Here is a 115,343-nt window from a genome sequence, read left to right as displayed (position 1 = left end):
AGGTGCGCCTGGTAGCGCTCCGGAGAGACGATCTTGACGTTGAAGAGCATCCGGGAGTGGTCGGCGCCGCAGAGCTCGGCGCACTTGCCCATGAAGGTGCCCTCCTCGTTGGGAGTCACCTCGAAGGCGTTGGTGTGGCCCGGAAAGACGTCCTGCTTCATGAGGAACGGGACCACCCAGAAGGAGTGGATGACGTCACGCGAAGTCAGAACGAAGCGGACCTTCTCGCCCTTCGGCAGCCACAGGGTCGGACCCGGATTGCCGTTCTGCGGGTTCCGGGTTCCCGGGACGCCGTAGTCGTAGACGCCTTCAGCACCCTTGGGGAAATCCTTCCGGAACCTGTCCGGGATGGCGTCGAGTTCCTTGGGGATCTTGTTGCCCGTGGCGGTGGACCCGTCCACGTTCTCGATGTAGTTGAAGGCCCAGCTCCACTGGTAGCCGACCACGTTGATCGTGTGGGCAGGCTTCGGGGAGAGCGAGAGGATCTTCGATTCATCGCGCGCGGTGAAGTAGAACAACACCGAGACGATGATCAGAGGGACCACGGTGTACAGCGCCTCGATGGGCATGTTGTACCTGGTCTGCGTAGGAACCTCGACCTTGGTGCGGCTGCGCCGGTGGAAGATGACGCTCCACAGGATCAGGCCCCAGACCAGCACGCCCGTGGCGAGCGCTGCCGCCCACGAGCCCTGCCAGAGGGAAAGGATCCGTGGTGCCTCTTCCGTTACCGGCGTAGGCATACCGAGGCGGGGGAAGTCCTTGTATGTGCAACCGGTGGCGGTCGCCAGGATCAGGCCCGCAGTCAGCACCTGCGGCAGCTTCCGCCGCATCGGGCGCCGCGACGAGCGGTCGGAGCCGTTGGGACTCACGTAGCGCCTTCCCGAGAGTCTCGCCCGCGCGGTCGGCGCGGCCGTCTGTCTGGTCGGTCGCCGCCCTGACGCGGGCAGGGGTTTGGATGTTTATGCGGACCAAACCCTACTGGACGCTATTTGGGGTCGCGCGGGGAGGGTGCCCAACGCGCCGTCCGGCACCCCGAAGGGGTGGAATACGGGCCTCCGGCCGCCATCTGACGCCCCCTCTCCTGGCTGGGCGGGCGGCCCGTCCCCGGGTGCGGGCCCGGCGCGGGCTAGCGTGGCCACGTGCCCTACTTCGACGCCGCATCCTCCGCCCCCCTGCACCCCGTCGCCCGCCAGGCGCTGCTTGCCGCGCTGGACGAGGGGTGGGCCGACCCGGCCAGGCTCTACCGCGAGGGGCGGCGGGCCCGGCTGTTGCTGGACGCGGCCCGGGAGGCCGCTGCGGAGGCCGTCGGGTGCCGTCCGGACGAGCTCACATTCACTCCTTCGGGTACGCGGGCGGTGCACTCCGGAATTTCCGCGGCTCTCGCGGGACGTCGGCGTGTCGGCCGCCATCTGGTCTTCTCCGCGGTGGAGCACTCGTCGGTGCTCCATTCGGCCGCCGCCCATGAGGCGCAGGGCGGATCGGTCTCCGAGGTCGCGGTGGACCGGTCGGGGGCGGTGAGTGCGGAGGCGTACGCGGATGTGCTGCGCGAGGACACCGCGCTGGCCTGTCTGCAGTCCGCCAATCACGAGGTCGGCACCGAACAGCCGGTGGCCGAGGTCACGGAGGTCTGCCGGGCGGCGGGGGTGCCGCTGCTGGTGGATGCCGCGCAGTCGCTGGGCTGGGGGCCGGTGCCGGGCGGCTGGTCGCTGCTGGCGGCCAGTGCGCACAAGTGGGGCGGGCCCTCGGGGGTCGGGCTGCTGGCGGTGCGCAAGGGGGTGCGGTTCGCGGTTCAAGGACCGGCCGACGAGCGGGAGTCGGGGCGGGCCGCGGGGTTCGAGAACCTTCCCGCGATCGTGGCCGCGGCGGCATCGCTGCGGGCGGTGCGAGCGGAGGCGGCGGCGGAGTCCGTGCGGCTGCGGGCCCTGGTGGACCGCATCAGGGCCCGGGTGCCGCAACTGGTGCCCGATGTGGAGGTGGTCGGCGATCCGGTGCGGCGGCTGCCGCATCTGGTGACCTTCTCCTGTCTCTATGTCGATGGAGAGACACTGCTCCATGAACTGGACCGGGCTGAATTCTCCGTATCATCCGGTTCGTCCTGCACCAGCAGCACGCTGGCGCCGAGCCATGTGCTCAGGGCGATGGGGGTGCTGTCGGAGGGGAACGTACGGGTGTCGCTGCCGACCGGCACTGCGGACGAGGAGGTCGAGCGCTTCCTGGACGTGCTGCCGCGGGTGGTGGCAGAGGTACGGGAGAGGCTGGGTGCGCCCGTTTCCGCGCCCCCCTCCCCTGCCGTGACCGCGTCCCTGGTGGTCGACGCCCTCGGGAAGCGCTGCCCGATCCCTGTGATCGAGCTGGCAAAGGTGATCGGGGAGGTACCGCTGGGCGGGACGGTGACCGTGCTCTCCGACGACGAGGCGGCGCGCCTGGACATCCCGGCCTGGTGCGCGATGCGCGAGCAGGAGTACGTGGGCGAGGAGCCGGCGGACCGTGGCTCGGCCTATGTGGTCCGCCGGCTGACCTGAGGTTCCTCTTCGACTCAGCCCAGGTGCGCGCGGACCTCGGCGGCGGCGTCGTGGCCGTACGCCTTGGTGAAGCGGTCCATGAAGTGGGCGCGGCGCAGGGTGTACTCCTGGGTGCCGACCGTCTCGATCACCAGGGTGGCGAGCATGCAGCCGACCTGGGCGGCGCGCTCCAGGCCGACGCCCCACGCGAGACCGGAGAGGAAACCGGCCCGGAAGGCGTCGCCGACACCGGTCGGGTCGGCCTTGATCTCCTCCTCCGGGCAGCCGACCTCGATCGTCTCCTGGCCGGCCCGCTCGATCCGGACACCGCGGGCGCCCAGCGTGGTGACCCGGTGGCCGACCTTGGCCAGGATCTCCTCGTCGCTCCAGCCGGTCTTGGACTCGATGAGCCCCTTCTCGTACTCGTTGGAGAAGAGGTACGTGGCGCCCTCGAGGAGGATCCGGATCTCGTCGCCGTCCATCCGGGCGATCTGCTGCGAGAAGTCCGCGGCGAACGGGATTCCGCGGGTGCGGCACTCCTCGGTGTGGCGGAGCATCCCCTCGGGGTCGTCGGCACCGATCGAGACGAGGTCGAGGCCGCCGACGCGGTCGGCGACGGCCTTCAGCTCGATGAGCCGGGCCTCGCTCATCGCGCCCGTGTAGAAGGAGCCGATCTGGTTGTGGTCGGCGTCCGTCGTGCAGACGAACCGCGCGGTGTGCAGGACCTCGGAGATCCGTACCGATCCGGTGTCGACGCCGTGGCGGTCGAGCCAGGCACGGTACTCGTCGAAGTCGGAGCCCGCGGCACCGACCAGAATCGGGTTGGTGCCCAGCAGACCCATGCCGAAGCAGATATTGGCGGCGACACCGCCCCGGCGCACGTCGAGGTTGTCGACCAGGAAGGAGAGCGAGACCGTGTGCAGCTGATCCGCGACCAGCTGGTCGGCAAAACGGCCGGGGAAGGTCATGAGGTGATCGGTGGCGATGGAGCCGGTGACTGCGATTCGCACGGGGAGACTGCTCCTGCGGAGATCGGGGGGAACGGGTGACTGCGTTCCCGGGGCGGCGTGACAGTTCACGCTACCCGTTCCCCGCACTCGCCCTGAAGGGGGGAAAACTACCCGATAGTAGGTCTTTCTTCCTGAGGCGTGCGGTGCCTACGGTGCGCATATGTCGAACCACAGCGCCACACGCGAGTCCGAGATCAGCCTGGCCGAGCTGCGCGGTGACTGCGCACGGATGGCTCCCCACTGGGTGGTCCCGGCGAAGTCCGCCCCCGTTCGGGTGGCGCCGTCCCTGATTCACGGGGTCACCGTGCCCGCCGCCTCCGCCCGGCTGATCGACGCCATGTCCGAATACGGCGACTGAGACCTGCACCGATCGCGTCCGACGCTCCTGAGGGAACCGTGCGCCCCCGCGCCCCGTCCCACCGTTGTCCCCACCCGCGGGACGGACAGCAGGCCGGGTGACGGCCTGTGACGGCGATGCAGGCGAAGGAGCGATCCGGTGAGCACCGAGCGACCCGACAACGATGTGACCGGCCCTCGGCGGCGTTCACCGCTCGCCGTGGCCTCGGTGGCGGCAGCAGTACTGCTGGCCGGAGGCGGCGGTGCGTACTGGGCCGCGACCGCCGCGGACGGGGAGGGCGGGAGCAGCGGCAGCGCGGAGCGCACCCCTCCCCCGCTTGCCCTGGACGAACGTGCGGGCGACCCGACGGTGCCCGACGGGTCCTCGCCGGGCACCCCACCCGGCATCGCACCCGGCGAACCCGATCCGCACGGCGGTCAGGTGGTCTACCGCGCGTCCGGCAAGCTGCCCGAGGGGCCGCGTACGGCCGCGGTGCAGCGCGCGGAGGGGACCGTCTCCGCGACGGAGGTGGCCCGGCTGGCGAAGGCGCTGGGGGTGCAGGGCACGCCGCAGGCGGAGGGCACGTCCTGGAAGGTGGGGTCCGACGGGGACGGCTCGGGCCCGGTCCTCCGGGTGGACAAGCAGGCCCCGGGCACCTGGAGCTTCGCGCGCTACGGCTCCGGCGGTACGGACAACTGCGAAAGCATCACGGTCTGTTCGAGCAAGGAGCAGGCCCCGGGCGGCAGCGGCTCCCCGGTGAGCGAGAGTGCCGCCAGGGCTGCCGCGGCACCGGTCCTGAAGGCGGTGGGACAGGACGACGCCGCCCTCGACGCCCGCCAACTCACGGGTTCGGTACGGGTGGTGAACGCCGACCCGGTGGTGGACGGACTTCCCACCTACGGCTGGTCGACCGGGATCCAGGTGGGTTCGGGCGGTGAAGTGGTGGGCGGCAGTGGGCAGTTGAAGGGCCTGGAGAAGGGCAACAGCTATCCGGTGATCAGTGCGGGCGAGGCGCTGAAGCAGCTGAACGGGGCGGCGTCCCGGACGGACGGGCGCGCGGACGTCGGCGGGTGCGCCACTCCCGTACCGCTGCAGGATGGCCTGAAGTCGCCGAAGGTCCACTGCGGGACGCGGACCGGGGCGGAGCGGCCGACGACGACCGTGACGGTCGACAAGGCGGTGTTCGGACTGACCAAGCAGTACGTGGCGGGCAAGCAGACGCTCGTACCGTCCTGGCTCTTCTCGGTGCGGCCGGCCGTGGGCGGCACGGGTGACACCGTGTCGCAGATCGCCGTGGACCCCGCGTATTTGGCGAAGGACGCACCGGCGACGCCCCCGCCCCCGGCGGACACGGAGAGGTCCCGGCGGCAGATCCTGTCGTACAGCGCCGACGGGCGAACCCTGTCGGTGACGTTCTGGGGCGGGGTGTGCAGCAAGTACGCGGCGAGCGCCACCGAGGACGGGACGACGGTGCGGGTGACGGTGACGGAGTCGCAGCCGGCCGAGAAGAAGGTCTGCATCATGATCGCCAAGGAGCTGACCCGGACGGTGACGCTGGACGCCCCGCTCGGTGACCGGACGGTGATCGACGCGGCGTCGGGCGGCGATGTGCCCCGCGCCTGACGCTGAGCACCTGCGTACGACAACGGCGGCGGCCCCGGAATCCGGGGCCGCCGCCGTTTTGCTGTTCTGCCGCTGCCTTCAGGGCCTAGCTGAAGGAGTCGCCGCAGGCGCAGGAGCCCGTGGCGTTCGGGTTGTCGATCGTGAAGCCCTGCTTCTCGATGGTGTCGACGAAGTCGATGGAAGCGCCACCCAGGTACGGAGCACTCATCCGGTCGGTGACGACCTTGACGCCGTCGAAGTCCTTCACGACATCGCCGTCGAGCGAACGCTCGTCGAAGAAGAGCTGGTAGCGCAGGCCCGAGCAGCCGCCGGGCTGAACGGCGACGCGCAGCGCCAGGTCGTCACGGCCTTCCTGCTCCAGCAGGCCCTTGACCTTGGCTGCGGCGGCGTCGGACAGGAGGATGCCGTCGCTCACGGTGGTGGTCTCGTCCGATACGGACATCTGCTTCTCTCCCGGGTTGTACGGAGACTGCTTGCCGACGTTGCAACCGTCGGGACCGCGGATTCATTCCGGGCCGAGCGCTTGCCTGTTCCATTCATGCTCGCACACCGGCCCCGCGGGGGGGGGATGCGTCACATCGACACTATGGCCGTCGTCAAAGTGACGTGAACCGGATATGATAGATAACGTCAATTAGACGAAAAGGCTTTCTGCAGAGAAGAAAGGGTGCGTGACGTGACCACGGCCCACCCCGTCCAGGATCTCGACGTCCAGCCGACGCCCCTCGCCCTGCTCCTGCTCGGCCGTGAGGCCGACCCGAAGAGCGAGCGCGGCGTCGAGTGCCCCGGCGACCTGCCATCCCCGTCCGACCCGGACCTGGTGGAGCGTGCCCGCGCGGCCAAGGAGAAGCTCGGGGACAAGGTGTTCGTCCTCGGCCACCACTACCAGCGCGACGAGGTCATCCAGTTCGCGGACGTCACCGGCGACTCGTTCAAGCTCGCCCGGGACGCGGCTGCGCGCCCGGAGGCCGAGTACATCGTCTTCTGCGGTGTGCACTTCATGGCCGAGTCGGCGGACATCCTGACCACCGACGACCAGAAGGTCGTGCTGCCGGACCTGGCCGCGGGCTGCTCCATGGCCGACATGGCCACCGCCGAGCAGGTCGCCGAGTGCTGGGACGTACTGACCGAGGCCGGGGTCGCCGAGCAGGTCGTACCCGTCTCGTACATGAACTCCTCCGCCGACATCAAGGCCTTCACCGGCAGGCACGGCGGCACGATCTGCACCTCGTCCAATGCGAAGCGGGCGCTGGAGTGGGCCTTCGAGCAGGGTGAGCCCTCGGCAGTCAAGGTGCTCTTCCTGCCCGACCAGCACCTGGGGCGGAACACCGCGGTCCGGGACATGGGGATGTCGCTGGAGGACTGCGTCCTCTACAACCCGCACAAGCCGAACGGCGGCCTGACCGCCGAGGAGCTGCGCAACGCCAAGATGATCCTGTGGCGCGGGCACTGCTCGGTGCACGGGCGCTTCTCCGTCGAGTCCGTCAACGATGTGCGCGAGCGGATTCCGGGCGTCAATGTGCTGGTGCACCCGGAGTGCAGGCACGAGGTCGTGGCGGCGGCGGACTACGTCGGCTCGACGGAGTACATCATCAAGGCCCTGGAGGCGGCGCCGGCCGGCTCGAAGTGGGCGATCGGCACCGAGCTGAACCTGGTGCGGCGCCTGGCGAACCGGTTCGCGGCCGAGGACAAGGAGATCGTCTTCCTCGACAAGACGGTGTGCTTCTGCTCGACGATGAACCGGATCGACCTGCCGCACCTGGTGTGGGCGCTGGAGTCGCTGGCCGAGGGGAACCTGGTCAACCGGATCGAGGTCGACCCCGAGACGGAGAAGTACGCGAAGCTGGCGCTGGAGCGGATGCTGGCCCTGCCGTAGGAGGTGCGCTGCCGTAGGGAGTGGCGCGCCTGCGGCGGACGTGCGGGCGACGCGCGAAGGCCCCGGCACCGTCGAAACGGTGCCGGGGCCTTCGCGTGCCCTGTGTCTTACGCCTTCGCGGGCTCCGGCTCCTCGGAGGTGGTCTCCTCCGGCTGGGCCGGGGCGGACAGGCCCGCCTTCTTCGCCCGCTTGATCGCCTTCTTCTTCGCGCGGCGCTCCTTGCGGAGTTCCACCATCGCGTAGAGCGTCGGCACCAGGAGCAGCGTCAGCAGGGTCGAGGTGACCAGGCCGCCGATCACCACGACGGCGAGCGGCTGCGAGATGAAGCCGCCCTCGCCGGTGACGCCGAGCGCCATGGGCAGCAGGGCGAAGATCGTCGCCAGGGCGGTCATCAGGATCGGACGGAGCCGGTGGCGGCCGCCCTCGATGACCGCTTCGACGACGCCCATGCCCTGCGTCCGGTACTGGTTGATCAGGTCGATCAGCACGATCGCGTTGGTGACCACGATGCCGATCAGCATCAGCATGCCGATCATCGCCGGTACGCCCATCGGGGTGCCGGTGACCACGAGCAGGCCGATCGCGCCGGTTGCCGCGAACGGGATGGAGACCAGCAGGATCAGCGGCTGGATCAGGGACCGGAAGGTCGCCACGAGCAGCATGAAGACGATCGCGATCGCGGCCAGCATGGCCAGGCCGAGGTTCAGGAACGCGTCGTTCTGGTCCTCGGAGACACCGCCGATGGTGGCGGTGGCGCCGTCCGGGAGCTTCAGCGCGTTGATCTTCGTCTGGAGGGAGGCGCTGACCGCGCCGGTGTTGTCACCGGTGGGCTTGGCGGTGATGGTCGCGGCGCGCTGGCCGTCGATCCTCGTCATCGAGACCGGTCCGGGGACCAGCTCGACATCGGCGATCTGACCGAGCTCGACCGGGCCGAGGGAGAGGTTCTTCAGCTCGGCCATCGTGGTGGCCGGGTGGGCGGACTTGATGACGACATCACGCTCGGTGTCGTCCATGATCGCCTTGCCGGACGGGGTGCCGCGCACCGCTCCGGCGACGGCCGCGCCGAGCGTGGTCTGGTTGAAACCGGCGTCGGCGGCCTTGGCGTTGGCCTTGACCGAGATCCGCGGGACGCTCTGCGCCAGGTCGCTCTGGACGTCGGTGACGTCCTTCAGCTTGGCCACCTCGGCCCGTACCTCTTCGGACGCCTTCTTCAGGACGTCCGCGTCGGCGGCCTTGACCACGACGCTGAGGTCCTGGCTGCCGAAGCTGCCGCCCGCGGAGATGGTGGTGTCACCGATGCCGTCGAGCTTGCCGAGCTCCGTGTCGAGGCGCTTCTGCACGGCCTCGGAGTCGCCCGCGTCCTTCAGGGTGATCTGGTACGAGGCCTGGTTGGATCCCGTACCGCCGCCGAAGGCCGCCATGAAGCCGGAGGAGCCGACGGTGACCTGGTAGTCCTTGACGCCCTTGTCGCCGGCGAGGACCTTCTCGACCTTCTTGGCCGCCTCGTCGGCGGCCGCCAGGCTGGTGCCGGGGGTCAGCTCCTGCTTGACGGAGAGGATTTCCTGCTCGCCCTGGTCGAAGAAGTTGGTCTTCAGCAGCGGGGCCATGCCGAAGGTGCCGAACAGCACCACGATGGCGATGACGATGCTGGTGATACGGCGCCGGGTCGCGAAGCGCAGCACCGGGACGTACAGCCGCTGGAGCCGGCTGCGGGCTTCCTTCTCCTCGGCCTTGCGACGGGCCTCGTCCGGGTTCTCGGTGCTGCCCTTGGGGGCGCGCAGGAACCAGAACGAGAGGACGGGGACGACGGTCAGCGAGACCAGCAGGGAGGCCAGCAGGGCCGCGGTGACGGTCAGCGAGAACGAGCCGAAGAGCTCGCCGACCATGCCGCCGACGAGACCGATCGGCAGGAAGACGGCGACCGTGGTGAGGGTCGAGGAGGTGACCGCACCGGCCACTTCCTTGACCGCGGTGATGATCGCGGACTGGCGCTCCTCGCCGTAGCCGAGGTGACGCTTGATGTTCTCCAGGACCACGATCGAGTCGTCGACGACACGGCCGATCGCGATGGTCAGCGCGCCGAGCGTAAGCATGTTGAGCGACAGGTCGCGGGTCCAGAGCACGATCAGCGCGAGGACCACGGAGAGCGGGATGGAGACCGCGGTGACCAGGGTCGAGCGCAGCGACGCGAGGAAGACCAGGATCACGATGACGGCGAAGAGCAGACCGAGCGCGCCCTCGGTGGTCAGACCGGAGATCGCCTTGGAGACGGCGGGGCCCTGGTCGGAGACGACGGTCAGTTCGGCACCGGCGCCGAGGTCCTTGCGGAGGTCGGGGAGCTTGTCCTTGACCGCGTCCGAGATGGCGACGGCGCTGCCGTCCTTGTCCATCGTCGCCATCACGGCGAGGCTCGGCTTGCCGTTGGTACGGGTGATGGAGACCGCGGTGGACGGCTCCTGCTTCACCGTGGCGATGTCACCGACGCGGACCGGCTTGCCGGGCTTGCCCGTCGCCGGGTCCTGGCCGGTGACGCGCAGGTCCTCGATCTGCTTCAAGGAGGTGAAGGCACCGCCGACCTGGACGGTACGGCTCTTGCCCGACTCCGAGAAGGCACCGGCGGGAACGGTCGCGCCGCCCGCCTGGAGCGCCTGGGAGAGCGTCGTGGTGTTCAGGCCGGCCGCCGCGAGCTTCTTGTCGTCGGGCGTGATGGAGACCTGGAGGTCCTGCACGCCGTCGACGGAGACCTGGCCGACGCCGTCGATGTCCTCCAGCGCGGGGACGACGGTGCGGTCCAGCTGGTCGGCGAGCGCCTGCTGGTCCTTGTCGGAGGTGACGGCGAGGACGACGGTCGGCATGTCGTCCGTCGAGCCGGCGACGACCTGCGGGTCCACGCTGTCGGGAAGCTGGGCGCGGGCGCGGTTCACCGCCTGCTGGATGTCGGCGACGAGCTGCTTGGTGCCCTCGCTGCCGAAGTCGAAGGTCGCCATGATGACGGCGTTGCCCTCGCTGGCGGTCGAGGTGGTGCCGGTGACGCCGTCGACGGCCTTGATGGAATTCTCGAGGGGTTCGACGACCTGCTTCTCGACCACATCGGGGGACGCACCCTGATAGGGGGCGAGCACCGACACCATCGGGAGTTCGATGGTGGGCAGCAGCTGCTGCTTGAGCTGCGGGATCGCGATCGCCCCGAATACGAGGGCGACGATCGAGATCAGCCCGATCAGGGCCCGTTGCGCGAGGCTGAATCTGGACAGCCAGGACATGGGTGGGTCTCTCTTCTGTGGCTTACGCGGCAGATGGGCGGGTGACTGGGGGACAGACCCGGCCCAGCTATACGATCGCCCATCCGCAAGACCGAAAGCGTCGGCCCCAGGTCGCTTTCTTATGCCGCGCATACCGCAGGTGGAGTACGCCGAATCTCCACCCGTCACTCCGTCCTGGGGCGCACCAGGCCCGATTCATACGCAATTACCACCAACTGAGCCCGGTCCCGGGCGCCCAGCTTCGCCATCGCCCTGTTCACATGGGTCTTGACGGTGAGCGGGCTGACGACGAGCCGCTCGGCGATCTCGTCGTTGGAGTGCCCGCCCGCGACCAGGACCAGCACCTCGCGTTCGCGGCCGGTGAGCGCGGCCAGCCGCTCGGAGTACTCCGCGGCGCTCTGCCCGTCACCGCACGAACTGCCGCCCTGCGCAAGGAAGGTGGCGATCAGGCCCTTGGTCGCGGCCGGCGAGAGCAGCGCCTCACCACCCGCGGCGATACGGATGGCATTGAGCAGTTCCTCCGGTTCCGCCCCTTTGCCGAGGAAGCCGGACGCCCCGGCCCGCAGCGACTGCACCACGTACTCGTCCACCTCGAAGGTGGTGAGCATGACGACCCGTACGTCCGCCAGTTCCGGATCGGCGCTGATCATCCGGGTCGCTGCGAGTCCGTCCGTACCGGGCATCCGGATGTCCATCAGCACCACGTCGGCGCGCGTCGAGCGGGCCAGTTCCACGGCCTGTGCGCCGTCCGCCGCCTCGCCGACGACCTTCATGTCGGCCTCCGAGTCGACCAGCACCCGGAACGCGCTGCGCAGCAGCGCCTGGTCGTCGACGAGCAGCACCTTGATGGGCGGTGTCATGTGTTTTCCCCCGTCCGGCCCACCGCGCCCGGCTCCCTGGGCTCTGCCGTGCGGGCCTTGACGGGCAGGATCGCATGAACCCGGAATCCGCCGCCGTAGCGGGGCCCCGCGGTGAGGGAGCCGCCGAGTGCGGTGACGCGTTCGCGCATGCCGAGGAGGCCGTGACCACCGCCGTCCCCGTTGCGGACGCCTCCGCCCGAGCCGTTGTCGATCACGGTGACCTCGGCCGTGGCGCCGACCCGTACGACGCTCACCTCGGCCTTCGCCCCGGGGCCCGCGTGTTTGCGCACATTGGTCAGTGCCTCCTGGATCACCCGGTACGCGGCCAGGTCGACGGCCGCCGGGAGCGGGGGCCACCGGTCGGTGCAGGCCACCTCGACCGGGAGCCCGGCCCGCCGGACGGTGTCCACCAGTTCGTCGAGGACCGCGAGCCCCGGGGCCGGTTCGGTCGGCGCCTCCGGGTCGCCGGACTGACGCAGCAGCCCGACGGTGGCCCGCAGTTCGTTGAGCGCGGAGCGGCTGGCCTCCCGGACGTGGGCCAGCGCCTCCTTGGCCTGGTCGGGGCGCTTGTCCATGACATGGGCGGCCACCCCGGCCTGGACATTGACCAGGGCGATGTGGTGGGCGACGACGTCGTGAAGATCGCGGGCGATCCGCAGCCGCTCCTCGGCGACCCGGCGCCGGGCCTCCTCGTCACGGGTGCGCTCGGCCCGCTCGGCGCGCTCCCTGATCGCGTCGACGAAGGCGCGCCTGGAGCGTACGGCGTCCCCCACGGCGCCGGCCATGCCGGTCCAGGCGAAGACGCCGAAGTTCTCCTGGCTGTACCAGGGCGCCGCACCGAAGAGCATCGCGGCGGCCGTCAGCGAGGCCATGGTCAGCAGACCGACCCGCCAGGTGGTGGGCCGGTCGGTGCGGGCGGCGACGGTGTACAGCGCGATGACGGTGCTCATCACCACGGGCGCGGGCGGGTCGGACCTCACCAGCTCGACGACCGTCAGCCCGGCGGTGGCCGCGAGCACCGCCATGGGATGGCGCCGCCGCCAGATGAGCGCCACAGCACCGAGCACCATCAGGACCACACCGCTCGCCTCGGGCCTGCGAGTGCCGAAGGTGGGACCGTTCGGTGCGCCCGGGCGGACGAACGACCCGATGATCATGGCCACCAGTACGGCCAGGGCGAGCGCGGTGTCCAGCGCGAGAGGGTGGTCGCGCAGCCAGTGCCGGATGCGCAGAACCCCGGTTCCGAGGGTGGTCACGTCAAGCTACGTTACGGCGTGTCGCGCGCGAATCGGTCCGGGTCGTACGGAGAAACCGGCACGGAGCGCGCCGAACCGCCACAGCGCCGTGCGGCGGACACAGCCGTGCCCCGTGTCCGGCGGACCGGACACGGGGCACTGACTTGTGCGGGTGCTGGAGAGCGACCGGCGTCAGCCGGGGATCAGACCGTCGTCCCGGAGCATGGCGCGCACCTCTTCAAGGGTCGCGTCGGACGACGGCAGGATCAGCTCGGACGGCTCCAGGGAGTCGTCCGGCAAGGGCGTGCCGAACTCACGCACCCTGGCGAGGAGTGCGTGGAGAGTGGAGCGGAAGCCGGGGCCGTCGCCGCTCTCCATCTCGGCGAGCAGTTCGTCGTCGAGCTTGTTGAGCTCGGCGAGATGGCTGTCGGCCAGTGCGACCTGGCCCTCCCCCATGATCCGTACGATCATGACGCCGCCTCAACTCTTGTCGAACCTGTGCGGGGACTGCGACGACTGCTGCTGCGCCGCATCCTGCGGGCCGCCCTCGATCGCCTGCTGCTGGGTGGAGCCGCCGGCCAGCTCGGCCTTCATGCGCTGCAGCTCCAGCTCCACATCCGTACCACCGGAGATCCGGTCCAGCTCGGCGGCGATGTCGTCCTTCGCCGTCCCGGTCGGGTCGTCCAGGGCGCCGGAGGCGAGCAGCTCGTCGATCGCACCGGCCCGGGCCTGCAGCTGCTGGGTCTTGTCCTCGGCACGCTGGATCGCGAGGCCGACATCGCCCATCTCCTCGGAGATCCCGGAGAAGGCCTCGCCGATCCGGGTCTGCGCCTGGGCTGCGGTGTAGGTGGCCTTGATGGTCTCCTTCTTGGTACGGAAGGCATCGACCTTGGCCTGCAGCCGCTGGGCCGCGAGAGTGAGCTTCTCCTCCTCGCCCTGCAGCGTGGTGTGCTGCGTCTCCAGGTCGGTGACCTGCTGCTGGAGTGCGGCGCGCCGGGACAGCGCCTCGCGGGCCAGGTCCTCGCGGCCGAGCGCGAGCGCCTTGCGGCCCTGGTCCTCCAGCTTGGACGACTGGCCCTGCAGCTGATTCAGCTGCAGCTCCAGCCGCTTGCGCGAGGTCGCCACATCGGCGACGCCGCGGCGCACCTTCTGAAGCAGCTCCAGCTGCTTCTGGTACGAGTAATCGAGGGTCTCGCGCGGATCCTCGGCCCGGTCAAGGGCCTTGTTTGCCTTCGCGCGGAAGATCATCCCCATACGCTTCATGACACCGCTCATGGGCTTCGCGCGCCCCCTTCTGACGGACTGAGCTCCAGCACTCCAACAGAACCCACAGTACGGGCCCTGCCTCTATTACCGCACTGTTCGAGCACAGATGTGCTCCTCCCCAAGGACGACTGCACCCGGTCACCGCTCCGGCCCAGGGAGTAGGTGGCGGTCAGGGAAACCGGTCGAGACGTCCGCGGCGAACCCATGGGGACACCTGCGAGGACGCAGGCCGTTGCCGGATCGTTCCCGACCGGCCTGGGGCAGCGGCGATCGAACCCGTACCCTTGGGCCTTGTGTTCCGTAGCCGTTCGAAGGAAGAGAAGGCGCCCACCCGCAAGGTGACGGCAGACCTCTCCAAGCAGCCCCGCGACCCGCAGGCCCCCAAAGGTCGCCCCACCCCCAAGCGCAGCGATGCCCAGTCGCAGCGCCGTCGTGCCTCCAGTGGCGCGCCGCTCGACCGCAAGGAGGCCATGAAGCGGCAGCGCGAAGCGCGCCGTGTGGACATGGCCAAGCAGCGTGAGGCGCTCGCCAGTGGCGACGAGCGCTATCTGCCGGCTCGCGACAAGGGCCCGGTGCGGCGCTTCGTCCGCGATTACGTGGACTCGCGTTTCTGCATCGCGGAGTTCTTCCTGCCGCTCGCCGTGATCATTCTGATCCTCAGCGTGATCCAGGTGCAGAACATCCAGACCATCTCGCTGCTGCTCTGGCTGATCGTGATCGTGCTGATCGTCATCGACTCGATCGGTCTCGCGTTCCGCCTGAAGAAGCAGCTGAACGCACGCTTCCCCGATACGCCGAAGCGTGGCGCGGTCGCCTACGGCCTGATGCGTACGCTTCAGATGCGTCGGCTCCGGCTGCCGAAGCCGCAGGTCAAGCGTGGAGAGCGGCCCTGAGTACGGATATCTCCGGCTCGGCCGGCGGTCCGTCCGCCGGTGCCGCCCCCGCCACCGTCACCGGATTCTCGGGAGCCTCCTCGGTGTGGCTGAAAGGGCTCGGCGGGCTGCGCAACACCGTCCGCCAGGAGCTCGTCGCCCGGCAGATCGACGAGCAGATCGCGGCCCGCTTCCCGGTCGGGCAGCGGCTGCGCATCCTCGACGTCGGCATGGGCCAGGGCACCCAGGCGCTGCGCCTGGCCAGGGCCGGTCACAGCGTGACGGGCCTGGAGTCCGACGCCGAGATGCTGCGGGTGGCCCGTGAGGCGCTCGGCAGCGAGCCCGCAGGCATCCGTGAACGGGTCCGGCTCATCGAAGGCAACGGCCTGGACACCGGGGTGCACTTCCTGCCCGGCAGCTTCGACGTGGTGCTCTGCCACGGCGTGCTGATGTATGTCCGGGAGCCGGACGCGATGCTGGCCGGACTTGCCCGGATGCTGGCCCCGGGCGGACTGCTCTCGCTGCTCGTACGGAACGCCGATGCACTGGCGATGCGGCCCGGGACCGCCGGGGACTGGGACGTGGCACTGGCCGCCTTCGACACGGATGCGTACACCAATCGGCTGGGGCTCGCGGTGAGGGCCGACCGGCTGGACGCGCTGACAGCCACGCTCGCCGGTATCGCGGCGCCCCTGCACGCCTGGTACGGGGTGCGCGTCTTCACGGACAACGTGAGCAACGACGTGGAGCTGCCGGCCGCCGACGAGCTGGAGCGGGTGCTGGCCGCGGAGGACCGCGCCGGACGGACCGATCCGTACCGCCGGGTGGCCGCGCTGCTTCATCTGTGCGGAGTGCGGGGCTAGAACCTTCCGGTACGTCGCCGGAGTTGTCCGGCGACGTACCCGGTCGGCCGAACCCAACGGGCCTCCAAAAGGGTTAAAAGTGATAATTCGGACATGGATGCATCCCACTCCCGCAGCCGTGTACGCCGTCTGCTGCTGCCTCTGACCGCAGGTGCCTGCGCAGTCGCCCTGGTGAGCGGCTGCTCGGACGCGAACTCCGATTCTCCGGCGGCCCAACCCACCACGTCGGCCTCCGCTTCCCGGACCGTCGGCGATCTGCAGAACGAATACCAGGACGTGATCAAGAACGTCCTGCCGTCGGTCGTGCAGATCGAAGCCTCCAACAGCCTGGGCTCCGGCGTCATCTACGACTCCAAGGGCCATATCGTCACCAACGCCCATGTGGTCGGCAACGAGAAGACATTCAAGGTCACCGTCGCCACCGGCGAGAAGGTGCTGCGGGCCTCGCTGGTCGCCGCGTACCCGGAACAGGATCTGGCCGTCATCAAGCTCGCCGACGTCCCGGCAGGGCTGAAGCCCGCGAAGTTCGGCGACTCGGAGAAGGTCGCGGTGGGACAGATCGTGCTGGCGATGGGCTCGCCGCTCGGGCTGTCCTCCAGCGTCACCCAGGGCATCGTCTCGGCGCTCGGCCGGACCGTCAGCGAAGGCAGCGCGGGCGGTGGCACGGGCGCGACGATCGCGAACATGGTGCAGACCTCGGCGGCGATCAACCCGGGCAACAGCGGCGGTGCGCTGGTCAACCTGAACAGCGAGGTGATCGGCATCCCGACGCTGGGGGCGATCGACCCGCAGATGGGTGACAGCGCGGCGCCGGGGATCGGGTTCGCGATCCCCGTGTCGATGGTGAAGACGATCGCCGATCAGATCATCAAGAGCGGCAAGGTCACCGACTCGGGCCGGGCGGCGCTGAACATCACCGGACGCACGGTCGTCGACGACACCTACCATCCGGTCGGGGTGGCGCTGGTCGGCTTGACGAAGGGCGGCGCCGCGGACAAGGCGGGGCTGCGGGTCGGCGATGTCATCACCAAGCTCGGCGATCTGCCGGTCCCGACGATCACCTCCCTGTCGGAGGCGCTGGCCTCGGACAAGCCGGGCGAGAAGGTCACGGTGACGTATCTGCGCAACGGGGCGGAGAAGACGGCGCAGGTCACCCTGGGCGAGATCTAGCTCCCGGTCGCCGCCGTACCGGCCTGATCCGGGTCGTTCGGACCGGATGACCGCCGTACGACCCCGATCGTCAGCCGTACGGGCTCGGAGACAGGCCCGAGCCCGTACGGCTGTTCACGCGCCGGGGCGGATCAGCCCTGGTCGGCCTGGAGGCTCATGGGGCCGTAGATCTTTGTCGTGTCGTCGAAGAGCGTCACCTGGTCCGCCCCGCCGTCGAGGAGTTCCTTCCAGTACTCACCGATCCAGGACTCCGCGTCGCCCTGCGTAGTGAATTCCTCCGGCTGCAGGGCCGGCTCCGTCTCCGTACCGTCGGACTTCTCGAACCGCCACGTCCACGCCATGTCCGCCTCCTGGGTCACTTTGCTGCCCGCAGCCTAGTGCCTCCAACCAGTGCGGGAACGGGTCCTGCGCCCGCCCGGGCACCCCCAGGTCGCGCACCCGCTGCGCGGACGCGGGAGGATCGGAGGTGTGGAACTGACTCTGCTCGGCACCGGAGCCCCCGACGGGCTGCCGCGGCCCGAATGTCCTTGTGCCGCCTGTGCCACCGCCCGCGGTATGCGCTCGCGGGCCGCGACCGCGCTGCTCGTCGACGACGCGCTGCTGCTCGATCTCACCCCGGGGGCCGTGTTCGCCGCAGCCCGTGCGGGGCATTCGCTCACCGGCGTACGGCAGGTGCTGCTCACCCATCCGCACGACGGGCCCGCCGTGGAGCTGCCTGCCGGACTGCCTCCGGCGGGACGGGTGCCGGACGGGCGGGAGCTGACGCTGATCAGCGGTCACCGGGTGAGGGCGGTGCCGATGGACGCGCCGGGGACGGGTTACGAGGTGACGGCTCCGGAGGGCGCACGGCTGCTCTACCTGCCGCCGGGCGCCGCGCCCTCCGGTCTCGCGGACCGGGTGGCACAGCCCTACGACATGGTGGTCGGCGATGTGGTCGGGCGGCCGGACGCGGTGGCGCGGCTGCGGGCCGTCGAGGCGATCGGACCGACCACCGAGATCATCGCCGTCCATCTGGACCATGACGCACCGCCCGGCGCCGAACTGGACCGGCGGCTCGCGGCGGCCGGCGCGCGGGCCGTGCCCGACGGGACGACGCTGGTGGTGGGTGAGTACCACTCGGTGCCGGACGTGCCGCGGCGCACGCTGGTGACGGGCGGTGCCAGGTCGGGGAAGTCGGTGGAGGCCGAGCGGCGTCTGGAGACGTTCCCCGAGGTGGTCTACGTGGCGACCGGTGGAGGCAGGGAAGGGGACGCGGAGTGGGCGGCCCGGATCGGGCTGCACCGGGACCGCAGGCCGGCCGCCTGGCGCACCGAGGAGACCTGTGAGCTGGTGGAGCTGCTGGAGTCCGACGGGCCCCCGCTGCTGATCGACTGTCTGTCGCTGTGGCTGACGGATGCGATGGACCGGGTGGATGCCTGGGACAACGCGGCATGGGCGAACGGAGGCGAGAGCGCGTTGCGGGAGCGGACCGCCGAGCTGGTCACCGCGGTGCGCGGAACGCGGCGCACGGTCGTCGCCGTGACCAATGAGACCGGCTCGGGCGTGGTGCCCGCGACGGCTGCCGGGCGGCGGTTCCGGGACGAGCTGGGCCGGTTGAACGCCGCTTTCGCCGACGAGTGCGAACAGGTGCTGCTGGTGGTGTCCGGACAGGTGCTGACGCTGCGCGGCTGACCGGGACTCGGGAACGCGGAACGCAAGGCAGGAACGGAACGCGAGAACAGGAGGAGCGGACATGGCACGTGTGCGACCGATGCTGAACGGGGTTCCGGAGACCTTGTTGTGGACGCTCTACAACCGGGCGTACGAGGCGGGGCGGCCCTATCCCGTACTGGATGATCCGATGGCGCTCCGGTTGCTGAAGGATCTGGACTACCCCTTCGAGGAACGGTTCGGGCGGCCGAACGCGTTCCACTCACAGGCCCAAGGGCTGCGCTCGCGCTGCTTCGACCTGGCCGTGCAGGGGTATCTCGCCGACCGGCCGCAGGCCACTGTGGTCGCGCTCGGCGACGGTCTGGAGACCGGCTTCTGGAGGGTCGACAACGGCCGGCTGAACTGGCTGAGCGTGGAGCTGCCCGAGGTCGCCGAGCTGCGCCGGGCGCTGCTGCCCGCCTCGGACCGGCTGCGCACCCTGTCCCGTTCGGCGACCGATCTGTCCTGGCTGGACGAGATCGAGGACCCGGATGGCCGCGGTGTTGTCGTCACGACACAGGGTCTGCTGATGTATCTGCCCCCCAAGGAGGTACGGAGGATTCTGGCGGCCTGTGCCGAACGGCTGCCCGGCGGTGTCCTCGTACTGGACACGATGGCGCGCTGGCTGGCCAGGGGCACGGTGGCCGGCACATCGAAGGTCGGCGCGATGACCATTCCGCCGATGCGCTGGGCGATGAACCCCGGCGAGCGGCACAAGCTGCGCAGCGCGCACCCGGGGATCACCGAGGTGCGGGCGCTGCGGCTGCCGCGGGGGCGGGGCGCGATGGGCGAGCTGATCCGGATCCAGTCGCTGCTCCCGGGGCTGCGGACCCTGACGCCCGCGATGACGCAGCTGCGGTTCGGGGGCAGAACCTCGCACTGACCGGGTGTCAGAAACGTGGCGGGTACTGTTCCGCAGTGAGCCCGCCGCCGGGCTCACCCGCCCACTCCACGTAACGACCCGCGAGGCAGACCCCCGTGAATCTGGACGACTTCTCCGACCTGATCGAACGCCCCGACGGCGGCGTACGGCGCGACGCCGAGGAACGGCGGGAGCGCCTGGTCGTTCCCCCGGGCGCCCTCGGCCGCCTGGACGAGCTGGGCGAATGGCTCTCGGCCGCCCAGCAGTCCGTACCGGTCAAGGCGATCGAGCAGCCGCGTGTGGTGCTCTTCGCCGGTGACCACGGGGTTGCCGAACTGGGTGTCTCCGGGCGCGCGGCCGGAACTGCGTACGAGCTGGTTCGGGCCACGCTGGAGGGTGCGACTCCGCTCGCCGTGCTGGCGCGCCAGTTCTCCGTACCGGTGCGGATCGTCGACGCCGCTCTGGACTGCGACCCCGAGCTGCTGCCCGAGTCGGTGGTCCGTCACCGGGTGCGGCGCGGCAGCGGCCGGATCGACATCGAGGACGCGCTGACGGCCGAGGAGGCCGAGCAGGCGGTGCGTCTGGGCATGGCGATCGCCGACGAGGAGGCCGACTCGGGCACCGATCTGGTGGTGCTCGGCGATCTGAGCGTCGGCGGTACGACGGCCGCGGCCACGCTGATCGCGGCCCTGTGCGGCACGGACGCCTCGGTGGTCACCGGGCGCGGCGGTGCCGGGATCGACGATCTGGCGTGGATGCGCAAGTGTGCGGCGATCCGGGACGCGCTGCGGCGGGCCAGGCCGGTCCTCGGTGATCAGCTGGAGCTGCTGGCCACGGTGGGCGGTGCGGACCTGGCGGCGATGACCGGGTTCCTGCTGCAGTGCGCGGTGCGCAGGCTGCCGGTCATTCTGGACGGTGTGGTCTCGTCGGCCTGTGCGCTGGTGGGCCAGCGGGCGGCCTTCCGGGCGCCGGACTGGTGGCTGGCGGGTCAGGCGAGCGGCGAGCCGGCGCAGACCAAGGCGCTGGACCGGATGGCACTCAACCCGTTGCTGGACCACGGCGTCATCGTGGGCGAAGGAAGTGGGGCATTGCTCGCACTTCCGCTTGTTCGGGCCGCGGCCGCGCTGGCGGCGGAGCTGCCCGAGCGCGCACCCGTCGCCGACGAGAAGGACGGTGCCGACGAAGGGGCCGACGGAAGCGACGCGGACCGCGACGCGACCGACGGCTGACGGACCCGGCAGCGCTGCGGCCGGCCACAAACCGGCCGCAGCGCAGTCCCCTCATGTTGCGCGATGCACCATATGATCGTTTTCATGGGAGAGGTCCGATTGGCCACCGAGGAATCCCGGCGGGACAGCACCCGGGCACCGAGCACCGTCCGGTCACGCCGCAGTGCCGCGTTCACCATCTGGTACCTGCGCGTCGTATCGTTCATCAATTTCCTGAGCGCCGTCTGGGTCACTCTCGGCAACGATCTGCGCCGCCACAACACCGCGAACTACTTCACGCCCTACCTGCTCACCGCGGGCTTCTCCTCCGGGGTGGTCGCGCTCTTCCTCGCGATCACCATGCGCCGCCGCAAGCGCGCCGCCTGGATCGTGAACATGGTGGTGAGCAGCCTTCTGCTGCTGCTCTTCGTCCTGGTGATCCCGTTCCCGGAGGTCCGGCAGTACCCGCAGAACTGGATCTCGCTGGTACTGACCACCGCCTTCGTACTGGCGCTGGCCCTCGGCCGGCGCGAGTTCTACGCGAAGGGCGACCGGTCCAACCCCAAGCTGGCCGCGATCGTCGCGGTCGGCGGGCTGCTGGTCACCTCGCTGATCGCCGCGGGCCTGGTCACCCTCACCAACACCGCGCACGACGAATCCCGCTCGGCCTTCCTGGACCGCTGGCGCTACGGCGCCCTGCGGCTGGTCTCCATCACCGACAACGACACCAACTACCCCGGAATCACCACTCCCGGCTGGGTCAATGTCAGCATCAACATCCTCTCCACACTGCTGCTGATCGCCGTCGTGTACGCGGCGTTCCGGGCCCGCCGGGCCGTCGACCCGATCACTGCCGAGGACGAGGCCCGGCTGCGCGTGCTGCTCGACAGGCACGGCGACCGGGACTCGCTCGGCTACTTCGCGCTGCGTCGGGAGAAGAGCGTCATCTGGTCGCCGACCGGGAAGGCCGCCGTCGCCTACCGGGTGGTCGGCGGGGTCTCGCTCGCCTCCGGTGATCCCATCGGCGACCTGGAGGCCTGGCCCGGAGCGATCGACCCATGGCTGGCCGAGGCCCGCGAACACGGCTGGATCCCGGCGGTCATGGGGGTGAGCGAGGAAGGCGGCACCGTCTACGCGCGGCACGGCCTGGACGCCCTGGAGCTGGGCGACGAGGCGATCGTGGAGACCGCCGAGTTCACCCTTGAAGGACGGGCGATGCGGACCGTCCGCCAGGCGTACAACCGGGTCAAGCGCGCCGGGTACGAAGTGACCGTGCGCCGGCACGCCGACATCCCCGACGACGAGATGGCCGAACTGGTGCGGCGCGCCGACGACTGGCGCGACGGGGCGACCGAACGCGGCTTCTCGATGGCGCTGGGCCGGCTCGGCGATCCGGCCGACGGGCAGTGCGTGATGCTCGAATGCCGCAACTCGCCCACCGAAGTGGGCGGCGGGCCCGGCGAGTTGCGCGCCGTACTGAGCTTCGTGCCATGGGGACCGAACGGCCTCTCGCTGGACCTGATGCGCCGCGACCGGGACGCCGAGAACGGCCTGATGGAGTTCATGGTCATCGAACTCCTGCAGCGTGCCGAAGAGATCGGGATCACCCAGGTCTCACTGAACTTCGCGATGTTCCGGTCCGTCTTCGAGCGGGGTTCACGGCTCGGCGCCGGACCGGTGCTGAGGCTGTGGCGCTCCATGCTCAGCTTCTTCTCGCGCTGGTGGCAGATCGAGTCGCTCTACCGCGCCAACGCCAAGTACCGACCGATCTGGGAGCCGCGCTTCATGCTCTTCGAGAAGAGCTCCGACCTCCTGCGCATCGGCCTCGCCGCAGGCCGGGCCGAGGGGTTCCTGGAGGCACCCGGTCTGCCCAAGTGGATGCACCGCTCGCATCTCGGGGCCGGTGGATGAGACCCGTACACGCGCTGGGCCGGGCTGCTCGCCACGAGTGGGGTCCGCTCGCGGGGACCGTACGCGCAGGGCTCGCCGCCTCCCGGCTGCAGGCTGTCCCGATGACGCTGGCTTCGGTCTGCCTGACGGCACTGCTCCATACGGTGCAGAACCAGTCGTGGGGCGCCGGGCCGGTGCGCGAGCTCGGGGCGGTGCGGGCCGAGGATCCGCTGTGGGAAGCCCTGCTGCGTACCCCGTTGTCACTGTTCGTCCCGGCGCTGGACCTGCCGGTATGGGGGGCGCTGGCGCAGATCCTGGTGGTGTTCGGGACCGCCGAGATCTGTCTGGGCCGGTGGCGCACGCTGCTGATCGCGTACGTCGCGACGCTGGCCGGAACGATGTACGCGCGGATCGGTGTCTCGATCGACCCCGAAGGGCTGTTCGGGCTGCCCGCCTCCGATGCCCGGATCATCGACACCGGCCCGTCGGCGGCGGTGGTCGGGCTGGCCGTCTACGTGTGTTACGTCTACCGGGCCTGGTTCACCGGGGCGCTGGTGATCGCGACGATGGTGGCCGAGATGATCTTCAAGAACAATCTGGCGGGCAAGGAGCATCTGGCCGCGATCGCCGCGGTCCTCGTGCTGTGCGCTGTCACGCTCCGCCGGGACCGGCGCCGGCAACTGCGGCGCAGGGCTCAGGATTTACGCCCGGGCGCCGGAACCCGGTCCGGCGCGCCGCCGATCAGGTCCTGAAATCTGCGGCGCGGGCCCACCCAGCGCACATCGTGGTGGTAGGCCCGCAGCACCGCCCGGGCGCGGGCGCGGTGGCGGTTGCGGTAGAAGCGCCTCGCCCACATCGAGGTCGGCCGGGCCAGCCGGATCGCCCCGATCAGCGCGACGAACGGGACGAGGGTGCCGACGACCGCGAGCCGCGCCTTGCCCTTGAACAGGGAGATCAGCACGAAGCAGAAGTTGACGACCAGGGTCAGGACGACGCCGAGCCTGCCCTGCTGCTGGTCGCTGCTCAGCTCGTTCACGCCGAGCGGCGAGAAGCCGGCCAGGACCAGCAGCACCAGCGCCGCGGTGAGGACCACGACCTCCACGCTCTGGCGGCCCTCCTCGGTCCAGTACACATCGTCCAGATGGAGGATCAGGGCGAACTCGTCCAGCACGAGACCCGCACCCATACCGAAGATCACCGCGCAGACCCCCGCGGTGACACCCTGGCGGCCACTGGCGACCGCCCCGAAGCCACCGATGACGCTCAGCACCACACCGGGCACCACATGGTGGACATGCACTCCGCCGGGCGTGATGTTGCGGAACGGGCCCTTCCCTGCCCGGATCATCCGCGTGATGACCCGGGTGATGGCGAAGGTGAGCACGAAGGCTGCCAGGGCGAGGAGCAGCGGCAGCTTTCCCGGCTCGAGGATGTTCTGATCGAACCAGTGACCCATGCCACCCACTCCCGATAAGCTGCTTTTGCCATGATATGTCGCCTTATGCACAATCTATCGGCCTGTCACAGCGATTAGCCTGCGCGCCGTGACCTCCCTGAACAGCCATGGCCTGCGCTTCGCCTTCGGCACCCTGACCGTGCTCCCCGTCCACGTCACCCGCTGGGACCGTCAGGCCGCCCGCGCCGGGATGCTGTGCGCGCCGACGGCCGGTCTCGTCGTGGGGCTGCTCGCAGCTGTGCCCGGCTGTCTGTTGCTGCTGCTCGGCTCCGGTCCGCTGCTCGCGGCGGTCGCCTCCGCCGCCGTGCCGGCGGTGCTGACCCGGGGTCTGCATCTGGACGGTCTCGCGGACACCGCCGACGGCCTGGGCAGCGGCAAACCCGCCGACGACGCTCTGCGGATCATGAAGCAGTCGGACATTGGCCCATTCGGTGTGATCACCCTGCTGTTCGTGCTGCTGGCCCAGGTCGCGGTCCTCTACCAGCTCTACGGGCAGAGCTGGGCGCACGGCGCGGTGGCGGCGGCCGTCGCCGCGGTCACCGCCCGGCTGGCGCTCACCCTGGCTTCCCGTCAGGGCGTACCGGCGGCCCGTCCGGAGGGGCTGGGTGCGGCGGTGGCGGGAACGGTCACGGTCCGGGCCGCGGTGGCGGTCGGGGCCGTCACGGTCGCGGCCTGTGCGGGTGCCGGTGCGCTCCTCGGCGGGTACGGGGCGCTGCACCATGCCCTCGCCGCGCTGACCGCCCTCGGCGTCGCCCAACTCCTGCTGCGGCACTGTGTACGGCGCTTCGGCGGGGTGACCGGCGATGTCTTCGGCGCACTGGCGGAGACGGCGGCGACGGCGGCCCTGGTGGTCCTGGCACTCGGTTAGGGGCGGGCTTTCGGGCACTCCTGGCGCCACACACCCAGCTCGTACCTCTTCCGCAGCGAACTGAGCCCGAGCCGCTTCGACCCGGCGCAGAACCGGGCGACCGGCAGCTCGTACTCCACATGGAAGACGGCCTTGCCCGCCTTCACAAAAGGTGTGAGGGCGTCGCACTCCCCGTACTGCGCACACTGCTCATTGACCGCGAAGTCGAAGTCCGGCTCCAGCTCCGGGATCTGGTCGAGGTCGTTCTTCAGACCGACGGCGAGTCCATGGCGGTGGGCGATACGGGCGATGAGCCGGTTGTAGCGCAACTGGTCGGCGGCGGTCAGTGGGAAGCCCGTGCGGTTTCGGTAGCCGTCCATGTTGTCGGGCTCCACCGCGTCGAAGCCCTTCTTCGCGCACATCGCGATCCGCGCCTCCATCGGCGGCTCCAGGACGTCCGTGCGGCGGATGTCGAGCCACCGCTCCCCCGCCCAGCCGTTGCCCTTTCCCTGTACCGAGGCGGGGAATTTCCCGGCGTCCGGGCGGAACTCCTCCCAGGCACCGGTGGAGAGGTAGCAGATCACCTTGCGGCCCCTGCGATGCAGGTCCGCGACGGCCGAAGCCTTGTGCTCGAAGCCGTCGATGTCGTACACCGGGACGTCCACCGTGGGGTCCAGCCGGCCGGAGAGCTGCCACTGCCAGCCGATGCCCGGCTCCGGCCGCCAACGGCCCGTGCCGGCGGGCTCCGGCGCCGAGGTGCAGCCGGCCAGCAGGGCCAGCAGGATCAGTACGGTGACCGGCAGCGCCGGTCCCGGCCGTGCAGCCCCACAGGCGCGCATGGTTCTCCCCCGTCGGTCCGGCACCTCCAACGAGCCTACTTCCACGGCCCGTTCCAGCCGCACGGCCCCGGCCCCGGCCGCCCGGAACCGGGGCATCGCCGCCACAACGGGCCACCGACGGCCCGCCGACGTGATCCCGCAGCAAAGGCGCGCGTAGGCTCATTCCCGGCACATTGCGGCGGCGTCTACGATGCGCCGGGCACGGTCGGCCCACCCATCGACCGACAACGAACTCAACGGAAGCGAGATTTCACCACCGTGACTGCTCTCACTCTCAGCACTGCCGGTGCGGCGACGCTGCGCGCCGACGCACTCGTCGTCGGCGTCGCCAAGGGCGCTGGATCCAAGTCTGGGGACCTGGTTCTCGCACCGGGCGCCGAGGCCGTGGACAAGGCGTTCGACGGAAAGCTCGCCACCGTCCTGAAGGCCCTGGGCGCCGCAGGTGCCGAGGGCGAGGTGACCAAGCTCCCCGCGCCCGACGGCCTCAAGGTCCCGGTCGTCGTCGCGGCCGGACTCGGCTCCGTCCCGGAGAAGGACGCGGCGTACGACGCCGAGGCGCTGCGCCGGGCCGCAGGCTCGGCCGCCCGTGCCCTGAGCGGTTCGAAGAAGGCCGGCTTCGCGCTGCCCATCGAGTCCGCCGAGGACGCCGAGGCGATCGCCGAGGGCGCGCTCCTCGGTGCCTATGCCTTCACCGCGTACCAGGGCGGCGAGAACAAGCTGGCACCCAAGGACAAGAAGAACGGCAACGGTGCGAAGCTGCCGCTCGGCGAGGTCGCCCTGCTCGGCACCAAGCCGCGCGACAAGGCGTTCAAGGCGGCCGCCGAGCGTGCCGTCGCGGTCGTCGAGGAGATCAACCGCGCCCGCGACCTGATCAACACCCCGCCGAACGACCTCTACCCCGAGTCCTTCGCCGCCGTGGCCACCGCCGCCGGCAAGGAGCACGGCATCAAGGTGCAGGTCCTCGACGAGAAGGCGCTCGTCAAGGGCGGCTTCGGCGGTCTGCTGGGTGTCGGCCAGGGCTCGACCCACGGCCCGCGTCTGGTGAAGCTCGCCTACACGCACCCGAAGGCGGAGAAGACCCTGGCCCTGGTCGGCAAGGGCATCACCTACGACTCGGGCGGCATCTCGCTGAAGCCGGCCGGCCACAACGAGACGATGAAGTGCGACATGAGCGGCGCCGCCGCCGTGTTCGCAACCGTCGTCGCGGCCGCCCGTCTCGGCCTCCAGGTCAACGTCACCGGCTGGCTGGCGCTCGCCGAGAACATGCCGTCCGGCAACGCCACCCGCCCCGGTGACGTGCTGCGCATGTACAGCGGCAAGACCGTCGAGGTCCTCAACACGGACGCCGAGGGCCGGCTCGTCCTCGCCGACGCGCTGACCCGCGCCTCCGAGGAAAACCCGGACGCGATCGTCGACGTGGCGACCCTGACCGGCGCGATGGTGCTGGCGCTGGGCAACCGCACCTTCGGCATCATGGCGAACGACGACGCCTTCCGTACCTCCATCCACGAGATCGCCGAGGAGGTCGGCGAGGCCTCCTGGCCGATGCCGCTCCCCGCCGACCTGCGCAAGGGCATGGACTCCCCGACCGCCGACATCGCCAACATGGGCGAGCGGATGGGCGGCGGCCTGGTGGCCGGTCTGTTCCTGCAGGAGTTCGTGGGCGAGGGCATCGCCTGGGCGCACCTGGACATCGCGGGCCCGGCCTTCCACGAGGGCGCGCCGTACGGCTACACGCCGAAGGGCGGCACCGGTTCCGCGGTCCGCACGCTGGTGAAGCTGGCGGAGCGCACCGCCGCCGGAGACCTCGGCTGAGGTCGCAGCCGACATACGGCCCCGGGCATACGTCCGGGGCCGCATGTGTTCCCCCGGTGGCATCGCGGCTCGGATCCGGCAGGTTTCGCTCTCAACGAAATCAGCAGGTCTCTACGCAGCGGTAACCGCCCGAGACGAATGATCATCCGTCTCAGACCCGGGCCCCGCGTCCCGCCCACCGTCAACAAGTGCGAAGATGGGTTCTCGGCAGGACAGGGCCCCCACCACAGGGCCGAATAACAAAAGCGGCCGAACACCAGCCGACCGGCCGGTCATCCCCCAGCGACGGGGCCCGGCGTACGGCGCACATGCATGGAGGACGTGACGTGGCGAACGACGCCAGCACCGTTTTCGACCTAGTGATCCTCGGCGGTGGTAGCGGCGGTTACGCCGCGGCCCTGCGCGGAGCGCAGCTGGGCCTGGACGTCGCTCTGATCGAGAAGGGCAAGGTCGGCGGTACCTGCCTGCACAACGGCTGCATCCCCACGAAGGCCCTGCTGCACGCCGGCGAGATCGCCGACCAGGCGCGTGAGGCCGACCAGTTCGGTGTCAAGGCCACCTTCGAGGGCATCGACATCGAGGCCGTCCACAAGTACAAGGACGACGTGATCTCGGGCCTGTACAAGGGTCTGCAGGGTCTCATCGCCTCGCGCAAGGTCACCTACATCGAGGGTGAGGGACGGCTCTCCTCCCCCACCTCGGTGGATGTGAACGGCCAGCGCGTCCAGGGCCGCCACGTGCTGCTCGCGACCGGCTCCGTGCCGAAGTCGCTGCCGGGCCTGGAGATCGACGGCAACCGCATCATCTCCTCGGACCACGCGCTGAAGCTGGACCGTGTCCCGAAGTCCGCGATCGTGCTGGGCGGCGGCGTCATCGGCGTCGAGTTCGCCTCGGCGTGGACATCCTTCGGCACCGACGTCACGATCATCGAGGGCCTGAAGCACCTCGTCCCGGTCGAGGACGAGAACAGCTCGAAGCTTCTTGAGCGCGCCTTCCGCAAGCGCGGCATCAAGTTCAACCTCGGCACGTTCTTCCAGAGCGCCGAGTACACGCAGGACGGCGTCCGCGTGACCCTCGCCGACGGCAAGACCTTCGAGGCCGAGGTGCTGCTGGTCGCCATCGGCCGCGGCCCGGTCTCGCAGGGTCTGGGCTATGAGGAGGCCGGCGTCGCGATGGACCGCGGCTACGTCCTCGTCGACGAGTACATGCAGACCAACGTGCCCACCATCTCGGCCGTGGGTGACCTGGCCCCGACGCTCCAGCTCGCGCACGTCGGCTTCGCCGAGGGCATCCTGGTGGCGGAGCGGCTGGCCGGTCTGAAGACCGTTCCGATCGACTACGACGGTGTCCCGCGGGTGACGTACTGCCACCCCGAGGTCGCCTCCGTGGGCATCACCGAGGCCAAGGCCAAGGAGCTCTACGGCGCGGACAAGGTCGTCGCTCTGAAGTACAACCTCGCGGGCAACGGCAAGAGCAAGATCCTCAAGACCGCGGGCGAGATCAAGCTCGTCCAGGTCAAGGACGGTGCCGTGGTCGGCGTCCACATGGTCGGTGACCGTATGGGCGAGCAGGTCGGCGAGGCCCAGCTGATCTACAACTGGGAGGCGCTGCCCGCCGAGGTCGCGCAGCTCATCCACGCCCACCCGACCCAGAGCGAGGCGCTCGGCGAGGCCCACCTGGCCCTGGCCGGCAAGCCCCTGCACTCCCACGACTGATCAGTCGACCGGGCGCGACGACCGACCTACTTCCGCACTTTCGTAAGGAGCAACTGAAACCATGTCGGTTTCCGTAACCCTTCCGGCGCTCGGCGAGAGCGTCACCGAGGGCACTGTCACCCGCTGGCTGAAGGCCGAGGGCGAGCGCGTCGAGGCCGACGAGCCGTTGCTCGAGGTTTCGACCGACAAGGTCGACACCGAGATCCCGGCTCCCGCAGCCGGCATCCTCGCCGCCATCAAGGTCGCCGAGGACGAGACCGTCGAGGTCGGCGCCGAGCTGGCCGTCATCGACGACGGCACGGGCGCGCCCGCTGCCGCCGCGGCCCCGGCCGCCGAGCCCGCGGCCGCCCCGGCCCCGGCACCGGTCGCCGAGGCCCCCGCTGCCGCTGCTCCGGCCCCCGTGGCCGCTGCTCCGGTCGCGGCCGCACCGGCCGGTGGCGCCGTCGGCACCGACGTCACCCTCCCGGCGCTCGGCGAGAGCGTCACCGAGGGCACCGTCACCCGCTGGCTGAAGGAGGTCGGCGAGGAGGTCACGGAGGACGAGCCCCTCCTTGAGGTCTCCACGGACAAGGTCGACACCGAGATCCCGGCCCCGGTTTCCGGTGTGCTGCTGGAGATCGTCGTCGCCGAGGACGAGACCGCCGAGGTCGGCGCCAAGCTCGCCGTCATCGGTGCCGCCGGTGCCGCTCCGGCGGCTGCCCCGGCCCCGGCCGCTCCGGCGCCCGTCGCCGCCCCGGTCCCGGCTCCGGCCGCCGCTGCCCCCGCACCGGCGCCGGTCGCTCCGGCCGCCCCCGCGCCGGCTCCGGCACCGGTGGCCCCCGCCGCCCCGGTCGCCGCCCCGGTCGCCGCCCCGGTCGCCGCTCCGGCACCGGTGACCCCGGCTGCTCCGGCTCCGGCGCCCGTGGCCGCTCCGGCACCGGTCGCCCCGGCGGCTCCGGTCGACGAGGGCGCGTACGTCACGCCGCTGGTCCGCAAGCTCGCCGCCGAGAACGGCGTCGACCTGGGCGCGGTCAAGGGCACCGGCGTCGGTGGCCGTATCCGCAAGCAGGACGTCGTCGCCGCCGCGGAGGCCGCCAGGGCCGCCGCCGCTGCTCCGGCCCCCATCGCGGCTGCCCCGGCGGCCGCGAAGGCGCCGAAGCTCGAGGTCTCCCCGCTGCGCGGTCAGACGGTCAAGATGACCCGCATGCGCAAGGTCATCGGCGACAACATGATGAAGGCGCTGCACTCGCAGGCCCAGCTGACCTCGGTCGTCGAGGTCGACATCACGAAGCTGATGAAGCTGCGCAACCAGGCGAAGGCCGCGTTCGCCGCCCGTGAGGGCGTCAAGCTGTCCCCGATGCCGTTCTTCGTGAAGGCGGCGGCCCAGGCGCTGAAGGCCCACCCGGTCATCAACGCCCGGATCAACGAGGACGAGGGCACCATCACGTACTTCGACTCGGAGAACATCGGCATCGCCGTGGACGCCGAGAAGGGTCTGATGACCCCGGTCATCAAGGGCGCGGGCGACCTGAACATCGCCGGTATCTCGAAGAAGACCGCCGAGCTGGCCGGGAAGGCCCGCGGTGGCGGCCTGACGCCGGACGACATGTCCGGCGCCACCTTCACCATCAGCAACACCGGCTCGCGCGGTGCGCTGTTCGACACCGTCATCGTGCCCCCGAACCAGGCAGCCATCCTGGGCATCGGTGCCACGGTCCGCCGCCCGGTGGTCATCAACCACCCGGACCTCGGCGAGACGATCGCGGTGCGGGACATGACGTACCTCTCGCTCTCCTACGACCACCGTCTGGTGGACGGCGCGGACGCCGCCCGTTACCTGACCGCGGTCAAGGCGATCCTGGAGGCCGGTGAGTTCGAGGTCGAGCTCGGCCTCTGAGCACCACCGTTGTAACCAGCCTCACCAGCGGCGCCCCCGTCCGGATCACTTCCGGGCGGGGGCGCCGCCGTATTGTCTAGGGACCACCGGTCGCACCGGCAGCCGTGAGGGCGCAGCCGGCACCGGTTTGCCCGGAAGGAGCTCCTCATGACCCCGCCCGTCGTCCACTCGCTGCGCGAACAGATCCGCGAGCACATCGTGGACGGGATCGTCAGCGGGCGCTGGAAACCGGGTGAGCGCATCGTGGAGCGCCGGATCGCCACCGAGCTGGAGGTCAGCCAGACGCCCGTGCGCGAGGCGCTGCGGGAGCTGGAGACGCTCCGGCTGATCGAGTCGGCCCCCAACAAGGGCGTACGGGTCCGCAATCTCACCGCGGCCGATCTGGAGGAGAGCTATCCGGTACGGGCCGGTCTGGAGCAGATCGCGGCCGAGCTGGCGGCTCCGGTCCTCGGCGAGGACTGCTCGCGCCTCGCGCCGCATGTGACGGCGCTCTACGAGGCGGACCGGCTGGCCGACGGTGAGGCGCAGGTGCGGCACACCGTGGGGTTCCACCGCGAGATGGTGCGGGCCGCCGGGAACGCCGTGCTGCTGCACACCTGGGAGGGGCTGGGCATCGAGGTGTTCACCGCCCTGTCGATCCGGTGGCTGGGCACGGTCCAGAAGTCGTACGCGGAGGAGCACGAGGCACTCATCGAGGCGTTCCTGCGGAAGGACCCGGACATCGGTGTGCTGGTCAAGGCGCATGTGCTCGGCTGCGCACCGCGCGCCTGAGGGGCGTACCCATCTGTCGTGGGGGGGCGCTCGCCTGTGCAGATGAGCGCCCCTTATATGCATTAAATCCCGTCACTCCGTGCCCCGTTTCACGGCACCGAATGCCAATTTCTTCATATCGAGAAGTTTTTCCCTTCATCCTTTGATCGATCATCGATCGGCGACTTACAGTTCACTCCGCGGGCCCACCGGCCCCATCGCCCTGTCCTGCCAGTCAGGGCCTTTCTCCACCCCCCTCCACTCCGGAAGGCGGCGATCATGACCGACCCCGTAGGAAAGCTTCCGAGCGAGCTCGACCAGCTCCCGGACCGTGACCCCGAGGAGACCGCCGAATGGGCGGCCTCCCTGGATGCCGTCACCAAGGCCGCGGGCCCGCACCGCGCCGCGTACCTGATGCGCCGCTCGCTCCAGCACGCCGAGGGAGCCGGTCTCGCGCTGCCCAAGCTGCTGGAGACCGATTACGTCAACTCCATCCCGACCGCCGCCGAGCCCGCGTTCGACGGCGACCTGGAGATGGAGTCCAAGATCACCGCCTGGAACCGCTGGAACGCGGCCGCGATGGTCACCCGCGGCGCCCGGTACGGCGTCGGCGGCCACATCGCCACCTTCGCCTCGGCGGCCTGGCTGTACGAGACCGGCTTCAACCACTTCTTCCGCGGCAAGGAGGGGGACGGCTCCGGCGACCAGCTCTACATCCAGGGCCACGCCTCCCCCGGCATCTACGCCCGCGCCTTCCTCGACGGCCGGCTCAGCGAGCAGCAGCTCGACAACTTCCGCCAGGAGGCGGGCGGCGACGGTCTGCCGTCCTACCCGCACCCGCGGCGGCTGCCCTGGCTGTGGGAGTTCCCCACCGTGTCGATGGGCCTCGGCCCGCTCTCGGCCATCTACCAGGCGCGCTTCAACCGCTACCTGGCCAACCGCAGCATCAAGGACACGTCGAACTCTCACGTCTGGGCCTTCCTCGGCGACGGCGAGATGGACGAGCCCGAGGCGACCGCCGCCCTCGCCCTCGCGGCCCGTGAGCGGCTCGACAACCTGACCTTCGTCATCAACTGCAACCTGCAGCGTCTCGACGGTCCGGTCCGCGCCAACTTCCGCGTGGTCCAGGAGCTGGAGGGCGCGTTCCGCGGCGCCGGCTGGAACGTCATCAAGACGCTCTGGGGCAGCGCCTGGGACGAGCTGTTCCGGCTGGACACCACCGGTGCGCTGGTCCGCCGACTCCGTGAGGTCCCGGACGCGCAGTTCCAGACGTACGCCACCCGCGACGTCGCGTACATCCGTGAGCACTTCTTCGGCGCCGACCCCGCGCTCGCCGAGCTGGCGAAGCTGTTCAGCGACGCGAAGATCGGCGAGTGTTTCTACACCTCCCGCGGTGGTCACGAGGCCCGCAAGGTCTACGCGGCGTACCGCGCGGCTCTTGAGCACAAGGGCGCGCCGACCGTGATCCTCGCTCAGACGGTGAAGGGCTACACGCTCGGCAAGGGCTTCGAGTCCAAGAACGCCAACCACCAGATGAAGAAGCTGTCCGTCGACGAGTTCAAGGACATGCGCGAGCTGCTCGGACTCCCGATCCCCGACAGCGCCTTCACGGACGGGCTGGTGCCCTACGGCCACCCCGGCGCCGACTCCCCCGAGGTCCGTTACCTCCAGGAGCGCCGCGCCGAGCTCGGCGGCCCCGCCCCGGCCCGCCGGGTGCACGCGGTGGCGCTGCCCGAGCCGGAGGAGCGGGCGTTCGCCGCGCTCAAGAAGGGGTCCGGCAAGCAGGAGATGGCCACCACCATGGCGTTCGTGCGCCTGGTCAAGGACCTGATGCGGGACAAGGAGACCGGCAGGCGCTGGGTGCCGATCGTCCCGGACGAGGCCCGTACCTTCGGTATGGAGTCGCTGTTCCCCTCGGCCGGCATCTACTCCCCGCTGGGCCAGACGTACGAGCCGGTCGACCGCGACCAGCTGATGTACTACAAGGAGGCCAAGGACGGCCAGATCCTCAACGAGGGGATCACCGAGGCCGGGGCCATGGCCGACTTCATCGCCGCGTCGACGTCGTACGCGACACACGGCGAGACGATGATTCCCTTCTACATCTTCTACTCGATGTTCGGCTGGCAGCGGACCGGCGACCAGATGTGGCAGCTCGCCGACCAGCTCGGCAAGGGCTTCATCGTCGGCGCCACGGCCGGCCGGACGACGCTGACCGGCGAGGGCCTCCAGCACGCGGACGGCCATTCGCACCTGATCGCGTCCACGAACCCCGCGTCGCTCAACTACGACCCGGCGTTCGCGTACGAGATCGCAGTGATCGTCAAGGACGGTCTGCGCCGGATGTACGGCCCCGAGGCCGAGAACGTCTTCTACTACCTGACGGTCTACAACGAGCCGAAGCCGCAGCCCGCGATGCCGGAAGGCGTCGAGGAGGGCATCGTCAAGGGCCTGTACCGCTTCAAGGAGGGCACGCCCGCGACGCCGGACGCGCCGCGCGTCCAGCTGCTGGCCTCCGGTACGGCGATCCACTGGGTCCTGAAGGCGCAGGAGCTGCTGGCCGCGGACTGGGGTGTGACGGCCGACGTCTGGTCCGCCACCTCGTGGGGCGAGCTGCGCCGTGAGGCGCTGGAGTGCGACGAGGCGCTGCTCCGCGGTGAGCAGCGGGTGCCGTACGTGACCCAGGCGCTGGAGGGCGCACCGGGTCCGGTCCTCGCGGTCAGCGACTGGATGCGGCAGGTCCCGGACCAGATCAGCCAGTGGGTGGAGCAGGACTGGTCCTCGCTCGGCACGGACGGCTTCGGGCTCTCCGACACCCGTGATGCGGCCCGCCGCCACTTCGGCGTCGACGCCCGGTCGATCACGGTCGCGGCCCTGGCCCAGCTTGCCCGCCGCGGCGAGGTGACCGCGTCCGCGGTCAAGGAGGCCCGGGAGCGGTACGGGCTCTGACGCGTGAAGGCGGCCGGGTGCGCCCGGCTGCCGCCTCGCCCCCGGTCGGGCGGAGGCTCTGTCCTCGATCGCCGGACGGACTTGACTTTCAAGCCCGTCCGGCGATCGAGGACATCTTCGAGCCCGGCCGGCGATCGAGGCCACCCCCGGGCCTGTGGGCCACAACCCGCACACCGCGGCCACAATGGCCGCATGCGTGCTGCCCGTCTCATCAAAATGGTGCTGCTCCTGCAGTCCCGCCCCGCCATGACCGCCGCCGAGCTCGCCCAGGAGCTCGAGGTGTCCGAACGGACCGTCACCCGGGACGCGCAGGCACTCTCCGAAGCGGGCGTCCCGGTGTACGCGGACCGGGGCCGGGCCGGGGGCTACCGGCTGGTCGGCGGCTACCGCACGCGCCTCACCGGACTCGCCCGTAACGAGGCCGAGGCGCTCTTCCTCTCCGGGCTGCCGTCCGCCCTGCGCGAGATGGGCCTGGAGGACGCCGCGTCCGCCGCCAGACTCAAGGTGTCGGCGGCCCTGCTGCCGTCCCTGCGCGACGCCTCGGACAGTGCCGCCCAGCGCTTCCACCTGGACGCTCCCGGCTGGTATCAGGAGCCGGTCACCCCCGAACTGCTGCCCGCCGTCGCCGAGGCGGTCTGGGGCGACCGGATCGTCCACGCCCGCTACCGCCGCAGCGGCCGGGACGACGAGGTGGAGCGGGAGCTGGCCCCGTACGGACTCGTCCTGAAGGCCGGGGTCTGGTATCTCTGTGCCCGCGTGACGGACGACTTCCGGGTGTACCGGATCGACCGGTTCTCGGCCGTCGCGGTGTCGGACGAACTGTTCGAACGCGACGAGCAGTTCGATCTTCCTGGCTTCTGGGACGAGCGGGCCGCCCAGTTCGCCCGCTCGCTCCTGCGTACCGAGGTGACGGTACGGGTGACGGAGGAGGGTGTACGCCGACTGCCGTACGCCATGGACCGTTCGGCGGTCCACGACGCGCTGGACGCGGCCGGCCCGCCCGACGCACAGGGACAGCTCACCGTCACCCTGCCGGTCGAGTCCCTCGATGTCGCGTACAGCCAACTGATGGCCCTGGGGCCGGAGTCGGAGGTCCTCGAACCGGCCGCTCTGCGGGCGCGTTTCACCGCTGCCGCCGAACGCCTGCGCAACCTCTATCGCTGAAGGCTTCTTTTCGCCGCGTCCGCGTGCGTCGCCCGCCGTCAAGGCCGATGCTTGTCCCGTGATGGACGAGACGGAGTTCTGGGAGATCATCGACAGCACCCGCGAGGCCGCCGAGGGCGACCCCGAGGACCAGGCCGATCTGCTCGTCGAACGGCTGGTGCGGCTCGATCCCGAGGCCGTGCTGGATTTCGCCAGGCACTTCGAGGCCCGTTACAACCGCGCCTACCGCTGGGAGCTGTGGGGCGCCGCCGCCGTACTGCTCGGCGGCGCGAGCGACGACGCCTTCGACTTCTTCCGCTGCTGGCTGATCGGGCAGGGCCGGGAGATCTTCGAGGGTGCTGTGCACGATCCGGACAGCCTCGCCGATCTCCTCGACGACTTCGACGAGGAGATCGACGGGGACGCCGAGGATCTCGGCTATGCCGCCGACGAGGCGTACGAGCAGCTCACCGGCGTGGTCACCCCGGACCTCGGGCTGCCGCCCCAGGCCTCCGAGCCGGAGGGCACCCCCTTCGGTTTCGAGGACGACGCGGCGCTGGCCGAACGCTTCCCCCTGCTCTGGGAGCGGTTCGGCTCCGGCTGAACGCGCCCTGGGCCCTGCCGCCCCGTCAGAAGTGGGTTCCGCCGTCGATCCGGATCTCCGTACCCGTGATGAACGCCCCGTCCTGCGATCCGAGCATCGCGACGACGCCCGCGACGGTGTCCGGGCTGGCGAAGCCCTCCCCGAGCGCCGGAGACAGCTTCATGAAGAGCGACATGTCGGCATCGGCGGGCAGCCCCGGGCCGTTGCCGCTGGTCATGTCGGAGGAGATCGAGCCGGGCGCGACGGCGACGACCCGCAGCCCCTGCTTGCTGTACTCGCTCGCCAGCGCGTGCGTCATCGACTGGACGCCGCCCTTGCTCGCCGCGTACGCCGACATGTAGGGGTGCGCGAAGCTCGCCGAGGTGGAGGAGAAGTTCACGACGACCGGCTTGTCGCCTGCCAGCAGGGCCGGTATCGCCTCACGGATCATCAGGAACGTCCCCGTGAGGTTGACCGCGAGAATCTTGTTGAAGAACTCCAGCGACGTCTTGTGCGTGTGCTCGGAGCGCAGAATTCCGGCCGCGTTGACCAGTACGTCGAGGCCCCCGAGGGTGGCTACGGCGGAGGCGACGCCCGCCTGGACGGCCGCCTCGTCCGAGATGTCGAGGACGAGGGTGGTGAGACGGTCGGCGGTGCCGTTCGCCACGGCCGTCGCGTACGTGGCCTGCAGCCCGGCCTCGTCGACATCGGCCGCGACGACGCGGCCTCCCTCGGCGAGGACACGGTGGACGGTGGCCTGGCCGATGCCGGAGCCACCACCGGTGATGAGTGCGCGGCGGCCTTCGTAGCGGTTCATGTCTGTTCTCTCCCGGTCCCGGTGACTGCTGTCCCGAAGCTGTCTCGATACTTCCTCGATCGATGTTCACCGTACGCCCAAGTGGCACGTTTTGCCATCACGTCATTTCGTGCACACCTCTCCCCTGCCGGGGTAATCTCCTGGGAATGAGCACCGAGCCGAGTCAGCCGTCCCTCACCGAACGCCGTAAGGCCGCAACCCAGCTGGACATCGCGCGCGCCGCCGCCGCGCTCTTCGCCGAGCGCGGACCCGAAGGCACCACGGCGGAGGACATCGCCCATCGGGCGGGCGTCGCACTGCGTACCTTCTACCGGTACTTCCGCTCCAAGCAGGACGCGGTGGGCCCACTGCTCACCGGTGGCGCCGAGCGCTGGCGGGCGCTGTTGGAGGCGGCCGAGCCGGGGGAGTCGCTCGCCGGGGTGCTGGAGCAGGCGGTCACCGAGGCGCTCCGGGGGCCGGGCGCGGACGCCGCCGACCAGCTCGGCTGGACGCGTGGGCTGCTGCGGGCGGCGGTGGACGACCCGGCGTTGCGTGCCGTCTGGTACCGGGTCAATCAGGATTCGGAGGAACGACTGCTGCCGGTGCTGACCCGGCTGGCGGGCGAGGGGGCGGACCCGCTGGAGGTCCGGCTCGCCGCAGCCGCCGCCACGGACGCCGTACGCATCGCGCTGGAAGCCTGGGCGGAGACGGACGCGCCGACGAGCGGGCCCGGCTCACCTTCCGATCTGGCGGTGCGCTGCCTCCACGAACTCATGGGCGGCATGCGGCTGTTCAAGGGCTGAGCGGGAAACAAGCGGTCACGGCGCCAGCGAGCGGCCCATCATGACGTCGTCGACGTAACGCCCGCCCAGGAAGAACTCGCCGGGCAGCACACCCTCGACGACGAACCCCTCCGACTCGTACAGGGCCCGCGCGGGCGCGTTGTGCCCAAGCACCCGCAGCGTCATCCGGTTCGCCCCGTCACTCCGCGCCACCGCGAACGCCGCCCGCAGCAGGGCCCTGGCGACACCGCCGCCGCGCGCCCAGTCGGCCACGGCGAGACCCTGTATCTGGCGCACATGCGTGTTGCAGGCCAGCGGGGTCGGCGCGACGACCCGGATGTAGCCGGCGATGCGTATCTCACCCGCCGGATCCTCCGCCTCGGCCACGAGGAAGTCCTCGGGCTTGTGGCGGTCGTCGAAGAACGGTGCGTACGGGGGCTGCGGCCTCGGTGTCACGGCGTGCAGCGTCGACCAGGTGGCGCGGTCGAGTTCACCGAGAGCGGCTTCGTCGGAGAGGACGACGGGGCGGACGGGGCGAACCGGGTGTGTGTGGATCACGGACATGCGCGCCACAGTGCCACGGCCCGCCCGGTCGCGTCATCGCATATCCGCCGGGCGCTCGGCGACCGGGATGTCGCCCTACAACTGCTGTTCGAGTGATTCGGGCGTGATGAGTGATACGGGCGAGGCACCACCTACGCCGCTGCGGCAGGATGGGGCCATGGTGTACTCCCGTATCGCTGTCACCGGATCCACCGGACTCATCGGAGCCGCGCTGGTGCGCTCGCTGCGGGCCGACGGGCACGAGGTCGTGCGCCTGGTCCGGCACCCGGCGCGTGCCGGGGACGAGGTCGAGTGGGACCCGAAGCGGGGTTACGTCGACGGGGCGGGCCTGGTCGGCTGCGACGCCGTCGTCCACCTCGCCGGCGCCGGGGTCGGCGACCACCGCTGGACGGAGGAGTACAAGCGGGAGATCCGGGACAGCCGGGTGCTGGGCACAGCGGCGATCGCCGAGGCGGTGGCCTCCCTCGGTGTACCGCCGAAGGTGCTGCTGTGCGGGTCGGCCATCGGCTACTACGGCGACACCGGGGACCGCGCGGTCGACGAGAGCGCGCCGCACGGCACGGGCTTCCTGCCGTCCGTCTGTGTGGACTGGGAGGCTGCCGCGGCCCCGGCGGAAGCGGCCGGCATCCGGACGGTGTACGCGCGCACGGGTCTGGTCGTCGCCCGGGAGGGCGGGGCCTGGGGGCGGCTGTTCCCGCTGTTCCGGGCGGGGCTCGGCGGGCGGCTCGGCAGCGGGCGCCAGTACTGGAGCTTCATCGCGCTGCACGACCACATCGCGGCCCTGCGGCACCTCCTCGACACGCAGTCGCTGTCCGGACCGGTGAACCTGACCGGACCCGACCCCGTGACCAACGGCGAGGTGACAGCCGCAATGGGGCGCGTGCTGCGCCGTCCGACGCTGTTCACCGTCCCGGCACCCGCGCTCCGGATCGCCCTCGGGGACTTCGCAGAGGACGTGCTGGGCAGCCAACGGGTGCTGCCCGCACGGCTGCTGGACTCGGGGTTCACCTTCGCCTTCCCCGGCATCGACGGCGCCATTCGCGCCGCGCTGCGCTGACCACGAACGGTCGAATCACACGGATGTGCGACCCCGTGCAACGGTGCCCCGGGCCGCGCGCGACTGTGCCCGAACCGGACCCCTCCTAGCCTCGTGGCGAACTCGGGCATTCCGGGGGCCTGTTGGGGGCAAGAGCCTCCCAGCAGTTGCGCCGACTCGGGGAGGGCACGTGCTCAGCACGGCACACCACGCGGACGTCGTCATCATCGGTGCCGGGATCGCCGGCCTGTCAGCAGCCCATCAATTGACCAGTGCAGGGGTCAGCGTCAGCGTTCTGGAGGCCGGCCCACGGGTCGGCGGCCGGATGACCACCGAGGAGGTGGACGGATTCCGGCTCGACCGCATCGGCCCGCTTCTCAGCACCTCGTATCCGGAACTGCGCACGATGCCAGGCCTCGAAGGGCTCGTGCTGCGGAACTTCGCACCAGGGGTCCTCGTCCACAGCGAGGGCCGCCAGTACCGGACCGGCGACGTGCGGCACACACGGAGCGCACGGGGCGCACTCAAGGCGGCACGCGCCCTGGCGAGCGCCCCCCGCCAGCCGATGGGCGGGCCGATCGACCAGGCCCGGCTCGGCGCCGCCCTGGCCCGGCTCGCCACCACCCCGGCGTCCCGCATCCTGGCCCGGCCGGAACAGACCGCGCTCGCCGCCCTGTCCAGCCGCGGCCTGCCGTCCCGTACGGTCAACGGCTTTCTGCGCCCACTGCTCACCGCGCTGCTCAGCGACCCCGGGCTCACCACATCGAGCCGCTGCGCCGATCTCGCCCTGCGCGGCTACGCGCGCGGCCGGCTGTGCGTACCGTCCGGCGGCTCGGCCACGCTGCCCGAGCTGCTGGCGGCGGCCCTGCCGCCCGGCACCGTGCGGACCGGTGTCCATGTCGCCGCCGCCGACATCACCTCCGTACGCACCAAGGAACACGGTGAACTGGGCTGCCGTTCGCTGCTGCTGGCCACCGGCGCGAGCGCCGCGGCCGAGCTGCTCCCCGGTCTGCGGGTGCCGGCCTTCCATCCGGTGACGGTCCTGCACCACACCGCCCCCGCTCCCCCGCCGACCGGTGCCTCACTGCTGCTGGACGCCGACCGCTCGGGCCCGGTCGCCCACACCTGCGTGATGAGCGAGGTCGACCCCTCGCGCGCCCCGCACGGCCGGACCCTGATCACGTCGACGGTGCTCGGCACCCCGCCGCCCGACCTCGACCGGTCGGTCCGCGCCCATCTCGCGGCGCTGTACGGCACTCCCACGGACGACTGGGAGCTCCTCTGCGCCCACCACGCCCCGGAGGCGGTCCCCGCCATGCCACCCCCGCACGATCTGCGCCGCCCGGTCCGGCTGCTCGCCGGGCTGTATGTGTGCGGCGACCACCGGGACACGAGCACGGTGCAGGGCGCCCTGTTCTCGGGCCGCCGCGCGGCGCACGCCATCCTCGGCGATCTGGGCATCCGGCCCGGCCACCTGGAGGCGGAGCTGCGCGAAGCGGCCTGAGTCCGCCCGCGCGCATCCTGCCCCGGTCAGGCCGATCCCAACCCCCAACACCCTTACAGATCGGATCTCTCGCCCCACCTCCCGTTTCCGGGAGTGGTCCACACCACTCCCGCAAACACCCTTGTCGTGCAGTACATCTACCGCTACGGTCCTGGCAAAACCGGACTTCAGGAGACCGTAGTGCGCCGAGTCATGCCCGTTGCGCCACTCCTCGCAGCTCTAGTCATCGGATCTATCTCTCCCGTCGCGGTGGCAAACGAGCCCCCGGACGAACCCGCGTCGAGCACAAGCGCCGCAACGGCCGCCCCAGGGCCTCCCGTTGTTCCCAGACCGACCCAGTGGACCGGCCTCGGCGGCCACACACAGCTGTCGGCGAAGACCCGCATCCTGGTGGACCCCCGGTCCCGGTCCAGGACCGCACTCCCAGCCGGACGGGCCGAACTCCCGGGCCCCGCGAGCCAGTCCGTGCAGGAGCTGGCCAAGCAGTTGCGTACGGAGGTGGCCCAGGTCAGCGGGGTCACCCCGACCGTCAGCAGCGACATCCGGCACGCGCGGACCGGCGACATCGTGCTGACGCTCACCGAGCACGGGGCACTGGGCGCGGAGGGCTACCGGTTCGAGAGCACGGACGCCGTCCGCATCGAAGCCGCCTCCACCCACGGCCTGTTCTACGGGACGCGTACGCTCCTGCAGCTGCTGCGCACCGCCCCCGGTCACCTGACCGTGCCGAAGGCCCGCTCCACCGACCGTCCCGCCCAGCCGGTCCGGATGACCATGCTCGACGCGGGCCGCAAGTACTGGCAGCCGGAGTACCTGGAGAAGCTGGTCCGCCGGATGGCCGACCAGAAGCTCAACACCCTGTTCCTGCAGTTCTCCGACTCCGAGGGCTTCCGCCTCTTCAGCCCGGAGTTCCCCGGACTCGCGGACCCCGCGCACAGCTACGACCGCGCGGACATCGAGCGGCTGAAGCGCGTCGCCGCCCGCTATCACGTGCAGGTGATGCCCGGTATAGACGTGCCCGGACACGCGACCGTGATCACCGACGCCTTCGGGATCGGCTTCGGCGACGGCCCCGACCCGTGCACCCAGGCCCACACCCACTCGCACCTGACACCGAACTGGATGGTCGACATCACCAGCGAGAAGGCGGTCGCGACGACCCGTCGGATCGTGGACGAGTTCGTCGGCTGGTTCGACGCCCCGCTGTTCAGCATCGGCGCCGACGAGCTGCCCGGCCAGCTCGCCAACTGCCCCCGCGTCAAGAACCATCTCGCCGCCGATCCGGACACCAGCACCCTCGGTGACCTGCTGAACGGCTACATCAACACCCTCGACGACGTCGTCGCCGGGCACGGCAAGCGCACCGCGATCTACAACGGCTCCGAACACCTCGCCGCGCCCCAGCAGCAGGTCCACGCGCCTGTGGTCTTCCTGACCTGGGAGGGGACCGGCACCGAGCCCGTCATCCCCGGCCACGACGAGATCGCCATCGGACCGTTCTACGACACGCCGAACAACTATCACCACTTGTACCCCGACGAGGCGTGGATGTACGACTCCTGGGTGCCCAGCACCGCGCCGGATCTCCTTGGATCCGGTCTGATGAACTGGGCCGACTACAACTTCTGGGCCGACGACGGCTACTTCGAGCAGCAGATGGCCACCGGCCGCGCGATCATGGCGGACCGCTCCTGGAACGCCTCCGCCACCCCGGACACCGTGCAGGACTTCCGGGCGCTGGTCGCCCGGCTCGGCGATCCGCCCGGCCTGCGGCCCGACCCGGTGACACCCCGGGTCGACGACGGCCGCCCGAGCCACCACTGGACCTTCGACCAGGCGTCGTACCCGAGCGGCTGGACGTGGGCCGGCAGCCCCGGCAACACGATCTTCGCCGAGGACACCGCGGGGAACCTGCCCGGCACCTCGTACATCATCAACAACCCCACTCCGGTCCCGGACGGGGTACGCGGCCAGGCCTGGCGCTTCGACAGTGACCGCGACGGGGTGGGCTTCGGCGGCCTCGACCTGGCCGAACCGTGGACCGTCTCCGGCTGGGTCAGGACGACCGGCAGGACCAGTGACCAAGTGCTGCTCAGCTCGAAGGCCGGCGCGCTCAAACTCCAGCAGCGGGGCACCGGCAAGGTCGGCTTCACCGGCAACGGCACGGCCGACCACAGCTTCGACTACACCCTGCCGCTGAACCAGTGGGTCCAGCTGACCTGGGTCACCGAGCCGGGCCGCACCACCCTGTACGCGAACGGCGAGCGCGTCGGCACGGTCGACGCGTCCATTGCGCTCCCGCTGCGCTCGATCGGCACCGAGAAGGCCGGGCTGCGCGGAGATCTCGACGAAGTCACCACCTGGGACGAGGCGTTGAGCCCCGAACAGGTCCGGGCCGACTACGCGCACTACGACCGCTGACCGGAAGGAACCCGCAGTGACCCGCACCCATGCCCGTCCCCGTACCAGACTCGTGGCAGCGACGGCCCTGGCGGCCCTCGCCGGCCTCCTGACCACCCCGGCCTCCGCCGCGCCCGAACCCCCGGCGAAGGACTACGAGCCGACGGTGGAGTCCCTGGACAGCCACCCCACGCCGACATGGTTCAACGACGACAAGTTCGGCATCTTCATCCACTGGGGCGCCTATTCGGTGCCCGCCTGGGGCCCGCGCGGCAGCTACGCCGAGTGGTACTGGAACTACATGAACAGCAAGGGCAGCGCCACCAACACCCATCAGAAGGACACCTACGGCACGGCCGCGAACTACGACGACTTCATCGGCCAGTGGAAGGCCGAGAAGTACGACCCGGACGCCTGGGTGAAGCTGTTCAAGGACGCCGGCGCCAAATACTTCGTGCTGACCTCCAAGCACCATGAAGGCGTCGCACTGTTCGACAGCAAGGTCAGTGGCCGCGACACCGTGGACCTCGGCCCGAAGCGCGACCTGGCGGGCGACCTGTTCAAGGCGGCACGCAAGGACACCAAGGGCGGGCAGCTGAAGGCGGGCTTCTACTACTCGTTGTACGAGTGGTACAACCCGTCGTACACCGGCAGCCCGGTCCGCAACCCGTACACCGGCGCCGAAGTCCCGTACACCGGCGCCCCGTCGGTCAAGGACTACGTCGGCGACTACATGGTGCCGCAACTGAACGAGCTGGTCGATCAGTACGATCCCGACATCATCTGGTGCGACGGGCAGTGGGACAAACCCGCCTCGTACTGGAAGACCGCGCCCGTCATCGCCGACTACTACAACCGCGCGAAGAACCGGGCGCACCCGAAGGAAGTCGCGGTCGCCAACCGCTGCAAGATCGAGACCGGTGCGCTGGACAGCAAGGAACTCGACTTCCAGACACCCGAGTACACGGTCAAGCCGGACATCGACCCGAACAAGTGGGAGGCGAGCCGGGGCATCGCACACTCCTACGGCTACAACCAGAACGAGCCGGAGGAGGACCACCTCACCTCCGACCAGCTGATCGACTCGCTCACCGACATCGTCAGCAAGAACGGCAACCTGCTGCTCGACATCGGCCCGCGTGCCGACGGCACCATCCCCGAGATCCAGCAGCAGCGACTGCTCGACATCGGCGCCTGGCTGAAGATCAACGGCGAGGCGATCTACGGGACGACCTACTGGCACCACGCCGAGGAGCCGTCCAGCGACGACAAGATCCGCTACACGGTGAAGGACGGCACGCTGTACGCGACCGCTCTGGAGTGGCCCGGCGCCGAACTCACCCTCGGTGCCGACACGCCGGTCGCCGCCGACTCCCGTATCACTCTGCTCGGTTCGGACGGCAGCGCACTGCCCTGGCACAAGGACTCCGCAGGCCGCGTGATCGTCGAGACGCCGAAGAACGGGGCGTCGGCCACCAGGAGTACGAGCGCGTACGTCTTCAAGGTCACCACCCCGGGCGTGAACACCCTCGTCCGCACGAGGACCGAACTGCCGAAGGAGCTCAACCCCGGACGCACCGCCGACGGCACGCTGACCCTCACCAACACCGCCCGCAAGCGCGCGTCCGGGACCAGGATCGGGCTGTCCGGACCCGAGGGCTGGACCGTCACCCCGTCGGCCACCCGGGTGAACCCGCTGGCGCCGGGCGCGGACGCGAAGGTCCCGTTCACCCTGACGCCGCCCGCTTCCGCGGCCCCCGGTACGTACACACTGGACATCACCCTGCGCCACGGCCGTCTCACGACCACCACGGCGGTCAAGGTCACGGTGGCCCCGGAGAACCTCGCCCGGAACAAGGCGGCCACCCAGAAGAGCACCGCGTGGGACGCCCCTGCCTCCCGCGCCGTCGACGGGAACACCGACGGCTCCTTCGGGTCGGGCTCGGTGACCCACACCGCGGAACCCTCGTCGCAGGCATGGTGGCAGGTCGACCTGGGCGCCTCGAAGTCACTGTCCGCAGTCGACATCTGGAACCGCACCGACTGCTGCTCCGACCGGCTCAAGGACTTCTGGGTCCTGACCTCGGACACCCCGATCACGGCCGACGGACTCGATGACGCACGGACCGCACCCGGCGTGACGGCGGTGCATGTCACCGGCCAGGCCGGACGGCCGTCCACCGTGCAGCTCCCGGCGGGCACCTCCGGCAGGTACGTCCGCGTGCAGCTGGCGTCCGGCACCAACCCGCTGTCGCTGGCGGAGGTCGAGGTGCGCGGGCACTGAGAGAGTCCCGCCGAACGGATGGTGGCCCGGACCGATCGCTCCCGGTCCGGGCCACCACCCGTGCCGCCGCGCGGAAGAGTCACGCGGAGGAGTCACCCGTGGTCACGCCGGAGAGATCACCCGAGGGCCGCGACCCGCTCGCGGTATCCCCGTACCGCGGCCGCGTCCCGGTACGGCTCCAGGCTTCGCTCGAAGTCCCGTACGTACTCCGTCGCCCGTACCGACCGCATCTCCGCCGCCTGCTGGGCGGCCTCGGCGCCGAGCACGCACGCCTGGTCGAGCTCACCGAGCCCGAGCCGCGCGGAGGCCAGCACCACCCGGCAGAACAGCCTGCTGCGGGCGTACGCCGGGGCGCGCAGCTGGAGGGAGCGCTCGGCGTGCTGCGCCGCGACCCGGTACTGCTGCAGATCCCGGTAGCAGTGGCCGAACTCGTCGGCGAGCTGGGCCTCGTCGAAGTACCGCGCCCAGTGCGGCACCTCGTCCCCGGGGCGGGCGCTCTCCAGCGCGCGTTCCGCCCGCGCCAGCGAGGCGGTGCAGAGCCTCGCCTCGCCGAGCACCCCGTGACCGCGTGCCTCCACGGCGTGCAGCAGGGCCTGGACGACGGGCGGCGCCGACGAACCGATGCCCTGCTGGGCGACGCGGGCCAGCTGTACGGCTTCCCTGCCGTGCCCGAGATAGACCGCCTGCCGGCTCATGGTGATCAGGACGTAAGCGCCGTACGCACGGTCCCCCGCGGCCTGGGCGAGCCGCAGCGCCTGGACGAAGTACCGCTGGGCCAGGCCGTGGGCCGCGATGTCGTACGAGGTCCAGCCCGCCAGCCGGGTCAGATCGGCGGCGGCGGAGAAGAGCCGGCGCCCGGTGGCCTCCCCGTAGGTCCCGCGAAGCATCGGCTCCGTCTCATGCTCCAGATACCGGACGAGGGCCTGCCGGGCGTGGCCGCCGCCGTAGGCGTTGTCCAGGGCACGGAAGAGTTCGCCGACCGACCGCAGGGCGGCGACATCACCGCTGCTGACCCGCTGGCCGGAGCCGCGGTCGCTCTGCCGTTGCCGGGGAACGCCGGGGGCGCCCGACAGCCCTGCTCCCACGGAGGCGGGAGCGGTCGAGGGTGCGGGGGACCCGGGTGGCGCGGACGGTCCGGAAGGCCGGGACGGTACGGGCCCACGGGCCCCGCCGCGGCCACTGACGCCGGACGCCCCCGTCACACCGTGCCCACTGCCGCCGGGCCAGTGCGACCCCTGCGACCCCTGCGCCCCGATCCCCCGTGCCCCGCCGGGACCGCCGGACCGCGCCGAACCACCGGCCTCGGTGGCCCCTGCAGCCCCCGCAGCCCCAGAGGCCCCGACGGACCTGCCGAGCGCACCGGCCGCACGGGCACCCCCGGCGCCGCCCGGTACCGGGGGCGAGGACTCGCTCCCCCCTCCCACCCACTCATCGGCCCGGCCGATCAGCCAGTCCCTGCTGGGGACGACGAGCCCGGCCGGGGTGAAGGCGATCTTGCGCAGCTCCGCTTGGCTGCCCGAGTCCTTCCGCCACAGTCCGCTGACGATGTCGACCGCCTCGGCGGGCGTGGCCGCGAACTCCAGGCCCGCGTAGACAGGGGCACATGAGTCGAGGCCCAGGTCCTGCGCGGAGAGGCGGCGCCCGAGCCGCCGGGTGAAGACCTCGGCGATCAGCGCGGGGGTGGTTCCGCGCGGCTGCTGACCGCGCAGCCAGCGGGTCACGGAGGTCTTGTCGTACCGCAGGTCGAGGCCGTGTTCCAGGCCGAGTTGGTCCACCCTGCGGGCGAGGCCGGCGTTGGAGAAGCCGGCCTCGGTGATGAGCGAGGCGAGTCGGCGGTTGGGGGTGCGCTGCGGAGGTCGTTCCGACATCAGCTGTACGGTCTCCTGCCTTCGGGGCCGGGCAGGCCCTAATGGAACGGCGTGAATTTAGCGGCCTCTGCGGCGGTCGCAGCCACCTTCGCTTCACTTTCATCCGATCGTGTGAGGATTGGGGGTGGCGCTGACGGGAACGACCTGCTGGGCCACCGCCCGGAGTCCGGTCGTACAGTGGCTCGGGGCTGATTCAGTGCATGGTGGCGTGGCTCCGGGCACCCCGGCTCCCGGCACCGCGAGTAGGGAGGCATCTGTCGTGACTGAGCTTCGGTTCGTCCGGCTGGGATTCGGCGAGGAAGCCGTCGACTACCAGGAGGCCTGGCAGAAGCAGCGCGAGGTGCACGCGGCCAGATTCGAGGACACCGTCCCGGACACCTGTCTGCTGCTGGAACACCCGCCCGTCTACACGGCGGGGCGGCGCACGACCGACAGTGAGCGCCCGCTGGACGGCACCCCGGTCATCGATGTGGACCGCGGCGGGAAGATCACCTGGCACGGTCCCGGACAGCTGGTCGGCTACCCGATCCAGAAGCTGCCCCGCCCGGTGGATGTCGTCGCGCATGTCCGCCGGCTGGAGGACGCGCTGATCCGTACCGCTGCCGAATTCGGGCTGGAGACCTCCCGGGTCGAGGGCCGCAGCGGGGTCTGGGTCCTCGGCGACCCTGTCGAGGACCGTCCGTCGATCGGCGGCCTCTCCCTCGACTTCGACCCGCGGCTGCAGGACGAGGAATTCGATCCGCGGCTGAACGGCCCCGAGTACGCCCCGTCCAACGCCGGGCAGCGCCGCGAGGACCGCAAGCTGGCCGCGATCGGCATCCGGGTGGCCAAGGGCGTGACCATGCACGGCTTCGCGCTCAATGTGAACCCGGACAACACCTGGTTCGACCGCATCGTGCCGTGCGGCATCCGGGACGCGGGCGTCACGTCACTCGCGTACGAACTGGGCCGTGACATCACCATCGCGGACGTGCTCCCCGTCGCCGAGAAGCACCTCAAGGACGTCCTGGAGAACGCGCAGCTCGCGCCGCGCACCATCGAGCGCCCGGCGGATGCCGTGGCCACGGCATGACAGCCTGGATGCCCGGCAGGGAATAGGCCCTGCCGGCCACAGGTTGGCCAGACGTAAAGCCGTTTGAACCACGGGCGTACCCTGGTGTTCGCCGAAGAATCCAATGCAGTGAAAGCAAAGGGGAGTGCCGGAGTGTCCGCTGTCGCACCCGACGGGCGCAAGATGCTGCGCCTTGAGGTCCGGAACAGCCAGACCCCCATCGAGCGCAAGCCCGAGTGGATCAAAACCCGGGCGAAGATGGGTCCCGAGTACAACCAGCTGCAGAAGCTCGTGAAGAGCGAGGGTCTGCACACGGTGTGCCAGGAGGCCGGCTGCCCCAACATCTTCGAGTGCTGGGAGGACCGCGAGGCCACGTTCCTCATCGGCGGCGACCAGTGCACCCGGCGCTGCGACTTCTGCCAGATCGACACGGGCAAGCCGCAGGCGCTGGACCGGGACGAGCCCCGCAGGGTCGGCGAGTCCGTCGTCACGATGGACCTGAACTACGCCACCATCACCGGCGTCGCTCGCGACGACCTGGAGGACGGCGGTGCATGGCTGTACGCCGAGACCGTGCGCCAGATCCACACGCTGACCGCGGACCGGGAGACCGGCCGCACCAAGGTCGAGCTGCTGATCCCCGACTTCAACGCGGTGCCCGAGCAGCTCGCCGAGGTCTTCTCCTCACGCCCCGAGGTGCTCGCCCACAACGTCGAGACGGTGCCGCGGATCTTCAAGCGGATCCGCCCCGGTTTCCGTTACGAGCGCTCCCTGGAAGTCATCACGCGGGCCCGCGAGGCCGGCCTGGTGACCAAGTCCAACCTGATCCTCGGCATGGGCGAGACGCGCGAGGAAGTCAGCGAGGCGCTCCAGGATCTGTACGACGCGGGTTGCGAGCTCATCACGATCACGCAGTACCTGCGGCCGTCCGTGCGCCACCACCCGGTCGAGCGCTGGGTGAAGCCGCAGGAGTTCGTGGAGCTGAAGGAGGAGGCCGACGAGATCGGCTACTCCGGCGTGATGTCCGGGCCGCTGGTCCGTTCCTCGTACCGTGCGGGCCGTCTTTTCCAGCAGGCGATCGAGCGGCGCGGCGCCGTCGCAGCGGCGCCCGCTGTGTGAATTCGGGCACAAGAAGCTACCGAGCGGTAATAGCTGACTCGACGCGGCCCATACGCTCCCCGCAGGTCTGGGGCGCGTATGGGCCGCGTCGGCGTGCGCTACGCCCATATCAAGGTTTCATTGGTGTTTGACCGACCGGTCATGCGCTGGTAACACCGAGCAGTGACGCTGGGTGCAACGGCGCAGCGACTCTGCGGGCCGCTGCCACCCCTGCTTCCCGCACCCAGCGCACTCCACCCACTTCGCGCAACGCAGTCCCGGGCAGATCGGCCCGGGCAGCTGAGTCCACGCAACTCAGTCCGCACATCCGCTCCGAGGAGATTTCCACGATGCAGGCCGTGCCGGTACGCGCCACCGCCATCCCTTCCGTCACCGATGCTCTCCGTGCCGTCGAGTCGCTGCTGCTGAGCAGCGGCCAGCGCACCGCCCGCCGCAACGCCTGGACAGCCGTCCTGGAGGACCGGCGCCGGGCCAAGGACCGGGTCGAGGCCGAGTACGTACTGGAGGCCGCGGCCGACCACCGTTCCTGAGCCACGTAAACTTCCGTACATGGCGAGGAAGGCAAACACTGAAGGCGCGGACAGCGCCGAGAACGCGGGGCGACTCAAGCAGATCGCCCTGACCTACAAGATGACCCGGCGGACCGACTCCAAGATCGGTCTTGTCGTCGCGGGTGTGGGAATCGTCACCTTCGGTGTCCTCCTCGCGGTCGGTTTTCTGATCGGCCACCCGATCTACCTGGGCATCCTGGGCTTCGTGCTGGCCCTCCTCGCGATGGCGATCGTCTTCGGACGGCGTGCCGAGCGCGCGGCCTTCGGGCAGATGGAGGGACAGCCGGGCGCTGCGGCGGCGGTGCTGGACCGGGTGGGCCGTGGCTGGACCACGACTCCTGCGGTCGCGATGAACCGCAGCCAGGACGTCGTCCACCGCGCCGTGGGCAAGGCGGGCATCGTCCTGGTCGGCGAGGGCAACCCGAACCGGGTGAAGCTGTTGCTCGCGGCCGAGAAGAAGAAGATGGCGCGCATCCTGGTCGACGTACCGGTGCATGACATCGTCGTCGGCAACGACGAGGGCCAGGTGCCGCTCAAGAAGGTGCGCACCAAGATGCTGAAGCTGCCGCGCGTCCTGACCGGCCCGCAGGTGACGGCCGCCAATGACCGGCTGCGCGCGATGGGCGACCTGATGAGCAACATGCCGCTGCCCAAGGGCCCGATGCCGAAGGGCATGCGGATGCCGCGCGGCGGAAAGATGCGCTGACGCTTCCGTCGTACATATCCGCTGTACGCACGGAGAGGGCGGGTCGCGAACCGGTTCGGTTCGCAACCCGCCCTCTTCTCATACCGTCCGCGGTATCCGTCCTCGGCTCAGATACGCACCTGAACAGCGCGGGCCAGCCGGTCGTGCAGGCCGCGGCCGTCGCGGTCCCAGACCAGGGCCGGAATCGCCAGGCACAGCAGCAAACTCCGGACGATCACCCGCCCGAAAGTGAGCCGACCGCCGCTCTCGGCGACGACCCTGATGCCCAGGAGCCGCTTGCCGGGCGTGCAGCCGATGGTCCCGACGGTGAGCACACTCAGCACGAGAAAGACGCCGAGCGCCCAGTTCCCGGCCGTCTGCTGGTCACCGCGAGCGAACAGCCCGTATGCGATCACCATGCACAGAACCCAGTCGATGAAGAGCGCACCGAAGCGCCGGCCGAGCGGCGCCACGGATCCCGGCCCGTGCTCGGGCAGACCGAGCCGCTTGCCCCGGTGGCCGAAGTCGGCCCCCATCTCCTCGGCGGCCGCGCGCGGCCCGGAGAGCCACGATCCGATTGCTTGCCTATTGTCCACCCGACCACGGTACTGCGCCCGCCCGCGCGCCCTGCCGGGCGGGGGCCGCTGCGGGCTGCCACCCGGCGGGGACGAGGGCCCCGAACCGGCCACGAGGTGCCGCCCGCACCCGGCTCGGTTAACTTCTGCGAAACAAATGGGTCATGCTTGAGAAATCCGGTCTGCCTATGGTCGGGTCCAGCGTGTGCCACCGCACTGGCCGCACCACGAGCTACAACCCCGTCCCTCCCGGGCCGGGAGTAGGAGGAGTTGGATGTTCCAGAACGCCGACGACGCGAAGAAGTACATCGCCGACGAAGACGTCAAGTTCATCGATGTCCGGTTCTGCGACCTGCCCGGTGTGATGCAGCACTTCACCATCCCGGCGGCAGTCTTCGACCCGACCGAGGAGCTCGCCTTCGACGGCTCGTCGATCCGCGGCTTCCAGGCCATCCACGAGTCCGACATGGCGCTGCGCGCGGACCTGTCGACCGCCCGTGTCGACCCGTTCCGCCGCGACAAGACCGTCAACATCAACTTCTTCATCCACGACCCGATCACGGGCGAGCAGTACAGCCGTGACCCGCGGAACGTGGCCAAGAAGGCCGAGGCGTACCTCACCTCCACCGGCATCGCCGACACCGCGTACTTCGGCCCCGAGGCCGAGTTCTACGTGTTCGACAACGTCCGCTTCCAGACCTCGGCGAACGAGTCCTTCTACCACATCGACTCCGAGGCCGGCGCCTGGAACACCGGGTCGGAAGAGAACAATCGCGGCTACAAGGTCCGCTACAAGGGCGGCTACTTCCCGGTCCCGCCGGTCGACCACTTCGCCGACCTGCGTGCCGAGATCTCCCTGGAGCTGGACAAGAACGGCCTCCAGGTCGAGCGCCAGCACCATGAGGTCGGCACCGCGGGCCAGGCAGAGATCAACTACAAGTTCAACACGCTGCTCGCCGCGGCCGACGACCTGATGCTCTTCAAGTACATCGTGAAGAACGTCGCCTGGCGCAACGGCAAGACCGCCACCTTCATGCCGAAGCCGATCTTCGGCGACAACGGCTCGGGCATGCACGTCCACCAGTCCCTGTGGGCCGGCGGCGACCCGCTGTTCTACGACGAGCAGGGCTACGCGGGCCTCTCGGACATCGCCCGCTACTACATCGGCGGCATCCTCAAGCACGCCCCGTCGCTGCTGGCCTTCACCAACCCGACGGTGAACTCGTACCACCGCCTGGTCCCCGGCTTCGAGGCCCCGGTCAACATGGTGTACTCGCAGCGCAACCGCTCGGCCGCCATGCGTATCCCGATCACGGGCTCGAACCCCAAGGCCAAGCGCGTCGAGTTCCGCGCCCCGGACCCGTCGTCCAACCCGTACCTCGCCTTCTCCGCTCTGCTGATGGCCGGCCTCGACGGCATCAAGAACAAGATCGAGCCCGCCGAGCCGATCGACAAGGACCTGTACGAGCTGGCTCCCGAGGAGCACGCGAACGTCCAGCAGGTCCCGACCTCCCTCCCGGCCGTCCTGGACGCGCTGGAGGCGGACAACGAGTACCTGCAGGCCGGCGGCGTCTTCACGTCCGACCTGATCGAGACGTGGATCGATTTCAAGCGCACCAACGAGATCGCCCCGATCCAGCTGCGTCCGCACCCGCACGAGTTCGAGCTGTACTTCGACATCTAAGCCGCTGGGTCGGCCTCGCTGGGCCCCGCGGCGGGCGGCGTCCAGCGTGGTCGCGTCCGCTGCGGCCTGGCCGCCGGCCTTCAGCCGGGCGAGCCGCACCGTGACGGTGAACGAGAACAGGCCGGGATCTGTCCCGGCCTGTTCTTCTTTGATCCGCCAGGCCGATGCTCGCCGAATTCGGCCATGGCATCGAAGGCCGCGCCCTCCGCCGGTGAACCCGAACTCCTGTGCATGGCTGCGGTGTCGGGGAGCACAGGACGCGAACGCGCCCCGCGCGTTGGCTGACCAGGCGTCACCCCACTGGATGGGGGAACGGAATTGACCGCCCCATTCTTCCTGGACGAGTAATACGTCACCCCCGAATTCGCAACCTGCACGGGATAAACCTGACACTGCCACTCCTAGGATGAGCGGTCTCTTGTTGCGCATCAGCCCTCATGCAACGCTTTTTCTTGCTCGGACCCATCACAAAGGGGAATCTCATGCAAGGAAAGAAGCGAATTCTCGCCCTGGTCGGTGTCCCGCTGGGTGCGTCACTCGCGCTGGCACCAGCAATCTCCGCCGAGGCGCACGCCGCAACTCCTGGCAAGAGTGCAGCATCGGGGGCCGCTTCACACCCTTCGATCGCTCCGACAGCCTCCTGTTCGGTTTCTGGAATCGAAGACCCGAATGAGAGCGCGACCATAAAGGGCGCCGGCTTCACCGCTGGGCAAGTGGTCACCTTCTTCAGCGGGAAACGCCCGATCACGACTGCGACAGCTGACGGCGCTGGAGCGGTCGGCGCAGTGGCAGTGGTCAAGGCCGACGAAACCGTTACAGCCCAAGAGGGTGCGAACCAACAGGGTTGCCTGAACCTTGTCAAGCCGCCCACAACAACGGGCACAACGGTTCCTCCGGGAACCGGCACACAGGTTCCGGGCACAGCCGCCGATCGGGAGCAGGCGCTCGCCGCCGGGGAGAACGACGGCGACGCAACGTGCAGGCAGAAGATCGACCTGTTCAAGAACAACGCCGACAAGAGCGCGGCCTTCCGGGCGGATTACGCCACCGCATTCAACAACAAGGTGGCAGCCACCGTCGGCTGCTCGGCCATGCTTGCGCAGCTTCGGTCGGGACTCCCGGTAGGCCAGGCCCAAACGGGCCAGAGCCAGGCCCAAACAGGCCAGAGCCAGAAGCAAGAGCAGGGTAAGAAGCATCATGGGCAGGGCAACCGCGGAGAAGGGCGAGGGAACCGCTAACTCAACCCCGCGTGAAGGGTCCGGCAGCTCGCTGCCGGACCCTTTGTGGTGTGGCCGGACGTAACAGGGCCCGGTGCTGCGACCACGTCGCGGCGCCGGGCCCTGCGGCATTGCAGCACACAGGCGATGGTGATCCGGTGCAGCCCGGGTGTAGCCCCGGTCATCCGTCCGGAGCCGGTAACAGGGCTTGCTCGCCGTTCGACGCCCTTCCAGCAGCAGCCACACGCGTCGCAGAGCGCGCATCCGGAAACCGACTATCCTGGGAGTAGAGGTCCCAGGTAATAACCATCCGCAACAGTCGCCCAGCAGAGGGAACAACGGATGAATTACGACCAACGGCGAGCAGAGCTCGCGGACTTCCTCAGAACACGACGGCTGGCCCTTCAGCCGGAAGAGGTCGGCCTTCCGTCACGAGCATCACGGCGAACCCCCGGCCTGCGGCGGGAAGACGTCGCCGACCTTGCGGGGATCAGCGCCTGCTGGTACGCCCGCCTCGAACAGGCCCGTAACATCCGGGTCTCCGACCAGGTCCTCAATTCGTTGGCCGAAGCTCTTCGCCTCAGCGCCGATGAGCGCGACTATCTCCTGGCCTTGGCGAACAGTGACGCCCGTTCCAGCGCGAGCGTTCCCGCGGACGGTGTGTCTCCGGCTCTCCAACGCATTCTGGACAGCCAGCATCCGCATCCGGCATTCGTTCTCGGTCCCCGATTCAATATTCTTGCCTGGAACCAGGCAAGAACCGATGTCTACGGTGATCTCACAAAAATCCCCCCTGAACACCGGCACATGCTGTGGCTGTTCTTCGGCGGCTATATGGGTGAACTGATTCAGAACTGGGAGCCGAGCGCCCGATCCGTACTGGCCAAGTTCCGCGCGGCCACCGGTTTGTACGTCCACGAACCGTGGTTCACCACACTGGTCAGCGAACTGAGCCGGAACAGCCCGGAATTCCACAATTGGTGGCAGCAGCACGAAATCGAAAGGCACCATGCCACCGCTCGGGAAGTGCGCCATCCTTTCGTCGGTCGTATGGTGCTGGAGGAGAGCGCGCTCATTGTCGACGACTGCTCGGATCAGCGGATCATTCTCGAGATCCCGCAACCCGGCACCGGCACCGAGAACAAACTGACGGCGCTTTCCTGCCGGCCTCACCGGGTGCAGACGCCGCCGTGGTACGCGCTTCGGAGGCCGGCCTCATCAGAGCAGCGGAACAGCCACTACTGACAGGGCTGCCCGGCAGGGAAACCAGCCATGAAATGTAGGCGGTTGTGGCGCGATCCGCGATCAGTGCCGCAGGGCGGTTCCCACGTCGGCCTTGATGTCGCCCGACAGCTTGCGGTTGCTGCGGGCCGTAGCGTCCTTGGAGGCCTTCGGGCCGACGTCGTCGACCGTCACCACCACCGTGTCGAGCAGATTGCCGCTCGGGTCGCGGAAGTTGATCTGCACGGCGTACGACTTCGCCGAGTCGGCGCTGTTCGTCACCGTGACCTTCGCAGTGGCGCGGCCGTCGTGGCCGGTGCTCGGCGTGCCCAGCCTGACGTCGCTCTTGGCGTTCACGCCGTTCTTGAAGCCCTTCAGCTTCTCGCCTGCGGCGGCTGTCGCCGAGGCCACTACGTCGGAACCCCTGGATGCCACCGACGCCGCGGCGGACGCGGCTTTGGACGCCGTGCTGGAGGCCTTGCCGCCGCCGTCGGAACACGCGGCGGCCGTCGACATCACGGCCGTCGTCAGCAGTACGGCCCACAGACCTTGTGCGGCTTTCCTCATCATCGTGCCTCCCAGTACTGACCCATCGCCCCAGTCAAAGGGGCTGCGGGCGGGGCCGCATGCCGCGTACGCCGGACGGGTGATGGACCGGGCCTGAGCGGAGGTCGTACGTCAGGGGGCGGCTGCCCCGTGGAGTCGCGGCGTGTCGGACGACGGCCGAGTCTGGTGGCATGAGCGACCAGGACCCGGACCCGGGCGGCAACCCGGACCAGTCATGGACCCAGCCGCAGCCACAGCCCCGTCTCCGGCGGCAGTGGCCCTGGGTGGTGCTGGTCGTCGTGCTGGTACTGGCGTGTGGCGGTGCCGCGGCCGTCGCGGTGGTCACCGGGGAGCTGTCGAGGGAGGGGACGAAGCCCCTGCGGATCACGTACGAGGTCACCGGCACCGCCAAGGACGTCACGGTCACCTACCCCACCTGGCAGGACGGCGACCTGTCGACCGCACGGCTGACTCTGCGGACGCTGCCGTGGGCCGGGGAGCTGAAAACCAAGGGCTTCATGAAGGGCGGCTCCTTCGCCGTCACGCTCGGGGAGTCGGGTGGCGAGGTCGCCTGCGCCGTGACAGTGGACGACGGGACCGTCCGGACGGCCTCGGCGTCCGGGGCCTTTGCCACTGCCACCTGCAGCGGGTTCTGAGCCGGATGCGGTCGTACGCGCCTGTGCCCCCGGGGTTCCGGGGGCACAGGCTTCGGGTGCGTGAGCAGTCGGTCGTCAGCCGCCGGCCGCCACCGTCAGCGGCCGTAGCGGATCAGGGCGCGGACCATGCGGCACGTCGTGTCGGACGGCGGGTGGATGCCGATGCGCTCGGCAGTCGTACGTATCTTGTCGTTGGTCGCGGTCGACGGGTAGTAGACGCCCGTGTCGAGCAGGGCGATCGCCAGGCGCATGGCCTTCAGGCGGCGATTGTGGGAGACGTACCACTCGCGGGGCCGGCCCGCGGGGAGCGGCTTCTTCTGCAGGGGCTTGTGGAGCGGCTTGGTCGTGACTGCGGCAACGGCCATGGGCAACCTCCTGGCACGGTCGTGAAACCCTCACGAACTACCTCTATTTTACGGCCCACCACTGACAATCGTCCCTGGCCAGAAGGGCTTTCGCACCGTCCCTCCCGTATCGTTGGCCCCATGGAGATCTGGATCAATCCCGCCTGTTCCAAGTGCCGCAGCGCGGTGCAACTGCTCGATGCGGAGGGCGCCGAGTACACCGTCCGCCGCTACCTGGAGGATGTGCCGTCGCCGGACGAGATCCGGGCCGTGCTCGACCGGCTCGGGCTGGAGCCGTGGGACATCACGCGGACGCAGGAAGCGGACGCGAAGGAGCTCGGACTCAAGGAGTGGCCGCGCGAGGCCGGTTCGAGGGAACGGTGGATCTCGGCGCTCGCCGGGCACCCGAAGCTGATCCAGCGGCCGATCATCACGGCGGACGACGGCACCGCCGTCGTGGCGCGCACGGACGAGGCGGTACGGGACGCCATGGAGCGCTGAGCACCCCGCGCGGCGAGAGCTACCGGGTCATCAGGAAGTCCTCCATCCTGCGGTTCAGTTCGCCGGCCGTCGGCTCGTGCAGCGGCAGGGTGTGGTGCGTCGCGCCGGGAATCGTCGCCGTCTGCGCGTGCGGAAGCAGCCGGGCCGCCGCGGCGGCGACGCGGGCCGGGTCGTGGGCACGGCCGGCTTCGGCGAGCAGGATCAGGGTCGGTACGTCCAGTCGGCCCAGGGCCTCGGGTGCGGGTCGGGGTCCGGTGACGGGACGGACGGACGGGAAGCAGGCTGCCGCGTAGCGCAGTTGCAGCCACGCCGGGTCGAGCGCCGCTCCGCCTGTCTCCCACTCCAGGAAGGCGCGTGTCCGTTCCGCGCCGGGGCGGAGCAGCATCGGCAGCGCATGCAGCAGATAGCCGGGCCGGAAACCGGCGAAGCACTGGGTCGGGTCGAGGAGGATCAGCTTCCGGACGCGGTGGGGCGGCGCGTGCAGGGCGTAGTGGAGGGCGATCCAGGCCCCGTACGAATGCCCGCACAGCACGCCGCGGTCGACGCCCAGGCCGTCCAGCACCGCATCGAGCCACGCCATCAGGTCCTCCACCGTACGGATCGGGCGCTCCCCCGCCACGCTGCGCCCCGGGTCACCGATGAGGTCGACGGCGTGGACGCGATGGGTGCGGCCCAGGCGGGCGGCCTGTGCGTACCAGACGGTGGAGGTGGAGCCACCGCCGGCCAGCAGCACCAGGGGCGGAGCATTCTCGGGGCCGCAACTGTTGATGTGGGTGATGCCGTACGAGGTGGGGACCCGGCTGCTGTGTGTGCCGGCCGGCCACTTGGCCGCCAGGACTCCGTCGTACGCAGCGAGGAATGACGTGATGGTGGTCATGGGATGCCTCCCCGGTCGGATGCTTCCGATATTATCTCGCTCAGCGAGATAATATCGGTGGGTCGAGAGGGAGGGACCGGGTGATCGAACAAGGCCCCGAAATGGAGATCGTCCATCTGCTGCGCAAGGTGACGGTCGAATTCGGTCTGCGCCAGGCCGATTTCGCGGCCCGGCACGGCATGCATTCCACCGATGTGCGGGCCCTGATCTGCCTGCTGGACGCCGAGCGGGCCGGTACGGACGCCACCGCCGGATGGCTCGGCGCGCAGCTTGGCCTCAACTCAGCGGGCACCACCTCGGTCATCGACCGCCTGGAGCGCCTGGGCCACCTCGAACGCACGCGTGATCCTCGTGACCGGCGACGGGTGCTGCTGAACGTGACGCCACGGGCGGTGGAGCTGGGACGGTCCTTCTTCGGGCCGCTGATCGACGACACGGTGGCCGTGCTGCGCGAGTTCGACGAGAGCGAGACGGCCGCGGTCCGGCGCTTCCTGTCCGCCGCGCACCAGGCGGTCACCATCGTTCCCTGACCACCGCAACGGCGGAGGGGACACTCCGTGAGCCTGTTCCCGTCCACCACTCGGACCGACTGCTCGACGAAACGGAGATCCCCGCATGCCCCGCCCCGACTCCCCCGGCATGACCTTCTTCAGCGACTTCGTCGTCACCGGCACCGTGGGCGGCGCCGATGCCACTTCCACCCCCGACGAAGTCACGGCACTGCTCGGCGACGGCTTCGTGGAAAGCGGCGCCGAGGGTCAGCGGCTGCGTGGTTACGATCTCGTCGAGTTCGCCTGGCAGCGTGCGTTCTCGACGCCATCCCGGCGTCCCGGGCCGAGGTGGCAACCCGGGACGCCACCGCGTACACCCGGGAGCACATCGCGGCGATCAACAGGTCCCGTCGGGCCAAGGCTCTCTCCATGGCCGCCGGTGAGCAACTGCGCCGGGGCGGGCAGGACTTGGCACTGAGGACCGAGGCCGAAGGCTGGCTGCGGCTCCGGACGCGGTTGATGTAGCCGCGGAGCCCGTACGGGGCGGCGGGCCGTGCCGCCTCCCCTGTACCGGCCCGGCCCGGCCCGGCCCCGAGCCTCGTCTCCCTATACCCCCGACTGCATCTCCGCCTCGGCCAGCAGTTCCGTCAGGCGTAGTCCGAACCGGACGTCGCAGGGATGCGGCTCCCCCGTGTGTACCGAATCGATCAGTGCGTCCACCGCTGCCCGGAAGGAACCGACCGCGTCGCCCCACCGCGGCAGCGCGGCGACTCCCTGTTCGCCTTTGAGCTCGATCTCCGTGCCTACCGCGCCCACCGGGGCACCCAGTGCGAGCGTCACCGTGCTGGACGCGCCGGAGGTGTGGCGAAGGATCAGATGGGTGGTGTCGGACGGGCCGCGGGCCGCGGTCAGGTGTGTCACGTCGCCCAGTACCGGGATCAGGACCGACAGGACATGCGGGCCGACGTCCCACAGGCCGCCCTTCTCGCGGCGCCAGGGCGAGGCGGCGTACTCGCTGGCCGTGCCGGGGGCGAACAGCGCACCGATCCACTCGGCGCGGGCGGTGAACCAGCCGTCCAGAGCGGCCTGTTCGGCGATCCAGGTGGACGTCTCGGCCGCGAACCGCAGGGTGCAGAAGACGACGGACGCGACCCCGCTCTCCTCGGCGGCGCGGGCGACCTCGCGGGCTCCGGCGACGGTGGTCGCCACCGGCTTGTCCATCAGCAGATGGCGGCCGGTGGCCGCGGCGCGGGCGGCGAGCGGGGCCTGGACGTCCGGCGGCACGGCGAACGCGATGGCGTCGCTGGCTGCGAAGAGCTCGTCGATGCCGTCCTCACCGGTGTACGCCGTGGTGCCGTGGGCGGCGGCCAGCGCGTTCGCGGCCTCGGGGCGTCGGCCCCACACGCCGCTCAGTGCGACGCCGGGGTGGGCGGCGAGAGCTGGGGCCTGGGTGTTCCGGGCCCAGGGGCCCGTACCGACGAGGCCGATGCGCAGGGGGGTCGCGGGAAGTGTCGTCATGGGGCAAGTCTGCCGGGTCAGCCGGACCACTCCCGTATTGAGTTGGCGCAGAGTGGGCTTCAGTGGCTACGTTTGCGGTGCCGGCCGCGGGACTCCGGCGCGACTTCCGGGACTTGCCTCTGAAGCAGTGATTTCGCTGTTCGCGCCCCCATTCCCCGGCCGGCGCTCCGCCCCCGCGTACGGCGGCGCGTGACACCACGGGGGAAACCATGGCGACCAGCACCGAGACCACTCGCACCGGGACCGGTGCCGACCTCGTCGCGGCCGAGGACGTACTCCTCTTCGTCAACGCGGCGATCACCGCGACCGGACAGCGTGAGTTCCGCTCGACGGCGTATCAACAGCGGCTTTCGCTGGACTTCCTCCATGAGTACGTACGGGTCAACTATCGCCGGGTGTACGCCGCCGCGCTCGCCCTCGACATCAACGACCACAACGCCGTGCGCATCGCCCAGGGCCTGCTGGAGAGCGCCGCCGACGCGAACGCCGAGGAGAAGCGCACCGAGGGCCGGCTGATCGCCGCCCGGCTGGCGAAGCTGCCGCCGCAGCGCGTGTACCGGCTGTTCCGGGCGCTGCGCGGGGCCAAGGTGAACAACCGGCGCACCCGCGCGATCATGCGCGACTGGCTGGCCGCCCGGCCGGATCCGGCGCACGATGCCGTGAAGTACCGCGCCGGTCTGAAGACCGCCGCCCGCCATGTCCACCTCCGGTTCGGCGGGCCCGGTGAGCCGGGCGAGACCGGGGATTTCCTGTTCCGGCCGGGGCGGCGGCCGCGCTACCGGCACCAGCTGCTCGACGCGTGGCGGCGCGCCCACTACGAGCAGGGCGCCGTCGACGAGCTGCCGTTCACCGTGGCCGAGGGCTTCGCCGCCCGGCACGGGATGAAGCGCGAGGTGTTCCTGGAGCGGATGGTGCCCCGGATGACCCGCCTGGAGCGGCTGCGGACCCAGGGGCAGCGCAGCACCGGAGACGACGTGCGGCTGCCCACGGATATCGACCTGACGGTGATGCCGCTGACCCGGCTCGCCCTGTACGTCCTGTCGCTCGGCTTCGAGGTGCGCGGGCTCCACCGCAAGGAGCTCACCCATGCCCTGCGGACCGCCGCTCGCCGAGCGGCGGGCCCGCACGCCGGGAGCTGGGGCCGGGTCGCCGCCGTGCTGGACGACAGCTACTCGTCGTCCGGGTCGGGCGAGAAGCGGCGCCGTCCGCTGGCCGTGGCGCTGGCCTGCCACTTCCTGCTGGAGGCGCTGGCGGCGCCGGGCGCGTACATCCCGCTGTGGACCTCGGGCGGCACAGATCCGCTGCTGGTCAGGCCCTGGGGCCCGACCCCGCTCGGCACCCGCGTACTGGATGCTCTGGAGCACGGCCCGGACCGGCTGGTCATCGTCTCGGACGGCTGGGACAACGCGCCGCCCGGACTCGCGGGCGAGGTGCTGCGGGTGTGGCGGAGCCGGCTCGATCCGGACCGGCGAACTGCTGTGGTGCATGTGAACCCCGTATACGACGCGGACGGTTTCGATGTGCGACGCCTCGCGCAGGGCGTGCCCACGGCCGGGATCCGGGACGCGGAGGACCTGCCGGCGCTGGTGGAGATCGCACAGTTCGCCGAGGGACTCACGGGACCGGCGGCCCTGTACGCCTATCTGGACCGGCAGGTGGCACGTTTCGTGAGTGGGGAGAAGGCGGGAGCCGCATCGTGAACAGGCTTGAACTTGCCGGGCTCGCCGCCCGCCCCGCCCAGGTGTGGGGCGGCATCCGGCTGGTGCCGCTGGTGCGCGAGCAGCCGGTCGAGGGGCTTCGGCTGCACCGGGAGATCTACACGGGTTACGGGAACGGTGTCGTGGACGTCGGTCCGCGCACGCACTACACCTCGTACATCCCGCACGGCTTCGTCGCCGACTGGTCCGGCGAGGGCGTCCGGTCCGCCGCGTACGGTACGCAGCTGGGCACGGGCAACTCGCCCGGGAACCCGCCCCGGACCGCACGGCTCCACCGCAACCGCCACCACCGCATGGCCAAGCGGCAGCCGGGCGACCGGCTGCGCTTCCTGCCGCTGCACCTCGCGATGGAGGGCTATCTCGCCCTGCACTTCGGTGGCCCCGCGGTCGCCTGGGAGGAGTGGTCGCGGCAGGCGCTGCGCGACGGGCTTTCGCCGCGTGCCGAGGACGCGTACATGGGGTGGTCGGTGCGCGGGCTCGGCGACGCGCTGCGGGCCTTCGAGATCCATCCCGGCCAGTGCGGGGTGATGGTGTACGCGGCCGATGCGCTCGCTGCCGCCTTCGTTCTGCCGCACCCGGACGACTACCGTCTGCTGCACCCTTCGCTCGTACAGGATCTGTACGGGGAACTGGTCCACCAGTACGCACTGTACGGCGCGCCGGTGGCGGAATTCGCGGCGCGGATTTCCGATGGACCGCATCTGCGGTCGCTCGCCGGTCTTCGGGCGGCGGCGCGGGCGCAGGAGCGGGAGTGGGCCGAGGCGCACGACACCCTGTTCGCCCGTGAGCTGCTGGACACCTCGTACACCTTCGACCGGGTGTACCGGATGGGCTCGTTCACACTGTGGCGGTTCCTGCCGCCGTTCCTGCGCAATGGGGAGGGGCAGCACATCGGTGAGACGATCACCGATCACAAGGGGCAGGTCGCGTATCTGAAGACGTTCCGGCTGTCCGAGGCCCAGATCAGACGTGGTCATCTGCTGCACCGGCTCTCCGACGCGGACTGGCGGCTCTCGCAGGCGGCCGTGGCGCTGGGCACCACCGAGGAGGAACTGGTGCGCCGGATCCGTGCCGCCGGTTTCGAGTCGCTGCTCAGGGCCCGCGCGTGATCGGTCGCTGCTCAGGGCCCGCGCATAACGCAGGAAACCTCGGTAACACGGGGTTCACATTCGGGCAACGGACGGGAAATCGCGTCTTGCGAAGCTGCGCTGCATAGACCGGACCGCAACACCGCAGCACCCGCAAAGGATGGCTTCCGTGACGTTCAAGGCTGAGTACATCTGGATCGACGGCACCGAGCCGACCGCCAAGCTCCGTTCGAAGACGAAGATCATGGCCGGAAGCCCGTCGCAGGATGTCGCGGAGCTGCCGATCTGGGGCTTCGACGGTTCGAGCACCAACCAGGCCGTGGGCCACGCCTCCGACCGGGTGCTGAAGCCGGTCTTCGCGTGTCCGGACCCGATCCGCGGCGGCGACGACGTTCTCGTCCTGTGCGAGGTCTTCAACATCGACATGACGCCGCACGAGTCCAACACCCGTGCCGTGCTGCGTCCGGTGGCGGAGCAGTTCGCCGGCCAGGAGCCGATCTTCGGCATCGAGCAGGAGTACACCTTCTTCGACGGCCACCGCCCGCTCGGCTTCCCCGCGGGCGGCTTCCCGGCCGCGCAGGGCGGCTACTACTGCGGTGTCGGCGCGGACGAGATCTTCGGCCGCGAGATCGTCGAGAAGCACCTCGACAACTGCCTGGAGGCGGGCCTCGGCATCTGCGGCATCAACGCCGAGGTCATGCCCGGCCAGTGGGAGTTCCAGGTCGGCCCGCTGTCCCCGCTGGAGGTCTCCGACCAGCTGTGGATCGCCCGCTGGCTGCTGTACCGCACCGCCGAGGACTTCAACGTCTCCGCGACCCTCGACCCGAAGCCGGTCAAGGGCGACTGGAACGGCGCGGGTGCGCACACCAACTTCTCCACCAAGGCGATGCGCGAGGGCTATGCCGCGGTCATCACCGCGTGCGAGTCCCTGGGCGAGGGGTCGAAGCCGATGGACCACGTCAAGAACTACGGCGCGGGCATCGACGACCGTCTGACGGGTCTGCACGAGACCGCCCCGTGGAACGAGTACAGCTACGGCGTCTCCGACCGCGGCGCGTCGGTCCGTATCCCGTGGCAGGTCGAGCAGGACCAGAAGGGCTACATCGAGGACCGCCGCCCGAACGCCAACGTCGACCCGTACGTCGTCACGCGGCTGATCGTGGACACCTGCTGCACCGCGCTGGAGAAGGCCGACCAGGTCTGATCCCGTTCCGCCGTTCCGCACGAGGGGGCGCCCACTCGCTGCTCCACGCCGGGCAGCCACCGTACGATCCGCAGCTGGTCGAGGCGGCCGCCGAGGTGGCGGCGGTGCAGACCGAGGGTTTCGAGGGGCCGCTGTGGCCGGGGCGGACCATCCGCCTCGAACACCGGGTACGGGAACTGCTCGACGGAACATACGAGGAGCAGGGGATCCGGTAACCGCTGCCATCTGGGGGCGAGGCGGATGGCGGCTCATCGGTTGCGGCAGCCCGAGGTGAGGAACGTAACGCGACGGGTCCGTATCGACGAGTGAGCGAGGCCTGCTGCGCCGTCGCGTTCTCTGGTTCAATGGGGACATGGCCAGCATCCAGTACACCTCGACAGGTCGCAGCGACCTCGAACCGTTCTGGCCGTCCCGTCAGCACCACGACTTCGACCGGGTGTGTTGCCGCGCGTTGAACGCGCAGGCCCTCTAAAGCCGCTCACCCGGCCTTCGGTCCGCGCGCACGCAAGCAAGTCCGTCCATCGACGACTCCTTCGCGCGAAAGAGCTGACCCTCATGGCGAACACTCGTACCTTCTCCGCCGCAGCCGCTGCCACCGCGGCGCCTCCGGCGACCGCTGCGGCCACCAACTCCGCCCGCTCCCTCTCCTCCAACCGCCACCGGCTGCGCGCCGTCGACCCCGATGAGGTCGTCCAGCTGGCCGATGTGGCCGAGTTCCTGCCGCCGGGTGCCACCTGGCTGCCCGCACCCCAGCACACCGTTCCGGCGCTGCCGGGCCGGCCGCCGATGATCGGGTACCTGGTGCTCGTACCGGCCGATCAGCAGCCGGCCGTCACCGCCGCTGCCGCTGCGGCCGCCCAGTACGTGGTGCCGTCGCCGGTGGAGGACCCGTCCGCGGGTGCGGTGCGCATCGACCCCGTACAGCGCACCGCGACGGTGGACGGGAACACACTCGACCTCACCTTCCTGGAGTTCGAGCTGCTCGCCCATCTGGTCGCGCACCCTCACCGGGTGCACACCCGCGACCAGTTGGTGACCACGGTCTGGGGCTACGGACATGTGGGCGACGGACGCACCGTGGACGTCCATGTCGCCCGGCTGCGCCGCAAGCTGGGTGTCGAGCACCGCCGGTCGATCCAAACGGTGCGGCGTGTCGGCTACAAGTACGCCCCCTGACGGCGTCGAAGGCGCATGGGAGCGGCCCTGGTCCGGTACGCCGGACCAGGGCCGCTCCCATGCGCCGGACGGCCGGTCAGCCCCGCGCCCCCGAACCCACCGGAACCTCGCCCGTCTCCGGCTCGCCGTGCTCCAGGCCCGGCAGTCGGGTCAGTCCGCGCGGGGTTCGCCAGTTCCGCTCCCCGAGCAGCGCCATCACGGAGGGCAGCAGGACCATCCGTACGATCGTGGCGTCCAGCAGCACCGCGACGGCGAGGCCGACGCCCATCTGCTGCATGTCCTGCATCGACAGCGTCCCGAAGACCGCGAACACCGCGACCATGATCAGGGCCGCGCCGGTCACCGCACCCGCCGTCCGCCGGATGCCCTCGTCGATCGCGGCCCGGGTGTGCAGACCGCGGTCGCGGGCCTCACGGATCCGGGAGACCACGAACACGTGGTAGTCCATGGAGAGTCCGAAGAGGACGACCAGGACGAACAGCGGAATCCACGCCTCGATCGCGCCGACCCCCTCCGAGCCGATCAGCGAGGCCCCCCAGCCGTGCTGGAAGACGGCGACCATCACTCCGTACGCGGCAGCCACGGAGAGGAGGTTGAGCAGGATCGAGGTCACGGCGATGACGTACGAGCGGAAGCAGAACAGCATCAGCAGGAAGGTCACCGCCGTGATGAAGGCGAAGACGGGGACGATGCCGCGCTTCAGCTGGTCGTTGAAGTCGACGGACCCGGCGATCTCCCCGGTCACGTACACCTGGGCCCCGGTCCCGTCGAACGCGGCGGGCAGCCGCTCCTTGCGCAGCTCGGAAAGGCCGGCCTCGCCGTCGGGGAGCGGCACCTCGATCTCGGCGACGTTCTGCGCCTTGTGGACGGTCACCTCGTCGAAGCCGTCGAAGGCCTTGCGCAGCGCGGGCGCCTCGATGTCCTCGGCCTTGACCACCACTCGCGCCGGAGCGGGGCCGCCGGGGAAGCTCTCGTCGATCTGCCGGTAGGCGACAGAAAGCTGCGAGTCCGAGCCGAACTGCTTCTCCAGGCCCAGCTGTTCGGTCTTCATGCCGAGGGCGGGCGCGGCCAGGGCGAGCAGCACGACGACCGAGGCGACCGCGAAGATCTTCGGCCTGGCCAGGACGGGCTTCAGCACCGCGGCGACGCCCCCGCCACTGGTGCGTACGCGCCGGTTGTCGCGTCGGCTCCCCCGCCGGTTGAGGAACGGCACACGTCCCGCGTCGATCCGGTCGCCCAGCCAGGACAGCAGCGCGGGCAGCACCGTCACCGAGCCGAGCATCGCGATGAAGACCACGATGATCGTGGCAAGGGCGAAGCCCTTGAACAGCATCAGTCCGGACAGGAACATGCCGGCCATCGCGACCATGACCGTGAGCCCGGAGACGAGCACGGCCCGGCCGCTGGTCGCCGCCGCGATCCGCAGCGCCGTCTCGGCATCGCGTCCCGCCGCCCGCTCGTCGCGCTCGCGCCGCAGGTAGAAGAGGCAGTAGTCGACGCCGACGGCGAAGCCCATCAGAAACATCACGGAGTACGTGGTCTGGAACAGGTGCAATTGGTGGCTGGCGAGCGACAGCAGTCCGAAGGCGGCCATGCACGCGGTCAGTGCCAGCCCGACGGGGAGCAGCGCCGCGACGACGGCGCCGAAGGCGACCAGCAGAATGCCCAGGGCCAGGGGTACGGCGGTGAACTCGGCCTTCTTGAAGTCCTCCGAGAGCAGATCGCCGAGCCACTTCCCGGCACTGGCTTCGCCGAACTGGTGGATGGTGGCGTCGGGGTGGTCCGCGCGGACGGCGGACACGGCGTCGAGCACGGGCTGCACCCTGTCCGGTGCCGTCGCCGCGTCCCCCTTCATGTCAAAGGTGATCAGCGCGTCCTTGCCGTCCTCGGAAGGGATCGGCGCTGTGAGGTTCGCCACCTCGCCGGTCCTCCCGATGGCGGCGGAGACCTCGCGGGCGGCGTCCTGCCAGTCACCCGCCTTCGCGGTGGACACCATGACCAGCTCGCCGGCGGGCTGCCCCAGCCCGGCGTCGTCGAGGATCTGTTCGGCCCGCGCCGAATCACCCGCGGCGTTCTCCGAGTCGGACATCTCGACCAGACCGGATGCGCCGCCGATGCCCGTGGCGAGCACGACGAAGAGCAGCCAGCCGAGAATGGCGGTCTTACGGTGGTGTGCGCTCCACACACCGATGCGTGCCGCGAGGTTGCGCCTCATGGCGTGTTCGCCCCCAGAAGTCAGACGGAATCAGATGGAAGTGGAAGAAGTACGAGGAAGTGCGAGGAAGTGCTGGGAAGTCGACGTCGAATGCGTCGTCGATGAATCTAGGAACGGGACGCCGCCCGCCCCAGCCGCCGAAGCCCCCTCTCGCGGAGCCATAGGGCGAGGTCGGCAGGGTGGTGCTGGGTACACCCCGCCCGGGTGGCGAAACGGCTGACGCCCGGGGAGCCCGCCGGGTGAGACTGTCTGCGGACGGGCCCGACACGGGGCCCGGCGAGGGGAGATGGATCGAGATGAACGCGATACGGGCCCGGGTACGGAGGGCGCTGCTGGCCGCCGGGCGGGGAGTCGTGCTGTCGATCGCCAGCCTGGCCGGGTCGATCACCCTCTTCGTATGGGCGGTGCTCTCCATCGCCTTCATCCCGCTGGGCATCGGCCTGGTCACCACCCCCTACGTACTGGAGCTGGTCCGCAAGCACGCCAACCGGCGCCGGCTGCTCGCGGTCACCTGGTCCGACGTCCGCATTCCGGTCCCCTACCGCCCCTTCCCGAAGGATCTGCGCACCGGGTTCACCGGGCAGGTGGAGCGGACCACGCTGATGCTGAAGGACCCGGCGACCTGGCGGGACATCCGGTGGCTGCTGGTCGACATGACGGCCGGCTATGTGGTGGCGGTCCTGGCCTCGGCGCTGATGGTGTATCCGCTGGAGGGTTTCGTCCTGGCGGCCGGGTTGTGGCGGGTCTTCACCGACGACCGTTACTGGTACGCGTTCGTGCCGGTCGACAGCCAGGCGACGGGCCTTGCCGCCGCCGCGCTCGGTGTGGTGTTCTTCGCGATCGGTCTGCTGGTCGGCCAACCACTGCTGCGGCTGCACTTCGTGATCGCCCGCGCGATGCTGGCCCCCACCCAGGAGCAGGAACTGGCCCGGCGCATCGACCGGCTGACCGAGACGCGCCACGAGGCCGTGGACACCGCGGCCTCCGAACTGCGGCGCATCGAGCGTGACCTGCACGACGGTGCGCAGGCCAGGCTGGTCGCCATGGGCATGAACCTGGGCACCGTGGAGGCGCTCATCGAGAAGGATCCGGCGCAGGCGAAGAAACTCCTCGCCATGGCCCGCGAGTCATCGGCCGAAGCCCTCACGGAGCTGCGCGATCTGGTCCGGGGCATTCACCCGCCGGTCCTCGCCGAACGCGGACTCGGGGACGCGGTCCGGGCGTTGGCGCTACGGCTGCCCTTCGAGTCGGAGGTCCGGGTGGAGCTGAGCGGCCGGGCGGACGCCGCGATCGAGTCGGCCGCGTACTTCGCGGTGAGCGAGACGCTGACGAACGCCGCCAAGCACTCGGGGGCCGAACGCGTCTGGGTGGACATCGACCACGCGGACACCCTGCTACGGGTCTCCGTCACGGACAACGGCAGGGGCGGTGCGGTGGTCGGATCCGGCTCGGGCCTGAGCGGAATCGAACGCCGACTCGGTACATTCGACGGCATCATGGCCGTCAGCAGCCCTGCGGGCGGTCCCACGATGGTGACCATGGAGATCCCTTGCGAGTTGTCCTAGCCGAAGATCTCTTCCTGCTGCGCGACGGGCTGGTGCGCCTATTGGAGGCGTACGACTTCGAGATCGCGGCAGCTGTGGAGACCGGGCCCGAACTGACCCGGGCCCTGGCCGAGTTGGAGCCGGACGTCGCGGTCGTCGACGTCCGGCTTCCGCCGTCCCACACGGACGAGGGCCTGCAGTGCGCGCTGGCGGCCCGGCAGGCCAGGCCGGGGCTGCCGGTGCTCGTGCTCTCGCAGCATGTGGAGCAGCTGTACGCACGCGAGCTGCTGGCGGACGGCAACGGGGGCATCGGCTACCTGCTCAAGGACCGGGTCTTCGACGCGGAGCAGTTCATCGATGCGGTACGCAGGGTCGCCGCGGGCGGCACCGCGATGGACCCGCAGGTGATCTCGCAGTTGCTGTCGCGGCGCTCGCAGGACAAGCCGATGGGCGGGCTGACTCCGCGCGAGCTGGAGGTGATGGGGCTGATGGCACAAGGCCGTTCGAACGCGGCGATCGCCTCGCAGATGGTGATCACGGAGCGGGCGGTGGCCAAGCACACCTCGAACATCTTCGGGAAGCTCGGCCTGCCGCCGTCCGACGACGACAACCGCCGTGTTCTCGCGGTGCTCGCCTATCTGGACCGGGGCTGAGTCACACCCGCCGCCCCGGAAGTCGAGTCAACCCGTGAACCACCCCGCCGCATCGAGCCGGAACGCGCTCGCGGGCGCCATCGCACGCAGATCGGCCTCCATCGCACGCACCCGGTCGGCACCGAGCACCCGGACCCATTCGGCGCGCAGCCGGTCGAACCCCTCGGCCGATCTGACCAGGACGTCGATGCCCCGCACGGTCAGCCGGACCAGCTTGCGCCGGCCGTCCCGGGGATCGTCGACGCGCTCCACGTACCCGAGACCTTCGAGCTTCTCGACGGTCTTCCCGGCGGCCTGCTTGGAGACCCCGAGCCGTCGGCCGATCTCGCTGGCGGTCGCACCGTCACGGCCGACGGCCTGGAGCGCGAAGCCGTACGCGGGCCGCACGTCGGGGTGGCCGTGCTCGGCCAGCTCATGGTGCAACTCGTCGATGATCGAGCGGAATCCGGCGAACAGCAGCAGGGGCAGCTCGAAGCCCGCCCCGCCGCCCGTGGACGACCGTGCGCCCGGCTCGCCCTCTCGCTCAGCCATTGTGAAACTCGACAACCTGGTTTACTTTTTCGTCAATCACGTTGTCGATTTTAGCGTGCGCATCCACAGGAGAGGTCTGCCATGCCCGCATCCGCGTTCCCCGACCACACCCTCGAATCCGCCCCCGCCGCCGCCCGCCGCACCATGGAGGCGGTGGCGAAGAAGCAGGGCTATCTACCCGCCGCCGTCGCCCGGCTCGCTGCATCACCGGAGCTGCTCGACGGCTTCCTGAAGATCGGCGCCATCTTCGAGTCCTCCACCCTGGACCCGCTCTCCCGAGAGGTCCTGATCATGACGATGGCGACCCGCAACGACTGCCACGTCTGTGTGGCGATGCATACCGCGAAGCTCACCGCACTCGGTGCGGACCCCGAGCTGATCACGGCCCTGCGCGAGCCGGAGGCACGCGCCCTGCCCGATGAACGACTTGAATCCGTAAGGAAGTTCACCCTTTCGGTGATCGCGACGTCCGGAGCCGTCGACGAGAAGACGCTCCAGGCGTTCCTGGCGCACGGGTACACCGCCCGCAACGCACTGGAAGTGGTCCTGGGCATCGGCGCGTACACGATGTCGACACTGGGCAACCGGATGACCGGGGCGCCATTGGATCCCCAAATGGCGGCCTTCGCCTGAGACTTGCGCATTCCATCCGGTGTACGGATGGAGATTCCCATGAAATCCGCGACCGACTGAACGGACCGCGCGCCGGGGGCGGACCAGGACCTGTGGAAGGGCACCACCCAGTTCGGTACGGCGTACCGGGAGGGGGCGTGGGCCGACGGGTCGAGCGCGACGGTACGCATCGACACGCAGGAGAACACCGGGGGCCGGGCGCGGTCGGGCATCGTGGTGCGCAACAGCCTCGCGACCCCGGGCTCCGCCGGCTCCCTGAACCTTGCGCGGCACTGTCGAGTTCAGCGGATGGCAGTTGTCGTGAGCGGGTGCCCCGGCGCATCGCACATGAGCGCACCGGGGTGACCATCGCACGATTCGCTCGTTCTGTTGAACGTGCGCCCACTGTCAGAGGTACCTTCCGCAGCCGGCCCGGCCGGTGTGGAGCAGGCCGGGGCCGCGCTCGTCGAGCACTATCCGCGACTGGTCCGGCTCGGCTATCTCGTACTGCCGCCGTCCCTCGGGTGCCATCGCCGTGTTCTGACAGCGCACGCCCTGGCCCAGCGGGCGCTGCTGTCGGGGCGCAAGGCAGGGTGTGTGGCCGAGGGCGGCGCCCCACCACCGCGCAGGTCCGCCGGTGCTGTGGTGGTGGTGGACCCGTCCTTTGCGTACGTCCGCGGGAGGGTGCTGCGTGGGGCGCTGGAGGCGGGCCGTCCGCTGCGCCGCCTCCGGGTGACACCCCTCCTTCCGCTGGTGTGGGGGCTGCGGCTGTTCCCGCATTCCGGCGGATCGGATGAACTCGCCCTGGAACAGGCCCTGTCGGCCCTCTCCGCTCCCGCCCGCGCCGCCTGCGTGCTGCGTGGGCTGGAGCGGCTGCCCGATGCGGAGGTGCGGCGGGTGCTCGCCGCTGCCGGGGTGACGGACCCGCATGCGGCGCTCGCGGAGGCGGAGGGCGTTTCGGCTCCGTACGCGCTGCTCGACTCCCCGGAGTTCGACCCCTGTTCGCTCCAGGCCCGCCCACCGGATCTGCTGCGCCGCCGACAGCACGCGAAGGCGACGGTGGCGGCCGTCGCGGCGCTGCTGGTGTGCGGGGCGCTGCTGGGGCTGCCGGGCGACGGCTGGGCGGGCAAAGGCCGGGGGCGCGGCACTGCGCCCGTATCGCCGTACACCCGTAACGCCGCCGCCGAACAGGCCCTGGATCCGGGTGCGTTGCACCGGGTTTCGGCTACGTTCTGGCGGCGCTCGCCCCGTACCGATTTCACCTCCTGGCCCACCCGTGGCGACCGCGCCAAAGACACCCGGCTGCTGCGCCGGGCGCTCACCGTATGGGCGCATCCGGACGCCGCGGTGCGTGCGTCGGCGACTCCGAGGACACCTGTCGGGCCGCCGATGGGGGCGCCTCAGCTGCTGTACGCGGGCGAGGTGGACCGGGCGACGGTGGTGCTGTTCTACGACGGGCTGCGCATCGTGCGGTACGCGGAGCCGCGTGACGCCTCCCCGGCCGAGGGCGTGGCACTCGACTTCGCCCGGGTCGACGGTGCGGACATGGCCTCGGCGGGCGCCCTGATCGCGGGCCGTACGCGCGACCGGGTCCGCTATCTCACCGCGCCCTGGGTGCATGCGGTCTCCGTACGGAACCTGCTCGCGCCGGGCAGCGCTCCGCGGCCGCTGCGCCGCACCCCCGACGGCGTGACCGCCGCGCTGACCAGCCCGGCGACGGCCGGGAGCTGCCACGCCTGGGATGCGATCGAGCTGCGCGACGGCTCGGCGACGCGTCTGATGACGGACCTCGGCGAGCTGACCCCCGCCCGGCTGACGTCGGGCCCGCCGTCCGCGGCGCACGATGTCTCCGGGCGGGCGGAGCGGGACAGCTGGGCGCGGACCGCCTGCCTGCTGCTCTCGGTCCGTTCGCACGGCGTACGGTCGGTGAACTCCTGGCAGTACGCCGAGCAGTTGCTGCCCGAGGACAACGGCTCCGCGCACTGGCTCTGCACCAGGGCGGAGACCTGGCGCGGCACCGGAAGCCGGGTCCTCGCCCAGTTCCAGGCCGTATCGGCACCGTCCGTCGCAACAGGCGGCCCGCCCGGGGCGGTCGCGGCCCGGGCCGAGGACACACCGGCCTGCGGGATGCGCGATCCACGGGTGCTGGCCGGGGTGCTGTGGAAGTCGCACGGCGGACGCTGGTACGTACTGGCCGCGGGCAGCGAGCAGTTCGCCTCGCTCACCACCTCGGGCGGGGTGGAGGGGCGGTCCGACAGCCGTCTCCTCGCCGTACCGGCCAGGGCGGGCGACCGGGCACGGCTGAACGGGACGCTGACGGACGGCAGTCGGGTCGCCGCCCTGCGCTGACGCCCGGCCTTCCCCGGGGGGTCAGGTATTCGCTGCACGACCCTGTTCCCGCGGCTTACCCATCAGTACATTGACAACATGTCTAACACGCAGCCAGCGCCGGTCGCGTCGGAGCGGACGCAGCTCAAGGCCCGCAAGGTCTCCTTCGCCTGGGAGAAGACGCCTCTGCACTGGGTACCGGGCGACCCGTTCGCCACGCACACCATCAACGTGCTCCATCTGCTGCTGCCCGCCGGGGAGCGCTGGTTCATCCATGTGTACCGACAGGTGCTGCCGTACATCCACGACGAGCAGCTGCGCCAGGATGTCATCGGGTTCATCGGCCAGGAGGCCGTGCACTCCCAGGCCCACGACGACGTCCTGCCCCGTCTGAAGCAGCTCGGTCTGGATCCGACGCCGTACACCGCGCAGGTCGACTGGTTCTTCGAGAAGCTCCTCAGCGACCGGACGCTGCCGCCGGGCCGGGCGCGGAAGTGGTGGCTGATGGAGCGGGTGGCGACGATCGCGGCGATCGAGCACTACACCGCGTTCCTCGGCGACTGGGTGCTGAACGCCGACGAGTTGGACCGGCGCGGCGCCGACCCGACCATGCTGGATCTGCTGCGCTGGCACGGTGCGGAGGAGGTCGAGCACCGCTCGGTCGCCTTCGATGTGTTCATGCATGTCGACGGCGGCTACCGGCGACGAATACGGACCTGGGCCGCGGCATTCGCCGCGCTGCTCTTCCTCTGGCAGCGCGGCACGCGCTTCTTCATGGAGAACGACCCGAGCCTGCTGCACGGCAAGGCGTCGTTCAAGGAGTTCTACATCAGCGGCAGGCGCGGCACCCTGCCCGCGACCGGTGATCTGCTGCGCTCCATCCCCCGCTATCTGAGTCACGCCTACCACCCCTCGCAGGAGGGCAGTACGGCCCAGGCAGTCGACTATCTCGCCCACTCGCCCGCGGCCACGGCCGCCGAGGCCCGTACGACGGGAACCAGCTGACCATGCCCCTCCCCCTGCCCCGTCTGCGCACCGTCGTCCTCGTCGCCGGCGCCGCGCTGCTCGCGAAGCGGGCCATGCGCCACCGTATCGAGAACTCCCCGCTCTGGCCGCTGCCGGCCCTGGAGAACCCGGTCTCGGGCCACTCCGGCCGCCGTTCCACCACCACCCGCCGCCTGCTGATCACCGAGCGGACCGAACCCGCCGACGGCGTGGTCCAACTCCGCCTGGAGGGACCCGACCTGCCCGCCTGGCAGCCCGGCGCGCACCTGGACCTCCTGCTGCCCTCCGGTCTGGTCCGCCAGTACTCCCTCTGCGGGAACCCCGCCGATCCCGACACGTACACCATCGCGACCCGCCTGGTCGAGGACGGCCGGGGCGGCTCCCGCGAGGTCCACGGCCGGCTCCACGAGGGCGAGGAGATCGAGGTCCGCGCCCCCCGCAACCGATTCCCCCTCGCCGAAGCCCCCGCGTACCTCTTCATCGCGGGCGGCATCGGCATCACCCCGATCCTGCCGATGCTGCGTTCCGTCGCCGACTCGGGCGCCGACTGGCGGCTGCTGTACGGCGGACGGTCCCGCGCCACGATGCCGTTCCTGGACGAGATCGAGAAGCTGGGCACGGAGGGCGACCGGGTGACGATCGTCCCCGGGGACGAGGCGGGCCACCCGGACACGGCCGCGGCCCTGGTGGACACCGCGGAGGGCACAGCGGTCTACTGCTGCGGCCCCGAGCCCCTGATGGACGCGGTCACCGCCGCCCTCCCGCCCGGCCGCACGCTGCACCTGGAACGCTTCACGGCAGCGACCACGAACTCGGCCGACTCCGGCCCCTTCGAGGTCGAACTGCGCCGCTCCGGCCGCACGGTCCAGGTGGCGGCGGGCCAGTCGGTACTGGCCGCGGTGCGCGAAGAGCTGCCGTATGTCTCGTACTCCTGTGAACAGGGCTTCTGCGGGACGTGCCAACAGCACGTTATGGAGGGCGAGATCGACCACCGCGACGAACTGCTGACGGACTCGGAACGGGAGGACTCGATGCTGATCTGCGTGTCGCGGTGCCGGGGCCAGCGGCTGGTGCTGGATCTCTAGGCGTGGAGACAGGCTGCCGCTCCACGTCCTCGTCGGCCCCGGCCCACCACGCCTCCCCCACCACCCCACTGGGTACCCTGTCCACCATGACGACCGGGGTGCGGCGCAGGATGGGCGTCGAGGAGCGCAGGCAGCAGTTGATCGGTGTCGCGCTGGAGTTGTTCAGTCACCGCTCCCCGGACGAGGTGTCGATCGACGAGATCGCGGCCGCTGCGGGGATCTCGCGGCCGTTGGTCTATCACTACTTCCCGGGGAAGCAGAGCCTGTACGAGGCGGCGCTGCGGCGGGCGGCCGACGAGTTGGCGGCGCGGTTCGTTGAGCCGCGTGAAGGTCCGCTCGGGGAACGGCTGTTGAGGGTGATGGGGCGGTTCTTCGACTTTGTCGAGGAGCACGGTCCGGGGTTCTCGGCGCTGATGCGGGGCGGGCCCGCGGTCGGGTCGTCGACGGCGAACGCCATGATCGACGGGGTGCGGCAGGCGGCCTACGAGCAGATCCTGGCCCATCTGGGGGTTGAAGATCCCCCAGCACGGCTGGAGTTGGTCGTGCGGTCGTGGGTTTCGCTGGCCGAGTCGACGGCGCTGATCTGGCTGGACGGGCGGCGGATTCCGCGCGAGGAGCTGGAGATGCAGCTGGTGCACGACTTCGCGGCGCTGGCCGTGGTGAGTGCCGCGTACAACACGGAGCTGGCGGGCATCGTGCTGCGGGTCTTCGCGCAGGAGCCGGCGGACGGACCGTTCGGGGAGCTGTTGAACCGGCTCTCCGCTCTGGCGCCCGCCGTGCCGGCCGTTCCCGTGCAGCGGCTGCCGTAACAGCCGTACGGCTCAGCGCTTGCGGTAGGACGGGTCCAGATCGCGGGTCTCCGCCGACGCGTGGACGGTGACGCCGTCGACGGGCTTGAGGTGGGCGGCCAGCAGCTCCAGTACGGAATCGGTCAGTTGTGCCTTGAGCTCTTCGGTACGGCCGGGCAGCAGGGCGATCGAAATGTTCAGGACCGCTTCGCCGGTGGCCGTGTCGCCCGCCACGAATTCCTCGATGCGCCGGAAGCGGGTCTTGCAGGCGGCGATCTTCGTGGTGACCGTCTCGGCGACCAGCGGGTGCAGGGCGAGTGCGAAACCGCGGCGGTCGAAGCCGTCGTCGAGCTCGGCGGAGTAGTCGACGGTGATCTGCGGCATCATGCGCTCCTGGGTGCGGGTACAGCGGGTACGGCCGGTTGTCCGACCTCACATTTACGCTGACCGGCATGACCGCACAAGAGGATTCGTTTCTTGATCCGGATGCCCTGGGTTCCCTCAGGCCCTACGTGAGCAGTTCGCCCTGGAGCGCGGCCGCGAGGCCCACCTCCGCATTGTCCGCCCGGCCCCTTTCGAAGGCGCGTTGGTAGGCGGCGTCGCCGACGGCCGCGCGGGCCTGGCGTTCGCAGGCCTCACGCAGGGGGCCCAGTTCCGGGGTGCCGCGTTGCGGGTGGCCGACCATGCGCCAGTAGACCTGTCCCGTGCCGTACACCCGGGCGGCGCGGGCGCCCGCCCCCTGGGCGGCGATCGCCGCGGCCAGAATGTCCAGGCCGAGCGCGATGCCGAAGCTGTCCCGGAGGCGGTGCTTGCCCGCGAGCATCGAGCGGGCGTGGGCGGCGGAGGCGTCTGCGTCGCCCTGCAGCAGGGCGATCAGCGCGAGTTGGTAGTCGACGTAACTACGGGTCCAGCACTCGTCCTGGGCCTCGCAGGCCGCGCGCAGGACCAGGGCCGCCGTCTCCGCCTCGTCCAGCCGTCCCAGGCTGGTGAGGGCGAAGACGGTGATGAGCCGGCAGCGCAGCCGGTAGGCCGTTTCGAGCGGGGTGGCGGTGCCGGTGGTGCGCAGTACCCGGTCGATCCTGCGAAGGCTCGCCTCGGGGCGGCCGGTCATCAGATGGGTGAGGCCGCACAGATAGGCGGCGGCGAGGATGCCTTCGTCGGCACCGTCGCGGGCCGCCGCCCTGGTGCACTCCCTGCCCAGGCGCCGGGCGGCCGGGTAGTCGCCCTGGAGCATGACGGTGATGCCCAGCACCCACAGTGCGCGGGTGCGGTGGGGTCCTTCGGCCGGTCCGGCGTCCAGGGCGCGCCGGGCGTATTCGCGGGTCTGCGGCAGATGGCCGCAGCAGCACCAGAAGAAGCCGATCCGGCCCGCCATCTCCTGGGCGGCTCCGGTGTCATGGACCAGCAGGTGGTCGAGGGCGGCACACAGGTCGGCGTGCGACTCGGCGATGCGGTGGTACCAGGTGATCTGTTCGTCGCCGGTCCAGCCCGCGTGGGCGTGGCGTGCAAGGCTGAGGAAACAGGCGGCGTGCCGGTCGGCGGCGGTCCGTTCCTCGCCGAGCTCGGCGAGCCACATCCGTCCGTACTCGCGGATGGTGTCGAGCATGCGGTGCCGTACGCCGTCCCGTCCGACGACCGACTTGGCGACCAGGCCGTTCAGTGCCTCGGTCACACCGTCCTCGGTGAGCGGCCCTTCGGCGCAGATCTCGCGGGCCGCGGCCTCGTCGAAATCGCCGCGCAGGACGGTCAGCCGGGCCCAGAGCAGCCGTTCCAGCGGTGTGCACAGCTCGTGGCTCCAGCCGATGGCGGTGCGCAGGGTGCGGTGGCGCGGCAGCCGGAGCGATTCGTCGGTCGGTACGTCGAATCGGGAGCCGATCCGTACGGCGACCTGCTCGACGGTTTCCCGGCAGAGGGCTCCCGCCGCGAGTTCGATGGCGAGCGGAATGCCTTCGAGGCGGCGGCAGATCTCGGCGGCGGCCTCGGCGTTGCCCGGCGCGTCGAGTGCGAGCCCCGGGGCCGCCGCGGCTGCCCGGTCCCGGAACAGGGCCAGTGCGTCGGCCGCGCCCTCGACGGGCAGCGGTTCCACCTCGACGAGCTGCTCGCCCTTGATGCCCAGGGGCTGCCGGCTGGTGGCGAGCACGGTGAGGCCGGGTGACGTGGTGAGGATTTCGCCGAGCAGATGCGCGCACGCGGAGCGCAGATGCTCGCACGAGTCGAGGACCAGCAGCAGTTCCTTGTCGACGAGCCATTCGCAAAGAGCGTCGATGGGCATGCGCAGGGTGTGGTCGCAGAGCCCGACCGCGTCGGAGACGGTCGCGATGAGCAGCCCGTCGTCGTGGAGCGGCGAGAGATCCGCCCACCGGGCGCCGTCGCGGTGTCCGGCCGCCGCGTGCCGGGCCGCGCGGACCGCGAGCCTGGTCTTGCCGACACCGCCGCTGCCCGTGAGTGTGGTCAGCCGGTGCGCGGCAAGGCTGTGTTCGAGCCTGGCGAGTTCCGCTTTCCGTCCGACAAAGCTCGTTGTCTCCTCGGGGATGTTGCTCGCCATGGTCACCGTCGCTGAAACAGGTGGACCGGCCGGTCCCGGCCCCTGATTCCCGTACTGCGCAGGCATGGGAGGACGCCTGGCGTACCGGAAAGGGGCCGGGACCGGCCGGGGGTAGGAGGGCACGCCCGGGAGTGCGGTGCTGCGGCACTCCCCGGCGGCTGCTGCCTCTCAACGTAGTCCCGTACGGCTCAACTCAGGGAAAACACCGCCACTGTGCGTCCCGGGACGGTGAAGCTTCCCGAACTCCTCTCGTACGTCGACTTCTTGACGGTAGAATCCGCGCCCGCAGCCTGGACAGGATGCAGGATGTACTGCTGCCCGGCCAGACCGGCGATCTTCTGGGTCTCGGCGCCGGGGGCCGCGTTGAGGACGACCACCAGCTTTCCGAGCCTCATCGTGATCACACCCGGTGTCTCGTCCTTCCCGGAGAGCGGGAAGGACAGGGCGGACTGGACCTGCTCGGTGGTGGAGAGGTCGAAATCCTTCTCCGTGGAGCGGATGGTGAGCAGGTCCTGGTACGCGGCGGACGCGCCGTTGATCTGTGCGCAGCCGGGGGTGAGCGCGGCCCCGGTCAGCAGCGGCCTGGCATAGGACCACTTGGACTCGTTGTCGGCGGCCGGGGGCAGTCCGCGGCCGAAGCCGTTGCCGTCGCGGCAGTCCCAGTGCAGGGCGTTGAACCAGTCACCGCTGTCGTACGAGTTGCGGTCCAGGGACTTGGAACGCAGCAGATCGGTGCCCGCCTGGGAGAGCGAGGGCCCCTGCGAGAGGGTGGCCGTCGCCATCGCCAGGACCTGCATACGGGCCCGGTCCGCCGCTGATGTGCCCGCCGGGAGCTTGAACGCGAGTGCGTCGTACAGCGACTCGTTGTCGTGGGCGTCGGCGTAGGCGAGGGCGTCACCGGGGGCCGCGGCGTATCCGGCCGGGGCGCCGTTGTAGTCGACGCCGGACCCCTTGACCGTGCTGCCGGAGGAGTCGGTGAAGGTGTAGCCGGCGAGGTTGCCGGTGAGGCCGACCTTGATCAGGTCCTGGTAGTGGAGCAGCCGGGCCTTCTGTTCGGCCTTCGTGCCGTTGGCGGTGGAGGTGTTGGGGTCGGTGTAGAGGCCGGTGGCGAAGCCCTGCACGCCCGGGTCCTCGTCGAAGGGGCTGCCGCCGCGGACGGCGTCGCGGGACCGGTCGGAGAAGGTGGCGATGCCGGTGCCGGCCATGTTCTTCTGAGTGGCCTGGACGAAGCGGGCGTCATCGGCGATCTCGCCGAAGTTCCAGCCCTCCCCGTACAGGATGATCTTCTTGCCGTCGACGCCGTCCTCGGCCGCGGTCAGCGCGTCGAGCGCCTTGCGGACGGCGAGGATGTTGGCCTTGGGGTGGTGGCCCATCAGGTCGAAGCGGAAGCCGTCGACCTTGTACTCCTTGGCCCAGGTGACGACCGAGTCCACGACGAGCTTGCCCATCATGGTGTTCTCGGGTGCGGTGTTGGCGCAGCAGGTGGAGGTGGCGACGGTGCCGTCCTCCAGCAGCCGCTGGTAGTAGCCGGGCACGATCCGGTCGAGCACGGACTTGTCGTCCTGGCCGGAGGCCACGGTGTGGTTGTAGACGACGTCCATGACGGTCCGCAGGCCCGCGCCGTTCAGCCCCTGCATCATCTGCCGGAACTCGACGGTGCGCTTGGTGCCTTCCGGGTCGGAGGCGTACGAACCCTCCGGGACGGTGTAGTGCAGCGGGTCGTAGCCCCAGTTGAAGCCGTCCTGCGCCGCGGCCTTCGCCACGCAGGCCTGCTGCTCCTCGGAGTCGGGGGCGTACACGGACAGATCGCAGGCCGGCTTCTGCTGGGCGGACTTCTTCTCGGGAATGGTGCCGATGTCGAAGGCGGGCAGCAGATGGACGTAACCGGTACCGGAGTCGGCGAGCTGCTTGAGGTGCTTCATCCCGTCGGAGCGGGTGTCGGTGAAGGCGAGGTATTCGCCGGGGTGCTTCGAGGTCCGGTCCGCGATCGAGAAGTCGCGGATGTGCAGCTCCTGGATCCGGGCGTCACGCAGCGGGACGGCGGCGGGCTTCCTCAGCCCGGACCAGCCCTTCGGCGCGAGGCCCGGGTCGTCGAGGTCGGCCACGAGGCTGCGCGCGGAGTCCGTGGTCAGGGCGGTGGAGTAGGGGTCCGTGACCTTGTTGGTGACGATCTTCTGGACGGTGGGTGCCCAGACCTTCACGACGTAACGGTAGGGCTTGCCCGTCCACTTCTTCGTGCCCGTGACGGACCAGACGCCGGTGCGGTCGTCGCGGCGCATCGGGACGCTGCGGCCGTCGAGTTCGAGGGAGACGGTACGGGCGGTGGGCGCCCAGACGGACAGCGTGGGGCGGCCGTGGTCGAAGACCGGGCCGAGCGAGGCGGTGGCCGCGTTCTTCCCGTAGAGGTCGTCGAGCACTCCCGCGCTCTGTACGCCGGTGGCGGCGAGCAGCGCCCCGTTGGCGGCGCGCTGGGTGGCGATCAGCTGGCCGCGCAGCGCCTCACGCACCCTGTTCCGGTCGCGGACGTCGACGGTGAACGCCGGATAGTCCTTGAGGTGCGGGTACTTCGCCTTCTGCGCGTCGGTCAGCGCGGACGGTGCGAGCCGCAGCCACTGCCCCTCGTCGGAGAGTGCCCCGTCGACGACGGAGATGCCGCCGCCCGGTGCGTAGACGAGCTGCTGGCTGGTGGCTTCGGTCGCCTTCACCTTCCACACGACGGTGTCGGAGTCGATCCACTGCGCCTCGGCCTTGGTGAGGTCGGGCGTGGGTACGCCGCCGGTCTGCGGCAGCAGATAGCCGGGCGTGGAGCCGAGCATCCAGACCTCGTGCCCATAGGTGGCGATGTCGAGCGACTGGTCGCTGGGGAGGTCCTTCTCGTCGCCCTTGTGCAGGATGTAGCTGAGCGAGGTCGCGCCGTCGGTGAGCGGCACCTCGAAGGTGACGCCGAAGGCATCCTTCTTCGCCGGCTGGAGCGGCTTGGCCCAGTCGGTGGGGTCCTTGGCGCCGGTCCAGGTGTGCAGCCCCCAGCCGTCGTAGTCGCCGTCGGCGCGGTAGTAGTGCAGTACGGCCTTTGTGGTGTCCTGTGGCGGGTAGGCGCCGTCAGGGGCCTCGTCGGCCTGGCCGTCCTTGCCCTGCTCGATCCAGACCTGTCCGGTCTTCGCGAGGTCGACGGTGCGCTGGGGACCGTCGGCGGTGCCGGACTTCTCCACGGTGTACGGGAGGGAGGAGGCGCCCTCGTCGAGCCTGATCCAGGCGAAGGCCCCGTAGGCGTCCCGCCCGGTGAACCCGGCCGACTTGTCGCCCGCCCGGATCCGCCAGCCGTCGTAGTCGCCGTCCGTACGCCTGTAGTGGACGACGGCGTAGTCGCGCTCGACCGCGACGGGCTTCCCGGCGACGGGTACCTGTCCCGCGGTGGACGAGGCGAGGGCACTCGCGGTGCGGCCGGCACGGTCGACGACAACCGCCTTGTACCGCAAGGGTGTTCCGGCGGGCACCGTGTCGCCCACGGTCTGGGTGACCTTGTACGGGGCATGGTCGGCGGAGCCGAGCGTGACCCATTTCCCGTTGCCGGCCTGGGCGGCGAAGACAACCCGGTTCAGCTGTCCGCCGTCGACGTCGGCGGAGATCTCGACGGTGCCGGTGGCTCCGGCGCCGGGCGCCTTCAGGGTGACCGAGGGCCTGGCAGTGGGGTCGCCCATCGCCTTCCCCGCGCGCAGCACGATGCTGGAGAGGGCGGGCACGGTGACGGTGATCTTCTTGTCGGCGCCGCTACGGACCGTACCCGAACCACCGTACAGGGTACGGAAGTTCATGCCGGCCGACGCGGTGAGCAGCTCGACGGTCCTCGGCCCGGTGCCGTTGTTCGTGGCGACGACGTACTCGTGGCCCTGCTCGGCGTCCGTGCGGGAGAACGCGTAGACGGAGTCCTGTGCATGGCGCTCGGTCTGGACGCCGTTGCGCAGAGCCGGGTTCTTCCTGGTCAGCTCGGAGAGCGCGGCGATGTTCCGGTAGAGCGGGTGCTTCGTGTCGTACGCGTCGAAGGCATGGGTGCGGTCGGTGCCCAGCTGGTCGTCGTCGAGGTAGTCGGCGGTCTTCGAGGCGAACATGGTCTGGCGGGCGTCCTTGTCGCCGCCCGCGCCGGTGAAGCCCTGCTCGTCGCCGTAGTAGACGACGGGGTTGCCGCGGCTGAGGAACATCAGCTCGTTGGCGAACTGTGCGCGCTTGACGAGTTCCGCGTCATCGGCCTTCGGGTTGTCCTGCTTCAGGAAGGAGCCGATGCGTCCCATGTCGTGGTTGCCGAGGAAGGTGACCTGCTCGTAGGCGTTGGCCTTGTCGGTGGTGTACCGGTAGTCGTCGCCGAAGACGGCGGCCAGTTTCGAGGCCGGGGCGCCCTGCGAGGCGTACTGGCGTGCCGCTTCCTGGAACGGGAAGTCGAGCGTCGCGTCGAGCCGCCCCCGGGTGACGTAGGGCGAGGTGATGGCGGTGTCGGCGGAGTAGACCTCGCCGAACATGAAGAAGTCCTTGCGCCCGTGCTTGGCCGCGTAGGCGTCCAGGGCGGTCGCCCACTGGGTCCAGAAATCCAGGTCGACGTGTTTGACGGTGTCGATCCGGAAGCCGTCGATATCGAAGTCCCGGACCCACTTCTCGTAGATCTTCTCCATGCCGGAGACGACCTCGGGCCGCTCGGTCCACAGGTCGTCGAGGCCGGAGAAGTCGCCGTACGTGGTGGACTCACCGGCGTAGGTCGAGTCGCCGCGGTTGTGGTACATCGTCGGGTCGTTGAGCCAGGCCGGGACCTTGCTTCCCGTGTTCTTCGGCGTGTACGGGAAGGAGTCCGCGTCGACCTTCGCCAGGCCCTTGCTGTCGTCGAACGGGCGGCCGTCCTTGTCGAGGTACGGGTAGGCGCCCTTCGGCCGGTAGCCGTAGGTCTTCTCGGCGTAGTCGACGGTGTCCGCGGTGTGGTTGGTGATGACGTCGAAGAAGACCTTCATGCCCTTGCCGTGGGCCTTGTCGATCAGTTTCGACAGGTCGGCGTTGGTGCCGAAGTGCGGGTCGACCTGGGTGAAGTCGGTGATCCAGTAGCCGTGGTAGCCGGCCGATGCGTCCTTGCCGGCGCCCTGGACGGGGCGGTTCTTGAAGATCGGCGCGAGCCAGATGGCGGTGGTGCCGAGACCCTTGATGTAGTCGAGCCGCTCGGTCAGGCCCTTGAGGTCGCCGCCCTGGTAGAAGCCCTTGTCCGTGGGGTCGTAGCCGGTCTCCAGACGTGAACCGGTGAGCCCGCCACGGTCGTTGGAGGTGTCTCCGTTCGCGAACCGGTCGGGCATGACGAAGTAGAACTGTTCACGCGTCAGATCGTGACGGGCGGGCTCGGCGGCGAGCCGGGCGTCCGAGGGCGGGCCCGGGGGCCTCGGCGCGGCGGACGCGGATGCCGCCGGGACGACGGGGAGGAGCGCCGCGCAGATTGCGGCGACGACTCCCCGTCTGAGGGTGGGACGGGACACGGGGCAGGGTCTCCTTGATTGCGAGGGTTATGGGGTTCTCGGGGTGGACGGTCTTGTGGGGTGGAGCGAGGTCCGGTGCCGCATCGGGGCGTTTCCTCGGGTGCCGCAGACTCCCCGACAGCGTGGCTGACCGTCCTGTTACTGCGTCACCCTGCGGGGATCACCCCGACACGGCCCCTTCCGGCGCACCGGCCGACAGGGCGCGGCAGCCCGGCACGGAGGCGTACGGGCGACCCGGGGCGGTGGACCCCTGCCCCCGGTTCAGCCCCCGGACCGGGACGACATGGTCGGCCGCCCCGGCCCGGCCGCCGGGTTCAGCTGCGCCAGACGTCGCTCGTCAGCGTCGCCTTGCTGGAGGACGGCACCGTCGCGGTGCGGTTCGCGCCGCTCTCCCAGGTGACGTTGCCGCTCGCGTCCTTGCGGAGGTACTTGTACTCGAACGACGTACCGGCAGGCATGTTCACATCGAGCTTCCAGACCGGGTACGTGGCCGGGTCGAGCTTCAGCGCGCTGCCGGTGTTCCAGTTGCCGAGGGCGGCCTGGTTGCCGGTCACGTAGATGTTCTGGCCCAGCTGTGTGGTGGCGTCGACGCCGAACGAGGCACCGGAGGTGCTGGTGCCCGGATCCGTGGTGCCGCCGCCCACGCAGGTACGGGCGTTCACCTGGAGCGCCAGGGCCGTGTTGGCGCCGAGCGTCGCGGTGAACCGGCCGGAGCCGTTCACCGTGACGCCGTTGCCGGACTGGATGTCGCAGTAGTCACCGGCGGGCAGCGACGTCTGGAACGTACGGGTCAGCGAGGAGCCCTCGTGGTTGATCGCGACGTATGCCTTCGAGCCGCGGCCGAACGCGATCTGGTCGCCGCCGTTGTCCCACCAGTCGGTGACGGACTCACCTCGTGCGGTGTTGCGGAAGCCGACCATGGAGGAGATCTCGCGCCAGGCGTGCTGACACTTCCAGCCGTCGCTGTAACAGGCGTTCACTGCGCCGCCGTTGGGAGGGCCGGCGTCCTTGTCGGACCACTCGTACCCGGAGTGGACGTCGGGCGAGCCGTACGGCCAGGCCAGCATGAAGACACTGGCGAGGGTGTAGTTGGCGCCGTCCTTGTAGTTCAGGGTGTCGCCGCCGCGCTCGGTGTCGTGGTTGTCGACGAAGACCGCGGCCTTCGACGACGGCATGAAGCCCCAGCCCTCGCCGAAGTTCTTCAGGTAGGCGAGGTTCTCGTTGTTGAAGACCTGCTTGAGGCTGCGGGCGTAGCGGAACTCCTGGACGTCCCCCGTGCCGGTGTACTCGTCGGGCGAGACCGCCTCGCCCGCGCCGTAGATCGCCTCCTGCTTCCAGTAGACGCCGGGGTTGTTCAGCCGCGACTTGATGTTGGCGAGGTCGGCCGCGGGCATGTGCTTGGCGGCGTCGATGCGGAAGCCGTCGACGCCGAGGGAGAGCAGGTCGTCGAGGTATGCGGCGATCCTGCCGCGGACGTACTCCTCACCGGTGTCCAGGTCGGCGAGGCCGACGAGTTCGCAGTTCTGGACGTTGGCCCGGTCCTGGTAGTTGCTGATCTGCGCGGTGCAGTCGTCCATGTCGGCCGCGGAGTACACGCCGGGGTAGTTGTACTTGGTGTACGAGGAGCCGCCGGTGCCGGTGCCCGATCCCGCCGACATGTGGTTGATGACGGAGTCGGCGACGACCTTGACGCCCGCGCTGTGGCAGGTGCTGACCATGTTGGCGAAGGATGCGCGGTCGCCGAGCCGTCCGGCGATCCTGTAGCTGACCGGCTGGTACGAGGTCCACCACTGGCCGCCCTGAATGTGTTCCTGCGGCGGCGAGACCTGTACGTAGCCGTAGCCGGCCGGGCCGAGGGAGTCCGTGCACGCCCTGGCCACGGAGTCGAACTTCCACTCGAAGAGAACGGCGGTGACGTCCTTGCCGCCCGGGGTGGAGGCCTGGGCGGTCGTGGTGGGGGCCACGAGAGCGGCGGCGCCTGCTATCAGGGCGAGCGCTGCAGACAGTGGTCTGCGTGCCATGTTTCCTCCTGCTGTGGGGGAAATGCGGGTGACGGTGCAGCCTCACGTGGCAACGCGCCCTGCCCTCAAGGCTCCTGAAGGTTCTTGCTGCAAGAATGCAAACCTTGCCGCGGTGGAGACCGTACGAGCCTGTCCGGCCTCGGTCAACCCTTTGGACACCGCCCGCTTACATCCACGAAATCCAGCAGTTTTCCTCCTGCAAGGTCTTACGCAAAACATTGCAGCGCTGTTACGTTTGATCCGACTCCGGTCCGGTCGGCCGGGGGTTCCGGTGACCCCGGACCCCACGCGCCCGGCCGGCCGGGCCGGTCGCGGACAAGAGAGGCACCCGGAGTCGCTCACTCCCCGCCGGCCCATTCAGGGCCGACTCCCGGTGCCTCTCCTGTACGCCCGGACACCTTCGGGCCGGACCTCAGACGCCGCGGACCGCGGCGGTGGAGCCCCGTACCACCAGCTCCGGCTGGAACACATACTCCGTACGCTGCACAGGGCTGCCGCCGATCTCCTCCAGCAGGGCACTCACCGCGGCCGCCGCCATCGCCTGTACGGGCTGACGCACCGTCGTCAGCGGCGGATCGGTGAACGCGATCAGCTGCGAGTCGTCGAAGCCGACCACTGACACATCGCGCGGCACGTCGAGCCCGCGCTCCCGGGCCGCACGCACCACACCCAGCGCCATCAGGTCGCTGCCGCAGACGATGCCGGTGCACCCCTGGTCGAGCAGCGCACCGGCCGCGACCTGGCCGCCCTCGACGCTGAACAGCGTGGAGCAGACGAGGATTTCGGCCTCGGCGCGGCCCAGGCCCAGCAGGTTCACGGCGGCCTCGACGAAGCCCTCCCGTTTGCGGCGGGCCGGCACATAGCGCTGCGGTCCGATGGCCAGGCCGACCCTGCGGTGGCCGAGATCGGCGAGGTGTCCGACGGCCATCCGTACGGCGGCGGAGTCGTCGGGCGAGACGAAGGGGGCGCTGATCCGTTCGTTGTAGCCGTTGATCAGGACGAACGGCACGCCGCGGTCGGTGAGCGCGGCGTACCGGGCCGGGTCGGCCGACATGTCGGCGTGCAGCCCGGAGAGGAAGACGATCCCGCCGACGCCCCGTTCGACGAGCTGCTCGACGAGCTCGTCCTCGGTGGCGCCGCCGGGCAGCTGGGTGCAGAGCACCGGGGTGTAGCCGTGCCCGGCCAGTACCTGTTCGACGGACTGCGCGAACGCCGGGAAGATCGGGTTGGTGAGCTCGGGCGTCACCAGTCCGATCAGCCCGGCGCTGCGCTGCCGCAGCCGTACGGGGCGTTCGTAGCCCAGGACGTCCAGCGCCGCGAGCACCCGCTGCCGCGTGGTGTCAGCGACGCCCGGTTTCCCGTTGAGCACCCGGCTGACGGTCGCCTCGCTGACCGCCGCCTGGCCGGCGATGTCCGAGAGCCTCGGCGCACCGCCGGTCCCAGGGCCTCTGGGCAGGGGGACGGTCACACCGTCCACCACACCGTGGTGTCCGCGGGCAGCTCGATCTCGGCACCGTCGGCGGCGACCGGGGTGCTGGACAGCAGGACGGTGCCGCGTACGGGGATGCGTACCGGACGGCCTGTCGTGTTGACGGTGCAGACGAATCCGGGACGGGCGAAGATCAGCAGACCCTCGGGGGCCTGGAGCCACTCCACCGCGGTGCCTGCGCCGAGCCCCGGGTGCGCCCGGCGGGCGGCGATCGCGGCCCGGTACAGCTCCAGCGTGGAGCCCGCGTCGCCGGTCTGCGCCTCGACACTCAGAGCGCCCCAGCTGTCGGGCTGGGGCAGCCAGCTGCCGCCGCTGCCGAAACCGTACGAGCTGCCGTCGCGGGTCCACGGGATCGGCACCCGGCATCCGTCGCGGAAGCCGTCCTGGCCTTCGGCGCGGAAGAACGAGGGGTCCTGGCGGGCCTCGTCGGGCAGGTCGGTGACGTCGGGCAGGCCCAGCTCCTCGCCCTGGTAGACGTACGCGGAACCGGGCAGCGCCAGCATCAGCAGGGTGGCGGCACGGGCTCGGCGCAGGCCCAGCTCGCGGTCGCCGGCCGTGCGGATCTGGGTGCCGAGACCGGGCGGGTTGGCGAACCGGGTGGTGTGCCGGGTCACGTCGTGGTTGGAGAGCACCCAGGTGGTGGGGGCGCCGACCGGACGCATCGCGTCCAGCGAGGTGTCGATGACCTTGCGGAGCTCTGCGGCGTCCCAGGCGGTGGACAGGTACTGGAAGTTGAACGCCTGGTGCATCTCGTCGGGGCGCACATAGTTGGCGGTGCGCTCGACGGTCGGGGTCCAGGCCTCGGCGACGGCGATGCGTTCGCCGGGGTACTCGTCGAGGATGGTGCGCCAGGAGCGGTAGATCTCATGGACCCCCTCCTGGTCGAAGAACGGCATGACGTCGTTGCCGAGCAGCTTGAGCTGGTCGTGGGTGCCGAGGTCGGGCAGGCCCTCGGCCTTGACGAGGCCGTGGGCGACGTCGACCCGGAAGCCGTCGACGCCCATGTCGAGCCAGAAGCGCAGGATCGAGCGGAACTCGTCGGCGACGGCCGGGTGTTCCCAGTTGAAGTCGGGCTGCTCGGGCGCGAAGAGGTGCAGGTACCAGTCGCCGGGGGTGCCGTCCGGGTCGGTGGTCCGGGTCCAGGCGGGGCCACCGAAGATGGACTCCCAGTCGTTGGGCGGGAGTTCGCCGTCCGCGCCCTTGCCGGGACGGAAGTGGTAGCGCTCGCGCAGCGCGGAGCCGGGGCCTTCGGCGAGGGCGCGCTTGAACCACTCGTGCTGATCGGAGGAGTGGTTGGGCACCAGGTCCACGATGATCCGCAGGCCCAGGTCGTGGGCGTCCCGGATCAGCGCGTCGGCATCCAGCAGGGTGCCGAACATCGGATCGATGGCGCGGTAGTCGGCGACGTCGTAGCCCGCGTCGGCCTGCGGGGACGCGTAGAACGGGCTGAGCCAGACCGCGTCCACGCCGAGGTCCTTGAGGTACGGGAGTCTGCCGCGTACGCCTGCGAGATCGCCCATGCCGTCGCCGTTGCCGTCGGCGAAGCTCCGTGGATAGACCTGGTAGATCACCGCGTCCTGCCACCAGCCGGTCTGGTGGGCCGGAGCGTCGCCGGACGTGCCGGTGGAGGGGGCAGCGAGGTGCTGGGTCATGTCGTCCCTGGGGTGTCTGGGTGGGGAGCGTCGCCGGGACCGGGTCGGGATTCCGGCGACGCCGTGACTTGGTGCGTGCGGGTCGTACGGGGCGTGCTGCGTCAGCCCTTGACGGCTCCGGCGGACATGCCGGTGACCAGATGGCGCTGGGCGAAGAGGAAGACCAGGGCCGCGGGTATCGCGATCAGCACGGACGCGGCGGTCATCGGCCCCCACTGGGCCCCGTACCGGTTGACGAAGAGCTGCAGTCCACCCGCCAGGGTGAGGTTGTCCTCGCCGACCATGAAGGCTGAGGCGTACGCCACTTCGCCCCATGCGGTGATGAAGGAGTAGAACGCGGTGACGGCCAGGCCGGGCTTGGCGAGCGGCAGGATGAGCCGCCAGAACGTGCCGAACGGTGTGAGGCCGTCGACCTGCCCGGACTCGTCGATCTCGCGCGGGATGGTGTCGAAGAAGCCCTTCATCATCCAGGCGCAGAACGGCACCGAGATGGTCAGGTAGGTGATGACGAGGCCGGCGGGCTGATTCAGCAGCCCCATGCCCGACATGATGTTGTAGATCGGCACGATGAGGACGGCCACCGGGAACATCTGGGTGACCAGGAGCGTCCACATCAGCCCGCGCTTGCCCGGGAAGCGGAAGCGGCTGACGGCATAGCCGGTGGAGGCGGAGATGATGACGCCGAGAAGCGTGGTGAGCCCCGCGACGAGCAGGGAGTTGCCGAACCAGGTGAGGAACTTCGTGTTCTGGATCAGGTTCGTGTAGTTCTCGAACGTCGTCTCTTTGAAGAAGTCCGTGGTGGTCGCGTACGCGGCGGGCTTCAGCGAGGTGAGCAGGACCCACAGCACGGGGAAGACGGCGATCACGGACGCGACGACGAGCGTGAGGTGCAGCCCGACGGAGGCGATCGGCGAACGCTCGCCGCGCAGCCGGACCTTGCGCGCGGAGTGCCGCGCGGAGGTCGCCGGGACGGTGGTTGCGGGGGCGGTGGTCACCAGTCGTCTCCCTGGGTGCGCAGGACTCGCCGGTAGACGGCGGCGAAGATCATCAGGAGTACGAGGATCAGCACGCCCCAGGTGGAGGACTGCGCGAAGTCGCGCGGGCTGATCTCGAAGGAGAACGTGTACGCCTGGGTGACCAGGATCTGGGTGGCTTCACCGGGTCCGCCGCGGGTCAGCAGGTAGATCACCGGGAACATGTTGAAGGTCCAGATGGTGGAGAGCAGGATCACCGTGGAGGAGACCGGCCGCAGTCCGGGCAGCGTGATGTGGCGGAACCGCTGCCAGGCGGTGGCGCCGTCCATCTCCGCGGCCTCGTACTGCTCGCTGGGGATCGACTGCAGTCCGCCGAGCAGGGCGACCAACATGAACGGCACGCCGAGCCAGACGTTGACGGCGATGACGGAGAACTTCGCCCAGGCGGGGTCGTTCAGCCAGGGTATGCCGTCGATCCCGCCGCCGGAGAGGATCTTGTTGAGCAGCCCGCGGTCCTCGTTGTAGAGGAAGCGCCAGGCGAAGACGGAGACGAAGCCGGGGATGGCCCAGGGCAGGATGAGCGCCATCCGGTACGCGGAGCGGCCGGCGATCCGGCGGTTGAGGATGTTGGCGAGGGCCATACCGAGGGAGAAGGTGATGGCCACGCAGGAGACCGTCCACACCAGGGTCCACCCGAGCGTGCCGAGGAACTGATCGCCCGTGAGCGCCTCGGTGTAGTTGTCCAGGCCCACGAACTTGTACGTGGCGGGCGAGTGGTTGACACCGATGGACCGCTCGACGTTGCGCTCATTGGCATCGGTCATCGACAGGTAGATGCCGCGGACCAGCGGGTAGCCGATGATCACGCCGATCACGGCGACGACCGGGGCGACCATGGTCCAGGCGTACCAGTGGGTCGACAGAGCCCGCCGGAGCCTGCTCGGCGGCGGGGGGTTGCCAGTACCGCGGCTGCGGCCGCGGGCGACGTCGTCGCCCGCGGCCTTCGCCACCGACTGGCTGGTGTGGACAGCCATCAGTCGGCCTGCCTTCCTGTTACTTCCAGCCCTTGAGGAGCTTGCGGTAGGAGTCGCCGGTCGTCTTGACAGCCTTCTCCGGCGTGGTCTGGTCTGTCAGGACCTTGGTGTACTCGGTGACGAGCGGCGCGAAGAGGCTGCCGGTCTCCGGGATCCAGGGGCGCTCGACGGCGGTATCGACGACGGGCTTGAAGAAGCCGACGATCTCGTTGTCGACGACGTCCTGCTTGGCGTAGGCGGAGGTACGGGTCGGCAGGAGGCTCAGCTCCTTGGTGACCTTGGCCTGGGTGTCCGCGGACGTCATGTAGTTGACGAACGCGTAGGAGGCGTCGAGGTTCTTCGAGCCCGCGTAGACGGCCAGGTTGTGGCCGCCCTGCGGGGCGCCCTGCGCGGCGGAGCCGGCCGGGACCGGGGCGATGCCGAGGTTGGCCTTGTCCTTGAACTCCTTGCCGGCGTAGGTGTCGGCGACGGCCCACGGGCCGTTGATCATCATGGCGACCTTGCCGTCCTTGAAGGACGACTGCATGTTGTCCCAGCCGTCCGTGGCGTCGGTCTTGGCCGCACCGGAGTCGACGAGGTCCTTGACGACCTTCATCGCCTTGACGCCCTCGGGGTTGTCGATGGTGACGGACTTGGTGGAGGCGTCGACCATGTCGCCGCCCTCGCCGTACAGGAAGGAGAGGAACCAGTACGCGTCGTCGCCGCGCAGGTACATACCGGTCTTGCCGGTCTTGTCCTTGATCTTCTTGGAGACGGTCTTCAGCTCGTCGACGGTCTTGGGGACCTCGACGCCGGCCTCCTTGAAGATCTTCTTGTTGTAGAAGATGCCCATGGAGTCGATGACCTGCGGCACCGCGTACGTCTTGCCGTTGTACTTGGTGGACGCGGCGGCCTGCTTCAGGAAGTCGTCCGGCTTCTGCAGCGCGGCGGTGCCGTCGAGCGGGGCGAGGTAGTCGAGGTCCGCGAACTCGGGGGTCCAGGCGACCTCGGAGCGGATGACGTCGGGGGCGTCGGAGCCGGACTGGGCCGCGTTCTTGAACTTGTTCTGCGCGTCGCCGAAGGGCACGTTGACGTACTTGATGTGGACCTTCGGGTGCTGCTTGGTGAAGTCCTCGGCGATCTTCTTGAAGACCTTGTCCTCGCTGCCCACGGTGGAGGTGTCCCACCACGTCACCGTGCCGGAGAGCTCGCCCGAGCTCTTGCTCGTGCCGTCGGACTCGCTGTCGCTGCCGCAGGCGGTCGCCGCGAGCGCCAGGGCCGCGACCAGGGCGGTGGCCGTTATGCCACGTCGCATCTGAACTCCTTCAACTGCCGTACCGCTCCGTCGCGGCGCCGGGTCGACGTGAACGTAACAAGGATGAAAGAACGCCGAAAGAGTTTGCGGAAGATTTCTGCAAGCGTCGCCGATCGTTACATTCGCGTGTCCTCACGGTTGCCGTCAAGCCTCTTGACGCGAGCCGTCAATCCCTGACAGCGGCAGGCCACAGCCCACGATCCCGTAGTGCGATGATCTGACTGCGATCTGCAATCCGGGCTCGCAAGACCTTGCAAGATGTTGCCGCGATCCCACCCCGGACCACCCCACAGGTACGGTCTTCCGATTCCTGGGGATGGTGGGCAATCCGACATACGCCCGGTACAGTCCACTTCCATGACCGCACGGCTTGCCGATATCGCAACTCAGGCGGGGGTCAGCGAAGCGACGGTCAGCCGTGTACTGAACGGCAAGCCCGGTGTTGCAGCGGCCACCCGTGAATCCGTTCTCGCCGCGCTCGACGTTCTCGGCTACGAACGGCCCGTACGGCTGCGCAGGCGCAGCGCGGGACTGGTCGGGCTGATCACGCCCGAACTGGAGAACCCCATCTTTCCGGCGCTGGCCCAGGTCATCGGCCAGGCGCTGACCCGGCAGGGCTACACCCCGGTGCTGGCGACCCAGACCCCCGGCGGCTCCACCGAGGACGAGCTGACCGAGATGCTGGTCGACCGCGGTGTCTCGGGCATCATCTTCGTCTCCGGGCTGCACGCCGACACCTCGGCCGATATGCAGCGCTACGAGCAACTGCGTGCCAAGGGCGTCCCGTTCGTCCTGGTCAACGGCTTCTCGCCCAAGGTGCAGGCGCCGTTCATCTCGCCGGACGACCGGGCCGCGATGCGGCTCGCGGTGACGCATCTCGTGTCGCTGGGCCATCAGCGGATCGGCCTGGCGGTAGGACCCAAGCGGTTCGTGCCGGTCCTGCGCAAGATCGAGGGTTTCCGTTCCACCGTGCAGGAGCAGTTGGGCCTCGCCCCGGACGAGGTGGAGGAGCTGATCCAGCACTCGCTGTTCACCCTTGAGGGCGGGCAGGCCGCCGCGTCGGCGCTGATGGAGCGGGGTTGCACGGCGGTGGTGTGCGCGAGCGACATGATGGCGCTCGGCGCGATCAGGGCCGCCCGCCGGCTGTCGCTGGAGGTGCCGCGCCAACTGTCGGTGGTCGGTTTCGACGACTCGCCGCTCATAGCGTTCACCGATCCGCCGTTGACCACGATCCGTCAGCCGGTCACGGCAATGGGACAGGCCGCCGTGCGCACCCTCCTGGAGGAGATCGGCGGCACACCCGCTCCGCACAGCGAGTTCGTCTTCATGCCCGAACTGGTCGTTCGCGGTTCAACGGCCGCAGGTCCCGGGCCCGCTCCGGCCTCCGCCTCCGGAGCCGTTCCAGGATCGCACGCCCGCTCCTAGCGCGCAGTACAAGCAGTCAGATGTGCGGCCCCGAACCGATCGGAGGATGATCGGGCGGGGAGAATATTTCTGGCAGACTCTGTGCCTATGGGTGAATTGAGCGTGACGTCACAGGAAGGCCGGCCGGAGGCCACCCCGTCACCCATCGTGGACGAGGCGGCCCTCACGACGAACGCCGTGCAGAACGCCTGGCGGCGCAACGACGGCCCGGCGAGACTGCGTTCCCTGCGATCCCCTCGCCGGCCGCGCATCTGGTTCGAAATCCTGCTGATTGCAGCCAGTTACTGGGTGTACTCGCTGGTGCGCAACGCCGTCCCCGAGCAGAAGGCCGAGGCCCTGCACAATGCCGACTGGATCTGGTCGGTCGAGACCTACCTGGGCATCGCTGTGGAGCAGACGGTCAACCATGCGGTGAATTCCGTGACATGGCTGATCGTGTCGATGAACTACTACTACGCGACACTGCACTTCATCGTCACCGTCTGTGTGCTGGTGTGGCTGTTCCACCGTCACCCCGGCCGTTACGCGGCGGCCCGTCTGGCCCTGTTCGCGACCACGGCCGTGGCACTGCTCGGCTACTACTTGTATCCACTGGCACCGCCCCGCCTGATGAACGGCGGCCATTTCATCGACACCGTCCTGGTCCATCAGACCTGGGGATCGATGGCCTCGGGCAACTTCAAGAACATGTCGAACCAGTACGCGGCGATGCCCTCGATGCACATCGGCTGGTCGCTCTGGTGCGGCCTGACCATCTTCGCGCTGGCCTCCGCCCCCTGGGCGCGCATCCTGGGCCTGCTCTACCCGGCGATCACCCTGCTGGTGATCGTGTCGACCGCCAACCACTTCTGGCTGGACGCGCTGGGTGGCATGACGTGTCTGGCCTTCGGTTACGCGATCTCGTACGCCTGGTACGGCTCGCTGCCGCACCACCTCCCGAAGCGGGTTCCGCTGCCGCAGGGGAGGTCACGGCCGGCCGGCCTGTCCGCGGGCACGCCGATCCGGACGCAACGCCCGGCGACGGACGCGGCAGCGCGCAATTCAAGCCCGTCCGGCGTTTGAGGATCTTTCAGCCTGTCCGACGATTGGGCGCCGGGGTCCGGGGCGGAGCCGCACGCGCCCACTCCCTCCACGCCGCCCCGCCCCTCACCCCCTGTGCACCACACGCCCCCGCACACCGTGACCCTCACCGGTGCCTCCCCCACCTCGTCCGCCGGGGCAAGCACCGGGTCCACCCCGAGCGCCGTCAGATCGGCCCGGTATCCCACGGCGATCCGCCCCGCGACGCCCTGCTCCCCGGCAGCGACCGCGGCGTGCGAGGTGCATCCCTCCAGTGCCATCAGCCCCGTCAGCGCCTGCTCGGCGGTGACCGGCTCGGTGTCGTACGCCCCGGGCAGCCGCAGCCGGGCCGTGGCCGGCACCTGTCGTACGTCGTAGTGGGCGATCGGCCAGTCCGAGCCCAGCGCCAGATACGTCCCGGCATCGCGCAGGTCCCGGCAGCGCCAGGCCCGGCCGGCCCGCTCGTCGCCGAGCCGTTTCGACCACTCGTCGGTGTGGTCGGCACGGGTGTACGCGGAGTGCGTCGGCTGCATCGAGGCGATCACCCCGAGCGAGGCGAACCGGGCGGCCAGGCCCCGCGGCACGGTCTCGATGTGCTCGATGCGGTGGCGGAGCCGATGTGCAATTTTCAGCCCGTCCGGCGCTTGAGGACCGGGGCCCGGGGCGGAGCCCCGGGAAAGGCCCCGCGCCGCAGCGGCCGCCGCTCACGCCCCGTAGAACCGCTCCTCCACCACTGCGCGCGCCCGCCGCGTAATCCGCCGGTAGTCGTCCAGCATGTCCCCGACATGCCCCGGCTCGTACCCCAAGTACCGTCCCACCGCCGTGAGTTCACGCGGCCCCGACGGAAACGTGTCGCCCGGCCGCCCCCGTACCAACATCACCGCATTGCGGACCCGCGTCGCCAGCACCCACGCCTCGTCCAGCGTCTGCGCGTCCTCGCCCGAGATCAGCTCCGCCGCGCACGCCGCGGCCAGCGCCTCGCGGGTACGGGTCGTCCGCAGCCCCGGTTCCACCCAGCCGTGCTGCATCTGCATCAGCTGGACCGTCCACTCGACATCGCTCAGCCCGCCGCGCCCCAGCTTGGTGTGGAGCGTCGGGTCGGCGCCGCGCGGCAGCCGTTCGGACTCCATCCGGGCCTTCAGACGGCGGATCTCGCGGACCGCGTCCTCCCCGAGGCCCTCCATCGGGTAGCGCAGCGGATCGATCAACTCGATGAAGTCACGGCCGAGTTCCTCGTCACCGGCCATCGGCTCGGCGCGCAGCAGCGCCTGACTCTCCCAGACCAGCGACCACCGCCGGTAGTAGGCCTCGTACGACCTCAGCGTACGCACCAGCGGCCCGCTCTTGCCCTCCGGCCGCAGATCCGCGTCGATGATCAACGGCGGGTCGGCGGTGGGCAGTTGCAGCAGTCTCCGCATCTCGGACACCACCTGGTTCGCGGCCCGGCCCGCCTCCTGCTCGTCGACGCCCTCGCGCGGTGAGTGGACGAACAGCACATCGGCGTCGGAGCCGTATCCGAGCTCGTGTCCGCCGAAACGGCCCATGCCGATCACCGCGAACCGGGTAGGGAGGGTGTCCCCCCACTGCTCGCGTACGACGGCGCGCAAGGCTCCCGCGATCGTGACGGCGTTGAGATCGGTGACAGCGTTGCCGACCCGGTCGACGAGAGCCCCGGGGTCCTCCTCGGCGGGGCGCTCCTCCGTACCGTACGAGCCGATGAGGTCCGCGGCCGTGGTCCGGAACAGCTCGCGCCGACGCACCCCGCGGACCACGGCGACGGCGGATTCGGCACCCTCCGCGCGCCCGACCGCTGCCAGTACCTCCTGCTCCAGGTGCTCCCGGCTGCGCGGCTTCAGCCCCTGCGGATCGCCGAGGATCGCCACCGCCTCGGGCGCACGGAGCAGCAGGTCGGGGGCGAGCCGGCCGGCCGAGAGCACCCGGGCGAGGTTCTCCGCGGCCGCGCCCTCGTCCCTCAGCAGCCGCAGGTACCAGGGAGTCTTGCCGAGTGCGTCGGACACCTTGCGGAAGCCGAGCAGCCCGGCGTCCGGATCGGCGGAGTCCGCGAACCAGCCGAGCAGCACCGGCAGCAGGGTGCGCTGGATGGCGGCCTTGCGGGACACCCCGGACGACAGCGCCTCCAGGTGCCGCAGCGCGGCGGCCGGATCGGCGTATCCGAGCGCTTCGAGCCGGTGCTTGGCCGCCTTCGCGCTGAGCCTGGACTCGCCGGGCGCGAGCTGGGCGACGGCGTCGAGCAGCGGCCGGTAGAACAGTTTCTCGTGCAGCCGCCGCACCACGGAGGCGTGCCGCTTCCACGCCTGGTTGAGCTCGGTGATCGGGTCCGTACGCATCCCGAGGGAGCGCCCGAGCCGCCGCAGATCCGCCTCGTCCTCCGGGACCAGATGGGTGCGGCGCAGCCGGTAGAGCTGGATTCGGTGCTCCATGGCACGCAGGAAGCGGTACGCGTCGTCCAGCTGCACGGCGTCCACCCGCCCCACATAGCCGCCCGCGGCGAGCGCCCGAAGGGCCTCCAGGGTGGTGCCGCTGTGCAGGGTGGCGTCGCTGCGGCCGTGCACCAGCTGGAGCAGCTGTACGGCGAATTCGACGTCCCGCAGCCCGCCGGGACCGAGCTTGATCTCGCGGTCGACGCGGTCGACGGGGATGTTGTCGACGACTCGGCGGCGCATCTTCTGTACGTCGGCGACGAAGTTCTCGCGGTCCGCGGCCTGCCATACGAGCGGCGAGACGGCCTCGACGTACTCCGCGCCCAGTTCGGGGTCGCCTGCCACCGGCCGGGCCTTGAGGAGCGCCTGGAACTCCCAGGTCTTGGCCCAGCGCTGGTAGTACGCAAGGTGCGAGGACAGCGTCCGCACGAGGGGCCCGTTGCGGCCCTCGGGACGGAGGTTGGCGTCGACGGGCCAGATGGTGCCCTCGACGGTCGTGTCGGAGCAGATCCGCATCAGGTGCGCGGCCAGCCGGGTGGCGGCCTGCACGGCTGCGCTCTCCTCGTAGCCGTCGACCGGTTCCGCGACGAAGATGACGTCGACGTCGGAGACATAGTTCAGCTCGTGCCCACCGCACTTGCCCATCGCGATGACGGCGAGCCGGCACTGGGCGGCGTCGGAGGGTGCGGCCGTACGGGCGATGGCGAGCGCCGCCCGCAGGGTCGCCGTGGCCAGATCGGCCAGTTCGGCGGCGGCCTCGGCGACGTCCGTCGTACCGCACACGTCACGGGCCACTATGGCCAGCAGGCACCGGCGGTAGGCGACGCGCAGCGAGTCGGGGTCGTCGGCCCCGGCGAGCCCCTGCTCGAATTCGGCCACCCCGGGGTGCAGATCGGTGGCCTCGTAGGTGACGAGCGCATGCCAGTCGCGGGGATGGCGGGCGAGATGGTCACCGAGCGCCTCGGACGCCCCGAGCACCCCGAGCAGCCGGTCCCGCAGCGGTTTGGCGGTGACGAGCGTGTCCAGGAGGACCTGCCGCTCGTCCGGCTCCTCGGCCTCCACCAGCCGGACGACGCCGCGCAGTGCCAGATCGGGGTCGGCGGTGGCCCCGAGGGCGTCGAGCAGCACCGGATCGGAGCGTACGGACGACAGCTCGGGCAGGTCGAGGAGCCGCTCGGCTGCGGAGGGGTCGGTGAAACCGTGCCGCAGCAGTCGGGTGAATGTACTGCTCCTGCGCCCCGGCACCGTCGTCATTCCGTGCTCTCCCGCTCGCCGTCCACACACATTCCAGCGTTACGAGCCTAGCCTCGCACCGATGAATTCGTAGCGGGTGCGCGTCCGCGCTTCGGGGGCACGCTCGCTTCAAGGACCCGACCGGGAGGCCCGCTCCGGCCCTTGCGTTTCCCAGGCCGCGGCCAGCCGGTTGAGCTCGTCTCCGTCCGTCACACGCTCCGCCCGGCCCTCGACCACCACGTCGATCCCCTCCGACAGGGTGGGCACGACGGCGCCACCGTCCCGGACGACCGCCCGCTGCTCGCCCCGGCCACCGAAGCATTCGGCCTCGGCGTAGGCCACGGGTGCGGTGTGCGACCAGCGGCCCGACACCTGGTCGAAGCCGTCGGGCAAACATCCTCCCAGGCCTCCCGTCGCGGGCGTCGGGCTGCGCGCACTCAGCTACCGAAAGGGGCCGAAGGACCTGAGGGGGCGGTGGAGCCCGGCCGGGTCGCGATGACGACGGTCGCGTACAGCTCGGCAGAGGTGACGACGCGCGGGATCAGGCCGCTGCGGGCGACGGTCTCCTCGGCCCGTGCCGCCTGCCGTTCGCTCGTCTCGACCAGCAGATGCCCGCCCGGTGCCAGCCATCGCGGAGCCTCGGCGGTGACCCGCCGCAGGACGTCGAGGCCGTCCCGGCCGCCGTCGAGTGCGACGCGTGGCTCATGGATACGGGCCTCCGGGGGAAGGAGTTCGACGTCCTGCGTCGGTACGTACGGCACATTGGCGAGCAGAATCTCCACCCGGCCGCGCAATGAGCCGGGGAGCGGCTCGAAGAGGTCGCCCTCGTACACCCGGCCCGCGTCGCCGATGTTGCGGCGGGCGCACCGTACGGCTGCGGGTTCGACGTCGGCGGAGTGCAGTTCGATCCGGTCGAGCGTCGCGGCGAGCGCGGTGCCGAGAGCTCCCGAACCACAGCAGAGGTCGACGACGACCGCCCCGGGCCCGGCGAGGGCGGCGGCCTGCCGGACCAGGAACTCGGTGCGGCGACGGGGCACGAAGACGCCGGGGTCCACGGCGACCCGAAGACCGCTGAACTCGGCCCAGCCGAGGACGTGTTCGAGGGGCAGTCCGGCGGCCCGCCGTTCGACCATGGCCGCGAGCTCGGCGTGGTCGGCGGCTGTGGAGACGATCAACTCCGCCTCGTCCTCGGCGAATACGCAGCCGGCGGCGCGGAGTGTGGTGACGATGGAGGAAACGGCGAGCGGTGAAGCGGAAACCGACATGAAGCGGAGCCTTTCGGGAAAGCCGATGGGCGCTCCGCGGTCGATTATGTCGGGTCGACCACGCGATCGTGAGGGGTGAGCACCCAGCCTGATACAGCGGTAATGGGTCTCACCTCCTTGGTCGGTCCCCGTGTTGGGAGGGGTCACATTACCTCAGTCGCGGCCTCGGCTGGCCTCCCCGGCCGGGGAGGCCACCTGACGGAGATGTCCCTGGAGGCGGCGGTACTGCCGGTCGCGTTCCGCCGCCGAGCCGCGGGTAAAGCACTGGCCGAGGAAGACCGCGCCTGTCGCCACGCCGACCGCAAGGCTCCTCTCCGCGCAGCTTCACGGGCCCCTGCGCAACCACGCGCACCTTGCGGATCTCGAAGTCCATCGCATCCGTGTCGTCACCGTCACGAGGTGGGCACGTGGGGCCTCACGCTCCGGACGTACACGCACCTGATGCCGAGCAGCGAGGGGCTACCGCGTCTGACGGCCCACAGACGGCCCAGGGCAATTGAACGGACTCCGGGCCAGAGACACGACGCCTCTGGCCCGGATCGTCACCGCGTCGCCGCAATGCGGCCGACCTGCGGTTACAGCACCGGCAGCAGCGCCTTCAGCTCGAAGGCCGTGACCTCGCTGCGGTACTCCTCCCACTCCTGCTTCTTGTTGCGCAGGAAGAAGTCGAAGACGTGCTCGCCGAGCGTCTCGGCGACCAGTTCGCTCTTCTCCATCAGCGAGATCGCCTCGCCGAGGTTCTGCGGCAGGGGTTCGATGCCCATCGCGCGGCGCTCGGCGTCGGACAGCGCCCAGACGTCGTCGTCGGCGCCGGCCGGGAGTTCGTAGCCCTCCTCTATGCCCTTGAGGCCCGCGGCGAGCAGCACCGCGTACGTCAGGTAGGGGTTGGCGCCGGAGTCGATGGAGCGGACCTCGACGCGGGCGGAGCCGGTCTTGCCGGGCTTGTACATCGGGACACGGATGAGCGCGGAGCGGTTGTTGTGACCCCAGCAGATGTACGAGGGGGCCTCGCCGCCGGCGCCCGCCGCGCGGGAGGACCCGCCCCAGATGCGCTTGTAGGAGTTGACCCACTGGTTCGTCACGGCGGAGATCTCTGCGGCGTGGGTGAGCAGACCGGCGATGAACGAGCGGCCGACCTTGGACAGCTGGTACTCGGCGCCCGACTCGTAGAAGGCGTTGCGGTCGCCCTCGAAGAGGGAGAGGTGGGTGTGCATGCCCGAGCCGGGGTACTCCGAGAACGGCTTCGGCATGAACGTCGCCTGCACGCCCTGCTCCAGCGCGACCTGCTTCATCACCAGGCGGAAGGTCATGATGTTGTCGGCGGTGGAGAGCGCGTCCGCGTACCGCAGGTCGATCTCCTGCTGGCCGGGGGCGCCCTCGTGGTGGCTGAACTCGACCGAGATGCCCATCGATTCGAGCATGGTGATCGCCTGGCGGCGGAAGTCCATGCCGACGTTCTGCGGGGTGTGGTCGAAGTAGCCGGAGCTGTCGGCGGGGGTGGGGCGGCTGCCGTCGACCGGCTTGTCCTTCAGCAGGAAGAACTCGATCTCCGGGTGGGTGTAGAAGGTGAAGCCCAGGTCGGAGGTCTTGGCGAGGATGCGCTTGAGGACATAGCGCGGGTCCGCGAAGGACGGCGAACCGTCGGGCATCAGGATGTCGCAGAACATCCGGGCCGTGCCGGGGGCCTCCGCGCGCCACGGCAGTATCTGGAACGTACCCGGGTCCGGCTTGGCGATCATGTCGGACTCGTACACCCGGGCGAAGCCCTCGATGGCCGAGCCATCGAAGCCGATGCCCTCGTCAAACGCCTGTTCCAGCTCGGCGGGGGCCACGGCAACGGACTTGAGGTAGCCGAGCACATCGGTGAACCACAGCCGTACGAAGCGGATGTCGCGCTCCTCAAGCGTCCTGAGGACGAATTCCTGCTGCTTGTCCATAGCCACATCCTTGCAGTTCAGACGGTCCGTGCACCACCGCCCGGGGTAGGGGAGAAGCTCCAGTATCACGACCCGGGATTTCACCCAGATTACGCACACGACGTGAGATGGAGCACCCGACCACCCACTACGATCGGCGCCCATGGTGTGCACGGGGCGGAGCCGCTTCGCGACTGTCCGGTACGCACTGGTTTTCCCGACCGCTTCTTGTCCCTCCCCGCCCTTTCGCAGAAGGACCTGACGACATGAGCTTCGACCGCAGGACCCGCATAGAGCAGATGCGCAACGCCGACCGCGTGCGGGAGCGCCGCAACCGTGTCCTGGCCATAAGCCTGAGCGTCCTCGTCGTCGTGGGCCTGGTCGGCTTCGGCTCGTACATGGTGCTGGACAAGTCCGAGGCGTCGGAGAAGAAGAAGGCCGTTCAGGCGGAGGACGCCAAGGCGTCCGCGGCGGAGCAGAAGAAGCTCGCCGCCGAGCCGATCGAGGGGCTGAAGACGTGGGACGCGAAGAAGCTGACCCGCAAGCACGTCACCGAGACCGTCACGTACCCGATGAAGCCCCCGGTCGGCGGTGACCACAACCCCGTATGGATGAACTGCGACGGCGAGGTATACAAAAAGCCGATCCCCGACATGAACGCCGTGCACTCGCTGGAGCACGGTTCGGTGTGGGTGACGTACACGGACAAGGCCTCGGACGCCGATGTGGTGAAGCTGGCCGAGCGGGTCGGCAGGACGCCGTACTCGCTGATGAGCCCGTACGAGGGCCAGGCCGGGACGATCATGCTGAGCGCCTGGGGCAATCAGGTGACGGTGGACAGCGCCGATGACCGGCGGGTCGACCAGTTCTTCGCCAAGTTCGTCCAGGGGCCGCAGACGCCCGAGCCCGGTGCCGCGTGCACGGGCGGGCTGGGGGCCCAGTGACCGTGGTGAGACGCGACCGGCGCATCCAGTGGGTGGCCGGCTCCGCCGTCGCGCTCGCGCTGCTGTTCGCGGGGGTGGCGACGGTCGCCTCCGCGCGGGACGACGGCGCGGACCGCGCCGCCGCGCCCGCCCCGCGCACGCCCGCGGTGGACTCGGCGGACGCCGGTTTCGCCCGCGACATGGCGGTTCACCATCAGCAGGCCGTCGAGATGTCCTTCATCGTGCGTGACCGTACGAAGGACGAGGAGGTACGCCGTCTCGCGTACGACATCGCCAATACGCAGGCCAACCAGCGGGGCATGATGCTCGGCTGGCTGGACCTGTGGGAGCTGCCGAAGGCGGCCGCCGGGCAGGAGCCGATGGCCTGGATGGCGGCGGGGCACGGGGGACACACGATGGACGGCATGGAAGGAATGGACGGGATGGCGGGCACGGGGGCCGGTTACCGGGCCCATGACGGCTCCCTCATGCCCGGTATGGCCACCAGGACCGAGCTGGACCGGCTCCGCGGGGCGAACGGCAAGAAGGCCGAGATCCTGTACCTCCAGCTGATGACCGACCACCACAAGGGCGGCGTCGACATGGCCCGCGGCTGCGCCCGGCTGTGCACGGTGAAGGTGGAGAAGCGGCTGGCCCGGGGAATGGTCGAGGCCCAGCAGTCCGAGCTGGACATGATGGCCCGGATGCTCGCGGCACGAGGTGCGAAGCCCCGGTCCTGAAAGATTCCCTCGAGCCCCATATGCACCCGAACGGGTGATAGCGCTCGCGTGCCCCGAACGGGCCCATGACGATGGGTTCGCTCGGGGTCGTACAGCATGCCCACCGGCACGCAGGAGGAATCCCTCATGACCACCGCCAAGGACATCATGCACACCGGGGCCACATGGATCCCCGCGCACGAGACACTCGACCGCGCCGCACAGCTGATGCGCGACCACAAAGTGGGGGCGCTGCCAATCTCGGCCGAAGGCGAACAGGACCGGATGATCGGCATACTCACGGACCGCGACATCGTGGTCGGCTGTGTGGCGATGGGGCACGATCCGTCGAAGATGACCGCGGGCGACCTCGCCCGGGGCACCCCTCGCTGGATCGACGCGGGGGCGAATGTGGAGATGGTTCTGGAGGAGATGCAGACCCATCGGATCCGCCGGCTTCCCGTGGTCGAGAACAAGAAGCTGATCGGCATGATCAGCGAAGCCGATCTGGCGCATCACCTCTCCGACGAGCAGATCGCCCTCTGGGTGGAGAAGGTCTACGCCCCCGGCTGACCGGCTCGCGATCACCCAGCCCAATGGCCCGGTACCCCTTGCCCACGAGGGGTGCCGGGTCGCTGTGCGTTCTCGCCGCCGGGCCCTGTGTTGCTGCGGCGATACGTTTCCGCGCGCGATGCATACGGGGTGGGGGTAGGGTGCTCGACATGACTCTGAGTGGATGTGCGACATACGGACGGTTGTCGCCGTCCGTTGCGCTGCTCATCGGGATCACTCACCTCCTCAGGGGCGTCGTGGCGCGGGTGTCGTCGGCCGCGGGGCCGGTTTCCCGGCCGGGGCGGACCCATCTCGCTTCGTTGTCGGTGCTGTGCATATAGGAGGGGTGCCTCCCCCTCCCCCAGCAGACCGAAATACCGACAACACCCCGAGGTGCTTCCGCCATGCGTACTCCACCCACCCGACGCGCCGTGCTCGGCGCCGCTGTCGCCACTGCCGGTACGGCAGTCCTGGCCGCCTGTTCCGGCGAATCCGACACGGCCCGCAGCGGTACGAAGGCCGGCGGCGCGAACGCCGGCGGCACGAACCACGCCGGTGGTGCGAACCACGGGACCGCCCCCCACGCGAAGCCCAGGGGCGAGTACGTAAACCCCGACGACGAGGAGGTCGGCGCGGCCGAGGCCAAGCGGGGCTCCGGCCCCGAACACAAGATCCACCTCACCGCCACCCCCTCCCGCCTCGATCTGGGCGGCGGGCTCGTCGTCAGCTCCTGGGCCTACGAGGGCCGGCTGCCCGGCAAGGAACTCCGGGTCGCGGTCGGCGACACCCTGGCGCTCACCCTCGCCAACCACCTTCCGGCGACGACCAGCCTGCACTGGCACGGGCTCAATGTGCGCAACAACATGGACGGCGTACCCGACCTGACCCAGCCGCCCATCAAGCAGGGCGCCGAGTACGCGTACCGCTTCAAGGTGCCGCATCCGGGAACGTACTGGTTCCATCCGCACACGGGCGTCCAGCAGGACCGCGGTCTGTACGCGCCACTGATCGTCGACGACCCCAAGGAGCCCCTCAAGTACGACAAGGAGTGGGTCGTCGTCCTCGACGACTGGGTCGACGGGATCGATGGCTCCACGCCGGACGGGGTGCTCGACGAACTCAGCGGAGGCCGGGGCGGCATGGGCCACGGGATGGGCCATGGGATGGGCCATGGGATGGGCCATGACGGCATGGGCGACAAGAGCGACATGGATGACAAGGGCGATTCGGGCGACGCCGGGCGCGGAGGTTCCCCCAAGTCCGCCAAGCGCCGCTCCGGCCCCTCTCGGGTCATGAAGAATTCGTTCAGCGAACTGCTCGACAGCCACGGGGGCAATGTCGACTACCCGCACTACCTGATCAACGGCCGCATCCCGAAGGCCCCCACCTCCTTCACCGCCAAGCCCGGCGACCGGATCCGGATTCGCATCATCAACGCGGGCGGCGACACCGCTTTCCGTGTCGCGCTCGGCGGCCACCGGTTGACGATCACCCACACCGACGGCTACCCGGTCCGGCACACCACGACGGACGCCCTGCTGCTGGGCATGGGTGAGCGGTACGACGTGGTGGTCACCGCGGGGGACGGGGTGTTCCCGCTGACCGCGCTCGCCGAGGGCAAGGGGGCGTCGGCGCTGGCCCTGCTCCGTACCGGACAGGGCGCGGCGCCCACCGCCTCCGTACGGCCGAAGGAGCTGGACGGAAAACTGGTGGAGGCGGGCGAGCTGTCGCCGGACGAATCCGTGGCGCTGTCCGTCAAAGAGCCCGACCGGACCCTCCGGTTCAAACTGACCGGCAACATGGCCGCGTACAACTGGGCCTTCAACCACAAGCCGTACACGCCCAGGCAGCGCCATCCGGTCAAGGCGGGCGAACGGGTCAGGATGGAGTTCTACAACATCACGGAGATGTGGCATCCCATCCATCTGCACGGACACTCGTTCGGGCTGGTGGGATCGGCAGGGCCGGAGCGCCGGGCCTCCCACCGGCGCGAGGCCGCATGGGCGCGCAAGGACACCGCGATCGTCCGGCCGAACAGCTCGATCGCCGTGGAGTTCGACGCGGACAACCCGGGCCTCTGGATGCTCCACTGCCACAACATCTACCACTCGGACGTGGGCATGATGACGGTCCTCGGCTACCACCACTGACCCGTTCCTGGCGGGCGGCTCCGCGACCGCGCGGCCCGCCAGGACATCGCGTCAGTCAGACGATTACACTGGGGCGCGTGCCTCAACTACGCCTCGCACTGAATCAGATCGACTCGACCGTCGGCGATCTCGCCGGCAACGCCGAGGCGATCGTCCACTGGACCCGGCACTCCGCCGAACAGGGCGCCCATCTGGTGGCGTTCCCCGAGATGATGCTGACCGGCTACCCCGTCGAGGACCTGGCCCTGCGGTCGTCCTTCGTCGAGGCCTCGCGTCAGGCGCTGCGTGCGCTCGCCGCCCGTCTCGACGCGGAGGGCTTCGGGGAGCTGCCGGTCGTCCTCGGTTACCTCGACCGCTCCGAGACGGCCCAGCCGCGCTACGGGCAGCCCGCCGGCGCCCCGCAGAACGCCGCCGCGGTGCTGCACCGCGGGCAGGTCGCGCTGACCTTCGCCAAGCACCACCTCCCCAATTACGGTGTCTTCGACGAGTTCCGGTACTTCGTGCCGGGCGACTCGATGCCGGTCGTGCGGGTCCACGGCGTCGATGTGGCGCTCGCGATCTGCGAGGACCTCTGGCAGGACGGCGGCCGGGTGCCGGCCGCGCGGGCCGCCGGCGCCGGGCTGCTGCTGTCGATCAACGCCTCGCCGTACGAGCGGGACAAGGACGACACCCGGCTGGAACTGGTGCGCAAGCGGGCCCAGGAGGCCGGCTGCACGACCGCGTATCTGGCGATGATCGGCGGCCAGGACGAGCTGGTTTTCGACGGCGACTCGATCGTCGTCGACCCGAACGGCGAAGTGATCGCCCGCGCCCCGCAGTTCGCCGAGGGCAGCGTCGTCCTCGACCTGGACCTGCCGGCCGCCGCGGCCGAGGCGCCGTCCGGTGTCGTGAACGACGGGCTGCGGATCGACCGCGTGGTGCTCTCCGGGGAGCCCCTCCCGGCGTACGACACGGAGCTGACCGGCGGTTACGCGGAGCGGCTCGACGACGACGAGGAGCTGTACTCGGCGCTGGTCGTGGGCCTGCGTGCGTACGCCGCCAAGAACGGCTTCAGCAGTGTGCTGATCGGGCTCTCCGGCGGGATCGACTCGGCGCTGGTCGCGGCCATCGCCTGCGACGCGCTGGGCGCACAGAACGTGTACGGCATCTCGATGCCGTCGAAGTACTCCTCGGACCACTCCAAGGGCGACGCGGCCGAGCTGGCCCGCCGTACCGGGCTGAACTTCCGCACCGTACCGATCGAGCCGATGTTCGACGCGTACATGGGCTCGCTGGGGCTCACCGGCCTGGCCGAGGAGAACCTCCAGTCCCGGCTGCGCGGCACGATGCTGATGGCCGTCTCCAACCAGGAGGGCCAGATCGTCCTCGCGCCGGGCAACAAGTCCGAGCTGGCGGTCGGCTACTCGACGCTGTACGGCGACTCGGTCGGGGCGTACGGCCCGATCAAGGACGTCTACAAGACGTCGATCTTCCGCCTCGCGAAGTGGCGCAACCGCGCCGCCGAGGAACGCGGGCAGACCCCTCCGATCCCGGAGGCGTCCATCACCAAGCCGCCCAGCGCCGAGCTGCGCCCGGGACAGGTCGACACGGACTCGTTGCCCGACTACGACGTACTGGACCGGATCCTGGCGCTGTACGTCGACCGGGACCAGGGCCTGGAAGAAATCGTCGCGGCCGGGTTCGACAAGGCGCTGGTGACGAAGACGCTGCGGATGGTGGACACGGCGGAGTACAAGCGGCGGCAGTACCCGCCGGGCACCAAGATCTCCCCGAAGGGCTTCGGCAAGGACCGGCGGCTGCCGATCACCAATCGGTGGCGCGAGTCGGGGTGAGCGGGGCGGGGCGGCCGAGCCGTCCGGTGGCCGTTCTGTGCTCGATCGCCGGACGTGCTTGATTTCGAGCCCGTCCGGCGATCGAGCACCAGCGCGCCCGGAGGGTGCGCGGCCCCTCGCGTCAGTGCGCGTCCGCCTCGGCCTCGCTTCGCGCGGTCCGCGCATCCGCGCTCGCGACGATCCGTGACACACCCCGGCGCTCCCGGTCCAGCACGCCCGCCGTGACGGCGACCGCCAGGCCCGCGACCGCGAGGGCCGACCGGGGCCGGCGACGTCCAGCCCCAGCCCGCCGCGATCGCCACGCCGCCCAGCCATGCGCCGCCCGCGTTGGCGAGGTTGAACGCGGAGTGGTTGGAGGCGGACGCCAGGGTCGGGGCGTCCTTGGCCTTGTTCATGACCAGCATCTGGAGCGGCGTGGTCGTCATGAAGCCGACCCCGCCGAGCAGCAAGGGAGCATCGGCTTCGTTGCCGGTCCGGATTAAGTATTCACGCGGAACAAAGTGTGACAGGCGATGTGTACCCGCAGGTAAATGGGCCGTTGCGGCGGAGAGCGGCGCGGGCGTCGGTCACGAGTCGGCCGGGGTGCGCTGCAGGGAGCACCATCGGCCGCCCGCCGGAGGTCCCGGCGCGCGGCACGGTGCGCATCCCCGGGACGACGGGACCGGCTGGATGGTGGAGCGGGCTCCACCCCATGACGGGAACGGGCTCCACCGCACGACGGGAGCGGGCTTCCTTCCAACCCGTCACGGGCGCTCCTAGCGTCGTCGCCATGACCGTCACCACACCGAGGACCTTTCCTCCGCGCACCCGGATCCGCAGCCTGATCGTCTATCTGACCCTTGCCTATTCAGGCATGTGGCTGGCCATGTCCCCCTTGCTGATCAAGGGATTCCGACGCACCGACGGCCGGGCGCAACCGGGCGACCTGGAGAACCTGTGCATAGCGGCGGCCATGATGGCCCCGGCCGTCGCCGCGGTCGTGGCGGTGCGGTGGGTGGAGGGCAACAGCCGGGTGCGCGACGCGCTCGCGCTGCGTCTTCCGAAGCCGTGGCCCCGTGCGGTGGGGTGGCTGCTGACGGCCGTCGCGGTCCCGGCCGGTCTCACCGTCGCGACGCTCGCCATCGGCACGGCGGCGGGTGTCTACCCCTTCGAGGGTGCGAGCTGGAGCGGGGCGACCGCCTGGGCCGGAACGGCGCTCGTACAGATGCTGCTGTCCCTGCCGCTGTTCTTCGGTGAGGAACTGGGCTGGCAAGGCTATCTGCTCCCCCGGCTCGCTCAGGGGAAGGGAACCACGCGTACGTTGCGCGCCTATCTGGGCGCGGGTGCCGCCTTCGCGCTCTGGCACCTGCCGACCCTGCTGATGGGCGGGCAGTACCCCGGTGAGCCGTGGTACGTCGCCGTGCCCGCGATGCTGGTGAGCTGCGGCCTCGCGCTGCCGGTCTTCACCTGGCTGCGGCTGGCCTCAGGGTCGGTGATACCGGCGGTGGTCGGCCATGCCTTCGTCAGCTCGGCCAGTGTCAGCATGGTCAGGGAGTTCGCCGAACCGGACGCCCCGCTGGAGCCGCTGCACATGAGCCTCGCGGGCTGGCCCGGCTGGCTGGCCATGGCCCTCTTGGTTGCCGTCCTCGCCCGCACGGGCAGGCTCGCGCTTCCCGGCGCCCGGACCGACCGGGGGTTGTGAGCTGTTGCCGGTCCGAGCCCGCTGGAACCGGACCGGCCGTCGGTCACAGCTCCACGCGCGCCGCGATCGGAAGGTGGTCGCTGTCCGTCGCCGGGAGCGTCCACGACGACATCGGCTCGACGCCCTTCACCATGATCTGGTCGATCCGTGCCATCGGGAACGACGCCGGCCAGCTGAAGCCGAAGCCGTCGCCGGCCGCGCCCTGGGTGGACCTCATCTGGGAGGTGACCTCGTTGAGCGAGCGGTCGTTCATCGTGCCGTTCAGGTCGCCGAGCAGGATCACCTTGTCCAGCCGTTCGTCGGCGATGGCCTCGCCCAGGGCGTCCGCGCTGTCGTCGCGCTGGTTGGCGGTGAATCCGGCGTGCAGCTTGACCCGTACGGACGGCATATGGGCCACGTAGACGGCGACCTCGCCCTTGGGTGTCGTCACCGTGGAACGCATCGCCCGGGTCCAGCCCATCTTGATGTCGACCGGCCGGGTGTCGCTCATCGGGTACTTGCTCCACAGGCCGACGGTCCCCTGCACCGAGTGGTACGGGAAGCGGTGGGCGAGCGCCGCCTCGTACGCCGACACCTTGCCGCTCGGCAGCTCCTGAAGGGCGATGATGTCGGCGCCGGAGTCCGCGACCTGCCGGGCGGTGCCCGCAGGGTCGGGGTTGTCGGCGTTGACGTTGTGGGTGGCCACGGTGAGATCCCCGCCGCTGCCCGACTTGTCGGAGAGCATCAGCCCGCCGAAGAGATTGAGCCAGACCACGACCGGCAGCAGCAGGGCGATCAGCGCGGTCGCCGAGCGGCGCACCACACCCAGGATCAGCAGCAGCGGGACGAAGACACCGATCCACGGCAGGAACGTCTCGGTGAGGCTGCCCAGGTTGCCGATGGTGTTCGGGATGTCGGCGTGGAAGACCATCACGAGGGTGAGGAGAACCGCACAGACGGCAAGGACGATTCCGCGCCGCCAGATGCCCTTGTCGCGGGTCCATCTGTCGCGCAGGTCCCGGAAACGGGATCCGGACCCGGTGCGCCGCGGCTCCGCACGGTCGTTCCCGGTGTCCGCTCCGTACGCCTGCACCATCGCGCTGTCCTCACTGCCTTGCCGTGCATGTCGCCGCGCCCTCGACCCTAGGCGATGGGCGGCGTGTTTCCTGCCGTCCACGACGGCCGTACTGCCACGAGGACGAATGACGGGGTCCGGCGGGTTCCGGCCAGGAGGGATCTGCGGGGGCTTGTGACAGAACGATCACACACGGGCGGGTCCGGGGGGGCAGCCGTCGGCGGCGGGCCGGGGGGCGAGGCCCTCGGTCAGAACCTGGATGATGCTGTCGGCGAGATCCTCGGGCAGCGGCGCGTCGGGCCGGTGAATGGTGCGTACGAGCATGGGCCCCAGGAACAGGTCGTCCATCAGTTCCACGTCCAGGTCTCCGCGGAGCTCGCCCGCGTCGACCGCCCGCTGCACGGCGGCCAGCATGGCGGCGCGGCGGGGGGCTATGACGGTGCATTGGTATTCGGACCACAGCTTGGGGTGGCTCTTCATCTGCGCGAAGACGTTGTGGAGCAGGACGGAGGAGCGCTGGGCCAGGCCGCGCCTGCGCAGTGACTCCAACAGCAGCCGCAGGTCTTCGAGTCCGGCGGTGCCGGAGACGGTGGGTTCCGGTGGCTCGATGTCTCGCAGGACATCGACGAAGAGCTCCTCCTTGCCGCTCCATCGCCGGTAGATGGTCGCCTTGCCGACCCCGGCGGTCCGGGCTATCCGCTCGATGGACAGGCCGGCGAGGGGCTCACCGGCCTCCAGCAGTTCGACGACGGCGTCCAGGATCGCCCGCTCGGCCGCCGCACTGCGCGGCCGGCCCCTTCGCGGTTCCGGATCCTCCCTGACCGGGCAGCCTTGGCCCTGTACCTGCGCCTCTGCCTGCACGTGAATCCACCTCTCGCCGCAACGTCCGCCGTTCCGATTCTCGCCGACGCCGGCGGTGCCTCTGTGAGCCGCCCCAGGGTTCCGGGGGCCGCCCGGAACCCTGAGCGGCGTTTTCAGCTCTCCGGGGCCGTGGCTGTCACCGGGCCGCCCCGGCACGTACCGACCGTTCGCCCTCGCCGGACTCCTGCCCGGCGGACGTCTTCCCCGGCAGGAACATCGCGACGACGAGAGCGCCCACCAGGGCGATGGTCGCCGAACCGATCGCGGTGACATGCATCGCCTTCAGGAACGCGTCGTTCGCCGCGGCGATCAGCGGGGCGCCCGCCGGGCCCAGCTTGTCCGCGATGCCGAGCGTCGCTTCGATCGACTCCCCCGCGGCCTCCCTGACACCGGCCGGGAGCGCACCGAGGTGCCCCTCGATGTCGCCGCGGTAGACGGTGGAGAGCACCGAGCCGAGCACTGCTATGCCGAGCGCCCCGCCGACCTGCCGGAACGTGTTGTTGACGGCCGATCCGGAACCGGCCTTCTCCCTGGGCAGTGCCTGCATCACCGAGACCGTGACCGGCGTCATCACATGCGCCATGCCCGTGCCCTGGACGAAGAAGAGCACGCACAGCACCCAGACCGGCGTGGTGGCGTCGAACAGTGCGAACGAGGCGAGGCCGAGCGCGACCAGCAGCATGCCGACGGTGCAGACCACGCGGGCGCCGAACCGGTCGACGACCAGCCGGGCCCGCGGCGCGAAGATCATCTGGGCGGCGGCCAGCGGCAGGATCAGCAGACCGGCCTGCAACGCGCTCCAGCCGCGCACGCTCTGCATGTAGAAGGCGGAGAAGAAGGTCACGCCCATCAGCGCGAAGAAGCAGAGCGCTATGGCGGCGACGGCCGCGGAGAACGACGGCTCCTTGAAGTACGAGATGTCGATGGCCGGGTGGCTGGTGCGCTTCTCGTGCCGGACGAACGCGGCCAGGACGACCAGACCGCCGGTGATCGAGAGGAGCACGGTGGGGTCGGCGAAGTCGGCGAGCTGGCCGCCGCGGATGATGCCGTACACCAGCAGGACCAGACCGACGATGGACAGCACGACACCGAGCGGGTCGGTCCGGCCCGGGTTCGGGTCCTTGGAGTCCGGCACCAGCAGCGCCATCGCGATCAGCGCGACGATCACCACGGGCACGTTGACCAGGAAGATCGAGCCCCACCAGAAGTGTTCGAGCAGCAGTCCGCCGGTGATCGGGCCGATGGCGATGGCGAGGCCGACGCTGCCGGCCCAGATGCCGATGGCCTTGGGCTGCTCGTCGCGTTCGAAGACGTTCATCAGGACGGCGAGCGTGGACGGCATGACGAACGCCGCGCCGAAGCCCATCACGGCACGCCAGGTGATCAGCTCTCCGGGCGAGCCGGACATGGCGGCGAAGGCGGAACCGACGCCGAAGAGGAGGATGCCGAAGAGCAGCACCTTCTTGCGGCCGATGCGGTCACCGAGCAGGCCCGCGGTGAAGAGGAGTCCGGCGAAGACGAGCGTGTAGGCGTTGATCGCCCACTCCAGCTCGCTCTGGGTGGCACCGAGGCCGGTGGGTGCGGGGCCGGCGATGGTCTTGACCGCGACGTTCAGGATCGAGTTGTCCAGCACCACGATGAGCAGGCTGAGCATCAGAACGACGAGGATCGCCCAACGGCGGCGGTGGACCGCCTCGGGGACCTGGGGCAGGGCGACGCGAGCGCCCGACGGTATTGACATGCCAGGAGCTTAATATGATTTCGATACGATACCGTCTCGTATTGTAAAGTCTTTGCCGGGTGGTTGCCTCCCGGGGACGGGCCCACTTCCCGTGGACGGCCGCGGGATGCCACCATGGAGCCGGTCCGGGGACGCCGTCAGGGCGCCTCGAGATGACGAAGGAGCCGTTGGCAATGTCGCTTCAGGCTGCGCAGAACAAGTCCGCCGCATCCCCCGCGGGTGCCCCCACCGACAGCAGCAAGGCGCTGTACGGGGGCAAGAGCACCCGCCGTATCTCCATCCATGACATCGCCGCCGCCACCGAGCGCGGTGAGAAGTGGCCCATGCTCACCGCCTACGACGCGATGACCGCGTCCGTCTTCGACGAGGCCGGCATCCCGGTCATGCTCGTCGGCGACTCCATGGGCAACTGTCACCTCGGTTACGAGACCACCGTGCCCGTCACGATGGACGAGATCGCCATCCTTTCCGCCGCTGTCGTACGGGGCACCAAGCGCGCCCTGATCGTCGCCGACCTGCCCTTCGGGGCGTACCAGGAAGGGCCCGTCCAGGCCCTGCGCAACGCAACCCGGCTGATCAAGGAGTCCGGTGTCGGTGCGGTCAAGCTGGAGGGCGGTGAGCGCAGCCACGAGCAGATCCGGCTGCTGGTCGACGCCGGCATCCCGGTCATGGCCCACATCGGCCTGACCCCGCAGTCCGTCAACGCGATGGGATACCGGGTGCAGGGCCGCGGCGAGGAGGCAGCCCAGCAGCTGCTGCGCGACGCCAAGGCCGTGCAGGACGCGGGCGCGTTCGCCGTCGTCCTGGAGCTCGTACCGGCCGAGCTGGCCGCCGAGGTCACCCGCACCCTGCACATCCCGACCGTCGGCATCGGCGCCGGTCCCGACACGGACGCCCAGGTGCTGGTCTACACCGACATGGTCGGGCTGACCGGCGGCAAGGTGCCGCGCTTCACCAAGCAGTACGCGAACCTGCGCAAGGTGCTCGGTGACGCGGCGAAGGAGTTCGCCGAGGAGGTCGTGGGAGGCAGCTTCCCGGCCCCTGAGCACACCTTCCACTAGTTCCACCCGGGCCTGACAGCAGGAAAGGCCCTGGGGCCGATCCTGCGGATCAGGCCCTGGGCAGGACCACTGCCGGCACCACCGACAGCCCGCCGACATCCCCCATCGGCGGGCTGTCGGCCTGTTGTCGGTGGACTGTCGGTGGCGCCTGGTCCCATGGTGGACATGACGCGAATCGACAAGAACCCCAGGAGCGGCCCGAACG

Annotated in this window: 95 protein-coding genes and 2 pseudogenes (2 of these 97 cut by a window edge); 57 read left to right on the top strand and 40 right to left on the bottom strand. The window is 70.0% G+C overall.

All coding sequences use genetic code 11. The features are described 5' to 3' along the window. Positions 1–869 carry the 5' portion of an aa3-type cytochrome oxidase subunit II gene (ctaC, locus tag OG609_RS29780; RefSeq protein ID WP_327275658.1) on the bottom strand. It extends 94 nt beyond the left edge of the window, so 869 of the gene's 963 nt are visible here — the first part of the coding sequence; its start codon is at positions 867–869; the stop codon falls past the left edge of the window. Between the two features lie 270 nt (positions 870–1,139). Here ctaC and OG609_RS29775 point away from each other — a divergent pair, with 270 nt between their 5' ends. After that, positions 1,140–2,522: a cysteine desulfurase/sulfurtransferase TusA family protein gene (locus tag OG609_RS29775; protein WP_327275657.1), complete on the top strand. Its 1,383-nt coding sequence runs from the start codon at positions 1,140–1,142 to the stop codon at positions 2,520–2,522. Between the two features lie 14 nt (positions 2,523–2,536). Here the strand turns inward: OG609_RS29775 and OG609_RS29770 are convergent, their stop codons facing one another. Next, positions 2,537–3,511 (bottom strand): carbohydrate kinase family protein, encoded by a 975-nt coding sequence (locus OG609_RS29770; RefSeq protein ID WP_327275655.1) that lies wholly within the window; start codon positions 3,509–3,511, stop codon positions 2,537–2,539. 160 nt (positions 3,512–3,671) lie between these two features. Between OG609_RS29770 and OG609_RS29765 the strand changes: the two genes are divergently transcribed. Together OG609_RS29765 and OG609_RS29760 are read left to right on the top strand one after the other, a co-directional pair. After that, complete coding sequence (locus tag OG609_RS29765) at positions 3,672–3,869, top strand: hypothetical protein (protein WP_093893628.1); 198 nt, start codon at positions 3,672–3,674, stop codon at positions 3,867–3,869. Positions 3,870–4,007: 138 nt separating this feature from the next. Continuing rightward, complete coding sequence (locus tag OG609_RS29760; RefSeq protein ID WP_327275654.1) at positions 4,008–5,471, top strand: hypothetical protein; 1,464 nt, start codon at positions 4,008–4,010, stop codon at positions 5,469–5,471. Positions 5,472–5,556: 85 nt separating this feature from the next. On the opposite strand, the gene OG609_RS29755 is transcribed toward OG609_RS29760, so the two are convergent. Beyond that, a complete protein-coding gene (locus OG609_RS29755) occupies positions 5,557–5,913 on the bottom strand; it encodes a HesB/IscA family protein (protein WP_030933606.1) in 357 nt (118 codons plus the stop codon). Positions 5,914–6,138: 225 nt separating this feature from the next. Between OG609_RS29755 and nadA the strand changes: the two genes are divergently transcribed. Continuing rightward, positions 6,139–7,347: a quinolinate synthase NadA gene (gene nadA / locus OG609_RS29750; protein ID WP_327275653.1), complete on the top strand. Its 1,209-nt coding sequence runs from the start codon at positions 6,139–6,141 to the stop codon at positions 7,345–7,347. A 107-nt stretch (positions 7,348–7,454) separates the two neighbouring features. On the opposite strand, the gene OG609_RS29745 is transcribed toward nadA, so the two are convergent. The 5 genes from OG609_RS29745 to OG609_RS29725 all read right to left on the bottom strand — a co-directional run bounded on the left by OG609_RS29745 (position 7,455) and on the right by OG609_RS29725 (position 13,968). Then, a complete protein-coding gene (locus OG609_RS29745) occupies positions 7,455–10,610 on the bottom strand; it encodes an efflux RND transporter permease subunit (protein ID WP_327275652.1) in 3,156 nt (1,051 codons plus the stop codon). A 164-nt stretch (positions 10,611–10,774) separates the two neighbouring features. Further along, a complete protein-coding gene (locus OG609_RS29740) occupies positions 10,775–11,470 on the bottom strand; it encodes a response regulator transcription factor (protein ID WP_327275651.1) in 696 nt (231 codons plus the stop codon). Then, on the bottom strand, positions 11,467–12,726 hold the full coding sequence (locus OG609_RS29735; RefSeq protein WP_327275650.1) for a sensor histidine kinase: 1,260 nt from the start codon (positions 12,724–12,726) through the stop codon (positions 11,467–11,469). The genes OG609_RS29740 and OG609_RS29735 overlap by 4 nt, the downstream gene beginning before the upstream one ends. Before the next feature lie 171 nt (positions 12,727–12,897). Then, positions 12,898–13,176, bottom strand: coding sequence for a PspA-associated protein PspAA (pspAA, locus tag OG609_RS29730; RefSeq protein ID WP_327275649.1), 279 nt, complete (start codon positions 13,174–13,176; stop codon positions 12,898–12,900). Positions 13,177–13,185: 9 nt separating this feature from the next. Then, a complete protein-coding gene (locus tag OG609_RS29725) occupies positions 13,186–13,968 on the bottom strand; it encodes a PspA/IM30 family protein (RefSeq protein WP_093893567.1) in 783 nt (260 codons plus the stop codon). A 296-nt stretch (positions 13,969–14,264) separates the two neighbouring features. Here OG609_RS29725 and OG609_RS29720 point away from each other — a divergent pair, with 296 nt between their 5' ends. From OG609_RS29720 to OG609_RS29710, 3 genes are all read left to right on the top strand, one after another. Continuing rightward, entirely contained in the window at positions 14,265–14,864 is a 600-nt protein-coding gene (locus OG609_RS29720) for a DUF3043 domain-containing protein (protein ID WP_327278227.1), read from the top strand. An 83-nt stretch (positions 14,865–14,947) separates the two neighbouring features. Continuing rightward, complete coding sequence (locus OG609_RS29715; RefSeq protein ID WP_382907740.1) at positions 14,948–15,706, top strand: class I SAM-dependent methyltransferase; 759 nt, start codon at positions 14,948–14,950, stop codon at positions 15,704–15,706. Between the two features lie 93 nt (positions 15,707–15,799). Next, positions 15,800–16,876 (top strand): S1C family serine protease, encoded by a 1,077-nt coding sequence (locus OG609_RS29710; RefSeq protein WP_327275648.1) that lies wholly within the window; start codon positions 15,800–15,802, stop codon positions 16,874–16,876. Between the two features lie 131 nt (positions 16,877–17,007). On the opposite strand, the gene OG609_RS29705 is transcribed toward OG609_RS29710, so the two are convergent. After that, complete coding sequence (locus tag OG609_RS29705) at positions 17,008–17,217, bottom strand: hypothetical protein (protein ID WP_093893560.1); 210 nt, start codon at positions 17,215–17,217, stop codon at positions 17,008–17,010. A 127-nt stretch (positions 17,218–17,344) separates the two neighbouring features. Between OG609_RS29705 and OG609_RS29700 the strand changes: the two genes are divergently transcribed. The 5 genes from OG609_RS29700 to OG609_RS29680 all read left to right on the top strand — a co-directional run bounded on the left by OG609_RS29700 (position 17,345) and on the right by OG609_RS29680 (position 23,277). Continuing rightward, on the top strand, positions 17,345–18,547 hold the full coding sequence (locus OG609_RS29700) for a bifunctional adenosylcobinamide kinase/adenosylcobinamide-phosphate guanylyltransferase (protein WP_327275647.1): 1,203 nt from the start codon (positions 17,345–17,347) through the stop codon (positions 18,545–18,547). A gap of 61 nt (positions 18,548–18,608) precedes the next feature. Next, positions 18,609–19,448: a class I SAM-dependent methyltransferase gene (locus tag OG609_RS29695; protein ID WP_327275646.1), complete on the top strand. Its 840-nt coding sequence runs from the start codon at positions 18,609–18,611 to the stop codon at positions 19,446–19,448. A 95-nt stretch (positions 19,449–19,543) separates the two neighbouring features. After that, positions 19,544–20,656, top strand: a complete 1,113-nt coding sequence (cobT, locus tag OG609_RS29690) for a nicotinate-nucleotide--dimethylbenzimidazole phosphoribosyltransferase (protein WP_327275645.1) — start codon at positions 19,544–19,546, stop codon at positions 20,654–20,656. An 84-nt stretch (positions 20,657–20,740) separates the two neighbouring features. Then, on the top strand, positions 20,741–22,546 hold the full coding sequence (locus OG609_RS29685) for a phosphatidylglycerol lysyltransferase domain-containing protein (protein ID WP_327275644.1): 1,806 nt from the start codon (positions 20,741–20,743) through the stop codon (positions 22,544–22,546). Beyond that, complete coding sequence (locus tag OG609_RS29680) at positions 22,543–23,277, top strand: hypothetical protein (protein ID WP_327275643.1); 735 nt, start codon at positions 22,543–22,545, stop codon at positions 23,275–23,277. The genes OG609_RS29685 and OG609_RS29680 overlap by 4 nt, the downstream gene beginning before the upstream one ends. Here the strand turns inward: OG609_RS29680 and OG609_RS29675 are convergent. Next, a complete protein-coding gene (locus tag OG609_RS29675; RefSeq protein WP_327275642.1) occupies positions 23,220–23,981 on the bottom strand; it encodes a hypothetical protein in 762 nt (253 codons plus the stop codon). The genes OG609_RS29680 and OG609_RS29675 overlap by 58 nt on opposite strands. Before the next feature lie 88 nt (positions 23,982–24,069). Between OG609_RS29675 and OG609_RS29670 the strand changes: the two genes are divergently transcribed. Then, positions 24,070–24,849 carry an adenosylcobinamide-GDP ribazoletransferase gene (locus tag OG609_RS29670; protein WP_327275641.1) on the top strand — a complete coding sequence of 260 codons (780 nt, stop codon included), beginning with the start codon at positions 24,070–24,072 and terminating at the stop codon, positions 24,847–24,849. On the opposite strand, the gene OG609_RS29665 is transcribed toward OG609_RS29670, so the two are convergent. Further along, positions 24,846–25,667 carry an endo alpha-1,4 polygalactosaminidase gene (locus OG609_RS29665; RefSeq protein WP_327275640.1) on the bottom strand — a complete coding sequence of 274 codons (822 nt, stop codon included), beginning with the start codon at positions 25,665–25,667 and terminating at the stop codon, positions 24,846–24,848. The genes OG609_RS29670 and OG609_RS29665 overlap by 4 nt on opposite strands. A gap of 258 nt (positions 25,668–25,925) precedes the next feature. Between OG609_RS29665 and OG609_RS29660 the strand changes: the two genes are divergently transcribed. The 7 genes from OG609_RS29660 (at position 25,926) to OG609_RS29630 (ending at position 36,519) form a co-directional block, all read left to right on the top strand. Then, on the top strand, positions 25,926–27,482 hold the full coding sequence (locus tag OG609_RS29660) for a leucyl aminopeptidase (RefSeq protein WP_327275639.1): 1,557 nt from the start codon (positions 25,926–25,928) through the stop codon (positions 27,480–27,482). Positions 27,483–27,808: 326 nt separating this feature from the next. Then, positions 27,809–29,197, top strand: a complete 1,389-nt coding sequence (gene lpdA, locus OG609_RS29655) for a dihydrolipoyl dehydrogenase (RefSeq protein WP_327275638.1) — start codon at positions 27,809–27,811, stop codon at positions 29,195–29,197. A gap of 61 nt (positions 29,198–29,258) precedes the next feature. After that, entirely contained in the window at positions 29,259–31,073 is a 1,815-nt protein-coding gene (sucB, locus tag OG609_RS29650) for a 2-oxoglutarate dehydrogenase, E2 component, dihydrolipoamide succinyltransferase (protein WP_327275637.1), read from the top strand. 147 nt (positions 31,074–31,220) lie between these two features. After that, positions 31,221–31,844 (top strand): GntR family transcriptional regulator, encoded by a 624-nt coding sequence (locus OG609_RS29645; RefSeq protein WP_093895367.1) that lies wholly within the window; start codon positions 31,221–31,223, stop codon positions 31,842–31,844. 258 nt (positions 31,845–32,102) lie between these two features. Continuing rightward, entirely contained in the window at positions 32,103–34,772 is a 2,670-nt protein-coding gene (gene aceE / locus OG609_RS29640) for a pyruvate dehydrogenase (acetyl-transferring), homodimeric type (RefSeq protein WP_327275636.1), read from the top strand. Positions 34,773–34,964: 192 nt separating this feature from the next. Continuing rightward, entirely contained in the window at positions 34,965–35,936 is a 972-nt protein-coding gene (locus tag OG609_RS29635; RefSeq protein ID WP_327275635.1) for a helix-turn-helix transcriptional regulator, read from the top strand. A gap of 61 nt (positions 35,937–35,997) precedes the next feature. Beyond that, entirely contained in the window at positions 35,998–36,519 is a 522-nt protein-coding gene (locus OG609_RS29630) for a DUF4240 domain-containing protein (RefSeq protein WP_327278225.1), read from the top strand. 25 nt (positions 36,520–36,544) lie between these two features. On the opposite strand, the gene OG609_RS29625 is transcribed toward OG609_RS29630, so the two are convergent. Continuing rightward, the gene (locus tag OG609_RS29625) at positions 36,545–37,315 is read right to left on the bottom strand and encodes an SDR family NAD(P)-dependent oxidoreductase (protein WP_327275634.1); all 771 of its coding nucleotides are present in this window, start codon (positions 37,313–37,315) and stop codon (positions 36,545–36,547) included. A 146-nt stretch (positions 37,316–37,461) separates the two neighbouring features. Here OG609_RS29625 and OG609_RS29620 point away from each other — a divergent pair, with 146 nt between their 5' ends. After that, complete coding sequence (locus OG609_RS29620) at positions 37,462–38,097, top strand: TetR/AcrR family transcriptional regulator (RefSeq protein ID WP_327275633.1); 636 nt, start codon at positions 37,462–37,464, stop codon at positions 38,095–38,097. A gap of 15 nt (positions 38,098–38,112) precedes the next feature. Here OG609_RS29620 and OG609_RS29615 read toward each other — a convergent pair whose 3' ends face one another. Beyond that, positions 38,113–38,640 carry a GNAT family N-acetyltransferase gene (locus OG609_RS29615; RefSeq protein WP_327275632.1) on the bottom strand — a complete coding sequence of 176 codons (528 nt, stop codon included), beginning with the start codon at positions 38,638–38,640 and terminating at the stop codon, positions 38,113–38,115. A gap of 157 nt (positions 38,641–38,797) precedes the next feature. Between OG609_RS29615 and OG609_RS29610 the strand changes: the two genes are divergently transcribed. From OG609_RS29610 to OG609_RS29595, 4 genes are all read left to right on the top strand, one after another. Beyond that, the gene (locus OG609_RS29610) at positions 38,798–39,697 is read left to right on the top strand and encodes a TIGR01777 family oxidoreductase (protein WP_327275631.1); all 900 of its coding nucleotides are present in this window, start codon (positions 38,798–38,800) and stop codon (positions 39,695–39,697) included. A 169-nt stretch (positions 39,698–39,866) separates the two neighbouring features. Further along, complete coding sequence (locus OG609_RS29605) at positions 39,867–41,180, top strand: NAD(P)/FAD-dependent oxidoreductase (protein WP_327275630.1); 1,314 nt, start codon at positions 39,867–39,869, stop codon at positions 41,178–41,180. A 249-nt stretch (positions 41,181–41,429) separates the two neighbouring features. After that, on the top strand, positions 41,430–43,601 hold the full coding sequence (locus OG609_RS29600) for a family 20 glycosylhydrolase (protein ID WP_327275629.1): 2,172 nt from the start codon (positions 41,430–41,432) through the stop codon (positions 43,599–43,601). A gap of 16 nt (positions 43,602–43,617) precedes the next feature. Then, entirely contained in the window at positions 43,618–45,864 is a 2,247-nt protein-coding gene (locus tag OG609_RS29595; protein ID WP_327275628.1) for an alpha-L-fucosidase, read from the top strand. Between the two features lie 116 nt (positions 45,865–45,980). On the opposite strand, the gene OG609_RS29590 is transcribed toward OG609_RS29595, so the two are convergent. After that, positions 45,981–47,732, bottom strand: a complete 1,752-nt coding sequence (locus OG609_RS29590; protein ID WP_327275627.1) for a regulator — start codon at positions 47,730–47,732, stop codon at positions 45,981–45,983. 259 nt (positions 47,733–47,991) lie between these two features. Between OG609_RS29590 and lipB the strand changes: the two genes are divergently transcribed. The 4 genes from lipB (at position 47,992) to OG609_RS29570 (ending at position 51,159) form a co-directional block, all read left to right on the top strand. Then, on the top strand, positions 47,992–48,804 hold the full coding sequence (gene lipB, locus OG609_RS29585) for a lipoyl(octanoyl) transferase LipB (protein ID WP_327275626.1): 813 nt from the start codon (positions 47,992–47,994) through the stop codon (positions 48,802–48,804). A 132-nt stretch (positions 48,805–48,936) separates the two neighbouring features. Continuing rightward, positions 48,937–49,902, top strand: a complete 966-nt coding sequence (lipA, locus tag OG609_RS29580) for a lipoyl synthase (protein WP_327275625.1) — start codon at positions 48,937–48,939, stop codon at positions 49,900–49,902. Between the two features lie 329 nt (positions 49,903–50,231). Continuing rightward, positions 50,232–50,432, top strand: coding sequence for an SCO2195 family GlnR-regulated protein (locus OG609_RS29575; RefSeq protein WP_327275624.1), 201 nt, complete (start codon positions 50,232–50,234; stop codon positions 50,430–50,432). Between the two features lie 19 nt (positions 50,433–50,451). After that, positions 50,452–51,159: a DUF4191 domain-containing protein gene (locus OG609_RS29570; protein ID WP_093897542.1), complete on the top strand. Its 708-nt coding sequence runs from the start codon at positions 50,452–50,454 to the stop codon at positions 51,157–51,159. 107 nt (positions 51,160–51,266) lie between these two features. On the opposite strand, the gene OG609_RS29565 is transcribed toward OG609_RS29570, so the two are convergent. After that, a complete protein-coding gene (locus OG609_RS29565) occupies positions 51,267–51,734 on the bottom strand; it encodes an RDD family protein (RefSeq protein ID WP_327275623.1) in 468 nt (155 codons plus the stop codon). Between the two features lie 253 nt (positions 51,735–51,987). Here OG609_RS29565 and glnA (OG609_RS29560) point away from each other — a divergent pair, with 253 nt between their 5' ends. The 3 genes from glnA (OG609_RS29560) to OG609_RS29550 all read left to right on the top strand — a co-directional run bounded on the left by glnA (OG609_RS29560) (position 51,988) and on the right by OG609_RS29550 (position 55,859). Beyond that, positions 51,988–53,397 (top strand): type I glutamate--ammonia ligase, encoded by a 1,410-nt coding sequence (gene glnA / locus OG609_RS29560; RefSeq protein WP_327275622.1) that lies wholly within the window; start codon positions 51,988–51,990, stop codon positions 53,395–53,397. Between the two features lie 482 nt (positions 53,398–53,879). Beyond that, on the top strand, positions 53,880–54,635 hold the full coding sequence (locus OG609_RS29555; RefSeq protein WP_327275621.1) for a hypothetical protein: 756 nt from the start codon (positions 53,880–53,882) through the stop codon (positions 54,633–54,635). 321 nt (positions 54,636–54,956) lie between these two features. After that, the gene (locus OG609_RS29550; protein ID WP_327275620.1) at positions 54,957–55,859 is read left to right on the top strand and encodes a helix-turn-helix transcriptional regulator; all 903 of its coding nucleotides are present in this window, start codon (positions 54,957–54,959) and stop codon (positions 55,857–55,859) included. A 60-nt stretch (positions 55,860–55,919) separates the two neighbouring features. Here the strand turns inward: OG609_RS29550 and OG609_RS29545 are convergent, their stop codons facing one another. Further along, positions 55,920–56,405 (bottom strand): hypothetical protein, encoded by a 486-nt coding sequence (locus OG609_RS29545; protein WP_327275619.1) that lies wholly within the window; start codon positions 56,403–56,405, stop codon positions 55,920–55,922. A gap of 167 nt (positions 56,406–56,572) precedes the next feature. Between OG609_RS29545 and OG609_RS29540 the strand changes: the two genes are divergently transcribed. Next, positions 56,573–57,037 carry a hypothetical protein gene (locus OG609_RS29540; RefSeq protein ID WP_327275618.1) on the top strand — a complete coding sequence of 155 codons (465 nt, stop codon included), beginning with the start codon at positions 56,573–56,575 and terminating at the stop codon, positions 57,035–57,037. A 95-nt stretch (positions 57,038–57,132) separates the two neighbouring features. Here the strand turns inward: OG609_RS29540 and OG609_RS29535 are convergent, their stop codons facing one another. Further along, positions 57,133–57,402 carry a hypothetical protein gene (locus OG609_RS29535; RefSeq protein WP_093897585.1) on the bottom strand — a complete coding sequence of 90 codons (270 nt, stop codon included), beginning with the start codon at positions 57,400–57,402 and terminating at the stop codon, positions 57,133–57,135. 120 nt (positions 57,403–57,522) lie between these two features. On the opposite strand from OG609_RS29535, the gene OG609_RS29530 reads away from it, so the two are divergent. Continuing rightward, entirely contained in the window at positions 57,523–57,882 is a 360-nt protein-coding gene (locus OG609_RS29530; protein ID WP_114244178.1) for an arsenate reductase family protein, read from the top strand. A gap of 19 nt (positions 57,883–57,901) precedes the next feature. On the opposite strand, the gene OG609_RS29525 is transcribed toward OG609_RS29530, so the two are convergent. Beyond that, positions 57,902–58,759, bottom strand: coding sequence for an alpha/beta fold hydrolase (locus tag OG609_RS29525; RefSeq protein WP_327275617.1), 858 nt, complete (start codon positions 58,757–58,759; stop codon positions 57,902–57,904). An 80-nt stretch (positions 58,760–58,839) separates the two neighbouring features. Between OG609_RS29525 and OG609_RS29520 the strand changes: the two genes are divergently transcribed. After that, positions 58,840–59,289, top strand: coding sequence for a MarR family transcriptional regulator (locus tag OG609_RS29520; protein ID WP_385654125.1), 450 nt, complete (start codon positions 58,840–58,842; stop codon positions 59,287–59,289). Between the two features lie 309 nt (positions 59,290–59,598). After that, positions 59,599–59,775 carry a hypothetical protein gene (locus OG609_RS29515; protein ID WP_327275616.1) on the top strand — a complete coding sequence of 59 codons (177 nt, stop codon included), beginning with the start codon at positions 59,599–59,601 and terminating at the stop codon, positions 59,773–59,775. Between the two features lie 81 nt (positions 59,776–59,856). Here OG609_RS29515 and OG609_RS29510 read toward each other — a convergent pair whose 3' ends face one another. Then, positions 59,857–60,768 (bottom strand): Gfo/Idh/MocA family protein, encoded by a 912-nt coding sequence (locus tag OG609_RS29510; protein WP_327275615.1) that lies wholly within the window; start codon positions 60,766–60,768, stop codon positions 59,857–59,859. A 209-nt stretch (positions 60,769–60,977) separates the two neighbouring features. On the opposite strand from OG609_RS29510, the gene OG609_RS29505 reads away from it, so the two are divergent. From OG609_RS29505 to OG609_RS29490, 4 genes are all read left to right on the top strand, one after another. After that, positions 60,978–62,468 carry a hypothetical protein gene (locus OG609_RS29505; RefSeq protein ID WP_327275614.1) on the top strand — a complete coding sequence of 497 codons (1,491 nt, stop codon included), beginning with the start codon at positions 60,978–60,980 and terminating at the stop codon, positions 62,466–62,468. After that, positions 62,465–63,595: an ARPP-2 domain-containing protein gene (locus tag OG609_RS29500; protein WP_327275613.1), complete on the top strand. Its 1,131-nt coding sequence runs from the start codon at positions 62,465–62,467 to the stop codon at positions 63,593–63,595. Before OG609_RS29505 ends, OG609_RS29500 begins: the two co-directional genes overlap by 4 nt. 148 nt (positions 63,596–63,743) lie before the next feature. Beyond that, positions 63,744–64,778: a glutamine synthetase gene (gene glnII / locus OG609_RS29495; protein WP_327275612.1), complete on the top strand. Its 1,035-nt coding sequence runs from the start codon at positions 63,744–63,746 to the stop codon at positions 64,776–64,778. A gap of 555 nt (positions 64,779–65,333) precedes the next feature. Further along, complete coding sequence (locus OG609_RS29490) at positions 65,334–65,954, top strand: winged helix-turn-helix domain-containing protein (RefSeq protein WP_327275611.1); 621 nt, start codon at positions 65,334–65,336, stop codon at positions 65,952–65,954. A gap of 76 nt (positions 65,955–66,030) precedes the next feature. Here OG609_RS29490 and OG609_RS29485 read toward each other — a convergent pair whose 3' ends face one another. Beyond that, complete coding sequence (locus tag OG609_RS29485; protein ID WP_327275610.1) at positions 66,031–68,169, bottom strand: MMPL family transporter; 2,139 nt, start codon at positions 68,167–68,169, stop codon at positions 66,031–66,033. A 296-nt stretch (positions 68,170–68,465) separates the two neighbouring features. On the opposite strand from OG609_RS29485, the gene OG609_RS29480 reads away from it, so the two are divergent. Further along, a complete protein-coding gene (locus tag OG609_RS29480; RefSeq protein WP_327278223.1) occupies positions 68,466–69,734 on the top strand; it encodes a sensor histidine kinase in 1,269 nt (422 codons plus the stop codon). Beyond that, the gene (locus tag OG609_RS29475) at positions 69,719–70,366 is read left to right on the top strand and encodes a response regulator transcription factor (protein WP_327275609.1); all 648 of its coding nucleotides are present in this window, start codon (positions 69,719–69,721) and stop codon (positions 70,364–70,366) included. Before OG609_RS29480 ends, OG609_RS29475 begins: the two co-directional genes overlap by 16 nt. A 27-nt stretch (positions 70,367–70,393) precedes the next feature. Here OG609_RS29475 and OG609_RS29470 read toward each other — a convergent pair whose 3' ends face one another. After that, positions 70,394–70,897 carry a MarR family winged helix-turn-helix transcriptional regulator gene (locus tag OG609_RS29470; protein WP_327275608.1) on the bottom strand — a complete coding sequence of 168 codons (504 nt, stop codon included), beginning with the start codon at positions 70,895–70,897 and terminating at the stop codon, positions 70,394–70,396. 81 nt (positions 70,898–70,978) lie between these two features. On the opposite strand from OG609_RS29470, the gene OG609_RS29465 reads away from it, so the two are divergent. From OG609_RS29465 to OG609_RS29445, 5 genes are all read left to right on the top strand, one after another. Next, positions 70,979–71,530, top strand: a complete 552-nt coding sequence (locus tag OG609_RS29465; protein WP_327275607.1) for a carboxymuconolactone decarboxylase family protein — start codon at positions 70,979–70,981, stop codon at positions 71,528–71,530. Between the two features lie 375 nt (positions 71,531–71,905). Next, positions 71,906–73,858, top strand: a complete 1,953-nt coding sequence (locus OG609_RS29460; protein ID WP_327275606.1) for a hypothetical protein — start codon at positions 71,906–71,908, stop codon at positions 73,856–73,858. A 78-nt stretch (positions 73,859–73,936) separates the two neighbouring features. Next, positions 73,937–74,842: a metal-dependent hydrolase gene (locus tag OG609_RS29455; protein ID WP_327275605.1), complete on the top strand. Its 906-nt coding sequence runs from the start codon at positions 73,937–73,939 to the stop codon at positions 74,840–74,842. Positions 74,843–74,844: 2 nt separating this feature from the next. Then, a complete protein-coding gene (locus tag OG609_RS29450; RefSeq protein ID WP_327275604.1) occupies positions 74,845–75,927 on the top strand; it encodes a PDR/VanB family oxidoreductase in 1,083 nt (360 codons plus the stop codon). 86 nt (positions 75,928–76,013) lie between these two features. After that, positions 76,014–76,736 (top strand): TetR/AcrR family transcriptional regulator, encoded by a 723-nt coding sequence (locus OG609_RS29445; RefSeq protein ID WP_327275602.1) that lies wholly within the window; start codon positions 76,014–76,016, stop codon positions 76,734–76,736. Between the two features lie 12 nt (positions 76,737–76,748). On the opposite strand, the gene OG609_RS29440 is transcribed toward OG609_RS29445, so the two are convergent. From OG609_RS29440 to OG609_RS29400, 9 genes are all read right to left on the bottom strand, one after another. After that, positions 76,749–77,099 carry a 5-carboxymethyl-2-hydroxymuconate Delta-isomerase gene (locus OG609_RS29440; RefSeq protein WP_327278222.1) on the bottom strand — a complete coding sequence of 117 codons (351 nt, stop codon included), beginning with the start codon at positions 77,097–77,099 and terminating at the stop codon, positions 76,749–76,751. A gap of 124 nt (positions 77,100–77,223) precedes the next feature. Continuing rightward, positions 77,224–79,260: an ATP-binding protein gene (locus tag OG609_RS29435; protein WP_327275601.1), complete on the bottom strand. Its 2,037-nt coding sequence runs from the start codon at positions 79,258–79,260 to the stop codon at positions 77,224–77,226. 188 nt (positions 79,261–79,448) lie between these two features. Then, a complete protein-coding gene (gene pulA / locus OG609_RS29430) occupies positions 79,449–84,761 on the bottom strand; it encodes a pullulanase-type alpha-1,6-glucosidase (RefSeq protein ID WP_327275600.1) in 5,313 nt (1,770 codons plus the stop codon). A gap of 314 nt (positions 84,762–85,075) precedes the next feature. Then, complete coding sequence (locus tag OG609_RS29425; RefSeq protein WP_327275599.1) at positions 85,076–86,782, bottom strand: carbohydrate-binding module family 20 domain-containing protein; 1,707 nt, start codon at positions 86,780–86,782, stop codon at positions 85,076–85,078. Positions 86,783–87,194: 412 nt separating this feature from the next. After that, a complete protein-coding gene (locus OG609_RS29420) occupies positions 87,195–88,262 on the bottom strand; it encodes a LacI family DNA-binding transcriptional regulator (RefSeq protein WP_327275598.1) in 1,068 nt (355 codons plus the stop codon). Continuing rightward, the gene (locus OG609_RS29415; protein ID WP_327275597.1) at positions 88,247–89,923 is read right to left on the bottom strand and encodes a glycoside hydrolase family 13 protein; all 1,677 of its coding nucleotides are present in this window, start codon (positions 89,921–89,923) and stop codon (positions 88,247–88,249) included. The genes OG609_RS29420 and OG609_RS29415 overlap by 16 nt, the downstream gene beginning before the upstream one ends. 101 nt (positions 89,924–90,024) lie before the next feature. Further along, positions 90,025–90,918 (bottom strand): sugar ABC transporter permease, encoded by an 894-nt coding sequence (locus OG609_RS29410; RefSeq protein WP_327275596.1) that lies wholly within the window; start codon positions 90,916–90,918, stop codon positions 90,025–90,027. Beyond that, on the bottom strand, positions 90,915–91,931 hold the full coding sequence (locus tag OG609_RS29405) for a carbohydrate ABC transporter permease (RefSeq protein ID WP_327275595.1): 1,017 nt from the start codon (positions 91,929–91,931) through the stop codon (positions 90,915–90,917). Before OG609_RS29405 ends, OG609_RS29410 begins: the two co-directional genes overlap by 4 nt. Before the next feature lie 19 nt (positions 91,932–91,950). Continuing rightward, positions 91,951–93,225, bottom strand: a complete 1,275-nt coding sequence (locus OG609_RS29400; protein ID WP_327275594.1) for an extracellular solute-binding protein — start codon at positions 93,223–93,225, stop codon at positions 91,951–91,953. A gap of 357 nt (positions 93,226–93,582) precedes the next feature. Here OG609_RS29400 and OG609_RS29395 point away from each other — a divergent pair, with 357 nt between their 5' ends. Together OG609_RS29395 and OG609_RS29390 are read left to right on the top strand one after the other, a co-directional pair. Next, entirely contained in the window at positions 93,583–94,650 is a 1,068-nt protein-coding gene (locus OG609_RS29395; protein WP_327275593.1) for a LacI family DNA-binding transcriptional regulator, read from the top strand. 87 nt (positions 94,651–94,737) lie between these two features. Further along, on the top strand, positions 94,738–95,712 hold the full coding sequence (locus OG609_RS29390) for a phosphatase PAP2 family protein (protein ID WP_327275592.1): 975 nt from the start codon (positions 94,738–94,740) through the stop codon (positions 95,710–95,712). Positions 95,713–95,796: 84 nt separating this feature from the next. Here OG609_RS29390 and OG609_RS29385 read toward each other — a convergent pair. The 6 genes and pseudogenes from OG609_RS29385 to glnA (OG609_RS29360) form a co-directional block, all read right to left on the bottom strand. Continuing rightward, positions 95,797–96,326, bottom strand: a pseudogene (locus OG609_RS29385) (amidohydrolase family protein); the annotation flags it as partial. Between the two features lie 87 nt (positions 96,327–96,413). Further along, complete coding sequence (locus tag OG609_RS29380; protein ID WP_327275591.1) at positions 96,414–99,404, bottom strand: bifunctional [glutamine synthetase] adenylyltransferase/[glutamine synthetase]-adenylyl-L-tyrosine phosphorylase; 2,991 nt, start codon at positions 99,402–99,404, stop codon at positions 96,414–96,416. A 108-nt stretch (positions 99,405–99,512) separates the two neighbouring features. Continuing rightward, on the bottom strand, positions 99,513–99,776 hold the full coding sequence (locus OG609_RS29375; protein WP_327275590.1) for a hypothetical protein: 264 nt from the start codon (positions 99,774–99,776) through the stop codon (positions 99,513–99,515). A gap of 44 nt (positions 99,777–99,820) precedes the next feature. Continuing rightward, positions 99,821–100,648: a putative protein N(5)-glutamine methyltransferase gene (locus OG609_RS29370; RefSeq protein WP_327275589.1), complete on the bottom strand. Its 828-nt coding sequence runs from the start codon at positions 100,646–100,648 to the stop codon at positions 99,821–99,823. A 153-nt stretch (positions 100,649–100,801) separates the two neighbouring features. Continuing rightward, a complete protein-coding gene (locus OG609_RS29365) occupies positions 100,802–100,942 on the bottom strand; it encodes a hypothetical protein (RefSeq protein WP_327275588.1) in 141 nt (46 codons plus the stop codon). Positions 100,943–101,223: 281 nt separating this feature from the next. Then, positions 101,224–102,585, bottom strand: coding sequence for a type I glutamate--ammonia ligase (gene glnA, locus OG609_RS29360; RefSeq protein ID WP_093897617.1), 1,362 nt, complete (start codon positions 102,583–102,585; stop codon positions 101,224–101,226). Between the two features lie 245 nt (positions 102,586–102,830). Here glnA (OG609_RS29360) and OG609_RS29355 point away from each other — a divergent pair, with 245 nt between their 5' ends. The 5 genes from OG609_RS29355 (at position 102,831) to OG609_RS29335 (ending at position 108,740) form a co-directional block, all read left to right on the top strand. Further along, complete coding sequence (locus OG609_RS29355) at positions 102,831–103,508, top strand: DUF3105 domain-containing protein (RefSeq protein WP_327275587.1); 678 nt, start codon at positions 102,831–102,833, stop codon at positions 103,506–103,508. A 2-nt stretch (positions 103,509–103,510) separates the two neighbouring features. Further along, positions 103,511–104,227, top strand: coding sequence for a DUF305 domain-containing protein (locus tag OG609_RS29350; protein ID WP_327278221.1), 717 nt, complete (start codon positions 103,511–103,513; stop codon positions 104,225–104,227). Between the two features lie 126 nt (positions 104,228–104,353). Then, entirely contained in the window at positions 104,354–104,779 is a 426-nt protein-coding gene (locus tag OG609_RS29345) for a CBS domain-containing protein (protein ID WP_327275586.1), read from the top strand. 383 nt (positions 104,780–105,162) lie between these two features. Further along, positions 105,163–106,908 carry a multicopper oxidase family protein gene (locus OG609_RS29340; RefSeq protein ID WP_327275585.1) on the top strand — a complete coding sequence of 582 codons (1,746 nt, stop codon included), beginning with the start codon at positions 105,163–105,165 and terminating at the stop codon, positions 106,906–106,908. Between the two features lie 77 nt (positions 106,909–106,985). Beyond that, positions 106,986–108,740, top strand: coding sequence for an NAD+ synthase (locus OG609_RS29335; RefSeq protein ID WP_327275584.1), 1,755 nt, complete (start codon positions 106,986–106,988; stop codon positions 108,738–108,740). Between the two features lie 121 nt (positions 108,741–108,861). On the opposite strand, the pseudogene OG609_RS29330 reads toward OG609_RS29335, so the two are convergent. After that, a pseudogene (locus OG609_RS29330) lies at positions 108,862–109,189 on the bottom strand (MFS transporter); the annotation flags it as partial. A gap of 320 nt (positions 109,190–109,509) precedes the next feature. Here OG609_RS29330 and OG609_RS29325 point away from each other — a divergent pair. After that, a complete protein-coding gene (locus tag OG609_RS29325) occupies positions 109,510–110,421 on the top strand; it encodes a CPBP family intramembrane glutamic endopeptidase (RefSeq protein WP_327275583.1) in 912 nt (303 codons plus the stop codon). 43 nt (positions 110,422–110,464) lie between these two features. On the opposite strand, the gene OG609_RS29320 is transcribed toward OG609_RS29325, so the two are convergent. The 3 genes from OG609_RS29320 to OG609_RS29310 all read right to left on the bottom strand — a co-directional run bounded on the left by OG609_RS29320 (position 110,465) and on the right by OG609_RS29310 (position 114,077). Next, positions 110,465–111,496: an endonuclease/exonuclease/phosphatase family protein gene (locus tag OG609_RS29320; RefSeq protein WP_327275582.1), complete on the bottom strand. Its 1,032-nt coding sequence runs from the start codon at positions 111,494–111,496 to the stop codon at positions 110,465–110,467. A 165-nt stretch (positions 111,497–111,661) separates the two neighbouring features. Beyond that, the gene (locus OG609_RS29315; protein ID WP_385652518.1) at positions 111,662–112,342 is read right to left on the bottom strand and encodes a TetR/AcrR family transcriptional regulator; all 681 of its coding nucleotides are present in this window, start codon (positions 112,340–112,342) and stop codon (positions 111,662–111,664) included. A 130-nt stretch (positions 112,343–112,472) separates the two neighbouring features. Further along, complete coding sequence (locus tag OG609_RS29310) at positions 112,473–114,077, bottom strand: DHA2 family efflux MFS transporter permease subunit (protein ID WP_327275580.1); 1,605 nt, start codon at positions 114,075–114,077, stop codon at positions 112,473–112,475. 173 nt (positions 114,078–114,250) lie between these two features. On the opposite strand from OG609_RS29310, the gene panB reads away from it, so the two are divergent. After that, a complete protein-coding gene (gene panB, locus OG609_RS29305) occupies positions 114,251–115,138 on the top strand; it encodes a 3-methyl-2-oxobutanoate hydroxymethyltransferase (RefSeq protein ID WP_327275579.1) in 888 nt (295 codons plus the stop codon). Positions 115,139–115,294: 156 nt separating this feature from the next. Next, on the top strand, positions 115,295–115,343 hold the 5' end (the start) of the coding sequence (locus OG609_RS29300; RefSeq protein WP_327275578.1) for an ATP-binding cassette domain-containing protein. The gene runs 974 nt beyond the window's last position; 49 of the gene's 1,023 nt are visible here — the first part of the coding sequence; it begins with the start codon at positions 115,295–115,297; its stop codon lies beyond the right edge, outside the window.

The sequence above is a fragment of the Streptomyces sp. NBC_01224 genome (assembly GCF_036002945.1).
In the GTDB taxonomy this organism is placed as follows: Bacteria; Actinomycetota; Actinomycetes; order Streptomycetales; family Streptomycetaceae; genus Streptomyces.
The sequence above is the reverse complement of the archived record's forward strand: the minus strand, read 5'-3'. Positions and strand labels throughout refer to the sequence as shown.

Excerpts from the sequence above, each read along its gene's own strand:
- OG609_RS29765 (WP_093893628.1), top strand. The coding sequence starts at position 3,672 with ATGTCGAACCACAGCGCCACACGCGAGTCCGAGATCAGCCTGGCCGAG.
- OG609_RS29755 (WP_030933606.1), bottom strand. The coding sequence starts at position 5,913 with ATGTCCGTATCGGACGAGACCACCACCGTGAGCGACGGCATCCTCCTG.
- OG609_RS29745 (WP_327275652.1), bottom strand. The coding sequence starts at position 10,610 with ATGTCCTGGCTGTCCAGATTCAGCCTCGCGCAACGGGCCCTGATCGGG.
- OG609_RS29740 (WP_327275651.1), bottom strand. The coding sequence starts at position 11,470 with ATGACACCGCCCATCAAGGTGCTGCTCGTCGACGACCAGGCGCTGCTG.
- pspAA (WP_327275649.1), bottom strand. The coding sequence starts at position 13,176 with ATGATCGTACGGATCATGGGGGAGGGCCAGGTCGCACTGGCCGACAGC.
- OG609_RS29725 (WP_093893567.1), bottom strand. The coding sequence starts at position 13,968 with ATGAAGCGTATGGGGATGATCTTCCGCGCGAAGGCAAACAAGGCCCTT.
- OG609_RS29710 (WP_327275648.1), top strand. The coding sequence starts at position 15,800 with ATGGATGCATCCCACTCCCGCAGCCGTGTACGCCGTCTGCTGCTGCCT.
- OG609_RS29705 (WP_093893560.1), bottom strand. The coding sequence starts at position 17,217 with ATGGCGTGGACGTGGCGGTTCGAGAAGTCCGACGGTACGGAGACGGAG.
- OG609_RS29695 (WP_327275646.1), top strand. The coding sequence starts at position 18,609 with ATGGCACGTGTGCGACCGATGCTGAACGGGGTTCCGGAGACCTTGTTG.
- OG609_RS29685 (WP_327275644.1), top strand. The coding sequence starts at position 20,741 with ATGGGAGAGGTCCGATTGGCCACCGAGGAATCCCGGCGGGACAGCACC.
- OG609_RS29680 (WP_327275643.1), top strand. The coding sequence starts at position 22,543 with ATGAGACCCGTACACGCGCTGGGCCGGGCTGCTCGCCACGAGTGGGGT.
- OG609_RS29675 (WP_327275642.1), bottom strand. The coding sequence starts at position 23,981 with ATGGGTCACTGGTTCGATCAGAACATCCTCGAGCCGGGAAAGCTGCCG.
- OG609_RS29665 (WP_327275640.1), bottom strand. The coding sequence starts at position 25,667 with ATGCGCGCCTGTGGGGCTGCACGGCCGGGACCGGCGCTGCCGGTCACC.
- sucB (WP_327275637.1), top strand. The coding sequence starts at position 29,259 with ATGTCGGTTTCCGTAACCCTTCCGGCGCTCGGCGAGAGCGTCACCGAG.
- OG609_RS29645 (WP_093895367.1), top strand. The coding sequence starts at position 31,221 with ATGACCCCGCCCGTCGTCCACTCGCTGCGCGAACAGATCCGCGAGCAC.
- aceE (WP_327275636.1), top strand. The coding sequence starts at position 32,103 with ATGACCGACCCCGTAGGAAAGCTTCCGAGCGAGCTCGACCAGCTCCCG.
- OG609_RS29635 (WP_327275635.1), top strand. The coding sequence starts at position 34,965 with ATGCGTGCTGCCCGTCTCATCAAAATGGTGCTGCTCCTGCAGTCCCGC.
- OG609_RS29630 (WP_327278225.1), top strand. The coding sequence starts at position 35,998 with ATGGACGAGACGGAGTTCTGGGAGATCATCGACAGCACCCGCGAGGCC.
- OG609_RS29625 (WP_327275634.1), bottom strand. The coding sequence starts at position 37,315 with ATGAACCGCTACGAAGGCCGCCGCGCACTCATCACCGGTGGTGGCTCC.
- OG609_RS29620 (WP_327275633.1), top strand. The coding sequence starts at position 37,462 with ATGAGCACCGAGCCGAGTCAGCCGTCCCTCACCGAACGCCGTAAGGCC.
- OG609_RS29615 (WP_327275632.1), bottom strand. The coding sequence starts at position 38,640 with ATGTCCGTGATCCACACACACCCGGTTCGCCCCGTCCGCCCCGTCGTC.
- OG609_RS29610 (WP_327275631.1), top strand. The coding sequence starts at position 38,798 with ATGGTGTACTCCCGTATCGCTGTCACCGGATCCACCGGACTCATCGGA.
- OG609_RS29590 (WP_327275627.1), bottom strand. The coding sequence starts at position 47,732 with ATGTCGGAACGACCTCCGCAGCGCACCCCCAACCGCCGACTCGCCTCG.
- OG609_RS29575 (WP_327275624.1), top strand. The coding sequence starts at position 50,232 with ATGCAGGCCGTGCCGGTACGCGCCACCGCCATCCCTTCCGTCACCGAT.
- OG609_RS29570 (WP_093897542.1), top strand. The coding sequence starts at position 50,452 with ATGGCGAGGAAGGCAAACACTGAAGGCGCGGACAGCGCCGAGAACGCG.
- glnA (WP_327275622.1), top strand. The coding sequence starts at position 51,988 with ATGTTCCAGAACGCCGACGACGCGAAGAAGTACATCGCCGACGAAGAC.
- OG609_RS29555 (WP_327275621.1), top strand. The coding sequence starts at position 53,880 with ATGCAAGGAAAGAAGCGAATTCTCGCCCTGGTCGGTGTCCCGCTGGGT.
- OG609_RS29550 (WP_327275620.1), top strand. The coding sequence starts at position 54,957 with ATGAATTACGACCAACGGCGAGCAGAGCTCGCGGACTTCCTCAGAACA.
- OG609_RS29545 (WP_327275619.1), bottom strand. The coding sequence starts at position 56,405 with ATGATGAGGAAAGCCGCACAAGGTCTGTGGGCCGTACTGCTGACGACG.
- OG609_RS29540 (WP_327275618.1), top strand. The coding sequence starts at position 56,573 with ATGAGCGACCAGGACCCGGACCCGGGCGGCAACCCGGACCAGTCATGG.
- OG609_RS29535 (WP_093897585.1), bottom strand. The coding sequence starts at position 57,402 with ATGGCCGTTGCCGCAGTCACGACCAAGCCGCTCCACAAGCCCCTGCAG.
- OG609_RS29530 (WP_114244178.1), top strand. The coding sequence starts at position 57,523 with ATGGAGATCTGGATCAATCCCGCCTGTTCCAAGTGCCGCAGCGCGGTG.
- OG609_RS29525 (WP_327275617.1), bottom strand. The coding sequence starts at position 58,759 with ATGACCACCATCACGTCATTCCTCGCTGCGTACGACGGAGTCCTGGCG.
- OG609_RS29510 (WP_327275615.1), bottom strand. The coding sequence starts at position 60,768 with ATGACGACACTTCCCGCGACCCCCCTGCGCATCGGCCTCGTCGGTACG.
- OG609_RS29505 (WP_327275614.1), top strand. The coding sequence starts at position 60,978 with ATGGCGACCAGCACCGAGACCACTCGCACCGGGACCGGTGCCGACCTC.
- OG609_RS29490 (WP_327275611.1), top strand. The coding sequence starts at position 65,334 with ATGGCGAACACTCGTACCTTCTCCGCCGCAGCCGCTGCCACCGCGGCG.
- OG609_RS29485 (WP_327275610.1), bottom strand. The coding sequence starts at position 68,169 with ATGAGGCGCAACCTCGCGGCACGCATCGGTGTGTGGAGCGCACACCAC.
- OG609_RS29480 (WP_327278223.1), top strand. The coding sequence starts at position 68,466 with ATGAACGCGATACGGGCCCGGGTACGGAGGGCGCTGCTGGCCGCCGGG.
- OG609_RS29470 (WP_327275608.1), bottom strand. The coding sequence starts at position 70,897 with ATGGCTGAGCGAGAGGGCGAGCCGGGCGCACGGTCGTCCACGGGCGGC.
- OG609_RS29465 (WP_327275607.1), top strand. The coding sequence starts at position 70,979 with ATGCCCGCATCCGCGTTCCCCGACCACACCCTCGAATCCGCCCCCGCC.
- OG609_RS29455 (WP_327275605.1), top strand. The coding sequence starts at position 73,937 with ATGTCTAACACGCAGCCAGCGCCGGTCGCGTCGGAGCGGACGCAGCTC.
- OG609_RS29450 (WP_327275604.1), top strand. The coding sequence starts at position 74,845 with ATGCCCCTCCCCCTGCCCCGTCTGCGCACCGTCGTCCTCGTCGCCGGC.
- OG609_RS29445 (WP_327275602.1), top strand. The coding sequence starts at position 76,014 with ATGACGACCGGGGTGCGGCGCAGGATGGGCGTCGAGGAGCGCAGGCAG.
- OG609_RS29440 (WP_327278222.1), bottom strand. The coding sequence starts at position 77,099 with ATGCCGCAGATCACCGTCGACTACTCCGCCGAGCTCGACGACGGCTTC.
- OG609_RS29435 (WP_327275601.1), bottom strand. The coding sequence starts at position 79,260 with ATGGCGAGCAACATCCCCGAGGAGACAACGAGCTTTGTCGGACGGAAA.
- OG609_RS29425 (WP_327275599.1), bottom strand. The coding sequence starts at position 86,782 with ATGGCACGCAGACCACTGTCTGCAGCGCTCGCCCTGATAGCAGGCGCC.
- OG609_RS29415 (WP_327275597.1), bottom strand. The coding sequence starts at position 89,923 with ATGACCCAGCACCTCGCTGCCCCCTCCACCGGCACGTCCGGCGACGCT.
- OG609_RS29405 (WP_327275595.1), bottom strand. The coding sequence starts at position 91,931 with ATGGCTGTCCACACCAGCCAGTCGGTGGCGAAGGCCGCGGGCGACGAC.
- OG609_RS29400 (WP_327275594.1), bottom strand. The coding sequence starts at position 93,225 with ATGCGACGTGGCATAACGGCCACCGCCCTGGTCGCGGCCCTGGCGCTC.
- OG609_RS29395 (WP_327275593.1), top strand. The coding sequence starts at position 93,583 with ATGACCGCACGGCTTGCCGATATCGCAACTCAGGCGGGGGTCAGCGAA.
- OG609_RS29390 (WP_327275592.1), top strand. The coding sequence starts at position 94,738 with ATGGGTGAATTGAGCGTGACGTCACAGGAAGGCCGGCCGGAGGCCACC.
- OG609_RS29380 (WP_327275591.1), bottom strand. The coding sequence starts at position 99,404 with ATGACGACGGTGCCGGGGCGCAGGAGCAGTACATTCACCCGACTGCTG.
- OG609_RS29370 (WP_327275589.1), bottom strand. The coding sequence starts at position 100,648 with ATGTCGGTTTCCGCTTCACCGCTCGCCGTTTCCTCCATCGTCACCACA.
- glnA (WP_093897617.1), bottom strand. The coding sequence starts at position 102,585 with ATGGACAAGCAGCAGGAATTCGTCCTCAGGACGCTTGAGGAGCGCGAC.
- OG609_RS29355 (WP_327275587.1), top strand. The coding sequence starts at position 102,831 with ATGAGCTTCGACCGCAGGACCCGCATAGAGCAGATGCGCAACGCCGAC.
- OG609_RS29345 (WP_327275586.1), top strand. The coding sequence starts at position 104,354 with ATGACCACCGCCAAGGACATCATGCACACCGGGGCCACATGGATCCCC.
- OG609_RS29340 (WP_327275585.1), top strand. The coding sequence starts at position 105,163 with ATGCGTACTCCACCCACCCGACGCGCCGTGCTCGGCGCCGCTGTCGCC.
- OG609_RS29325 (WP_327275583.1), top strand. The coding sequence starts at position 109,510 with ATGACCGTCACCACACCGAGGACCTTTCCTCCGCGCACCCGGATCCGC.
- OG609_RS29320 (WP_327275582.1), bottom strand. The coding sequence starts at position 111,496 with ATGGTGCAGGCGTACGGAGCGGACACCGGGAACGACCGTGCGGAGCCG.
- OG609_RS29310 (WP_327275580.1), bottom strand. The coding sequence starts at position 114,077 with ATGTCAATACCGTCGGGCGCTCGCGTCGCCCTGCCCCAGGTCCCCGAG.
- panB (WP_327275579.1), top strand. The coding sequence starts at position 114,251 with ATGTCGCTTCAGGCTGCGCAGAACAAGTCCGCCGCATCCCCCGCGGGT.